The organism is Streptomyces sp. F63, assembly GCF_018070345.1.
In the GTDB taxonomy this organism is placed as follows: Bacteria; Actinomycetota; Actinomycetes; order Streptomycetales; family Streptomycetaceae; genus Streptomyces.
The window spans coordinates 343,895-440,790 of sequence record NZ_JAGPXX010000003.1; the positions used below are offsets into that span (position 1 = coordinate 343,895).

Below are 96,896 nucleotides of genomic sequence, written 5' to 3' on the forward strand. Positions count from 1 at the left end.
CACGACCCCGCCGCCCCCATGGAGCCGCGGCCGACCCCCGAAGACCTGCTGGTCGTCTATCTCGGCGGACCGGTGCCCGACTCCCTGGTGGAACGGCTCGAAACGCACGGCGGGCAGCGGGTACCGGCTCACAATCCGTACTGGGACACCTGGGGCCTCACCTTCCAGGACCCGGACGGCTATCTGCTGGTGCTGTCCACCCGGACCTGGTCCAACGCGTAGAGGTTCACCGGGACTCCCCGGACCGGCCGTTGATCACCGGACGAGCCCCGGACCGCCCGTGACCCCGGGTTCCTCCGTCCGCCCTTCCACGGACGCCGGCATGCGGCTGCCTAATCCAGGCGGCGTACGCCTGCACATACGCGAAGACCCCGGCTTCAGCGCTTTCGCCGGGGACGGGGTCTTCGGGCCCCTTTGTGCCGGGTGCCGGCGGGAGTGCCCACCAAGCCGCGACACCATCGCTGAGAATCTCCACGCTTCTGATCTGGCCGTTGATGGTGCGGGGTCCGGTGCGCAGGGCGCGCGCGGACCGGCCCCTTGGGCGACGGAGGCGGGCGCGGGGGTGCCCGTCCCGGCACCGATGCAGCCCGTGTCGGCCTCCGTGAGCTGGACCATCGGATCAGCTCATCACAGGCGGCGCCCCACCTTCGCCGCTTGCCGCTCGTACCCCTTGGTCTCCCACCATTCCTCCAGGAGACTGCGGACCAAGGAGACCAGCATTTCCAGTCGACCGGGATCGGGCGCAGGAGAAGTGAGAACGTCCACGAAGGACTTGTCGCCCCACGGCAGCGCAACTTCCCATTGTTCTTCCCGAAGATTCGGCTGCTCGATGCCGAGCCGGTACGTCATCGTCACGCTGCGGTCCCGGTGGTGATCGATCCGCATGCCACGGACGTTGAATCTCGTGCTTCCCCGGGTGAACGAGCGAGCGAGTTCTCGTTCCGCCGGGGCCCGCTCCAGCATGAGCCTCTCCCTTCGCTTCATCCAAGGGGCGCGATTGAAGGCGTTGTCCGGGCCGGCGCCCGTCTCAGGCAACCGGTCCGCGGCGCGCGCGGCAGGTTCTACAACAGGTGGTCGGCCTTGCCGGCCTTGATGTCGGTGATGAGGGTGCGCAGGGCTTCGAGGGAGTCGGTGAGGTAACGCTCCTCCTGGCCGTTGACGGCTATGTAGCCGTTGCCGTCGTCGTCGGTGCCGAGACGGAAGCAGTTGTTGCCTTCGGCACAGTAGGGGGCTTCCCAGGTGATGGCGGGCATGAGGGCTCCTTAGAGCTCGCGGGTGACGGTGTGGATGAGCTCCCGGGATGCTTCGGGGCTCAGAGAGCGCGCGTCCATCCAGTCGAGGTGGGCGCGGAACTTGGCGAGCTGCGCGTCGGCGTGGAGGAACTCGGGGCCGTGCGTGGAGTCCAACTGCACCGTGTCGAGCTGCGGCACGGGGCCTTCGGCGTACAGGATGGCGTGCCCCGCTCCGGGGAAGCCGTCGCAGCTGACGGGGATGATCCGCAGGGTGATGTTGTCGCGCTCCGACATGGCCTGTAGATGATCGAGTTGGGTTCGGGTGACTCCGCGCCCACCGAACCGCATGCGAAGCGCCGCCTCGTGTACGTATCCGACGTACGGCAGCGAGATCGGCTCCTGCAGAACCTGCTGCCGGTCCATCCGGTGCTTCACGCGCAGCTCGACCTCAAGAGGAGACATACGCGGCAGCCCGGAGTTAAACACGGCGCGGGCGTACTCCTCGGTGTGCAGGAGGCCGGGCAGATGGACGATCTGCCCGGTGAGTAGACGCTTGGCGTGCCACTCGAGTTCGGCGATGTCGAGCAGTCCGGAGGGCAAGGTACCGCGGTACTGCTCCCACCAGCCCGGTTCCGTCTCGTTGGCCATGGCCGCCAAGGCGTCGACGTAACTCTGGTCGGAGCAGTCGTAGTTGCTGGCCAGTGTCCGCACGCGCTCCGGGCTTGTGATCCGGGTGCCCGCTTCCATGTTGGAGATCTTCGCGCGGTCCAGGCCCAGGAGGCCGGCCGCGTACTGGGTGCTCGCACCTGCCGCGACGCGGAGTTTGCGCAGTTCAGCGCCAAGCCGCTGTTGGCGTTCCGTGGGTGCGCTTCGCATCGACATGCTGTCCTCTCTGCCCGGCTCCGTCAGTCTGCCGCGCTTCTCACCCTTGGTCCAAACTCGATCGTGGCACTTTGCCAATGAAGTGGTGGCACCGCGCCACCATGCCCGCTAGCGTTGGGTCACGCGCAAGTCACACACCGCAATGCCGGAAGCGCACCGCGCGAGCATGCCCGCCTGCCCTGGGACGGGTGTGCCCGCGACCAGGGCGGCAGGCCACCGGCGACCCCAAACCGCGTGCCAAACACTGGAGTTCGCCATGCCCGAGATCCCCCTCGTACCCGCCCACTGGCGCTTCCCCGCCCACCCCACCTTCGTACGGCACGCCCGGCAAGCCGTCGCCGCCTCGCTGCCACGGACTCTCCGACCCCACCTCGGCGACGACCTCGGCCTGTTGACCTCAGAGCTGGTCACCAACGCCATCCGCCACGGCGCCTGCCGGGAGGAAGAGGAGCTGATCGAACTCGTCCTGTGGCCGGCCGACGGCCACTACTGGCTGGCCGTCTCCGACCCGGGCACGGGCAAGCCCACCATGACCCACCCGGACGCGAACTCCGAAAGCGGCCGTGGCCTCCTCCTCGTAGACAGCCTCGCCACCGCCTGGACCGTCCGCCCCCGCCCCACACGCGGAACATCCGTCATCGCGGGACTCTCATACCGCAGGGGCGGTTGACCCGGGGGAGCGGCCGGCCGGGAGAGGGCCGGAAAACCGGGGGGCCCGGGCCGTCTCGCCGCGCGGTAGCGCGGACGGCGCTACGCTGCTGCCCCGTGCAGGAGACGCGCCTCGACACAGCTCGGATCCGGGCGGCTCGCCGGGTCATCGACCCGGTCTTTCTCGACACTCCGCTGTACCGCTGCGAGGCACTGGAGCCCGGCCTCGGGTGCGCGGTGAGCATCAAGCTCGAAACGGCGAACCCGGTCCGCAGCTTCAAGGCGCGCGGCACCGAGGTCGTGGCGAGCCGGCTCGCCGGCCATGGCTCGCGAGCCGTGGTGTGCGCCAGCGCGGGCAACCTCGGCCAGGCCCTCGCCTGGTCCGCCCGCGGCCGGGGGATCGACGTCACCGTCGTGGCATCCCGCTTCGCGACAGCGGCCAAGCTCGACCGCATCCGCGCTCTGGAGGCCGGACTGGAACTGGTGGACGGCGACCACGAGATGGCGCGCGAGCGGGCGGCGGCCATCGCGCGCCACGACGGCATCCGCCTGCTCGAAGACAGCCTGGACATCGAGACCTGCGAGGGTGCGGCGACGATCGGTCTGGAACTGACGGACACCGCACCGTCATTCGACGCCGTACTGATCGCTCTCGGCGGCGGGGCGCTGGCCACCGGTGTGGGGCATGTGGTGAAGGCCTTGGCGCCCGAAGTCGAGGTGATCTGCGTCCAGCCGCAGGGCGCACCGGCGATGACGCACTCGTGGCGCAGGCGGCGCGTCGTCACCACCGACTCGACCAACACCATCGCTGACGGCGTCGCCGGCCGACGTCCCATCCCGGCCGTCCTGGACGACCTCCTCCTGGTCGCCGACGACGCCGTCCTGGTCCAGGAGGCGTCGATCATCACCGGTATGCGGATGCTCATGGAACACGCGGGCCTCGTCGCCGAACCGTCGGCCGCGCTCGGCATCGCGGCGATCCTCGAAGACCGCGGCCGCTTCGCCGGCCGGCATGTGGCCACCATCGTGTGCGGCAGCAACGTCGACGTGGACGCCTATCACCGCTGGGTCGGCGCCGCTTCCGTCCGCAAATCCTGACATGTGCCCCGATCCGGGTTCATGGACAGGGGCGGGCCGCAAGGTGGGCAGCCTCTCGGCGTCATGGCGTCATGGCGTCATCGGAGGCTGTGGCGGTCGAGGCGGTGGATGAGCCCGGGGCGGCGCTGGTAGTCCTCGTGCAAGCACGTCAGGCGCTTGCGGAAGTCCGCGTCACGACCGGTGTGGGCACAGGCGTCGCGCAGCTCCGTGAGAAGGGTGACGGCCGTGTCGTAGGCGGTGGGCTTCTTCGTGGCGATGTGGGCCTCGACTTGCTGCCAGAGGGATTCGGCATCGTCAGCGAGGGCGGTCAGGCGCTGGGCGCGGGCTTCGGCCCGCCGACGCTCGGCACGTTGCCGGCGCTCGGTACGGCGGGCGTGGGCGGCGTCCAGGAGCTGGGCGGCGGATCGGCGCCCCGGGTCGGTGGCGGGGGCCGGGGTACCGCGTAGGCGGTGCAGAAGGTCGGTCCGGAGCCGGGGTTCGGGGCCCAGGGCGAGCCGCAGCAGCAGGGCATCCTTCTGCTTTTCCGGGAGGGCGCTGATCAGCGGGGCGAGTTCCTTCTTCGTGAGTCTGGCGGGCTTCGCGGGTGCGGCAGGACTGGCCTGGGCCGCCACCGCGAGCAGATCTGCGTCCACGCGCAGGAAGTCCGCGAGCGCGCGTTGCGGGGCGGTCAGCTCCCCGAGCCCGGCTGGGACGGGCGGTTCGGGGCAGGCCTGGTACTCCTCCTCGTCGTCGTCCTCGAGTTCCCAGGCGGCGAGGGCGGACAGCCAGGCCACGTAGAGGGGGCGCAGATCGCCGGCGGCGAGTTCCTCGCGTACGCCGATGACGGCGGCGAGTGAGTCCTCGGCCCCCTCGACCCAGTCGCCGCCCTCGTCCTCGCCGGTCATCTCGATCAGGAGGTGGGTGCGAGTGGTCCAGGCCTCGATGTGGTGGTCCAGGCAGTACGGCTGTGCGGTGCGCAAGGGGAGAGACTGCCTGGGCAGGCGGAGCACGAGGCGGTGGGTGCCCCAGTTGCTGACGTACAGGTGGGCGTCGAAGTAGCGCTCGACCATGCGGCGCGGACTGCCGCTCAGGTCGCCCCAGTTGTAGGTGTTGGTGAAGCTGGTCGCGGTGATGCGAGCCCGGGTGGAGATGGCCCGCAGCTGCCTCTGCTCTTCCCGGCTGAGCGGGCGGTCGAGGGCCTGGAACTCGTAGTACTGGTACTCGCTCACGCGCGTGACCCTATCGCCGTGCCGGCGGGTGTGGGCGGGGCCGGAGCAGGCGCAGCCGTCCGGCCGGTGTGCTGGAGGGCCGCAGGCTGCGCCGCGCGCCGCTCGCCCGGAGGATATGGCGCATCCCGTTGACAGCGTGGCCCTACTTGGAGGAGGGCCCCGTGCTTCGACCGACCCGGCCCCGGCCGCCGACCACGAAGGGCCTCCGTGAGTCGCGCGAGACCGGGTCCATGCCGGGCTGCGGACGGGCCCGTCACCGTACACAGCGTCGCGCTCACCTGCCCCGGCACGCGTGGCTCCAACGTCCCGGGCCCCCTTCCTCTGCCCTGACCAGCCGCTTTGCGCCTCGTTGAGCGTGAGAGAGCCGGACCGACCGAGTGAGCGTCACCCATTGGAGACTGCCCTCTTGGGTCGGCTTGCGTTCGCTTCGTTTGTTGCGAATAATGCGACTACGACAGTGGAGGGACCTATGGGTACTGCCACAGGCAGGAAGATCGAACCGGGTGTGGTCGATGCGCGTGACGCGCGGCGGGCTCTGCGGCGCATCAACGACTACCTGTCGCGTACGGCTCACAGTGACGAAGACATCCAGGTTCACCTGGAAACGGGCGCAACCGGCGAAGGCCTTGTGCTGCCGCGACCGGTGGCGGAGATGTTCGCGTCGATGCTGGCTGCTCTCGCCAACGGGCAGGGCGTGCAAGTCATGCCTGTCGATGCGGTGCTGACGACGCAGCAGGCTGCCGACATGCTGAACGTATCCCGTCCGTACTTGATCGGTCTCCTGGAATCGGGGGAGATTCCCTACAAGCTCGTGGGACGGCACCGTCGCATTCGTTTCGCGGACCTGCGCCAGTACCTGCGGGAAGACGATGTCAAGCGCAAGGAGGCAGCCGACGAGCTGATGGATCTGGACCAGGAGCTGGGACTGCTCTGACATGGCTTTTGTCGTGATCTACGACGCGTGTGTCCTGTATCCGAACACACTGCGCGATCTCTTAATCCGTGTCGCTTTGAGCGGTTTCGTGCGAGCCAGATGGACCGACGTGATCCTCGACGAGGTCGATCGGAGCATCGCAGAGGACTACGGCATCGCTCCAGGGAAGCTGCAGCGTCGGAGAGCTCTCATGAACGAGGCCATCCGTGACTGTCTGGTCACAGGATTTGAGCCCCTTATCGAGGGACTCAAGCTCCCGGACCCGGCCGACCGCCATGTATTGGCTGCGGCCATCCAAGCCGGCGCCCAGGTCATCGTGACCAATAACCGCAAGGACTTCCCGCCGGACTACCTCAGTAACTGGGGTATTGAACGGAAGAATGCCGATGAGTTCGTCATGGACCTCATGGGGCTGGACGATCGTGTCGTGTACGCCTGTGTCCAGGAGATTGCTACTTCCCGGCGTCGTCCGCCGCAGACGTTTGAGGACGTATTGGGTCAACTGGAGAGATCGGGTCTCACCGAGTCCGTGGCTGCTCTACGCCTCGGACCGGGAGCTGTGAGCTAGCGGCGAAGCGCTCGACCGTCGTGTTGACGGGTGGCAGGCGCGGCCCTCGCCGTCCTGACGTCCGCCTACAGTTTGCGCGTGACCTCCGTACCGCCAGGAAGCCGACAGTGGGGCAAGAAGGCGGAGGCGTCCAATGAACCCGAGAGCCCCGGAAGGCCCGGTGCTCTCGGCCTGCCTGGGAGACCACTCTGTGAGCGTCCGAAACCCGGTTCTGACTTGGGCGAAAGACATCCCCGGCTACAACAGCATTGCCACGCGATCACTGTCATCGGGCTGCTTTCGGCGGCGCACGGCTGCACACAAGCGAAGACCCCGCACTCAGCGTCTTGGCTGGTGGCGGGGTCTTTAGGCGCTTCCTGGGAAGTGCCCCCGGCAGGATTCGAACCTGCGCACACGGCTCCGGAGGCCGTTGCTCTATCCCCTGAGCTACGGGGGCGTGTCGTTCGCGTTCGCGGCGACGGGTAGAACCCTACCAGCTCCAGAGGGGTGCCCATGAACGGCATTTCGCGGGGTGGGGGAGGGGGTGACGAAGGGCTGCCGCCCCTTGGTTCCGGTGTCCTCCAGTGGTCCCGGCGGGGTTCCCGGAGCGGTGTGCGCCCGGGGCTGCAGGCGGGGCTCGTCCCCGCGCCCAGGTGTTCCGGCCTTGCGGTGCTCCGGCTCGTGACCGAGGACTCGTCTCGCGCCGTCCCGCGCCCCGGACCGAACCCCTCCGGGCCCCCTAGCGCATCCGTCTCGCTCACCGCATCCAGTCGGCCGAAGGTCCCCCGCAGGTGGTGGAAGTGGGGAAAAGCCGGACGCGAAGGGAGCTCGCGACCTACTCTCGAGTTGTGCCTGGCTCGTTCGCCCGGGTCCTTGTGGTCGACGACAACAAGGTGATCCGGCAGCTGATCAGGGTCAACCTCGAACTTGAAGGGTTCGAGGTCGTGACCGCGGCCGATGGTGCCGAGTGTCTGGACGTCATTCACGACGTGCGTCCGGACGTCGTCACCCTGGATGTAGTGATGCCCCGCCTCGACGGGTTGCGTACGGCCACCCGGCTGTACGAGGACCCGCGGACCCGGCATCTGCCCGTCGCCATCATCAGTGCCTGCACACAGCAGGAGGTCGACGACGGACAGGCCGCCGGGGTCGACGCGTTTCTCGCCAAGCCCTTCGAACCGGCCGATCTCGTCCGGCTCGTCCGGCGGCTGGCGTGCGGAGGGAAGCGGTCCCCCGGGGAGCCGCCGGCCGGTGAGCTCTCCGGCGGGGACAGCGCGCCCTCCGCCCGTCCGGCGGGCTGACGGGCGGGCGCGGCGCTGCACGGTGCTGCGCATCACAGCAGCTGCGCCCCGCCCGTCCCCGCTCTCCTCCCCGTCCGGCCTGTGAAACGGTTCGCGGAACCACCCCGCACCTCCCCTACGCTGGATGCGTGACCCCCACCCAGCTCTCCCAGACCGTGCTGCGCACCGTGCGCCATGCCGTCGCGGACGGCGAGCTGCGCGTGCCCGTGCCCGAGCGGGTGGTGGTCAAGCCGGCCTCCCGTCCCGGTCACGGCGACTACGCCACCGGGGTCGCCCTCCAGCTCGCCCGGCCCGCCGGGCTCCCGGCCCTCGGCGTGGCCGGAATCCTGCGGTCCCGGCTGGCCGCCGTGCCCGGTATCGAACTCGTCGAGGTCTCCGGTCCCGGTTTCCTCAACATCACCCTGGCGGACGGCTCCGGCGCCGCCCTTGTGCGTGACGTCCTCCGCTGCGGTACCGACTACGGGCGCGGCGGCGCCCTGGCCGGCGAGTCCATCGAGCTGGTCTTCCCCGGCGAGACCCGCGCCGCCGTCACCGCCGACGCTCTCCGCCGTCTCCTTCGCTCCCAGGGCGCCGCCCTGGTCACCGGCCGCTGCACCGGCCCGGCCGATCCCGACTGGGCCGGCCTCGGGGTGATCTCGGACACCGTCAGCGCCAGTCCAGGTGCCACCCGTCCCGCGACCCCCGGCGCCCCTGCGGGGGCCGCCCCGGTCCGTCTTCCCGTGCGCCCCGTGCCCGTCGGGGCCTCCGCCGCCGAGCTGCTCCGCACCCTCGGGGCGGAAGCCGCCCGCTGGGGCCTTCTCCGGCCCGCCGCCCACGACCACCCCCGCCTCACCGGGGACGAGCACGACCCCCTGCTCGTGCAGCGCGAGTCGAACCCCCTCTTCCGGATCCGTTACGCCCATGCTCGCGCCCGGGCGCTCGTACGCAACGCCGCCGATCTCGGGGTCGAGACCATTCCTGGTGACCTGGGCGCTCCGGGGGACTCCGGCGAGCCCCCCGCGCGCGACCTGCTCGCCGCCCTCCGCGCCTACCCCGCCGTCCTGGACGCCGCCGCGCGCCACCGCGCCCCCGACCGCATAGCGCGTCACCTCGAACAGCTCGCCGACGCCTTCTTCCGCTTCCACGACGGCTGCCCCGTCCTCCCGCGCGGCGACGAGAAACCCGGGGCCGCCCACCGGGCCCGGACCGCCCTCGCCGAGGCGGCCGGGACGGTGCTCGCCGGCGGCCTGCTCCTGCTCGGCATCGACGCGCCCGCCCACCTCTGACGGACCCCGGGACGTCCCCGGGCCACTTGGCAGACGTGGGCGGCGGTGGCCGATGCGGCAAACGCGGCGGATACGGCGCACGCGGACGCCGTCCCGGCCATCCGGGCGGCACCGGACACGTCCGGCCGCCCGGCCGTGGCCCGGTGGGCACGGACATCCGTCCACGCCTCCGCCGCCGCCTGACACGGCGACGACCGGGACGGCCGACGCTGACGACGGCCGCACCGGCCACCGGGCCCCGGCCCGGCCCCGCCCCGGCAATGGCGCCGGTGCCCGGCCCCGGGCCCGCAACGGACCACACCCGCAACGGACCACACCCGCACACCGCACCCACAGACCACACCCCAGCCCGAACCGCCGGACCGTCCCACAGACCACACCCGCAACCCCGACCACCCGCAGACACCACTCACCCCCAGCGTCACCACCCAGGAGAGCCCAGAGCGCCATGAGCCGTTCCGCACACCCCGCCGGGCCCCGGCACGCCGATGTCCTGCCCGAGGGCCACTACACCGCCCCGCCCGCCGACCTCAACGCCCTCGACCCGCGCGTCTGGTCGCGCACGGTCACCCGTGACGACGACGGCGTCGCCACTCTCGGCGGCATCCCCGTCACCCGTCTCGCCGAGGAGTTCGGCACCCCCGCCTACTTCCTCGACGAGGACGACTTCCGCGCCCGCTGCCGCGCCTGGCACGACGCCTTCGGCGGCGAGGCCGACGTCTTCTACGCCGGCAAGGCGTTCCTCTCCCGCGCGGTCGTCCGCTGGCTGCACGAGGAGGGCCTCAACCTCGACGTCTGCTCCGGCGGCGAGCTGACCACCGCCCTCGCCGGCGGCATGCCCGCCGAGCGCATCGCGATGCATGGCAACAACAAGACCTCCGACGAGATCGAGCGCGCGATCACCGCGGGCGTCGGCCGCATCGTCCTCGACTCCTTCCAGGAGATCGTGCGGGTCGCGCACATCGCCGAGCGCCTCGGCCGCCGTCAGCGCGTGCAGATCCGCGTCACCGTCGGTGTCGAGGCCCACACCCACGAGTTCATCGCCACCGCGCACGAGGACCAGAAGTTCGGCATCGCCCTCGCCGACGGCCAGGCCGCCGAGGCCGTGCGCCGTGTCCTCAAGCTCGACAGCCTCGAACTGGCCGGGATCCACTCCCACATCGGCTCGCAGATCTTTGACATGGCCGGCTTCGAGGTCTCCGCCCGCCGCGTCGTCCAGCTCCTCGCCGAGGTGCGCGACGAGCACGGCGTCGAGCTGCCCGAGATCGACCTCGGCGGCGGCCTCGGCATCGCCTACACCTCCGAGGACGACCCCCGCGAACCGCACGAGATCGCCAAGTCGCTGAGCGACATCGTGACCCGCGAGTGCGCCGCCGCCGGTCTCGCCGTGCCCCGGATCTCCGTGGAGCCCGGCCGCGCCATCGTCGGCCCGACGACCTTCACCCTCTACGAGGTCGGCACCCTCAAGGAGCTCCCCGGCCTGCGCACCTACGTCAGCGTGGACGGCGGCATGTCCGACAACATCCGCACCGCGCTCTACGACGCCGAGTACTCCGTCGCCCTGGCCTCCCGTGTCTCCACCGCCGGGCCGATGCTCTCCCGGGTCGTCGGCAAGCACTGCGAGTCGGGCGACATCGTCGTGAAGGACGCCTTCCTCCCCGCCGACCTGGCCCCCGGCGACCTGCTCGCCGTCCCCGCCACCGGCGCCTACTGCCGCTCCATGGCGAGCAACTACAACCACGCGCTGCGGCCGCCCGTGGTCGCGGTCAAGGACGGCAAGGCGCGCGTCATCATGCGGCGCGAGACGGAGGAGGACCTGCTCCGGCTGGACCTGGACTGACGGGACGCGGAGCCCGACCGCGCGGAGAGGGCGGGCGGGGCACCGGGCACCGGGTGACTTTCGCCACCCTCCGTCCCGTCCCCTTCCGCCGCCCGGCCCGGCGCGGTACGCCTGCCGTCGTACGGCGGCACGCCTGCCGTCGTACCGCGGCACGCGGAGATGCGGGCTCCGCGCGTCGCGCTCCTTGGTGCCTCCGCGCTCCCCGGTGCCTCCGCGCGCCCCACTCCTCCGGCGCACTCCGGCACCCGCCCGCCCCCGCCGTCCGGCAGTCTCGGAATCCGGACAAACCCCGGAGCGACCCACCCGGTGAGTGAGACTGGTGGAAAAGCCAAGATAATCGGGACCCGGTGACGGTCCCGGGAGCCCCCGGGCGCGGTCCCGGGAGTCCCTGGGGCGCGGTCCGCGGGGATGTCGTGGAGAGACGAGGTCGGATGATGCGTACGCGTCCGCTGAAGGTGGCGCTGCTGGGCTGTGGAGTGGTCGGCTCCGAGGTGGCGCGCATCATGACGACGCACGCGGACGATCTCACGGCGCGCATCGGGGCCCCCGTCGAGCTGGCCGGCATCGCCGTGCGCCGCCCGGACCGGGTCCGCGAGGGCGTGCCCGCCGAGCTGGTCACCACCGATGCCACCGCCCTCGTCAAACGCGGCGACATCGACATCGTGGTGGAGGTCATCGGCGGCATCGAGCCCGCCCGCACCCTGATCACCACGGCGTTCGAGCACGGCGCGAGCGTCGTCTCCGCCAACAAGGCGCTGCTCGCCGAGGACGGCGCCGCCCTGCACGCCGTCGCCCAGCGGCACGGCGCCGACCTGTACTACGAGGCGGCCGTCGCCGGCGCCATCCCCCTGGTCCGCCCGCTGCGCGAGTCCCTGGTCGGCGACAAGGTCAACCGGGTCCTCGGCATCGTCAACGGCACCACCAACTTCATCCTCGACCGCATGGAGACCGGCGGCACCGGCTACTCCGAGGCGCTCGACGAGGCGACCGCCCTGGGCTACGCCGAGGCCGATCCCACCGCCGACGTCGAGGGTTTCGACGCCGCTGCGAAGGCCGCGATCCTCGCCGGCATCGCCTTCCACACCCGGGTCCGCCTGGACGACGTGCACCGCGAGGGCATCACGGAGGTCACCGCCGCCGACATCGCCTCCGCCCGCCGCATGGGCCGCACCGTCAAGCTGCTGGCGATCTGCGAGCGCGCCGAGGACGGCCGCTCCGTCACCGCCCGCGTCCACCCGGCGATGATCCCGCTCAGCCACCCGCTCGCCTCCGTCCGCGAGGCGTACAACGCGGTCTTCGTCGAGGCGGAGGCCGCCGGGCAGCTGATGTTCTACGGGCCGGGCGCCGGCGGCGCGCCCACCGCCTCCGCGGTCCTCGGCGACCTCGTCGCGGTGTGCCGCAACAAGCTCAACGGCGCGACCGGGCCCGGCGAGTCCGCGTACTCGCGGCTCGCGGTGAGCCCGATGGGCGAGGTGGTCACGCGCTACCACATCAACCTCGATGTCGCCGACAAGCCGGGCGTCCTGGCCCAGGTCGCCGCGGAGTTCAATGAGCACGGCGTGTCCATCGAGACCGTCCACCAGCAGGTCAAGGACGGCGAGGCGTCCCTCGTGGTGGTCACCCACCGGGCGAGCGACGCGGCGCTCTCGGCGACGGTCGGCGCCCTGCGGGCGCTGGACACCGTGCGCGGTGTCGCCGGGATCATGCGGGTCGAAGGTGAGTGAGGAAGAAACCATGGCTGCTGCAAGCACAGGTCCCCGCCGGGGCGCCACCCACCAGTGGCGGGGGGTGATCGAGGAGTACCGCGACCGCCTGCCGGTGACCGCGGACACCCCGGTCGTCACCCTCCGCGAGGGCGGCACGCCGCTCGTCCCCGCGCAGGTGCTCTCCGAGCGCACGGGCTGCGAGGTCCATCTCAAGGTCGAGGGCGCCAACCCCACCGGTTCCTTCAAGGACCGCGGGATGACGATGGCCATCACCCGGGCCAAGGAGGAGGGCGCGCAGGCCGTCATCTGCGCCTCCACCGGCAACACCTCCGCCTCGGCCGCCGCCTACGCGGTGCGGGCCGGGATGGTCTGCGCGGTGCTGGTGCCGCAGGGCAAGATCGCGCTGGGCAAGATGGGCCAGGCCCTGGTGCACGGCGCGAAGATCCTCCAGGTGGACGGGAACTTCGACGACTGTCTGGCGCTGGCCCGCGGCCTCTCCGACAAGTACCCGGTGTCGCTGGTCAATTCGGTCAACCCGGTCCGCATCGAGGGACAGAAGACCGCCGCCTTCGAGATCGTGGACATGCTGGGCGACGCGCCCGACATCCACGTCCTCCCGGTCGGCAACGCGGGCAACATCACCGCCTACTGGCGCGGTTACAGCGAGTACGCGGCCGATGGCATGGCGGACCGGCGCCCGCGGATGTGGGGCTACCAGGCCTCCGGTTCCGCGCCGATCGTGCGCGGCGAGCCGGTCAAGGACCCGCACACCATCGCGACGGCCATCCGCATCGGCAACCCGGCCTCGTGGGAGTTCGCCGAGCGGGCCCGGGACGAGTCGGGTGGCCTCATCGATGAGGTGACGGACCGTCAAATCCTCGCTGCCTACCGGCTGCTGGCTTCCCAGGAGGGCGTCTTCGTCGAGCCCGCCTCGGCCGCGAGCGTCGCCGGCCTGCTGAAGGCCGCCGAGCAGGGCAGGGTCGACCCCGGCCAGCGCATCGTGTGCACCGTCACCGGCAACGGCCTCAAGGACCCGGACTGGGCCGTGGCCGGCGCCCCGCAGCCGGTGACCGTCCCCGTGGACGCCGACGTGGCCGCCGAGCGGCTCGGCCTGGCCTGATCCGGCCCGGGGAGCCCTGATCCGGCCCGGGGAGCCCTGATCCGGTCCGGGGAGCCCTGATCCGGTCCGGGGAGCCCTGATCCGGCCCGGGGAGCCCTGATCCGGTCCGGGGAGCCCTGATCCGGTCCGGGCGCGGAGGCCGTCCTCCGGCGCGGACGCGCACCAACAGCCCGTCCGCGCCGGGCCGGAACGGGTCCCGCACCGCGTGGCTGAGGCCCGCACCGCCCCGCCGCAGCGACCGGCCCTCACCGGTCGGGGCCACCCCCGCGGCCCGCGGGGCGGCCCCAAGCCCCCGCAAAAGGCCGCATGGGGCCCCGAACCGGACGGAAAGGCCTGGTCCGCCCCGCTCCGGCCGCAACCGACGCAGACCGTATCCGGAAGCACGGAACGGGGACGACACGCATCGTGCGCCTCCTGTGCGCCCTATGTCGCGACAGAACCTTCCTTCGATAGGCTGGAGGAGAACCCCGCCCCTCCACCGCTTGCCGGATGCATATGCACGGCACCGGCGGGGCACGCAGAGTACTGGCAGAGCAAGCGCCGGCAGGCCGCCACCGGCCACGGGCGAAGTCCCTGGCAGCAGCATCCGCAGCCCGTCCCCGGCGGGTTCCCCGGGGGAAAACCCGTTGTCCCGATCCAAGGAGAGTCACCGAGCGATGGCCGGTCCCGCCTTCCGAGCCGCCGCCGTCCGGGTGCGCACCCCCGCGACCAGCGCCAATCTCGGCCCCGGCTTCGACGCCTTCGGCCTCGGCCTCGGGCTGTACGACGACGTCGTCGTCCGCGTCGCCGAGTCGGGGCTGCACATCGACATCGCCGGCGAGGGCGCGGAAACGCTCCCGCGGGACGAGAGCCACCTCCTCGTACGCTCCCTGCGCACCGCCTTCGACCTGCTCGGCGGGCAGCCGCGCGGCCTGGAAGTGGTCTGCGCCAACCGCATCCCGCACGGCCGCGGCCTGGGCTCCTCCTCCGCCGCCATCTGCGCCGGAATCGTCGCCGCACGCGCCGTGACCATAGGCGGGGCCGAGAAACTCGACGACACCGCGCTGCTGGAACTGGCCACCGAGATCGAGGGCCACCCCGACAACGTCGCCGCCTGCCTGCTCGGCGGCTTCACCCTCGCCTGGACCGACGGCGGATCCGCCCGCGCCATCCGGATGGACCCGGCGCCGGGCGTCGTCCCCGTGGTCTTCGTTCCCTCCACCCCCGTGCTCACCGAGACCGCCCGCGGGCTGCTGCCGCGCATGGTGCCGCACGTCGACGCCGCCGCCAACGCCGGCCGGGCGGCCCTGCTGGTGGAGGCGCTGACCCGGCGTCCCGAACTGCTGCTCGCCGCCACGGAGGACCGGCTCCACCAGGAGTACCGGGCCCCCGCGATGCCGGAGAGCGCGGCCCTGGTCGCCCGGCTCCGCCAGGACGGCGTCCCCGCCGTCATCTCCGGCGCCGGCCCGACGGTGCTGGCCCTCGCCGAGGAGAGCACGGCCGACAAGGTCGCGCGGCTCGCCGGGGAGGGATGGGCGGCCAACCGGCTGTCCCTGGACGGCTCGGGCACCTGCGTCCTGCCGCTCACGGGGCAGGACGGAATGCCGGGGGGCGCGCCGCGGAATTCCGCCGGGTGACGTCCAACGATTGCCGGTCTTCGAGAGGGGGAATGTTTGTTGGGTCCGGTAGTGTTAACCTCAAGTCAGCACTTGGCACCCGAGCGGTGCGGTGCTTTGTGTCCCCCTCGGGGACACCATTCTTCCGGGAGCCTCCTCAACTGCCTGTGCAGCCTGCCTGAGCAGATGTGAGCACGCTCCGGAATCGGCGTGGCGGACATCCGGACAGTCTCCCCGCCGGGCCAATCCATGATTCTCCGCCGTTTTTGGCGGGACCACCGCACCGGCCGGTCCGGGACACGCAAGGACCGCAGCCGGACAGCACAACCGGTCGCCGAGCCAGACAGGCCGACGCCCGCTCCAGGGAAGGACCCTTCGTGAGCGACACCACCGATCTGATGGGCGTGACTGCCGACGAGAACGTCGGCGCAGCCTCCGCGCCCGCCACGGACGCTCCTGCCGCGCCTGCCACCGGTGCTGCCACTGGCACCCCGAGGCGGCGCCGCTCCGGCACCGGCCTTGAGGGCATGGTCCTGGCCGAGCTGCAGCAGGTTGCCTCCGCGCTCGGCATCAAGGGCACCGCGCGGATGCGCAAGAGCCAACTGATCGACGTCATCAAGGAGAAGCAGGCGGGCGGCACCGCCCCCGCCAAGGACTCCGCGGACCAGGCCGCGTCCTCCGCCGACGCCGCCCCCGCCAAGCCGCGCCGCCGCGCCACCTCCAAGGCCCGTACGGGTGAGGAAGCCGCCGGGGCCGAGGCCGCGGACCGCGCCGAGGGCAGGACCGGTCCTCAGCAGCAGATCGACATCCCCGGCCAGCCGGCCAGTGACGAGCCGCCGCAGGGCGGCGAGCGCCGCCGGCGCCGCGCGACCGCGCAGGCCGGCAGCCCCGAGGAGACCGCCGCCGACACCTCCGCCGGAGCCCAGGAGGGCGACCGGGGCCGCGCCGAGACCCGCACCGCCCCCCAGGGCGGGGAGCGGCAGGACGGCGCCGGAGCCGAGGGCCGCGGCGGCAAGGGCGACCGCGACCGCCAGGGCGGCCAAAGCGGCGACCGTCAGGGCGGCCAGAAGGGCGACCGCCGCGAGCGCGGCGACAACCGCGGCGAGCGCGGCAACAACCGCCGCAACAAGAACGACGACGGCGGCGGCCAGGGCGGCAACCGCCAGCGCGACCAGCGCGGCGGGCAGCAGCAGCGCGACGACGACGGCGACGACTTCGAGGGCGGCCGCCGCGGCCGCCGCGGCCGCTACCGCGACCGCCGGGGCCGCCGCGGGCGCGAGGACTTCGGCGGCGAGCCGCAGGTCTCCGAGGACGACGTCCTGATCCCCGTCGCGGGCATCCTCGACATCCTCGACAACTACGCGTTCATCCGGACCTCCGGCTACCTGCCGGGCCCGAACGACGTCTACGTCTCCCTCGCCCAGGTCCGCAAGAACGGCCTGCGCAAGGGCGACCACGTCACCGGCGCGGTGCGCCAGCCCCGCGAGGGCGAGCGCCGCGAGAAGTTCAACGCCCTGGTGCGGCTGGACTCGGTGAACGGCATGGCGCCCGAGACGGGCCGCGGCCGCCCGGAGTTCGGCAAGCTCACCCCGCTCTACCCGCAGGACCGGCTCCGTCTGGAGACCGAGCCCAACCTGATGACGACCCGGATCATCGACCTGGTCGCGCCGATCGGCAAGGGCCAGCGCGGTCTGATCGTGGCCCCGCCGAAGACCGGCAAGACCATGATCATGCAGGCGATCGCCAACGCGATCACCCGCAACAACCCCGAGTGCCACCTGATGGTCGTCCTCGTCGACGAGCGTCCGGAAGAGGTCACCGACATGCAGCGGTCGGTGAAGGGCGAGGTCATCTCCTCGACCTTCGACCGCCCCGCCGAGGACCACACCACCGTCGCCGAGCTGGCCATCGAGCGGGCCAAGCGCCTGGTCGAGCTGGGTCACGACGTGGTCGTCCTGCTGGACTCGATCACCCGCCTCGGCCGCGCGTACAACCTCGCGGCCCCCGCCTCCGGCCGGATCCTCTCCGGTGGTGTCGACTCCACCGCGCTCTACCCGCCGAAGCGCTTCTTCGGCGCCGCGCGGAACATCGAGGACGGCGGCTCGCTGACCATCCTGGCCACCGCGCTGGTCGACACCGGCTCGCGGATGGACGAGGTGATCTTCGAGGAGTTCAAGGGCACCGGCAACCTGGAGCTCAAGCTCGACCGCAGGCTCTCCGACAAGCGGATCTTCCCCGCGGTGGACGTCGACGCGTCCGGTACCCGCAAGGAGGAGATCCTGCTCGGCAGCGACGAGCTCGCGATCACCTGGAAGCTCCGCCGGGTACTGCACGCCCTGGACTCCCAGCAGGCCATCGAGCTGCTCCTGGACAAGCTCAAGGAGACCAAGAGCAACGCGGAGTTCCTGCTCCAGATCCAGAAGACGACCCCGGCCCCGGGCAACGGCAACGACTGACCCGGCCGCCGCGGCGTCCACGGCGACCGGCAGGGGGCTCCTTCCGCCACGGCGGGGGGAGCCCCCTGCCGCGTAGGGGCGGGCGGGCCGCGGGTGCGGTGCGGGTGCGGTGCGGGCGCGGGCGCGCCCGGGGAGCGCGCACGGAACCGGCCCCGGCCCCGCCCGGGCCCGCCGGGCGATCCGGCGCCCCTCCGCTCGTCCCCACCCGGGCAACCGGCCCAGGTCTGACCGCCCCGTAACGGGGTAACCGGACAACGACGACGTGGGGAGCACATGGCCGACGAAGCGACGAACGGGCAGAGCGGGTCATCCGGCGCCGGCGACCGGGGCGCGACCCGCCGCCGGACGCTGAGGATCACCGCCTGGGTGCTCTCCGGAGCCGTGCTGCTGGGCGGCGCCGGCCTCGGCTACGTCTGGGCGAAGCTGAACGGCAATCTCCGGGGCATCGACATCGACGCCGCCCTCGGCACCGACCGGCCGGAGGACATCGACAACGGCTCGACGGACATCCTCGTGCTGGGCTCCGACTCCCGCAAGGGCGCCAACAAGAAGTACGGCAGCGCCGGTGAGAGCGGCTCCCGCTCCGACACGGCGATGATCGTTCACATTCACGAGGGTCGCCGCGAGGCCACCGTCGTCAGCATTCCCCGGGACACCCTGGTGCGGCGCCCCGCCTGCGACCGCAAGGACGGCGAGGGCTCGCACCCGCCCGCCCGGCGGGCGATGTTCAACGAGTCCTACAAGATCGGCGGGCCGGCCTGCGCCGTCAAGACCGCCGAGGCCATGTCCGGCATCCGTATGGACCACTACATGGAGATCGACTTCACCGGCTTCAAGAAGCTGGTCGACGAACTCGGCGGGGTGGAACTCACCACCGAGGAGCGGATCGAGGACGAGAAGAGCCGGCTCGACCTGCCCCCCGGCACCCACGTCCTGGACGGCGAGCAGGCCCTCGGCCTGGTCCGCACCCGGCACGGCATCGGCAACGGCAGCGACCTCGGCCGGATACACCTCCAGCAGGCCTTCCTCAAGGCCCTGCTCGACCAGATCGGCGAGGTCGGCCTCTTCAGCGACCCCGGCAGGCTCTACGGCGTCGCCGACACCGCCACCAAGGCCCTCACCACCGACACCGGCCTGTCCGGGGTGAAGAAGCTGCTGGACTTCTCCCGGAGCATGCGGGAGATCGGCTCCGAGGACCTGGACATGATCACCCTGCCCGTGGAGTACGACCGCCGGGACGGCAACCGCGTGGTGCCGATCAAGGACAAGACCCGCACCGTCTGGGACGCCCTGCGCCGGGACCGCCCCGTCCCGGACTCCGCCACCGAGGGATCCGCGGGCGAGCAGGCGCGGAAGGACTCCGGCGAGGTGCTCGGCGGCTCCTGACCGGACGGCCCCGGCCGGCCCGGCCGCGGCGGCCGGGCCGGGAATAGAACGCCCTCGCCCCCGGTTTTGGGAGATGCGCCCGGTCCTGGCAGACTGGTGCGTCGGCCCCGGTTCACGTACGGGCGGTTACCCCACCTCGTCCGCCATCGGACAGGCGGGGCCCGGACGACCCGGTGCCCTCCCGAACCTAGGAGCATCCCTTGAAGCGCGACATCCACCCCGAGTACGTCGAGACCCAGGTGAGCTGCACCTGCGGAGCCTCGTTCACCACGCGCAGCACCGTCACCGAGGGCACCATCCGTGCCGACGTGTGCTCCGAGTGCCACCCGTTCTACACGGGCAAGCAGAAGATCCTCGACACGGGTGGCCGCGTGGCCCGCTTCGAGGCCCGCTTCGGCAAGAACGCCGGGTCCGCCAAGAAGTAGCGACCCCACGGCGCCGGACTCCGGCCGCCCCTCCAGCCAGGGGCGGCCGGACCGGCGCTTTGTCGTCCACCGGGCCCGCACGGCCATCCGCTACCCCGCGGGCGTCCCGCCCGCCCCACCCCACTTTCCGAGGAAACGAATCCCGATGTTCGAGGCGGTCGAAGAACTGATCGGCGAGCACGCCGATCTCGAGAAACGGCTCGCCGACCCCACGGTCCACGCCGACCAGCGCGAGGCGACCCGGCTGGGCAAGCGCTACGCCGAGCTGACGCCGGTCATCACCGCGTACCGCTCCTGGAAGAGCACCGGCGACGACATCGAGGCGGCGCGCGAACTGGCGCTGGACGACCCCGACTTCGCGGACGAGGTCAAGGAACTGGAGATCCGGCGCGAGGAACTCACCGAGCGGCTGCGGCTGCTGCTCGTCCCCCGCGACCCCAGCGACGACAAGGACGTGATCCTGGAGGTCAAGGCGGGCGAGGGCGGCGAGGAGTCGGCCCTGTTCGCCGGCGACCTGCTGCGGATGTATCTGCGCTACGCCGAGCGCGCCGGCTGGAAGACGGAGATCCTGGAGGCCAACGAGTCCGACCTCGGCGGCTACAAGGACGTCCAGGTCGCGGTGAAGACCAAGGGCGGGAACGGCGCCACCGAGCCCGGCCAGGGCGTCTGGGCGCGGCTGAAGTACGAGGGCGGGGTGCACCGCGTGCAGCGGGTCCCGGCCACCGAGTCGCAGGGCCGTATCCACACCTCCGCCGCCGGTGTGCTCGTCACGCCCGAGGCCGAGGAGGTCGAGGTGGAGATCGGCCCCAACGACCTGCGGATCGACGTCTACCGCTCCTCCGGCCCCGGCGGCCAGTCCGTCAACACCACCGACTCCGCCGTGCGCATCACCCACCTGCCCACCGGCATCGTCGTCTCCTGCCAGAACGAGAAGAGCCAGCTCCAGAACAAGGAGCAGGCGCTGCGCATCCTCCGTTCCCGGCTGCTGGCCGCCGCGCAGGAGGAGGCGGAGCGGGAGGCGTCGGACGCCCGGCGCAGCCAGGTCCGCACCGTCGACCGCTCCGAGCGGATCCGTACCTACAACTACCCGGAGAACCGCATCTCCGACCACCGCGTCGGCTTCAAGGCGTACAACCTGGACCAGGTGCTCGACGGCGACCTGGACCCGGTCATCCAGGCCTGCGTGGACGCCGACTCGGCGGCCAAACTGGCCGCCGCCCAGTAGACCCGGTAGTCCGCCCACCCGCAGGACTCACCGAAGCCCGCACCGCCGGACCGGCTGGAGGAACAGCGTGCCGCCCTCATCCGGGGGACGACCCCCGTACCCGCCCGCTGCCGGCGGGCGCCCCGCGCGCCCCCGGCCGCTGCTGCTCGCCGAGGTGGCCCAGGCCACCCAGCGGCTGGCCGACGCCGGTGTGCCCTCACCGCGCTTCGACGCCGAGGAACTCGCCGCCTATGTGCACGGCGTCAAGCGGAGCGAGCTGCACACCGTCGCCGACGCCGACTTCGACGCCCGCTACTGGGAGGCCGTCGCCCGCCGCGAGGCCCGCGAACCGCTCCAGCACATCACCGGCCGCGCCTTCTTCCGCTATCTGGAACTCCAGGTCGGGCCGGGGGTGTTCGTACCCCGCCCGGAGACCGAGTCGGTCGTCGGCTGGGCCATAGACGCCGTCCGGGCCATGGACGTGGCCGAACCCCTGATCGTCGATCTCTGCTCCGGTTCCGGCGCCATCGCGCTGGCCCTCGCGCAGGAGGTGCCGCGCTCCCGGGTGCACGCCGTGGAGCTGGACGAGGGCGCGCTCCGCTGGGCCCGCAAGAACGTCGAGGGGTCCAGGGTGACCCTGCACCAGGGGAACGCCTTCGACGCCCTCCCCGAGCTCGACGGCCAGGTGGACCTCGTCGTCTCCAACCCGCCGTACATCCCGCTCACCGAGTGGGAGTACGTGGCCCCCGAGGCGCGTGACCACGACCCCGAAATGGCGTTGTTCTCCGGCGAGGACGGCCTCGACACCATCCGCGGCATCGAGCGCACCGCGCACCGGCTGCTCCGCCCCGGTGGCGTCGTCGTCGTCGAACACGCCGACACCCAGGGCGGCCAGGTGCCGTGGATCTTCACCGAGGAGCGGGGCTGGGCCGACGCGGCCGACCACCCCGACCTCAACAACCGGCCGCGGTTCGCCACGGCCCGCCGGGCCATGCCATGAGCGCCACGGCGACCGTTTCCGGCACGAGCGACGGCGACACCGGCCGCACCCATCACACTGACCCCAGCGAGCGGACAGCGCTCCGGCCGAGGGAGGCCCGTTAATGGCACGGCGATACGACTGCACCGACGCGACCGACCGCAAGACCGGCCTGCGCGAGGCCGCGTCCGCCGTCCGCCGCGGTGAGCTCGTCGTCCTCCCCACCGACACCGTCTACGGGATCGGCGCGGACGCGTTCAGCCCCGAGGCCGTCGGCGATCTCCTGGAGGCCAAGGGCCGGGGCCGCAACATGCCCTCGCCCGTGCTCGTCGGCTCCCCGAACACCCTGCACGGCCTGGTCACCGACTTCTCCGAGCTCGCCTGGGAGCTCGTCGACGCCTTCTGGCCGGGCGCGCTCACCCTCGTCGCCCGGCACCAGCCCTCGCTCCAGTGGAACCTGGGGGACACCCGCGGCACCGTCGCCATCCGCATGCCGCTGCACCCGGTCGCGATCGAGCTGCTGACCGAGGTCGGCCCGATGGCCGTCTCCAGCGCCAACCTGACCGGCCACCCCTCGCCGCAGACCTGCGACGCCGCGGAGGAGATGCTCGGCGACTCCGTCTCCGTCTACCTGGACGGCGGCCCGACCCCGGCGGCCGTGGCCTCCTCCATCGTGGACGTCACCGGCAAGGTGCCGGTGCTGCTGCGCGAGGGCGCGCTCTCCGCGGACCAGCTCCGCGAGGTGGTACCCGACCTCGAGGTGGCGAATTGACGGCGCCCCACGGATGGGGCATAGCGGACGGCCCCCCGGGCCGCGCGGGCGGTCTCCCGGGGCCACGGCCGGGTGCCTTCTCCGGACCCGACGGAGGGGGTGACCCCGGCGTCTTCCGCATCCTCCACGTCAGCACCGGCAACGTCTGCCGCTCGCCCATCACCGAGCGGCTGACCCGGTATGCCCTCGCCCACCGGCTCGGCGGCCCCTGCGGCATCGTCGTGGAGAGCGCCGGCACCTGGGGCCACGAGGGCGCCCCCATGGAGGCACACGCGGCCACCGTCCTCACCGACCTCGGCGCGGATCCCAGCGGTTTCACCGGCCGGGAGCTCCTCGACGAGCACGTCATCCGCGCCGACCTCGTCCTCACCGCGACCCGTGACCACCGGGCCCAGGTGATCTCCATGGGGCACTCGGCGGGCCTGCGCACCTTCACGCTCAAGGAGTTCACCCGGCTGGTCCGGGCCATAGACCCGGCGACCCTCCCCGACCCCGCGCCCGACGGCGCCGTCGTCGACCGGGCCCGTGTCCTGGTGCGCGCCGCGGCGGCGCTGCGCGGCTGGCTGCTGGCGCCCAGCGCCGAGGCCGACGAGGTGCACGACCCGTACGGCGCGCCGATCACCTTCTTCCGCTCCATCGGCGAGGAGATCCAGCAGGCCCTCGACCCGATGCTCACCGCCCTCACGGGCGTCCCCGCGCCCCGGCCGTAGCCCGCCGTCCGCTGCCACGGCCGACGGCACCACCACGGCATCCTCTCCTCCGGGACACCGCGGCACCGGGCGATGGGGTGACGCGCGTAGAGCCCGTCCGCTCGTGTTCTCGTGCGCCCCCTTCCGTGCGCCCCCTTCCGTGCCGGGGTGGCCGGGAGCACACCGGTCCGTCCCCGCCCGGGGGCCCCGGGCCGCGCCCGGCCGGCGTGCCCGCGCCCCCGGCGGGCAGGCGTACGGCCGGGAACCATTCGTGACCGGCGTACGTCTCACCGGGGACGGCGCTCCCGGGGCCGGGTCCCCGGCGCGGGGCCGCCAGGCCCTCCGGTGCACCGGCGCGGTGCCCGTCCTTGTGAAGAGGCCGTGAGAAACGCGCAGTACAGGGCCTCGTACCGGAGGCTTGTGCACGCGGCCGCCGTACGGCGGCATAGGCTGTGGGGCCTAGATGGCCGGCGAGACCCCTGGGGCAGTTCGTGCGTGAATACCTGCTGACGCTCTGCGTCACCGCCGCGGTCACCTACCTGCTGACCGGGCCGGTGCGGAAGTTCGCGATCGCGGCCGGTGCGATGCCGGAGATCCGCGAGCGCGACGTCCACCGCGAGCCGACGCCGCGGCTGGGCGGGATCGCCATGTTCGGCGGTCTCTGCGCGGGACTGCTGGTGGCCTCGCAGATGTCGAACATCGGCGAGATGTTCGAGCTCTCCAGTGAGCCGCGGGCGCTGCTGGCCGGCGCCGCCCTGATCTGGCTGCTGGGTGTGCTCGACGACAAGTGGGGCGTGGACGCGCTGATCAAGCTGGGCGGCCAGATGATCGCCGCCGGCGTGATGGTCTGGCAGGGTCTCACCATCCTGTGGATCCCGGTGCCGGGCGTCGGCTCGGTGGCCCTCACGCCCATGCAGGGCACGCTGCTGACCGTGGCGCTCGTCGTCATCACCATCAACGCGGTGAACTTCGTGGACGGCCTCGACGGTCTGGCCTCCGGCATGGTGTGCATCGCCGCCGCGGCGTTCTTCATGTACGCGTACCGCATGTGGTACGGCTACGGCGTCGAGGCCGCCGCCCCCGCGACGCTCTTCGCCGTCATCCTCATGGGCATGGCCCTGGGCTTCCTGCCGCACAACATGCACCCCGCACGGATCTTCATGGGCGACTCCGGATCGATGCTGATCGGCCTGGTGCTGGCGGCCGGCGCCATCTCCATCACCGGCCAGGTGGACCCCGACCTGCTCCAGGCGGCCACCGGCTCCGAGAAGGAGGCCGTCAAGTCGACGGTGCCCGTCTACATCCCCGTGGTGCTGCTGCCGCTGAGCATCATCGCGGTGCCGGTGGCCGACCTGGTGCTGGCCGTCGTGCGGCGCACCTGGAACGGCCAGTCGCCGTTCGCGGCCGACCGGGGCCACCTCCACCACCGGCTGCTGGAGATCGGCCACTCGCACAGCCGCGCCGTCCTGATCATGTACTTCTGGTCGGCCCTGATCGGCTTCTCCGCGGTCGCCTACTCGGTCAACTCCGCCAGTGTGTGGGTGGTGCTGGCCCTGGCCATGCTCAGCGCCGTGGGCCTCTTCATCCTGCTGCTGCCCCGCTTCACCCCCCGGGTGCCGCGCTGGGCGCAGGCCGTCGTGCCGCCCCGCTACCGCAGCGGGGGCCGCCGGCCGGAGCCGGGGGAGACGGCCGGGCCGGCGCCGTCCCCGGCGGCCGATGCGGCGGGCACGGAGGGGGCCGGTGCGGAGGAGGCCGGTGCGGAGGAGGCCGGTACGGAGCGGACCGGTGCCGGACGGTCGGGTACGGTGGCGCGGGCCAACGGCGCGACGGCCGTCGGCGCCCGTGGCGGTCACCGCGTGCCGCAGCGCAGCAAGGCCGGCAGCCGGGGCTGAATCCGGCGTTCCGGAGATGTCCGGCGGCGGCGGGCGCCGCCGGCACCGGCTTTGCCCGGCCGTGAGATTTTTCCCGGCGGGGGATCCATTCGGGTGCACCCCGATGACCTGCGGGTTAGCCCGTCCGTGTGACAGTCGGCACACCAAGTGAGTAAAGACCTCATCAAATAGTTTGTGATACCGTTCACGAGACCCGGGAACAGGGTCGGTGAGCCCAGCGCGACGGGCCGCCGGCCGGGAGGTGGCACCTCAACCGGGTCTTACGCTCGTCCTCGACGACCTCTCGACCCCCACTCCACGGAGCTGCCCGCCATGCAGTCGAACGACGCCCGAATGCTCCTGCAGACGGCAGGGCCCACCGCTGCCGCCGGTGTGATCGCCGTCGCCGCGGCCGCGGCGTTCGCCGGTGGCAAGGGCGCCCTCGGCGCGGTCTTCGGCACGGCCGTGGTGATCCTCTTCATGGGGATCGGCCTCACCGTGCTCCAGAACACGGGGCGCAAGTACCCGCAGCTGTTCCAGGCCATGGGCCTGATGCTCTACACCACCCAGCTGCTTCTGCTCTTCGTCTTCGTGGCCGCCTTCAAGAACACCACGCTGTTCGACCACAAGTCCTTCGCGGCCTCGCTGGTGGCGGCCACCCTCGTCTGGGTGGCGGCGCAGGCCCGCGCACACACGAAGGCCAAGATCCTCTACGTCGATCCCGAGCAGACCGGGCAGAGCGAGCCCGGCGCCCGGGGGTCGGCCGCATGACGACCGGGGGCGCGTCAAGAACGCGTAAGCGGGCCTGCTATCGTCCGGTTCCAACTGCGGCACAGCGCGAGCGGCCGGCCGGGCTCCCGGATTCCACGGGACGGAGCCGGCGGCCCCCGCGGCTGACGCCCCGTCGGCCACACGGCTCCGCGCCGGCCGGCCGCCCCCAAACCCGTAACACCAGTCCAGTGCCGAACCGCGGCTCCGTGCCGCGCCGACACAACGAGGTTGCCGTACCTATGCGCCACGCTGAAGGAGCTCGCGGTGAGTGCTGACCCGACAACGGTGCTCGCGTTCGAGACCGATTGCCACATCTTCTCCGGGTGCGGCTTCCCGGCCCCCAGCCTGTGGTCGTTCATCTTCGAGCCGATCGTCGGAGACAGGCACTCCGACTTCTACTTCAACAAGCCGATGCTGCTGGCGCTGCTCAGCACCATTGTGGTCGTCGGCTTCTTCTGGATGGCGTTCGCGAAGCCGAAGGTCGTGCCCGGCAAGCTTCAGATGATCGGTGAGGCGGGCCTGGACTTCGTCCGCAACGGCATCGTCTACCAGACGATGGGCAAGAAGGACGGCGAGAAGTACGTCCCGCTCATGGTCTCGCTGTTCTTCTTCGTATGGATCATGAACCTCTGGTCCATCATCCCGCTGGCCCAGTTCCCGGTGACCTCGATCATCGCGTACCCGGCCGCCCTGGCGGCGATCGTCTACATCCTCTGGGTCTCGCTGACCTTCAAGAAGCACGGCTTCGTCGGCTTCTTCAAGAACGTCACCGGCTACGACAAGTCGCTGGGCGCCGTGCTGCCGCTGGCGATGACCATCGAGTTCTTCTCGAACCTGCTGGTCCGCCCCTTCACCCACGCGGTGCGGCTCTTCGCCAACATGTTCGCCGGTCACACCCTGCTGGTGCTCTTCACCATCGCCAGCTGGTACCTGCTGAACGGGATCGGCATCGCCTACGCCGGCGTCTCGTTCGTCATGGTCCTCGTGATGACCGTCTTCGAGCTCTTCATCCAGGCCGTTCAGGCATACGTCTTCGTCCTGCTGGCCTGCACCTACGTTCAGGGCGCTCTCGCCGAGCACCACTGAGCGTTCCCAGAACCCCCAGACGTCCGGTGGCCAACCCCCACCGGTCCGTGAAAGAGAAGGAAGAACTGGCATGTCCCAGACCCTTGCTGCCGTCGAAGGTTCCCTCAGCTCCGTCGGCTACGGCCTGGCGGCCATCGGCCCCGGCGTCGGCGTCGGCATCATCTTCGGTAACGGCACCCAGGCCCTCGCCCGCCAGCCCGAGGCGGCCGGTCTCATCCGCGCCAACCAGATCCTCGGCTTCGCGTTCTGTGAGGCGCTGGCCCTCATCGGCCTCGTCATGCCGTTCGTTTACTAAGAACGAACTGCGACGACACCCATTCGACGAAAGGCAATGATGTGAACGTTCTGGTTCACCTGGCGGCGGAGGAGCCTCAGAATCCTCTGATCCCGCCGATCCCAGAGCTCGTCATCGGCCTGATCGCGTTCGCCATCGTCTTCGGCTTCCTCGCCAAGAAGCTCCTCCCGACCATCAACAAGGTCCTGGAAGAGCGCCGCGAGGCCATCGAAGGCGGCATCGAGAAGGCCGAGGCGGCCCAGACCGAGGCGCAGGACGTGCTGGAGCAGTACAAGGCCCAGCTCGCCGAGGCCCGGCACGAGGCGGCGCGGCTGCGCCAGGAGGCCCAGGAGCAGGGCGCCGCGCTCATCGCCGAGATGCGCGCGGAAGGGCAGGGGCAGCGTGAGGAGATCATCGCCGCCGGCCACGCCCAGATCGAGGCCGACCGCAAGCAGGCCGCGCAGTCGCTGCGCCAGGACGTGGGCACGCTCGCCACGACCCTGGCCGGCAAGCTCGTCGGGGAGTCCCTGGAGGACCACGCCCGGCAGAGCCGCGTCATCGACCGCTTCCTCGACGAGCTGGAGAGCAAGGCGGCGACGAAGGCCGAGGCCGGCCGATGAACGGAGCGAGCCGCGAGGCACTGGCTGCCGCACGCGAGCGTCTCGACGCGCTCACGGACAACACGTCCGTGGACGCGGCGAAGCTCGCCGAGGAGCTGGCCGCCGTCACGGGCCTGCTCGACCGCGAGGTGTCGCTGCGCCGGGTCCTCACCGACCCGGCGCAGGCCGGCGAGGCCAAGGCCGAGCTGGCCGGGCGCCTGCTGGCGGGCCAGGTCGGCGGCGAGACCGCCGACCTCGTCACCGGCATGGTCCGCTCCCGCTGGTCGCGCTCGCGCGACCTGGTGGACGCGATCGAGGAGCTGGCGAGCACCGCCGAGCTCATCGCCGCGCAGCGGTCCGGCGTGCTGGACGACGTGGAGGACGAGCTGTTCCGGTTCGGCCGGATCGTCGCCTCCAGCCCCGAGCTGCGCGCCGCGCTCGCCGAGCGGGGCACCGAGCCCCGGGCCAAGGCCGAGCTGCTCCGCCGGCTGCTGGGAGGCCGGGCCAACCCGGTCACCGAGCGGCTCGTGGTGCGACTCGTGACCCATCCGCGGGGACGTAGCCTGGACGGTGGGCTGGACGCGCTGTCCAAGCTGGCCGCGGACCGCCGTGACCGGCTGGTCGCGGTCGTCACCTCGGCGGTGCCGCTCAGCGACGAGCAGAAGCGGCGCCTCGGCGACGGGCTGGCCCGGCTGTACGGCCGGCAGATGCATCTGAACCTCGATGTGGACCCCGCGGTCCTCGGCGGGATCCAGGTGCGCATCGGCGACGAGGTCATCAACGGCACCATCGCCGACCGCCTCGACGAGGTGTCCCGGCGGATGGCCGGCTGAGCCGGACGCTGAGACAGCCACCAACTCAACAAGCATGGCAGCGGCCCGGGTTGGGCCGTGCAGAGTCCTCTGGGGGCACAACCCCAGACCCCCAAAGACTTCGGGCCCAACAAGGAGAGCAGGGAACCCAGATGGCGGAGCTCACGATCCGGCCGGAGGAGATCCGGGACGCGCTGGAGAACTTTGTCCAGGCGTACAAGCCGGACGCGGCCTCGCGCGAGGAGGTCGGTACGGTAAGCGTTGCCGGCGACGGCATCGCGAAGGTCGAGGGTCTGCCCTCGGCCATGGCGAACGAGCTGCTCAGGTTCGAGGACGGCACCCTCGGTCTCGCCCTCAACCTGGAAGAGCGCGAGATCGGCGCGATCGTGCTCGGCGAGTTCAGCGGCATCGAAGAGGGCCAGCCGGTGCAGCGCACCGGTGAGGTGCTCTCCGTCGCGGTCGGCGAGGGCTACCTCGGCCGCGTCGTCGACCCGCTGGGCAACCCGATCGACGGCCTCGGCGAGATCGAGACCGAGGGCCGCCGCGCCCTCGAGCTGCAGGCCCCCGGCGTCATGATGCGGAAATCGGTCCACGAGCCGATGGAGACCGGCCTCAAGGCCGTCGACGCCATGACCCCGATCGGCCGCGGCCAGCGTCAGCTGATCATCGGCGACCGCCAGACCGGCAAGACCGCGCTGGCCGTCGACACGATCATCAACCAGCGCGACAACTGGCGCTCGGGCGACCCGGACAAGCAGGTCCGCTGCATCTACGTCGCCGTCGGCCAGAAGGGCTCCACCATCGCGTCCGTGCGCGGCGCGCTGGAGGAGGCCGGTGCCCTGGAGTACACGACGATCGTCGCGGCCCCGGCGTCCGACCCGGCCGGCTTCAAGTACCTCGCCCCGTACACCGGCTCGGCCATCGGGCAGCACTGGATGTACCAGGGCAAGCACGTCCTGATCGTCTTCGACGACCTGTCCAAGCAGGCCGACGCCTACCGCGCCGTCTCCCTGCTGCTGCGCCGCCCGCCGGGCCGTGAGGCCTACCCGGGTGACGTCTTCTACCTGCACTCCCGGCTGCTGGAGCGCTGCGCCAAGCTCTCCGACGACATGGGCAAGGGCTCGATGACGGGCCTCCCGATCGTCGAGACCAAGGCGAACGACGTCTCGGCGTTCATCCCGACCAACGTCATCTCCATCACCGACGGCCAGTGCTTCCTGGAGTCCGACCTGTTCAACGCGGGCCAGCGGCCGGCGCTGAACGTCGGTATCTCGGTCTCCCGTGTCGGTGGCTCCGCCCAGCACAAGGCCATGAAGCAGGTCTCCGGCCGGCTTCGCGTGGACCTTGCCCAGTTCCGCGAGCTGGAGGCGTTCGCCGCCTTCGGTTCCGACCTGGACGCGGCCTCCAAGGCCTCGCTGGAGCGCGGCAAGCGCATGGTGGAGCTGCTGAAGCAGGGCCAGTACGCGCCGTTCTCCACGGAGAACCAGGTCGTCTCCATCTGGGCCGGCACCACCGGCAAGATGGACGACGTGCCGGTCGAGGACATCCGCCGCTTCGAGAGCGAGCTGCTGGACTACCTGCACCGCGAGCACAAGGGCCTGATGACGAGCATCCGCGAGGGCGGCAAGATGTCGGACGACACCCTGCAGGCGCTCGCCGACGCCATCGCCTCCTTCAAGCGGCAGTTCGAGACCTCGGACGGCAAGCTGCTGGGTGAGGGCTGAGCATGGGCGCCCAGATCCGGGTCTACAAGCGCCGTATCAAGTCGGTCACCGCGACGAAGAAGATCACCAAGGCGATGGAGATGATCGCGGCCTCGCGCATCATCAAGGCCCAGCGCCAGGTGGAGGCCTCTTCGCCGTACGCGCGGGAGCTCACCCGCGCGGTGGCGGCGGTGGCCACCGGCTCCAACACCCAGCACCCGCTGACCACCGAGGCCGAGCGTCCCGTCCGGGCCGCGGTCCTGCTCGTCACGAGCGACCGCGGACTGGCCGGCGGCTACTCCTCCAACGCCATCAAGGCGGCGGAGGCGCTCCGGGAGAAGCTCGTCGCGGAGGGCAAGGAGGTCGTCCAGTACGTCGTCGGCCGTAAGGGCGTGGCCTACTACACGTTCCGGGAGCGGAAGCTCGCGGACTCGTGGACCGGCTTCACCGACAGCCCGTCGTACGCGGACGCCAAGGCCGTCGCGGCCCCGCTGATCGAGGCGGCCGTCCAGGACACCGCCGAGGGCGGCGTGGACGAACTGCACATCGTCTTCACGGAGTTCGTGTCGATGATGACGCAGTCGCCGGTCGAGAAGCGGCTCCTTCCGCTCAGCCTCGCCGAGGCGGGCGCGGCGGAGCAGGGGACGAAGGCGGAGATCCTTCCGCTGTTCGACTTCGAGCCGTCCGCCGAGGAGGTCCTCGACGCCCTGCTGCCGCGGTACGTCGAGAGCCGCATCTTCAACGCCCTGCTGCAGTCGGCCGCCTCCGAGCACGCCGCCCGCCGCCGTGCGATGAAGTCGGCCACCGACAACGCCGAAGAGCTCATCAAGTCGCTGACGCGGCTTGCGAACGCGGCCCGCCAGGCCGACATCACCCAGGAAATCAGCGAGATCGTCGGTGGCGCTGGCGCCCTGGCCGACGCGAACGCGGGGAGTGACTGACAACTATGACCACCACTGTTGAGCCGACCGCTCCGGTCGGCGTGGCCGCCGGCCGCGTCGCACGGGTCATCGGCCCGGTCGTCGACGTGGAGTTCCCCGTCGACGCGATGCCGGAGATCTACAACGCCCTGACCGTCGAGGTCGCGGACCCGGCCGAGGAAGGCGCCACCAAGACGCTGACCCTCGAAGTCGCCCAGCACCTGGGTGAGGGCCTGATCCGCGCCATCTCCATGCAGCCCACGGACGGCCTCGTCCGCCGGGCCCCCGTGACGGACACCGGCCAGGGCATCACCGTCCCGGTCGGCGACGTCACCAAGGGCCGGGTGTTCAACACCCTCGGCGAGATCCTGAACGAGCCGGAGGCCGAGTCCGAGGTCACCGAGCGCTGGCCCATCCACCGCAAGGCCCCCGACTTCGACCAGCTCGAGTCCAAGACCGAGATGTTCGAGACCGGCCTGAAGGTCGTCGACCTGCTGACCCCGTACGTCAAGGGCGGCAAGATCGGTCTGTTCGGCGGCGCCGGCGTCGGCAAGACCGTGCTCATCCAGGAAATGATCATGCGTGTGGCCAAGCTGCACGAGGGCGTTTCCGTGTTCGCCGGTGTCGGCGAGCGCACCCGTGAGGGCAACGACCTGATCGAGGAGATGGCCGAGTCCGGCGTGCTCCCGCAGACCGCCCTCGTCTTCGGCCAGATGGACGAGCCCCCGGGCACCCGTCTCCGGGTCGCGCTGGCCGGTCTGACCATGGCGGAGTACTTCCGCGATGTGCAGAAGCAGGACGTGCTGTTCTTCATCGACAACATCTTCCGCTTCACCCAGGCCGGTTCCGAGGTCTCCACGCTGCTCGGCCGGATGCCCTCCGCGGTGGGCTACCAGCCGAACCTCGCGGACGAGATGGGCCTCCTCCAGGAGCGCATCACCTCGACCCGCGGCCACTCGATCACCTCGATGCAGGCGATCTACGTGCCCGCGGACGACCTGACCGACCCGGCCCCGGCGACGACCTTCGCGCACCTCGACGCGACGACGGTCCTCTCCCGGCCGATCTCGGAGAAGGGCATCTACCCGGCGGTGGACCCGCTGGACTCGACGTCCCGCATCCTGGACCCGCGGTACATCTCGCAGGAGCACTACGACTGCGCCTCCCGCGTCAAGGGGATCCTGCAGAAGTACAAGGACCTCCAGGACATCATCGCCATTCTCGGTATCGACGAGCTCGGCGAGGAGGACAAGCTGGTCGTCCACCGTGCCCGCCGCATCGAGCGCTTCCTGTCGCAGAACACCCACGCGGCGAAGCAGTTCACCGGTCTCGACGGATCGGACGTGCCGCTGGACGAGTCGATCGCCGCGTTCAACGCGATCGCCGACGGCGAGTACGACCACTTCCCCGAGCAGGCGTTCTTCATGTGCGGTGGCCTGGACGACCTGAAGGCCAAGGCCAAGGAGCTGGGCGTCTCCTGACCCCCGTCCGGCGTCCGGGGGCGGGCCCGTCCCGCCCCCGGATCCACGCCCGTTATTCTGTGAAGCCCGGACATCCCCACCCCCAGACTTTCTGGACACCTGTCACGGCAGGTGGAGACCCGAGGAGCCACGTTGGCTGCTGAGCTGCACGTCGAGCTGGTCGCCGCGGACCGCAGTGTCTGGTCCGGCGAGGCCACCCTGGTCGTCGCACGCACCACATCGGGTGACATCGGCGTCATGCCCGGCCACCAGCCGCTGCTCGGTGTGCTGGAGACCGGCCCGGTGACCATCCGTACGACCGACGGAGGCACGGTGCTCGCCGCCGTCCACGGCGGTTTCATCTCCTTCGCCGACAACAAGCTGTCGCTGCTCGCGGAGATCGCGGAGCTGGCCGAGGAGATCGACGTCGCCCGGGCCGAGCGGGCCCTGGAACGAGCCAAGTCGGAAGCCGACGCCGCCGCCGAGCGGCGCGCCGAGATCCGGCTCGTCGCGGCCGCCAGCAAGCGCTGAGACGGTCACGACACGCACGATGAGCACAGCCGCGGACCGCTCCGGGAACCTCCGGGGCAGTCCGCGGCTGTTGCGGTACATGACGTCATACTGGTCGGGTACGTGAGGCGAGGAGGTCGGTGGAGATGGTCCTCGCTCTTGTGCTGAGCGGCTCGGTCGTCGCGCTGGTGCTGTTGGGGCTCTTCGTCTTCGGTCTGCGGCGCAGACTGATCCAGCGGTCCGGCGGCACCTTCGACTGCAGCCTGCGCTGGGACGTGGCCCTGGGGGAGCCCGAGCCGAGCGGCAAGGGGTGGATCTACGGAGTCGCCCGCTACAGCGGTGACCGGATCGAGTGGTTCCGGGTGTTCTCCTACGCGCCCCGGCCACGCCGGGTGCTGGAGCGCTCCGCGATCGAGGTGCTGGCGCGCCGCACCCCGCAGGGCGAGGAGGAGCTGGCCCTGCTCTCCGATTCCGTCGTCCTCGCCTGCTCGCACCGCGGCACCCGGCTGGAACTGGCGATGAGCGAGGACGCCCTGACCGGCTTCCTCGCCTGGCTCGAAGCCGCCCCCCCGGGCCAACGAGTCAATGTGGCCTGATCAAAGGTGCTCGTTGGTTGGGGGTGCCCCCGGGCGGAGCCCGGGGGAGGGTCAATGTGGCCTGATCAAAGGTGCTCGTTGGTTGGGGGTGCCCCCGGGCGGAGCCCGGGCGACGGTGAACGTGGCATGAGAGCGGGGCTCCCGGGCCGACTGGTCCGGGAGCCCCGCTCCGTTCGCGCGGGAGAACCGGGGAGACGGTGGGCGGCGGCGTCTCCCCGGTCGCCGGGGTGCGGGGCGGTCCGGCCCCGCGTCCGCGTACCTACCGCAGGCCGCGGTCGATGGCGGTGATCAGCTCGCCGTCGGCGGTGTCGCCGCTGGTCTCCCAGAAGAACGCCCCGCCGAGACCGCGCTGTTTGGCGTAGGCCATCTTTCCGGCGATGGTTCCGGGGGTGTCGTAGCTCCACCACTGGTTGCCGCAGTGGGCGTAGGCGGTACCCGCGACGGTGCCGGTGACCGGGCACGCCGTCTTGAGCACCTTGTAGTCCTCGATGCCGGATTCGTAGGTGGCCGGCGCCGGGCCGCTCGCGGTGCCACCCGGCTCGCTCTGCGTGACGCCCGTCCAGCCGCGGCCGTAGAAGCCGATGCCGAGCAGCAGTTTTCCGGCGGGGACGCCCTGCTCCGTGAGTTTCCGGACGGCCGCGTCGGCGGTGAAGCCCGCCGCGGGGATGCCCGGGTAGGAGGTGAGCGGGGAGTGCGGGGCGGTCGGGCCGTCACCGTCCCAGGCGCCGAAGAAGTCGTACGTCATCACGTTGTACCAGTCGGAGTGGGGCGCGGCGGCGGCGTAGTCGGTGGCGTCGAGCTTGCCTCCCGGGGAGGCGTCGGCGGTGATGGCGGCGGTCACCAGGTCGTTTCCGAACTCGGCGCGCATGGCCCGCATCATCGCCGCGAAGGCCTGCGGGCCGCTGCTGTCGCACCGCAGCCCGCAGGCGTTGGGGTACTCCCAGTCCAGGTCGATGCCGTCGAAGACGTCCGCCCAGCGGGGGTCCTCGACGAGCTGGCGGCAGGAGCGGGCGAAGCGCTGCGGATCGGCGGCCGCCTCGGTGAAGCCGCCGGACCAGGTCCAGCCGCCGAAGGACCACAGCACCTTGAGGTGCGGGTAGCGCTGCTTGAGCTTGCGCAGCTGGTTGAAGTTGCCGCGCAGCGGCTGGTCCCAGGTGTCGGCGCGGCCGTCGACGCTCTGCTCGGCGGTGTACGCGCGGTCGTGATCGGCGTAGGCGTCACCGATGACGCATCGTCCGCCGGTGACGTTGCCGAAGGCGTAGTTGATGTGGGTCAGCTTCGCGGCGGTACCGGAGGTGACCAGGTCCTTGAGGTGGTGGTTCCGGCCGTAGCCGGCCCAGTTGGTGAAGTAGCCCAGCTTGACGGGGGATGCCGCGGCAGCGGGGCCGGTGGCGGCGACCCGGCTCCGGTCCGGGGCCGTCCGGGCCGTCTGGGCCGCCTGGGCCGCGGGAACGAGGGCGGTGAGGGAGAGCAGGAGGGCGATGAGGGCCGCGGCGGCCCGGCGGGGTCCGCGGGGGCGTCGGGGGATGAGGGGGGAGGTTCCTGGGCGCAAGGCTGCTCCTCAGTCGATCCGTAGGGGGGTGGAACCTGCGGCCGCCCGACGGCACGCCCCTCCGCCCGCGCCGGGCGGGAGGGATGTGGCCTTCGCATTGCTGAGGAGACTAGAAAGGTCTGTACCTCTGGTCAAGAGGTCTGGACCAGTCGCCCGCCGTTTCCGGGAAAGGTGCCCGCCGCCCGCGTACCGGGAGCGCGCGGCATTCCCCGGCTTCCGGATGTCACGGTCCCCCTACGCCCAACTCCTTTGCCAGCATGGCTGCTTGGACGCGGCTTCGCAGGTCCAGCTTGCCCAGCAGCCGGCTCACATGGGTCTTCACCGTGGCCTCCGCCATCCGCAGCCGCCGGGCGATGTCCGCGTTGGACAGGCCCTCGCCGAGACAGCCCAGCACCTCCCGCTCGCGCGGTGTCAGGCTCCGCAACACCTCGGGATCGTCCGCTCCGCTTCGGCGGTCCGGGCGGGACGAGGCGAACTCGGCGATCAGGCGGCGGGTCACGGCGGGGGCGATCAGCCCCTCGCCACGGGCCACGGTCCGTACCGCCGTCACCAGCTCCGCCGCCTCGCTGTCCTTGAGCAGGAAGCCGGCCGCGCCCGCGCGCAGGGCGCCGAAGACGTACTCGTCCAGGTCGAAGGTGGTCAGGACGAGGACGTCCGCCAGCCCCTCGGCGGTGATCGTCCCGGTCGCCGAGACGCCGTCCAGTCGTGGCATCCGGATGTCCATGAGCACCACGTCCGGGCGGAGTTCCCGGGCCAGGCGCACGGCTTCCTCGCCGTCCGCGGCCTCGCCGGCGACCTCGATGCCGGGGGAGGAGCGCAGGATGAGCACCAGCCCTCCCCGGACGGCGGACTGGTCCTCGGCCACCAGCACCCGGACGGGCCGCCCGGCGGGCTCCGGCATCACGGCATCACGCTCCCCGCACATCGGCGGGCAGTGCCGCCCGCACCTGCCATGTCCGCGCCCGGCCGGGGCCCGTCCCGGTGCGCTCCTCCGTGTCCGGGGCCGCGCCCGTGCCCGCGGGCCCGTCGACGGGACCGGCCTCGAAGGTGCCGCCCAGCAGGGCCACCCGCTCCTCCATGCCCACCAGGCCCGCGCCGGCGCCGGGCGCGAGCGGCCGGCCGCCGCCGGCGCAGGGGCTGCGGACCTCCACGGTCAGCGGACCGCCGTCCTCCAGCGCCAGCGTCACGGTCACGGTGCCGGGCGAGGCGTGCTTGAGCGTGTTCGTCAGCGACTCCTGCACGATCCGGTACGCCGCCATCTCGACGGGGGCCGGCAGCCGCGGCCCGGGTGTGCGGGTGTCCTCCAGGACGAACTCCAGTCCGGTCCCGGCCCCGTTCGCACGGGTCTGCTCCAGCAGGGCACCGAGGCCGTCGAGCCGTGGGGCGGCGAGCAGTCCGGCGTCCTCGCCCTCCCCGGTGCGCAGCAGGCCGATCAGCCCGCGCATCTCCGCCAGGCCCTGCACGCTGTTCTCGCGGATGACCCGGAGGGATTCCCCGGCGGACTCGCGGTCGCCCAGGGACAGCGCGGCGGTGGAGTGGAGGGCGATCGCGGAGAGGCGATTGGCCACCAGGTCGTGCAACTCCCGTGCCATGCGGCCGCGTTCGGCGGCCACTGCCTCCCGGCGGTCCATCTCGGAGAGCAGCGCCGTCTGTTCGGCGCGGAGCCGCTCCGCCCTGGCGGTCTCCCGGTGCTCGCGCACCGTGAGACCGCTCCAGGCCGGGACGACGGTGATGAGCGCGCAGACCACGCCGACGAGCAGTGACTCCGGTTCCGGGCGGGCGGCCAGCGCCGAGAGGGTCACGCCCACCGTGGCCACCGTGCTCAGGGCGGGCACACGGCGGGCCATGGCGGGGCGCCCGTACAGCACACTGGCGTAGACGACATCGGTGAACATCAGGACGGTCGCCAGCAGGGAGCCGATCAGCTGGTCGGCGACGAGCGCGCCGACCGCGACCAGCAGGGTCCACGGCCGGCCGGTGCGGCGCAGCAGCACGGCACCGCACATCACGGCCAGCGGAGCGAGTGGCAGAAGACCGGGGTCGGCGCCGTGCGGGACCGTGGTGCGCAGGTCGAAGTGCCACAGCAGGAGCCCGCCGAGAAGGCCGCCTGCGGCCATCAGAGCGTCATCGCGGCGCGGGAGGGGGACGGCGGACGGCATGAACCCATCACAGCATGGGGCCGGGTGCGGGATGCGGGGGCCGCGGGGCCGCGGGACGCCCCCGGGCCCGCGAGGCTCGGTGGTGCCTCGCGGGGCTCGGTGACGCTTCCTCAGCGGTGCCTCAGAGGGCGCGACCGGGTGGCGGACTGGAAGAGGCCGGTGAGCAGCAGCGCTCCGCCCACGGCCATCAGCACCACTCCCACCTTGGTCAGGGTGAACACCGGGATCTCCACGTCTCCGGTGAACAGCCACAGGGCGAGTCCCACGGTGAACGTGACGGCGCCCTCGGCCAGGTTCTTCGTGGATGAAGCCATCGTCGACCGCTCTCCTCCGGTTTGACCGCCCGTGACGTCCGCCGTCCGGTGCCTGTTCCCAGACTAGGAGCGGTGCGGGCGGGGATCGTCCGCCCGCCGGAGGAGCCCGGCTACATCGTTCGATGCAGCCGGGGCCGGGGCCGGGGCCGGGGCCGGGGCCGGTGCGGGCGGGCCGGACGGTGGCGGAAGCACGGGTCCGCCCGGTGCCCGGGCCGGGGTGACGGGGCCGGCGGTCCGGCGCCGGCCGCGGAGAGCGGCTGCCTCAGCGCTCCCCGCCCGGCACCCACAGCACGTCCCCGACCTCCTTGTTGGCCACCCGGGCCAGGATGAACAGCAGATCGGAGAGGCGGTTGAGGTAGGTCGCCGTCAGGGCGTTCATGATCTCGCCGTGCACTTCGAGCGCGGCCCAGGTGGAGCGCTCGGCCCGCCGCACCACCGTGGTCGCCTGGTGGAGCAGCGCGGCCCCGGGGGTGCCTCCGGGCAGGATGAAGCTGCGCAGCTTGTCGAGCTGCTCCAGGAAGCGGTCGCAGTCCGCCTCCAGCTTGTCGACGTAGCCCTGCTCCACGCGCAGTGGCGGGTGCTCGGGGTTCTCGGCCACCGGGGTCGCGAGGTCGGCGCCCACGTCGAAGAGGTCGTTCTGGACCCGGACCAGGACCCGCACGACCTCCTCCGGCAGCGAGCCCAGGGCGATGGCGGTGCCGATCACGGCATTGGCCTCGTTGGTGTCGGCGTACGCGGCGATCCGCAGATCGGTCTTCGCGGTGCGGCTCATGTCGCCCAGGGCGGTGGTGCCGGTGTCGCCGGTACGGGTGTAGATACGGGTGAGGTTGACCATGGCCCGAGCCTAATGCCGTTGCCGTACCCGGGTCGCCGGGCGGGAGGGCGGTCACGGACGGCCTGCGGGGCGGCGCGGGCCGAGGTGTGAAGTCCGTCATGTGAGACGTGATGCGCGTCTCTTGGCCTTTCGAGGGGGCTCCGGAGGCCGCTAGGGTCCGGCGTGGGAGATGTCGCGGCTCCCGCCGGCCGGCGTGCCGGCACGGACCGGCACAGCGTGGGGAGGCGGGGTCAGTGGCAGGACATCCCGCCGTCGCCGCGCCCGCGGACGGGTGGCGGACCGGTCGCGGTGCGCACGGCTCTCGCGGTCCGGCGGTCCGCCGGCTCCGCCGGGGCGGGCTTCCCGCGGCCCGTGGCCGGTGTGCGAGGTCACACCCCGCCGCAGGCATGTACGGCGGCCGGTGCGGGAAGCCGGTACGGAAACTCCGTCATCCCGCCGCGCCCGCGCCGCGGGGTCGGCGGCGGTGACCCCGGCGGCGGAAACTCCGCAGTGCTACTACACCTTTCGCGGTGGCAGCGCACTCTCGGATCCCCCACTCGGGTGAAATCCGTATCGGTTCGCTTACAGATGGCAACTATGCTGCCTGAGAGGTAGTCAGTTCTGTAGATCTTGACCGGGCCATTCCGACCAGGCCACCGCAGCACTTACCGGGAGCGCATATGCATATCAGGGGCGACCATGCCGAGCTGGTCGTCGGCGGCCGCCTCGACGTGCGCAGCGCGGCGGACGCCCGCGCGGCCCTGCATACGGCGGTGGATTCCGGCCACGGCGATCTGATGCTCGACCTCAGTGAACTCGACTCCTGGGACGCCACCGGGCTCGGCGTGATCATGGGAGTCCACCGCCGGGCCGGCCGGGCCGGACGACGGCTCGTCCTGCGCGGGGTGCCGCCGCAGCTGCAGCGGGTCCTCGTCGCCACCCGGCTGCACCGCATTCTCGCCATCGAGGGCGGCCTCGCCGCCGAGGCCCTGCCCCGGGTCTGAGCGCCCACCCCGGTCCGGGTCCCGGCCCCCCGGAGGGCCCGGTTCCGTGATCGCCCCGGTCGCACCCGGCGCCGCACCGTCCCCTCTCGTCCGCGCCGCCGCCCGTCCCGCGCGCCGGATTCCCGCTCCGTGAACCCCCGCACCGCCGCCGTGCCGGAGCAGCCCCGCGCACAGCGCCGTGACCAGTGCGACTGCCGGTCAACCTCACAAACACATGACGTTCGCGTTCGCAGGCCGTTCCCCTGTTTCCCGGACCGCGTACGACCGTCTAAAGTGCGGGACGCGCGGCATCCCACACTCCGCGACGCCCCCCGGACCACGCGACGGCTGGGGGCACCCCCCGGCCGCCGCCGGGGGAGTGACCGGCCGGGAGAGCATCGGCACGCGACGTATCTGGGGGCTTCACCATGGACCCGAACCACCGTGGGCCGGACGAGCACGGCCACCACGACGACCCTCCGGGCGCACGGCACCACGCCGACGGCACGCCCGCGCTCCCCGAACTCCGGGAGCGCGACGCGGCGTTGCTCGTCCCGATCAAGGGCGCCCGCTCCGAGCTGGTCGCCGGCTCCGCGCCCGCGCCCGTCCGCACCACCACCCTGGTGGCCGGCGAGTATCTGCTGACGGTCAACCCGCTCGACGGCAGCGAGGTCGAGGCCTGCCCGCCGGCCGCACGGCCCGCCGCCCCCGCCCTCCGCACCCAGGCGGAACGCGCCCGCCGCGAGCGCACCGCCCCGCCGCCCGTCCCCGCACATCCGGCCGTGCCCGCCACGTCCGCCGCTCCGCTGCTGGAGCGCGCCGAGGAGCGGATACGGCTCCGCGGCCTCCTGGCCCGCGGCCGGTCCGTCCGCGTCACCGGCCCCTCCGGCTCCGGCCGCACCGCCCTGCTGGACGCCGTGGCCGAGGAGTGCGCCGACCTGGCCCCGCACGGCGTGGTCCGGCTCTCCGGCCACCGCCGCACCTCCTGCGACCTGCTGTACGACCTCTTCGGTACGGTCTACGACGCCCCCGGGCACCGGCCCGGGCGCGAGGAACTGCTCGGCCACGTCCGCCGCGTCGGCGCCGTCGTCGTGCTGGACGACCTCGAATTCGGCGGCTCCGCGCTCGGCGAACTCCTCGACGCCACCCCCGAGTGCGCCTTCCTCTTCTCCGCCACTCCCGACGTGGCCGCCCCGCCCGCGGACACCCATGTGGAAGAGGTGCACCTCTCCGGCCTCAGCCGTGGCGCCTGCACCGAACTCCTCCAGCACGTCGTGGACCGCCCGCTGACCGACGACGAGGCGGCCTGGGCCGGGGACCTGTGGTTCGAGTCCGAGGGCCTGCCGCTCCGCTTCGTCCAGGCCGGTGCCCTGCTGAGACAGCGGGACGCCCTGCGCGCCGACCCGGACGCCTTCGCGGGCCAGGACGCCCCCGGCGACACCGGCCCGGCGAACGCACCGCGCACCGCGGCCCCCGAGGACCGGCCGCCCGCCGTGGACACCCTCAGCGGCCCGGAGGGCACGGAGGCGGTGGCCGGCACCCCCGTACTGCTGCCCACCCTCGCCGAGGCCGCCGCCCCCGCCGCCCTGCTCGCCTCCCGGCTGAGCGAGTCCGCCCGCGAGACGCTGCGGCTGGCCCTCGCCCTCAGCGGCGACTGCCCCCACCACGCCCATCTCCCGGCCCTCACCGGCGACAGCCATGCCGACGCCGCGCTCGGCGAACTCCTCGCCTGCGGCCTCGTCACCCCGGCCGGCGGGCACCACCGCCTCGCGGCAGGCGTCGCCACCCAGCTGGAGTCGGCCGGTTACGGCGAGGGGGCCGCGGACCGTGCCCACCTCGCCGGCCGGCACTACGCCTGGTGGGCCGGCCACCCGTCCGTCGTCCCCGAGCGGGCCGCCGCGGAGGCCGAGGCCGTGCTCGCGGTGATGGCCGTCCTCGTCTCCGGCGAGGAGCCCGGCCATCCCAGCACCGCCGTCCGGCTGGCCCGCACCGTCGCCCCCGTGCTGGCCGCCGCGCTGAACTGGAGCGCCTGGGAGCGCGCCCTGCGGCACGGGCAGGAGGCCGCCAGGATCTCCGGAGAGGTCGCCGAAGAGGCGTACTTCCACCATGAGTTGGGCGTCCTCGCGCTCTGCACCGGCAAGCTCGACCGGGCCCGCGCCGAGCTGGAGGCGTCCATCGCGCTGCGCGGCGTCCTCGCGGACCGGCGCGGCGCCGTCGCGGGCCGCCGGGCCCTCGCCCTCGTCGAGGACAAGGCGGGCGGCTTCGACCACGCGGCGGGCGGTGCGATACCGGGCGAGGGGCTCCCCGCGCACGCCGGGCAGGCCGAGGAACCCACCACCCCGCCGACCGCCGTCACCACCGCCTTCGGTGCCTTCGCCGGCGGCCGGGCGGACACCGGCGCCACGGCGGTGACGCCCGCGCCGGTGGGCGTGGCCACGGGCATGAGCGCGGCGGCCGGGACCGGATCCGCGACCGCGGCCGGCCCCGGGCCCGGCCGCGGCAAGCCCACCGGCCGCGGAACGGGCCGGATGCCGGCCGTCCTCCAGGGTGCCCGGCGCAATATCGCCGCCGTCAGCGCCGGAGCCCTGCTCACCGCGGTGCTGGGCACCGTGGTGACCCTCGGCGCCACTTCCGGGGGCGAGGAGGGCCCGCCGGACCGGGTCATCTCCGAGCAGTCCGCCAACGAGGACGAGGGCGGTGGCGGCCTGCCCGCCGAGGCGCCGGTGAAGGACTCCACCCGGAGTCCCCGGCCCGTGGAGAGCGGCCGGGCCGGACCGGACCCGTCGGCCCCCGAGAGCCCCGCCCCGAGCGCTTCCGGCGAGAGCGGCTCCACGGGGAGCGGCAGTCCCAGCGCCTCCCGGTCGACGGGCTCCGGCGGCTCCTCCGGCGGTTCGGGCGGCTCCTCGGGCGGCTCGGGGACCACGACCCCCACCAAGAAGCCGTCCCCGACGCCGTCGACGGAAGAGAGCACCCCCGAGGAGCCGCCGGAGGAGAGTCCGGAGGAGTCGCCGGCGAGCCCGGGACCCAGCACGAGCGGCGGCACCACCAACACGGCCGGCGAGCCCGCCCCCGTCTCCCCGGTCGGCAGCGGCACGGCCTCGGCGTCGCAGTCCGCGTCGGCGTCGACACCGCCGTCGGCCGACGGGAGCGGCTCCGGCGAGGAGCTTCCCGTCATCTGAGCCGGTCGGGCCGGGCAGGGCGGTTCCGGCTGGCCGGCCGGGCTGTGCCCGGTCGTGCGGGTTGAGTCCGGTTGCGGGGTCGCGCCGGCGCCCGGGCCGAGTGCGCGGGGCGGGCCCGTTGTGCCGGGGGCGGGGCGAGTTCACCGTGCTCCGGTCGTGTGGGGCGGACCGGCCGTGCGGCGGACCCGGCCGGACGTGTCCGGATGAGCGGATGGACCTGTCCAAGCCGTCGGTGGCGGCTGAATCGGCGGCGGGTCCGGGCCCCGGTACGGGCTCCGGCCGGTTACGCCCGTTCCGCTCGGCTCCGGCGCGGCCACCGCCCCGCGGAACGGGGCGGTTCTCCGCCGGTGCGGCGCGGGGCGGGCGGTCTCCGCGCTTCACGTCCCGAGCGGAGCGCGGTTTCCCGGCTGCGGGAGCCGCGGAGCGGCGGGCTCAGAAGAGCCGGAGCTTGTCGTCCTCGATGCCGCGCAGGGCGTCGTAGTCGAGTACGGTGCAGCCGATGCCGCGGTCGGTGGCGAGCACCCGGGCCTGGGGCTTGATCTCCTGCGCCGCGAAGATGCCCCGCACCGGTGCCAGATGCGGATCGCGGTTGAGGAGCTCCAGATACCGGGTGAGCTGTTCGACACCGTCTATCTCGCCGCGCCGCTTGATCTCCACCGCGACGGTCGCGCCCTCGGCGTCCCGGCAGAGGATGTCCACCGGTCCGATGGCAGTGGGGTATTCACGCCGAATCAGCGCATAGCCTTCGCCCAGTGTCTCGATCCTGTCGGCGAGGAGTTCCTGGAGGTGCGCCTCTACGCCATCCTTGATCAGACCCGGGTCAACCCCCAGCTCATGGGACGAGTCGTGGAGGATCTCCTCCATGGTGATGATGAGCTTCTCGCCCGCCTTGTTCACCACCGTCCACACGTCGTCGTCACCCTCCTTGAGGGTGCAGGGCGGAGACATCCAGTTGAGAGGTTTGTAGGCCCGGTCGTCGGCGTGGACGGAGACACTGCCGTCCGCCTTGACCAGGATCAGCCGGGGCGCGGAGGGCAGACGGGCGGTGAGCCGGCCCGCGTAGTCCACGGAGCAGCGGGCGATGACGAGACGCATGGCCGCACGCTACTCGACCGCCCCGCCTCCACGCGATTCGCCCTGGATGGGCCCGTTCGGTAGCTGGCTGGTTGTCACCATTCTCCTGGTGCGGCCGCTGGGAGCGGCATACCGTGGATGCGGGAAGTCGTCGCCCGGGCACGCTCTGTCGCGGCTCCCCTTCGCCGTCCGAGGACCCCTCCGGGGGTGCGAGAGGAGAACCCCATGTCGCTGGACGTCTCACCGGCCCTGCTCGAACAGGCCGAGCGAGGCGAGGTCGATGAAGCGGAGTTCGTCGACTGCGTCCGGAACTCCCTGCCGTACGCATGGGAGATGATCAGCTCTCTGGTGGCCCAGCTCCAGGTCGACGGCGGGGAGTTCGCCGACAACCAGGTGCCGCCGCCGGACGAACAGGCCCGCGGCCAGCTGCTCCGAGCGCTGGCGAGCGATGCGATACGCGGGGCTCTGCAGCGGCACTTCGGGGTCCGGCTGGCATTCCAGAACTGCCACCGGGTGGCCGTCTTCCCGCCGGCCGGAGCCTCCGACGAGAGGCTCGCGCGCTTCACCTCCGTGCGCGGCCAGATCCTGAACCAGTCGCAGGAGCTGCGCGACTGCTGAGCACCTCCGCCCGCCCCGCGCCGCGTCCGGTACACCCCGGCCGCGGCGCGGCGCGGCGCCGCGGTACGGAGGCGCGGGCCCGGCACCCGCGCGCGGTTCAGCCGAGCAGGGGCAGTACCTCGCCCCCCAGCCGGCGGACGTTCTCCTCGGTGGCCGCGAGATCCCCCGACCCCTCCACCAGCAGGGCGAACCGGCTGATGCCGGTGCGCTCCGCGGTGGCCGCCAGCCGGTCCGCGCAGAGCCGCGGGGGGCCCACCGGGTGCAGTGCGCAGAGGAGTTCGGTGTACGTGCGCGGATCGCGCATGCGGCGCTCCCGGCCGTCCACCGTGACATGCGCCTCCAGACCCTGCCGCAGCCAGCCGGGCATCGCCTTCAGCAGCGCCTCGGCGGCGTGATCGCGCGAGTCCCCGATCTGCGCCACCCCGGCCGAGACATGACCGGCCGCCGCGATCTCCTCGGGAGGGCGGCCCGCCGCGCGGGCGCAGTCGCGCCAGAAGGCGACCATGGCCGCCTTCTCCTCGTCGCCGCAGTGCATGCCCAGGAGCATCGGCAGACCGCGCTCGGCGGCGAGCCGCACACTCGCCCGCGAGGTGCAGGCGACGACCACCGGAGGGCCCTCGGCCGGTTCCAGCAGATCGCGGGGGCGCGGCACCACCGGCACCTCCCGGAAGCTGAACCGCTCGCCGTCGGCCGCGACCCGCGGTTCGCGCAGCCAGCGCAGCAGCAGGTCCAGCGACTCGGGGAAGCCGCGCTCGTAGGCGGGGAGGCCCGCGCCGAACACCTCCAGGTCCACCCAGGGGCCGCCCCGGCCGACGCCGAGGGTGAACCTCCCGCCGGAGAGCAGGTGGAGCAGCGCCGTCTGCTCGCCGAGCACCACCGGGTGCGTGGTCGGCAGCACGCTGACGGCGGTGCCGACCCCGATCCGCCGGGTGCGGCCGAGCAGCAGCGCGGCGAGCGTCACCGCCGACGGGCACACCCCGTACGGCACGAAGTGGTGCTCGGCGAGCCATACCGCGTCCAGCCCCGCCCGCTCCGTCTCCTCCGCCGTGCGCACGGCCCGGCGTAACGCCTCGTCCGCTCCCTGGCCGGGGAACTGCGCGGCCAGTACGAAAACTCCTACCTGCATCGCCTTCTGCCTCCTCGCGGACGGCGTGCCACCCCCCTATTGGCAACAACGCCCGACACGTGCCAAGGGCACGGTCTCCCGTGAAGTTCTGCCGATTATCTGGGTTATTGGGGATTCCGAGGATTTCGGGCGATCGGAGGCGGTGATGCGGTTTCCTGCGGATCCGGTACCGGGGCGGGCCCGGCGCGTAGGCTGTGCGGAAGACCATCCACCCTTCGGATACCCCGCGAGGTGCAGCCCGTGTCCCCCCGTCGTAACCGCCCCCGGGGCGGCGGCAGCAATCCCCCACCGTACGGCGGCGGCCGCCGCGAGGGGCAGGAAGAGCCGCCGTTCGGCACCGGCTGGGGGAGAACGGAGAGCTGGCGCGGGGAGGAGTGGGTGGTGCGGCCGGTCGGCTCCGCCACCGCGGCCAAGCGCTACCGCTGTCCCGGCTGCGACCAGGAGATCCCGGCCGGGCAGCCGCATGTGGTGGCCTGGGCGCAGCTCGGCCCGGTCGACGACCGGCGGCACTGGCACCGGGCGTGCTGGAACGCCCGGGACCGCCGCACCACCCGGGTACAGCGGTCCCGTAACGCACCCCGGTACTGATCCGCACCGGACCGCCGGTACCGGTCCGCGCGTGCCGCGCGGTCCGCGCGTGCCGGACGGGGCCCGCCGGCCTCACGGGCCCGGGTGCCGCCCGGCCCGGTCAGACGTCCCGCTTCTCCAGCGCGGCGTAGGCGCCGGCGAGCGCGACCGCGGTGACGACGGCCAGCAGCAGGAGCTGGCTCAGACCGTCGCCGGAGTCGTTGACCCGGTGCAGCGCGGCGAGGGAGTTGATGGCGTTGTACTCCAGGATCTTCTCCGCCACCGGCCGCATGCTCTCGGAGAACAAGAGGAACGCCGGAAGGATCGCCGGAAGCAGCACGACGCCGAGCATGGCCGTGATGGCCCCCGCCGAGTGCCGCAGCAGGGTGCCGACCGCGAGGGCGAGCAGGCCGAGCAGCGACACGTAGAGCCCCGCGAGGACGGTCGCCCCCGCCCACTGCCCGCCGTCGGCCGAGGCCACCTCCGGCCCGCTGTGCATGGCCCCGCCCATCAGCGCGGTGAGCGTGCAGACCGCCGTGGTGACCGTCCACGAGACCGCCAGGAAGACCAGCGCCTTGGCGGTCAGGACCCGGGAACGCCGGGGTGCGGCGGTGAGGGTGGTGCGGATCAGACCGGTGCCGTACTCGGACGTGATCACCAGCACGCCGAGCGTGACGACGCAGATCTGGCCGAGCATCAGCCCGAACAGGCCGTTGACGATGGGCGCTTGGCTGACGTAGTCGCCGTCGTCGGTGAAGACGTTGACCAGGAAGCCGATCCCGAGGACGAGGAAGGCCAGCACGGCCAGGGTCCAGACGGTGGAGCGGACGGAGCGGATCTTGGTCCACTCGGCGGCGACGGCGTGCCCGAGGTGGGTGTCGCGCACCGGGATCGGTGAGGCGTACCCGCCCGGGGCGGACAGAGCACCCCGGCCGCCGTGCTGCCCCTGCTGCGGAGGGGCGGCGTACGGCTGCGCGGGCTGAGCCTGCGGCTGGTGCGGCTGGTGCGGCTGGTGCGGCTGGTGCCGGTGCTCCGGCGGTACGGGGACGGGCGCCGGGGGCTGCCCGTACGGTCCCGGCCCGGCCGGGGGCAGCGGGTCCGCCGGTGCCTGCCCGGAGGGCTGCCCGGCCTGCGGCTGCACCGGTGGCGGCGGTGCCTGCTGCGGAAACGGCTGCCCCTGCGCGGGAGCCTGCTGTCCGTCGGCGGGCCGCGGTTGCGCCGGTGACGGCGGCTCCGGCGGTTGTCCGTGCGGCTGCGCCCGGGCCTGGGGCTCTGCCTGGGCCTGCGCCCGGGCCTGCGCCTGCGCCTGGGCCTGGGCCTGCGCCTGGGGCTGTGCCACCGGCTGTGCGGCTTCCGGAGCCTGTGCGGGTGCCGTCGCCACCGGCTGCCCTTCCCGGGGCCCCGCACCCGGGTCCTGCGATGGCCCGCCGTCGGCCTCCGCCGGCCGCTCCTCGGGGCGCGGGCCCGGGGAGAGCTGAACGGTGTCCCGCTGTCCGGGAGCGGGAGGCGGCGCGGCCGCCGGGCCCTGTGCGGTCTCCGTCCCGGCTGCCGCCCGCTCGGCGGCGGGCCGCTCGGCCGGCGACGGGCCCACCGGGAACTGCTGTGCCGGTGCGCCGTCCGGCGGGGACGCGGGCGGCCGCTCCTGCGGCGGGGTGGCCGGGCTTCCGGGCTGCGGCTGCGAAGGGGTCGTCATCGGGCTTCCTCGGTGTCACGCTTCATCGGGTCGGGACCGGGGGCGGCGCCGCTCGGCGCGGCGGACGGCGGCGGCGCGGCGTACGGGTTCGGCTGCGGCGCGCCCGCGGGGAACGGTCCGGGTGCGGCCGCCCCGCCCGGCGGGAATCCGCCCGGCGGCGGCGTGTGGCCCGGCGTGTGGCCCGCATAGCCCTCGTGACCCTGCGGTGCGTAGCCGGCCTGTGGCGCGAGACCGCCCTGCGGGCCGTAACCGCCCTGCGGGCCGTAACCGGTCTGCGGCGCGTAACCCGGAGCCGCCGGGCCCGGCACGGCGGTCCGCAGACCGGCCCGCTGGTCGGGCGCCGAGCGGTAGTCGACCGCCCCCTGCGTCATCTGCATATAGGCCTCCTCCAGCGAAGCCTGGTGCGGTGAGAGCTCCCAGAGGCGGACATCCGCCTCATGCGCCAGATCGCTGATCCGCGGCAGCGGCAGGCCCGACACCCGCAGCGCGCCGTCCTGCTCGGACAGGACGTGGCCGCCGGCCCCGCTCAGCGCGGCCGTCAGCTTCTCCCGCTGCTCCGGGGCGTCCACGGGCGTCCGTACCCGGGCGAAACCGGCCGAGTGGTGCGAGATGAAGTCCCTGACGCTCATGTCGGCGAGCAGCTGGCCGCGGCCGATCACGATCAAGTGGTCGGCGGTCAGGGCCATTTCGCTCATCAGATGGCTGGAGACGAAGACCGTGCGGCCCTCCGCCGCGAGGCCCTTCATCAGATTGCGCACCCAGAGGATGCCCTCCGGGTCCAGGCCGTTGACCGGCTCGTCGAAGAGCAGCACCTGCGGATCGCCGAGCAGGGCCGCGGCGATACCGAGCCGCTGCCCCATGCCGAGCGAGAAACCCTTGGACCGCCGCCGGGCCACGTCCTGCAGGCCCACCACGCCCAGCACCTCGTCGACCCGGCGGGCCGGGATGCCGGACAGCTGGGCGAGGGAGAGCAGATGGTTCCTGGCGCTGCGCCCGCCGTGCACGGCCTTCGCGTCGAGCAGCGCCCCCACCTGACGGGGGGCGTTGGGCAGTCTCCGGAACGGATGCCCGCCGATCGTCACATGCCCGGCGGTCGGCGCGTCCAGGCCCAGGATCATGCGCATGGTCGTCGATTTCCCGGAGCCGTTGGGCCCGAGGAACCCGGTGACGGCTCCCGGCCGCACCTGGAACGACAAGTTGTACACGGCCGTTTTGGCGCCGTAGCGCTTCGTCAGGCCGACTGCCTCGATCATTCTCCGCCCCTCGCCGGATGGGTCGGGGGCCGCGGATCCGGTGGTCCGATGGTCTGTCCGGGATGTGGGGTGCCCCCTGAGGTCCCACGAGACTACCGGCGAACCGGCCGCGCACCACCGCCGATCACGCTCCGGTCCGGCAACACCACCGCGCCCCCCGCCACTTCGGGTGGCGGGGGGCGCGGTACGGGCTCGGGGATCCGGTCGGCCCTGCCGCCGGCCGCAGGGGCCGGGACCGGGTCAGCCGCGCTGCTGGGCCGGGACGCCGGCGGTCTCGTCGTCCGGGGCGCCGGCCGCGGCGACGGCCGCGCCGGTGAGCGTGGCCAGCATCTCGCGGACGTTGGTCAGCTGGGCGTTGATGCTGTCGCGGCGGTTGGTGAGCGCCGCCAGCTCGCGCTCCGACTCGCTGCGGATCCGGTCGGCCTTGGCATTGGCGTCGGCCACGATGTCCTCGGCCTGGCGCTGCGCGGTCTCCACCGTCTGGCGGGCGCGCCGCTCGGCGTCGGTGCGCAGCTTCTCCGCCTCCAGGCGCAGCTGCTCGGCCCGGTGCTCGATCTCCGCGAGCCGCTTCTCGGCCTTGGCCTGGCGGGAGGCGAGGTCGCGCTCGGACTGCTCGCGGCGCTTGGCGAGGTTGGTCTCGAAGTCCGCGGCGGCCTGGGCGGCCTTGGCCCGGGTCTCCTCGAAGAGGGCGTCGGCCTCCTCCCGCTTCGCCTGGGCGTCCTTCTGCGCGTCGGCGCGCAGCGTGGCCGCCTCACCCTTCGCGCGGTCGACGATCCGGGCGCCCTCGTCCTCGGCCTTCTGCTTGCGGTCGGTGGCGTAGCTCTCGGCGTCGTTGCGGACCTGCTGGGCGGCGGACTCGGCCAGCTCGCGGTGCTGGTCGGCGGCCCGGCGGGCCTCGTCCCGCAGATCCTTGGCCTCCTCCTCGGCGAGGCGGAGGATCTTCTCGACCCGGGCGCCGAGACCGGCGTACGACGGCTCGGAGTCGTTGACCTGGGCCTGGGCGTTCTGCGTTTCGAGGTGCAGTTCCTCGATCCGCTTCTCCAGGGCGGAGATGCGCGACAGTGCGCTGTCGCGGTCGGCGACGAGCTTGGTGATGCGGTCGTCCACCTGGCCGCGGTCGTATCCACGCCGCACGAGCTCGAAGCCGAAGGGGGAGGAAGTGTCGCTCATGGGGTTCCTGTCGAAAGAGACTGAAAGAGACCGGTGAGGTGATAGACCGAATCCTAGGCGCCCATACGGCGTGTCATCGAGTCATTGACGGTTTGGTGTGGAGAATGACCCCTCTTTTGAGTGGCTAGCTGTCGGAACCCTTGCCACCCGAACGGGCGGCCCCCGCTGCCGCGGCCGTTTTGACCCCGTTCGCGCCCCCGGCCGCACCGGGCGTCTCGAAGGACTCCAGGGCCTCCAGCACGTCCTGGACCCGTGAGATCTCGGCGTTGATGTCCTCGCGCCGGCGGACCAGCACATCCAGCTCGCGCTGTCCCTCGTCGACCGTCCGCTTCGCCTCGGCCGCCGCCTCCGCGCGCATCGCCTCGGCCTCGCGTTCGACCTCCGCCTTCTTCTGCGCCGCCTCCTTGAGGAGCGCCTCCGCCTTCTTCACCGCCGCGATCCGGACCTTGCCGGCCTCGCTGCCGGCCTCCGAGAGCAGCTTCTCCGCCTTCTTCTCGGCCTCCGCGACCTGCTCGGACGCCGCCGTGACCAGCTTGTCGACCCGCTCGCCGGCCGACTTGACGGCCTCCGCCGCCTCCCGGCGCGCCCGCTCGTGCAGCTCCTCCATCTCGGCCTCGACCCGGGACCGCAGCTCCTCGGCCCGCTCCCGGATCGCGGTGGCGTCCCGCCGGGCCTCGCCCAGCATGGTGTCGGAGTCGGTACGGGCCCGCTCCACCAGGCCGTTGCCCTCGTGCGTGGCCTCGGCGACGATCCGCTCGGCCTCCCGGCGGGCGGCACCGACCATGGTGTCCGCCTGCTCCTCGGCCGCCGTCGCCGCGCGCAGCGCCTCCTCCCGGGCCTTGGCCACCAGCTGGTCGGCCTGCTCGGCCGCGTCCGTCCGGCGCTGGGCGGCGGCCTTCCGCGCCTCGTCCAGCTCCCGGTCGGCCTCCGCCCGCGTCTCGCGGCTCAGCCGCTCGGCCGCCGCCTCCGCGTCCGTCTTGGCCCGCGCGGCCTCGGCGCGGGTGCGCGCGGCGTGCTGCTGGGCCGCGGTGACGGTCTCGGCGGCCTCCCGGCGCAGCCGGTCCGCCTCCTCGCCGGCCTCGGCCAGCAGCCGGTCCGCTTGCACGGCGGCGTCCGAACGCCGCTTGTTGGCCTCCTCGCGCGAGGTGGCGCGGAGCCGCTCCGCCTCCTCGATGGCCTCCGAGACCGTGCGGTCGGCCATCGACTTGGCGGCCTCCGTCTCGTCGCGGGCCTCCTGCCGGAGCCGGGTGGCGTCCTCCGAGGCGCGCTCCCGCTCGGCGTAGGCGTCCGCGCGGACCCGGTCCGCCTCGCCCTGCGCCTCCTCGCGGGTGCGCTGCGCCGCGTGCTCGGCCGCCGACCGCAGCCCGGCGATCTCCTGCTCGGCCTGCTCGTGCAGCCCGGCCACCGACTCCCGCACCTGCTGGGCGGTCTGCTCGGCGGCACCGACCAGTTCGGCGGCCCGCCGCTCGGCCTCCTCCAGCAGCCGCGCGGCCTCCGACTGGGCCTCCTCCACCCGCTTGCGGGCGGAGGCCAGCAGCTCCTCGGACTGCTCCCGGGCCCTTCGGCGCTCCTGGTCCGCCTCCTCGCGGGCGTCCCCGAGCAGCGTCTCCGCCTCCCGGCGGCGGCGGGCGGCCTCCTCCTGGGCGGCGCTCAGCGCCTCGGCGGCCTCGGCGCCGGTGCGCTCGGCGGCGGCGGCCGCCTCCGCGCGGATGCGGTCGGCCGTCTCCTGGGCCTGCGCCCGCAGCTCCTCGGCCTCCGCCATGGCGTCCGTCCGCAGCCGTACGGCGACGGACTCGCCCTCGGCGCGCGCCGCGGACGCGTCCGCGGCGGCCTCCGAGCGCAGCCGCTCCGCGTCCCGCTCGGCCTGCTGCTGCAGGGTGCGCAGCCGCTCGGCGGCCTCGGTGCGCAGCCGGTCGGTCTCCTCGACGGCCTCCCGGCGCAGCCGCTCCGCCTCCGTACGGGCCTCGCGCAGCGCCTCCTCGGCGGCGGTGACCCGCTCCTCGGCCTCGGTGTGCAGCCGGGTCAGCTCCTCGGCCGCCTCGGCGCGCCGGTCGCGGGCGGCCTGCTCGGCCTCCTCACGGAGCTGGGTGGCCTCCTCGACCGCCTGGTCGGCCGTCTTCCGGGCCTGGGCGAGGGCCTCCGAGCGCAGTTCCTCCGCCTCGCCCCGGGCCCGCTCCAGGGCGTCCTCCGCCTGCCGGCGCAGCGTCGTGGCGCGCTCGATGGCCTCGGTGCGGACCCGCTCGCTCTCCGAACTGGCGTTGTTCCGCAGCTCCTCGGCGTCCGCCTTGGCCTTGGCCAGCAGTTCCTCGGCCTGGTTCGCGGCCTCCTCGATCTGCTGGACGGCCTCGCGGCGGGCCTCGCCCCGCAGCCGCTCGGCCTCCGCGACGGCGTCGGCCCGCAGCTGCTCGGCCTCGCCGCGCAACCGCCGCGCCTCCTCCTGGAGTTCGACGGTCTTGGCGCGGTACTCCTTGGTGTCGTCCTTGGCCGCGCCCTTGACCTGCTCGGCGGCGTCGGCGGCCTCGCTGCTCAGCCGGGACGCCTCGGCCTCGGCCTCCCGGCGGATGCGCTCGGCCTCCTCGGCCGCGGCGCGGGTGGTGGCCTTGGCGTCCTCCTCGGCCTTGGTCAGCAGTTCCTCGGCGCTGCGGGCGGCCTTCGCCAGCTGCGCGGCGGAGTCCTCGGCCACCTTGGAGCGGGCGGCCTCCTCGGCCTCCGCCCGCATCCGCTCCGCCTCGGCCCGCGCGTCGGCCCGCAGTTGCTCGGCCTCCGCCTTGATGCTCTCGGCTTCCTTCGTCGCCTCGGTGACGAGCCGGGCGATCTCCGCCTTGGCGGTGCGCATCCGCTGCTCGTTGGCGGACTCGGCGCTGCTGAGCTTCTTGCCGGCCTCCGCCTCCGCCTGTTCGCGCAGCCGGTCGGCCTCGGCGCGCGCCGTGCGCAGCGCCTCCTCCGCCTCCTTCATGCGCTGCTCGGCGGTCCGGGTCAGCTCCGCGGCCTGGCGGCGGGCCTGCTCGGACTCGCCGACCGTGGACGTGCGGAGCTGCTCGGCGTGCTCGGTGGCCTCCTGCGCCTGGTTGGAGGCGGCGGTCAGCAGCCGCTCGGCGTCGGTGCGGGCCCGGCGCAGGATCTGCTCGGCCTCGGAGCGGGCCGACTCGGCCTGGCTCCCGAGCCGTTCGCGGGCCTGCTCGCTGAGGCGGTGCGCCTCGGCGCGGGCGGCGGCGAGGGACTGCTCGGCCTCGGCGCGGGACTCCTCCAGCAGCCGGCGGGCCTGGGCCTCGGTGCGGGCGCGGAGCTGCTCGGCCCAGGCGACGTTCTCGTTGACGTGCGCCTCGACGGTCTGCCGCCGCTCCGCCAGCTCCTCGTCGAGCCGGCGGCGGCGCTCCACCGCCTCGCTGTGCAGCTCGGCCTCCAGCCGGGCCTGCCGCTCGGCGACCTCCTGCAGCAGCCGCTGGGTCTGGGCGCGGGCCTCGCGCAGCTCCCGCTCGGCGTCGGTGCGGAGCTGGTCGGCCTGGATCTGGGCGTTGCGGAGCAACTGCTCGGCCTGGTAGCCGAGGTCGCCGTGGTCGTAGGCGGGCCGCGACATGATGGTGCGGCGCGCCTCGTGCAGCTTGGCGCGCAACACCTCGACCTGGTAGCCGAGGTCGTCGGCGTGCTGGACGGCCTTCTCCCGCTCGGTCTTCAGCCGCTCCATCTCGGCTTCGAACTTCGAGAGGTGGTCGTCAGCCTCGTAGCGGTCGTAGCCCCGCACTGCGCGGTCCATCCGTCCCCTGGTCGCGTCGACACCGGCGCTGCCCTGCCCATTCCAGGCGCCGGCCCGTTCTTCGATCGGCACAGCCCTTCCGAGGAAAGTACGTTCCGAAACAAGGATGCCTTCAATCGGAGAAGGGTTCCTCGAACCGAACAGTGCCTTCCGGGGAATGGTGTCAGATCGTCGGCGGGGAAGGGGGCACAGCCGTGGAACCTGCGCCGGCCTCACAACCCCGGCCGAACGGCCACTCTACCGGCCGGGGCGAGGTGAGGTCAGTGGCTGTGGGCGTCCTCGCTTCCCTCCGCGCCCTTGGCGGTGACGAGTTCGGTCAGCACGCCGCCGCAGTCCTTGGGGTGGAGGAAGGTGATCCGCGAGCCCATGGACCCGGTGCGCGGCTCGTCGTAGAGGACGCGCACCCCCTTGTCCCGGATCGCGGCGGCGTCGCCGTCGACGTCGGCCGTGCCGAAGGCGATGTGGTGCACGCCCTCGCCGTTCTTCTGCAGCCACTTCGCGACGGTGGAGTCCTCCCGGGTGGGCTCCAGGAGCTGCAGGTAGGAGGCGCCGCCGTCCGAGGTCTCGTTGATCTTCAGCATGGCCTCCCGCACCCCCTGTTCCTCGTTGACCTCCGAGTGGAAGACCTCGAAGCCATAGGTGGCACGGTAGAACTCCACCGTCTTGTCGAGGTCGAAGCAGGCGATTCCGATGTGGTCGATGCGCGTCAGCATGGAACCAGTGCACCCCTCTCACAGGCGACTACGCAACGTGCGCGCGATCACACCCGCCGACCGGTGACCCGGGGGCATACCGCTCAGTACATTGACGGAAACCCTCGTTAACCCTTCCGGGGCCCTGCCGCACCCCCCGGAAGGCTTGATCCCGTCCGAAGGGACCGCACCATGACTGCCACGACCGGTACCACTTCTGTGATCGTCGCAGGGGCCCGTACGCCCATGGGGCGTCTGCTCGGCTCCCTGCGCAGCTTCTCCGGCGCCGACCTCGGCGGGGTGGCCATCAAGGCCGCCCTGGACCGGGCCGGCATCGGCGGCGACCAGGTGCAGTACGTGATCATGGGCCAGGTGCTCCAGGCGGGCGCCGGGCAGATCCCCGCCCGGCAGGCGGCCGTGAAGGCCGGCATCCCGATGAACGTGCCCGCGCTGACCGTCAACAAGGTCTGCCTGTCCGGCCTGGACGCCATCGCGCTGGCCGACCAGCTCATCCGCGCCGGTGAATTCGACGTGATCGTGGCCGGCGGCCAGGAGTCCATGACCAACGCCCCGCACCTGCTGCCGAAGTCCCGCGAGGGCTACAAGTACGGCGCGGTGCAGATGATCGACGCCATGGCGCACGACGGGCTGACCGACTCCTTCGAGAACGTCGCCATGGGCGAGTCCACCGAGAAGCACAACACCCGGCTGGGCATCGGCCGCGCCGAGCAGGACGAGATCGCCGCGGCCTCCCACCAGCGCGCCGCGGCCGCGCAGAAGAACGGCCTGTTCGAGGCGGAGATCACCCCGGTCGAGATCCCGCAGCGCAAGGGCGACCCGGTGATCTTCTCGCAGGACGAGGGCATCCGCGGCGAGACCACGGCCGAGTCGCTGGGCAGGCTGCGGCCCGCCTTCGCCAAGGACGGCACCATCACCGCCGGCAGCGCCTCGCAGATCTCCGACGGCGCGGCCGCCGTGGTCGTCATGAGCAAGGCGAAGGCCGAGGAGCTGGGCCTGGAGTGGATCGCCGAGATCGGCGCCCACGGCAACGTGGCCGGCCCGGACAACTCCCTGCAGTCCCAGCCGTCCAACGCGATCAAGCACGCGCTGGACAAGGAGGGCCTGACGGTCGGCGATCTGGACCTGATCGAGATCAACGAGGCGTTCGCCGCGGTCGCCGTGCAGTCCATGAAGGACCTCGGGGTGACCTCGGAGAAGGTCAACGTCAACGGCGGCGCCATCGCCCTCGGCCACCCGATCGGCATGTCCGGTGCCCGCCTGGTGCTGCACCTGGCGCTGGAGCTCAAGCGGCGCGGCGGCGGCACCGGCGCGGCGGCGCTGTGCGGCGGCGGCGGCCAGGGCGACGCCCTGATCGTCCGCGTCCCGGGCAAGTGACCCGCGGCCCCCGGAGCATTCCGCGGGGCCCCAAGAGATCGAGAGAGACGGAGCACTGACCGATGGCCGACGTCCCCACCCTGGTCGAGCAGGCGCGGCAGGGCCGCCCGCGTGCCGTGGCCCGGCTGATCTCACTGGTGGAGGGGGCGTCGCCGCAGCTCCGCGAGGTCATGGCCGCCCTCGCGCCGCTGACCGGCAACGCGTACGTGGTCGGGCTGACCGGCTCGCCCGGGGTGGGCAAGTCCACGTCCACCTCGGCGCTCGTCACCGCGTACCGCAAGGCCGGGAAGCGGGTCGGGGTGCTCGCGGTCGACCCCTCCTCCCCGTTCTCCGGCGGCGCGCTGCTGGGCGACCGGGTGCGGATGGGCGACCATGCCTCCGACCCGGGCGTCTACATCCGCTCGATGGCCACCCGCGGCCACCTCGGCGGACTGGCCTGGGCCGCCCCGCAGGCGATCCGGGTGCTCGACGCGGCCGGCTGCGACGTGGTCCTGGTGGAGACCGTCGGCGTCGGCCAGTCCGAGGTCGAGATCGCCTCGCAGGCCGATACGAGCGTGGTGCTGCTGGCCCCGGGCATGGGGGACGGCATCCAGGCGGCCAAGGCCGGGATCCTGGAGATCGGCGACGTGTACGTGGTGAACAAGGCCGACCGGGACGGGGCCGACGCCACCGCCCGGGAGCTCAACCACATGCTCGGCCTGGGCGAGGCCCGCTCTCCGGGGGACTGGCGGCCCCCGATCGTCAAGACCGTCGCGGCGCGGGGCGAGGGCGTCGACGAGGTCGTCGAGGCGCTGGAGAAGCACCGGGCCTGGATGGAGGAGCGCGGCGCGCTCGCCGAGCGGCGCCGGGCGCGCGCGGCCCGCGAGGTGGAGACGATCGCGGTGACCGCCCTGCGGGAGCGGATCGGCGACCTCCGCGGCGACCGGCGGCTCGGCGCGCTGGCCGAGCGGATCGTGGACGGGACGCTGGACCCGTACACGGCCGCCGACGAACTGGTCGCCGGAGTCACCGAGAGCTGACGGGCCCCGGGCCCCCGGGGCCGGGGGCCCGGCGCCGGCTCAGCTGCCGGAGGGGCTGTCGTCTCCGTGCTCGTCGTCCCGGTGGTCGCCCTCGTGGTCCTCGTCCCGGTCCCCGTGGCCGTCGTGACCGTCACGGTCGTCGCCGGAGTCCCGGGCGTCCGCCGCGGCGCCGGTGGCCTTGCCGCTGCCGGCGTCCACGCGGACCTCGCGCTCCGCGCCGTCCTTGCCGCGGATCTCGACCTCCCACGCGCCGGCGCGGCCGGTGCCCCCGTCGTGGTCCCGCCCCTCGAACTCGACCGAGGTCACCGTGCCGGGCGTCTGCTCCAGGGCCGCCCCGGCGGCACCGCCGAGGTCCGTGGCGGCCTGCCGGAGAGCGTCCGTCTCCCGGTGGTCGCCGCCGTCGTCCCCGTCCTCCTCCCGCTCCTCGGAGGTGCCCGTGACCTTGCCGCTGCCGGCGTCCACCCGGACCTCGTACCAGGTGCCGTTCCGGCCCAGGACCTCGATCTCCCAGACCGGCCGGTCGTCCTCGTCGTCCAGCTCGGCGGAGGCGGCGGTGCCGGGGCGCTCCTGCAGCGCCGCGCGGACGGCCGCGGCCACGCCGGTCTCCGCCGTCCCGGTCCGCTCGGAGCCGTCGCCGCCGGACCGTCCCGAGTCCTCCGCGCCCCCGGAGCCGGCCGGTGCGCCCGAGCGCGGCGGTGTGTTCCCGGCCGCCCCGTCGTCCCCGGCGGCGGCCACGGCCGCAGCCGTTCCGCCGCCCGCCAGGACGGTGGCGGCGACGGCCGCGATGACGATGTTCCGCTTCATGAGTGCCTCCCGTGTCGGTGTGGTGCCCACCGTGCCGGGTCGATGCTGAAGCCCCGCTGAAGCCGCCTGAAGAAGTCTTCAGGCGGGGTGCGCGAGACTGGGAGCGTGCGCCTGCTGATCGTGGAGGACGAGAAACGGCTGGCTCTGTCGCTGGCCAGGGGGCTGACGGCGGAGGGCTTCGCCGTGGACGTCGTCCACGACGGCCGCGAGGGGCTGCACCGGGCGCTGGAGGGAGTCCACGACCTGGTGGTGCTCGACATCATGCTGCCGGGGATGAACGGCTACCGGGTGTGCGCCGCGCTGCGCGCCGCCGGCTCCGGCGTGCCGATCCTGATGCTGACCGCCAAGGACGGCGAGTACGACGAGGCGGAGGGCCTCGACACGGGCGCCGACGACTATCTGACCAAGCCGTTCTCCTACGTCGTCCTGGTGGCCCGGGTGCGGGCGCTGCTGCGGCGGCGCGGGCGCACCGCGGCCCCGGTGCTGACCGCGGGTCCGCTGACCGTGGACACCGGGGCCCGCCGGGTGCGGCAGGGGGAGACGGAGATCGCCCTGACCGCGAAGGAGTTCGCCGTGCTGGAGCAGCTCGCGGTGCGGGCGGGGGAGGTCGTCTCCAAGAGCGAGATCCTGGAGCACGTCTGGGACTTCGCCTACGAGGGCGACCCCAACATCGTCGAGGTGTACATCAGCACCCTGCGGCGCAAGCTCGGCGCCTCCCGTATCGCCACCGTGCGCGGGGCCGGCTACCGGCTGGTGACCGGTGATGTTTAGGAGCGTGCGGGCGAAGGCCGCGCTGGGCGCCACGCTCGTCGTCGCCGTCGCCCTCGTCTCCGCGGGGGCCGCCGTCCTGTGGGTGCTGCGGGACAACCTGCTCGGGCGGGCCGAGCTGGAGGCGCGGCTGGCGGCCCGGGAGATCGCCTCCCAGGTGGCCGCGGGACGGGCGTACGGCAGCCTGGAACTGCCGGACCGCGGGCAGCCGGTGCAGGTGGTCGACGAGGACGGCCGGCTGCGCGCGGCCAGCGAGGGCCTGGAGGCCGTCACCGGCACCGGCAGCGCCCGGGTCACACCCGAACCCGGGCCGTCCCCCACCGGCGACGACGACCACGACGACGATGACGACGATCCCGGGAGCGGGAGGGTGTCGGAGCGCACCGGGACCGGATCCGGCACCGCCACCGTGGACGGCGAGACGGCGGCCTACCGCTTCGCCTCGGTGGAGGCCACCACCCCGCGCGGCGAGACCGTGACCGTCCACGCGGGCGTGCCGCTCGCCACCGAACAGGCGGCGGTCGGCACCGTCCGCACGGCGATGCTGGCCGGGCTGCCGGCGCTGCTGGCCGTCGTGGCCGCGGCGACCTGGCTGACGACCCGGCGGGCGCTGCGCCCCGTGGAGGGCATCCGGCGCGAGATGGCCGCGATCACGGCCTCGGCCGATCTGTCCCGCCGGGTGCCGGTGGCCGGCTCCGGGGACGAGGTCGAGCGGCTGGCGCGGACCACCAACGAAACGCTGGGGGCCCTGGAGTCCGCCGTGGAGCGGCAGCGGAAGTTCGTCGCGGACGCCTCGCACGAGCTGCGCAGCCCGATCGCCAGTCTGCGCACCCAGCTGGAGGTGGGGGAGGCGCACCCGGAGCTGCTGGACGTAGCCGGCGCCGTCGCGGACACCGTACGGCTCCAGGCGCTCGCCGCGGACCTGCTGCTGCTGGCACGGCTGGACGCGGGGGAGCGGCCGCCGGAGACGGCGGTGGACCTCGGGGCGCTGCTGCGGGAGGAGACGGCGCAGCGCCGGGACGGCCTTCCGGTGCGGGTGACGGTGGAGTCGGAGTGCGAGGTCACCGGTTCGCGCGGCCGGCTGGCGCAGGTGCTGGGCAATCTGCTGGACAACGCACAGCGCCACGCCCGCCGCGAGGTCGCCGTCTCACTGCGGCGTGACGGCGCCTGGGCGGTGCTGGAGGTGTCGGACGACGGGCCGGGGGTTCCCGCGGACCAGCGCGAGCGGATCTTCGAGCGGTTCGTGCGCCTCGACGAGGCGCGCAGCCGCGACGACGGCGGGGCCGGGCTGGGCCTCGCCATCGCGCGCGACATCGCGGTGCGCCACGGCGGCACGCTGGTGGCGGCCGGCGGCGCGGTGTTCCGGCTGCGGCTGCCGCTCGCCGGACGTTCGTGAGCGGCGGCCGCCCCGGGCGGAGGGCCCGGGCGGAGGGCCGGCGGCCGGTCAGCCGACGCGCTGCTCGCGGAGGTGCTCCGCGACGGGCGTGAGGGTCTCCCGGAGCGCCGCGAGGTCGGCGGGCGGCATCAGATCGATGAAGTGCCGCCGGACGGAGGCGACATGGTGCGGTGCCACCTCGCGCATGACCTGGGCTCCGTGGTCGGTCAGGACGGCGTAGAGGCCCCGCCGGTCGGATTCGCAGTTCTCCCGCCGGACGAGGCCCGCGGTCTCCATGCGGGTGATCTGGTGGGACAGCCTGCTCTTCGACTGGAGGGTGGCGCCGGCGAGATCGCTCATTCGCATCCGCGATTCCTCGGACTCGGAGAGGTTCACCAGGATCTCGTAGTCGTTGATGGTCAGTCCGAACGGCTGCAGATCCTTCTCCAGTTGGTGCATCAGCAGTTTGCTGACGTCCAGGTGGGTACGCCAGGCACGCTGTTCCTCATCGCTGAGCCAGCGGGTGGCCGTCTCGGTCTCCATATGAATATTCTACCTATTAAAGTTGAAATACGGACCAATGGCGACTGCTTCGCACCGCCCGCGAATGTTCCCCCATGCAAAAAACGCCGACGCGGGCAGGCGTTCGAAACGTTACACTCCGGAGACTACCGTTCACAGTCCGAAGCGACGCTGAAGGCCCCCCAAACCACCAGGAAGCTGGGGAAGTTGGGGCGTGGGGGAGGAGCCGGGGCCCGGGCCGCCGGACGGGCCGCCGGGCACGCCCGGCTCGCCCGGCACGGCCCCGGTGGCCAGCTCGTCCATCAACTGCTCGGTGGACTGCAGCAGCACCTGCCCCGCGCCCGTGAACTCGAACTGGTGCTCCTCCCCGGAGGCCCCGCCGAGCCCCGTGAGGGCCCGTACGCCGCCCAGCACCCCGCGCAGATAGCCGTGGTCGTAGTGGTGGCAGGGGGAGGGGCAGTCCGCCCAGCCGACGAGTGCCTGCGGATCGACCCGGACGGGCGGCTCGACGAACACCACCGGGCCGTTCGAGGCGGCCACGAACTTCCCCGTCCCGATCAGGGTGAGAAAGCCCGGGATGATCGACTGCTTGAGCGACAGCCCCGGCTCGAAGGCCAGCAGGTTGCCCGACCGGACGGTGAGGTTGCCGTCCTCCAGGTCGTAGGAGTTGACGTCGAAGGCCCGGTCGGCGAGGAGCATCTTGCCCCGGCCCTCGGCCACCACCCAGTCCGCCGCGTGCAGCGGGGAGTGGAAGCTGCCGGCGACCAGCCGGTCGAGGCGGCCGTGGCCGACGCCGTCGAAGCTGATCTCGCCGTAGTAGGCGATCATCTTGCCCTTCTGCAGGAACCACTGGCCGTGCAGGTCCACGCAGAAGGTGTACGCGTTGACGTTGTCGTCGGCCGGCAGGGTCTGCGGGTCGAAGACGGCCGGACCGGTCACAGCTTCTCCTCGGATGCCTGGACGAACACCGCGCCGGTGCCCGACAGTTCGAGCTGGAAGGCCTCTCCCGAGCCGCGGCCGACCATGTCGCGCCAGCCCAGCGCCGTGGAGAGCTTGTTGCGCACGTCCCCGTGGTGGGCGACGTACGCCTGCGGGTCGACGTGCACCGGGCGGCCCGGGGCGATGGGCAGTTCGATGACACCGCCGTGGGCCATCACGGCCACCGAGCCGTGCCCGCTCAGGGTGGTGGTGAACAGCCCCTGGCCGGTGACCTGGCCGCGCACCATGCCCATCACCCCGCCCTGCGAGCCGAGGAAGACCGGCTTCTGCTGGAGCGTGCCGTCGAAGGCCAGCAGCCGGTCCGCCTCCACATGCAGGGTGTCACCGGACAGCTCGATCACCTGGATGTGGTGGCCGCCGTGCCCGAACATCACGGTGCCGTCGCCCTCGACCGTCATCAGCGGCGCCGCCTCGCCCGCCACCCGGCGGCCGATCATCGACATCACCCCGCCCTGGCCGCCCGCGATGCTGGGGGTGAAGGCGACCTCCCCGGTGTAGGCGAGCATCGCGCCGCGCTGGCTGAACAGCGTCTGACCGGGCGTGATCCGCGCCTCGACCATCTTCGAGTTGATCTCCCGGAACGGCATCAGAGCTGCCCCCCGACCGTGTTGCGCTCGCTGGGCTGCACATAGACCAGCCCCTCGCCCTCGAAGCGGATCTGGAACGACTCCCCGGAGCCCTCGCCCAGCACGGTGCGGAAGTTCACCCCGGACTGGAACTCCTGCCGCAGCTTGCCGGTGTGGGCCACGTAGGCCCCCGGGTCCACCCGCAGCGGATACGCCGGCGACACCCGCAGCACCACGGCCGGGCCGTCGGACATGATGGCCGCCCGGCCCGTGCCCTCGACCACCGTGGTGAACAGACCGTTGCCCTGGGCGGCCCCGCGCAGCCCCGTGAACGTCGTGCCGGTGCGGAGCCCCGCGTCGGCCGCGAGCAGATTGCTGGCCTCCACATGGAGCGTGTCACCGTGCAGCGGGACGAGCGTGATCTCGGTGGCCCGGTCGGCGAACCAGCAGGTCCCCTGCCCCCGCACCTCCATCAGCTCCATCTGCTCACCGGTGAGCCGGCGGGTGACCATGCCGCGCAGGCCCTCGCCGCCCCCGCTCAGCTTCTTGAAGTCCATACGGCCGTCATAGGCCACCATCGCGCCGTTCTTCGCCTTCACGGCCTCTCCGGCCAGGTCGACGGCGAGCACTTTGCTGCCTTGCAGTCGGAATTGCGCCACAGACCCGACCGTATCCGCCCCGGAGGAGTACCGACAGGGGATCTCCCGTACGAGACCGGGGCGACCGGTCGCAGAAAAGGTCACACCGGTCCACCCGGGCGCCCGTCCGCCGGGAGCGGCTGTCAGAATGGACCGGCTTGTGCGGGCGTTCACAAGCCGGGTCGCCGCGGGAGTGCTCCCGGCCCCCGGAACCCGGTACCCCGGACCGCGCCCCCAGCCCGTCAGCCCCCGTACCGCCCGGAAAGAGGTTCCCGCCCGTGGACATCAAGACCGCTTCCGCCGTCCGCCGACTCCGCCTGGTCTCCGCCGTGGAGGCGGTGTCCTTCCTCCTCCTGCTGGTCTGCTCGGTGCTCAAGCGCACCACCGACTTCAACGCGGTGCCGGTGATGGGTGCGATCCACGGCGTGCTGGTCGTCCTCTTCCTGCTCTTCCTGGCCGACGCGTGGAACCGCACCAAGTGGCCGGTGAAGCAGCCGCTGGTCTACTTCGTGCTCTCGCTGATCCCGGTCGGCGGCTTCTACGCCGAGCGGATGCTGCGCCGCGAGGAGGAGGCCGGGGTCATCGCCGCCCGGGCCCGCCGCGAGGGCGTCGTCAACGCCTGATCGCGGAGGCGGCCTCGCCCGCGTGCGCCGCGGGGCGGCCGGGACCCTCAGCCGGCCGCCAGGGCGATCCCGAGGGGCGTGCGCTCGTACAGCACCTGGTGGCCGTAGCGGTGCGAGGTCAGCAGCCCCGCGTCGCGCAGCGCCGCGAGATGCGCCGATACGGAGGAGGGGGCCAGGCCGAGCCGGCGGGCGAGGCCCGTGGTGCTCGCCGGCTCCTCCAGCGCCGTGAGGACGGCCGCGCGGCCCCGGCCGAGCAGCCGGGACAGCACCTCCGGCGGCTGCTCCCCGGAGGATTCCCACAGCCCGCCGAGGCCCCGTGCCGGGTAGACCAGCGCGCGGTCCCAGGGCACTCCGCCGCCCGCGGCGGGGCCCGGCCGGCAGAACACGCTCGGGACCAGCAGCAGCCCGCGGCCCTCCGCGCCCTCCGCGCCCTCCGGCCTCTCCGGCGCCCCGGCCGCCTCCGTGCCTTCCGGTGCCTCCGCTGCGCCGGTCCCGGTCGACCTGCCGGCCCCGGTCGTGCCGGGCCCCGCCGGTCCGGTGTGCGCGATCGTCAGCGTGCCGTCCGCCCAGGACACGTCCGGGTGCAGTTCGGCGAAGAGTCCTTCCGGCCCGCAGCCGGCCAGCCGCCGTGCGTGGAAGGCGGCGTCGGCCTCCAGCAGGGCGTGCAGCGCGGGCCAGTCGGGCTCGATCAGCGCCCGCCAGGCCAGCTCCAGCAGATCCGCCAGTTCCTTGACGGCCCGGCCCGGGTCCTCCAGCATCCGCCGGCCGCGCAGGCTGGCGGCCGCGCCCGGGGTCCCGGCCAGCGTGCGCTCCAGCTCCCCCCGGGCCACCGCCGGATCGGTCGCCCGGACCCGGGCCAGTTCGTCCTCGATCCGGGTGTACGGGTCGGCGGGGCGCGGGGCGAGGAAGCGCGGGCCGCAGCCGTGGGCCGGCGCCAGCAGCGACAGCGGCGCCAGGTTCAGCCCCGAGGCCGCCACCTGGATTCTGCGCAGCCAGGGCAGCCGGGTCCCGGGCGGGCCGGGGCGGTCCAGGGCGCGCACGGCGCTCCGCGTCTCCCACAGGGGGGAGACCGCGAACCGGGTGTGCGGCACGTCATCGGGCGCGCATCGCAGATGGAACGGCATGGGGTCCGCCCTCTCCGCCGGGTTTTCGTTCCTGTCCGAAAGCATGTCGGGGATGATCTACCCCGGGGGCGGCGGCACATACCCGGCCGGTCGTCCGGCACCGCCGGGTTGACCGGTATGCGGAACGGGGCTGACCCCCATATGACCGGCCGCTAAGGTCGAGGCGTGCCGAAGCCGCTCAGCCTGTCGTTCGACCCGATCGCCCGAGCCGACGAACTCTGGAAGCAGCGATGGGGATCCGTGCCGTCCATGGCCGCCATCACCTCGATCATGCGCGCCCAGCAGATCCTGCTCGGGCAGGTCGACGCGGTCGTCAAGCCGTACGGCCTCACCTTCGCCCGCTACGAGGCCCTGGTGCTGCTCACCTTCAGCAAGGCCGGGGAGCTGCCGATGTCCAAGATCGGCGAGCGGCTGATGGTCCACCCCACCTCCGTGACCAACACCGTCGACCGGCTGGTCCGGTCCGGGCTCGTCGCCCGGCGGCCGAACCCCAACGACGGCCGCGGCACCCTGGCGACCATCACCGACAAGGGGCGTGAGGTCGTGGAGTCCGCCACCCGCGACCTGATGGCGATGGACTTCGGGCTGGGCGTGTACGACGCCGAGGAGTGCGCCGAGATCTTCGCGCTGCTCCGCCCGCTGCGCGTCGCGGCCGGCGACTTCGAGGAGGGCTGAGGCGGGCCGGGGCACGGCACGGGAGGCAGGCCCGGGGTCCCCGGGGTCCCCGGGGCGGCGGCGGGTCCGCGGCGGGCTCCGGTTACGCTCGACGGCATGAAGAAGAGCGTGCTGACCCGGTACCGGGTCATGGCCTACGTCACCGCCGTGATGCTGCTGGTCCTCAGCACCAGCATGGTGTTCAAGTACGGCTTCGACCGCGGTGAGGACCTCACCTTCGTGGTCTCCCAGACGCACGGCCTGCTGTACATCATCTATCTGATCTTCGCCTTCGACCTGGGCTCCAAGGCCAAGTGGAGCTTCGGCAAGCTGCTCTGGGTGCTGCTGTCCGGCACCATCCCGCTCGCCGCCTTCTTCGTGGAGCGGAAGATCACCCGTGAGGTGGAACCGCTCGTCGCGGACGGCGGACCGGTGGTCGCGAAGGCCTGAGCGGCCCGGCACCGCGGGGCCGGGGAAAGCCGTGCCCCGCGGACTGCCATCGACAGATAGTAGGACGTCCAAGTAAATTACCCGTATGGACTCCGACGCCCTCGAAGAAGGCCGCCGCCGCTGGCAGGCCCGTTACGACGCGGCCCGCAAGCGGGACGCAGACTTCACCACGCTCTCGGGCGACCCGGTCGCCCCCGTGTACGGCCCGCCCCCGGGCAGCACCGTGCCCGGTTTCGAGCGGATCGGCTGGCCCGGGGAGTACCCCTTCACCCGCGGTCTGTACCCCACCGGCTACCGGGGCCGCACCTGGACCATCCGCCAGTTCGCCGGCTTCGGCAACGCCGAGCAGACCAACGAGCGCTACAAGATGATCCTGGAGGCGGGCGGCGGCGGCCTCTCGGTCGCCTTCGACATGCCGACCCTCATGGGCCGCGACTCCGACGAGCCCAAGTCGCTCGGCGAGGTCGGCCACTGCGGCGTCGCCATCGACTCCGCCGCCGACATGGAGGTCCTCTTCCGGGACATCCCGCTCGGCGACGTCACCACCTCCATGACGATCAGTGGGCCCGCCGTCCCCGTCTTCTGCATGTACCTCGTCGCCGCCGAGCGGCAGGGGGTCGATCCCGGTGTCCTCAACGGCACGCTGCAGACGGACATCTTCAAGGAGTACATCGCGCAGAAGGAGTGGCTCTTCCAGCCCGAGCCGCATCTGCGCCTCATCGGCGACCTGATGGAGCACTGCGCGCGCAACATCCCCGCGTACAAGCCGCTCTCCGTCTCCGGCTACCACATCCGCGAGGCCGGCTCCACGGCGGCGCAGGAACTCGCCTACACCCTCGCCGACGGCTTCGGCTACGTCGAACTGGGCCTCTCCCGCGGCCTCGACGTGGACGACTTCGCGCCCGGCCTCTCCTTCTTCTTCGACGCGCACGTCGACTTCTTCGAGGAGATCGCCAAGTTCCGCGCCGCGCGCCGGATCTGGGCCCGCTGGATGCGCGACGTCTACGGGGCGAAGACCGAGAAGGCGCAGTGGCTGCGCTTCCACACCCAGACCGCCGGGGTCTCCCTCACCGCCCAGCAGCCGTACAACAACGTGGTGCGGACCGCGGTCGAGGCGCTCGCCGCCGTCCTCGGCGGCACCAACTCCCTGCACACCAACGCCCTGGACGAGACCCTGGCGCTCCCCTCGGAGCAGGCCGCCGAGATCGCGCTCCGCACCCAGCAGGTGCTGATGGAGGAGACCGGCGTCGCCAACGTCGCGGATCCGCTCGGCGGCTCCTGGTACGTCGAGGCGCTGACCGACCGGATCGAGGCCGACGCCGAGAAGATCTTCGAGCAGATCAAGGAGCGGGGCCGGCGCGCGGTGCCGAACGGCGAGCATCCGATCGGTCCGGTCACCTCCGGCATCCTGCGCGGCATCGAGGACGGCTGGTTCACCGGCGAGATCGCCGAAGCGGCCTTCGCGTACCAGCGGGCCCTGGAGAAGGGGGACAAGAAGGTCGTCGGCGTCAACTGCCACACCGGTTCCGTCACCGGAGACCTGGAGATCCTGCGGGTCAGCCACGAGGTCGAGCGGGAGCAGGTCCGCGTGCTGGCGGAGCGCAAGGCGGCCCGTGACGACGCCGCGGTCCGGACCGCCCTGGACGCCATGCTCGCGGTGGCCCGGGACGGCGGCAACATGATCGAGCCCATGCTGGACGCCGTACGGGCCGAGGCCACGCTCGGCGAGATCTGCGGCGTGCTGCGCGAGGAGTGGGGCGTCTACACGGAGCCGGCCGGCTTCTGACGCCCGTACGCGCCGCCCCGCCCCCCGTCCTCCGTCCACCGGGCACTCCGTGGCGGCGGGAAGGCGCTCCTGGGGGGCGCTTCCCGGAGGGCGGGGTCCACGGGGCCCGGCCCTCCCGCTTCCCGTGCCCGGCTCTGCCCGCGTCCGGCCGCCGGCGACGCCGCGGTTCCATCCCGGCAGGCGCGGTCCGGGCGCCCCGGGCCCGGCGCGCCCGGCGGCGGCCGTGTCTCCCGGCCGTCAGGTCCCGGGCGGGACGGGCCGCGGCGGGCTGACGGCCCCGGCTGTCAGCCCGCCGAGCAGCAGGGCCGTGAAGTCGCGCACCCAGCCGGGATCCACGGGCTCGCTGCTCACCAGCGTCCGGTGCACCACCGCCCCGGCGATCACGTCGAAGATCAGGTCCACCGTGCGCCCGGCCGCCGCGGCCCCCTCCAGGCCGGGGGTGTCCGGGGGCAGCTCGCCGCGCCGCTGCGCCCGTTCCCGGCCGAGCAGCACGAGCCGCTTCTGCCGGTCCACGATCGCGGAGCGGATCCGGTCCCGCAGGGCGGGGTCGTGCGTCGACTCGGCGACCACCGCCATCAGCGAGGCCCTGGCCTCCGGCCGCTCCAGCAGCCGGGCGAAGCGCAGCACCACGCCCTCGACGTCGGCGCGCAGGCTGCCCCGGTCGGGGAGGTCCAGTTCGTCCAGGAGTTCGGCGACGGCGTCCACCACGAGTTCGTTCTTGCCGGACCAGCGGCGGTAGAGCGTGGTCTTGGCCACACCGGCGCGGGCCGCGACATCCCCCAGCGACAGCTTCGACCAGCCGAGTTCCACCAGCGCAGCCCGGGTCGCGGCCAGGATCGCGCGGTCCGCCCCGGCGTCGCGGGGGCGGCCGGTGCGGGGGGTGCTGCGGCGGGTGGGGGCGGGCATGGTCCCGACTGTAGCGCCGGGCCGGGTTCCCACCCCGCCCCCACTTACGCTACGGTTGGTATCGAAAGTGAGACCCGAGCACGACAACCACGAACCGCAGCACCCACGGCACCACCCCGCGCGGCCCGACCGGCACCGCGCGGACCCGCTGACGAAGGACCCGGCACCGGGTGGGGACCCGGCGCCGCAGCGGCCCTCCCCGCGCACCGCGGTGGCCGCGCCGGCCGTACCCCGCGATCCGGCGGCCGTACGGACGGCCCGAACCGCGAGCGCCGACCCGGCGCTTTTCCGATCAGCGCCCGGAGAGGGGAGGATGTACCCATGCAGCCACGGAACATGTCCATGAGTGGAGTGGTCGACCTCGCCGCCGTGAAGGCCGCCGGGGAGGCCAGGCAGAAGGCGGAGCAGGCGCGCGCCGAAGCGGCCCGCGGGGGCCGGACGGCTGCCGCGCCTCCGGTCGCCGTGATCGATGTCAACGAGGCGGATTTCGAGCGGGAGGTGCTCCAGCGGTCGGCCCAGGTGCCGGTCGTCATCGACTTCTGGGCCGAGTGGTGCGGGCCCTGCCGGCAGCTCAGCCCGGTGCTGGAGCGGATGGCGGCGGAGTACGACGGCCGCTTCATCCTGGCCAAGATCGACGTCGAGGCCAACCAGATGCTCTTCCAGCAGTTCGGCGTCCAGGGCATTCCGGCCGTCTTCGCCGTCGTCGGGGGCCAGGCGCTGCCGCTGTTCCAGGGAGCGGCCCCCGAGGCGCAGATCCGGCAGGTGCTGGACCAGCTGATCCAGGTGGCCGAGGAGCGCTTCGGCATCGTCGGCGGGCCCCTCGGGGCGGCCGGGGAGGGCGGGGCGGAAGCGGAGCAGGCGGTTCCCGAGCAGCCCGCGGGGCCGTACGACGCGGCGCTCGCGGCGGCCCACCAGGCGCTGGACGCGGGGGACCTCGGCGGCGCCGTCCAGGCGTACCGGAACGTCCTGAGCGACGACCCCGGCCACCCGGAGGCGAAGCTGGGCCTGGCCCAGGCGGAACTGCTCCAGCGGGTGGAGGGGATGGACGCGCAGGCGGTGCGGAAGGCCGCCGCCGACGACCCGGCCGCCGCGGACGCCCAGATCGCCGCCGCCGACCTGGACCTGGTCGGCGGGCATGTCGAGGACGCCTTCGGGCGGCTGGTCGAGACGGTGCGGCGCACCGTCGGTGACGAACGGGAGCGGGCCAGGGTGCGCCTGCTGGAGCTCTTCGAGGTCATCGGCGCGGACGACCCGCGCGTGACCAGGGCCAGGACCGCGCTGGCGCGCGTGCTCTTCTAGGCGTTTCCCGCCGCGGGCGCGGGGCGCTCCGGCCCCGGGCGGCGGAGCGGAGCATCCGCGCAGGCGGGGGCGGTGACAGCGGTACGGCCGGACGGCGGCCGCCGGCGGGAACGGACCCGCGGGCGGCCGCCGTCCGCCGTCTCCCCGTCTTCTTTCGGGTCTTCTGCCGGCCGCCCAGCCGGCGCCGGGCCGGTACGCCTCGCGGCGGGGGCCACGGAGCCGGCTCCGCGTTGCCGGTTGTCCGGATCCCCACACCTCGGAAGCGGCACTTTGCCAAAACTTGGCAATCGCCTCCGCTGTTACTGCCAGTAAGAGAAGGGCGATTGTTCGCACCGTTCTGTCCGGGTATTCCGGATGTGCCGCGACGAATTGCCGCGACCGACAGTGCCCGATCCGGGCGGTCGGAACCGCTCCTCGTCATCCGTTCATTACTCGCAAGTAATGAACCCCTTGTGTGACAGACGGATATGCACCACGATCGGCCACGCTCGGTCCCATCCCGCGGTGCCGCATCCAGCCGGCGCCATCGGGTCGGGTCCCCACCGGGCAGGCCGGCGTGGGTGATGCCGGCCTTGGGCAGGGGGGTACCCGCCGCTGAGCGGGTCCTGCCCAGGAGGTTGCGCGAGAGCGTGGCCAGTGGTTGTCGCTCGGGGGTGATCGCCGGTTTTCGGACACGTTTCCGTCTCCGAGTACGGCGCTCTCCTTCCCGAGGACGTAGCACTTCTCCCATCCCAGGCCAGGGGCTCCCCCGGCCGGAGATGTACGTCCGAGAAGGAGGAAAACATGGAGTCCCAGGTGCGTGGCGGGACCAGATGGAAGCGGTTCGCGGTGGTGATGGTGCCCAGCGTGGCGGCCACCGCCGCGGTGGGTATCGCCATGGCGCAGGGTGCGCTGGCGGCGTCCTTCAGCGTTTCGGGGCAGTCCTTCAAGGTGACGGCTGATCACCTCGAGGGTGACGGCTTCGTCCAGTACGGTGCGGTCGACACGGGCAAGACCCTGGAGGGCAAGGACACCGCTCACCCGGTGGCGGTCTCCGCGTTCGATCACGCGAAGATCACCAACATGTGCCAGTCGGTGGTCACCCCCGGCATCCCGGGTCTCGGCTCGGTGTCGCTGAAGCTGACGGCCGGCAACAAGGGCACGGCGGTCGAGGCCGACAAGCTCTACATCGACGTCGCCGATCTGAACGCCGACGCGACGTTCAAGAACATCAACATCGGTGTCGCCGCCGGAGCCAGCACCAAGGGCCCCGGCATGAAGGGCGGCAAGGAGCAGTCGAACCCCTACGGGTTCGCCCAGGAGGCCGACAAGGCCATCCTGACCGATGTGAAGCAGACGGCCTGGGCGACCAGCGCCGGAACCTTCAAGCTGAGCGGCCTCTCGATGAAGCTGCACAGGGGCGTCAAGGAGTGCTACTAAGCACTCGCCCGGGCGGACGGGGGCTTCGTCCCCCGTCCGCCCGCTTCCTCACTTTTTGCGTAATGCCCGTACCAGGGAGCTGTTTTCCATGAGCGCCGAGTCACCGGGTCCGAGCGGCCGATTCCACTACTGGAGGCTTCGTTTCCGCGCCTGGCGTGGCAGCCGGCCCTTCTGGGCGGGCCTGCTGACACTGCTGGGCGGACTGCCGATCGCCTATTTCCCGTACGCGAATCTCACCGTCGGGCAGTTGACGATCCGCATGGCGACCACGGCGGGCGCGGGCTCGCTGGTCATCGGGGTTCTCCTGGTCGTCCTGGGCCTGACGATGTGGTACCAGTCCGTCGCCAAGACCTTCGCCGGCGTCGCGGCGATCATGCTCGCACTGGTCTCGCTGGTGGTCTCCAACTTCGGAGGCTTCCTCCTCGGTTTCCTGCCCGCCCTCCTCGGCGGTGGCCTGGCCATCGCCTGGGCGCCCGGCAAGCCGCCCGAGGAGGAGCCCGCGCCCCGGAGGGTGCCGGACAGCGAGGACGGTGCCTCCGTGCCGGAACCGGCCGTGGCCGGTGTCTGGGCGGACGAAGAATCCGAGAAGGGGAGGCACCGTGCGGGCTGACGAGGCTCGGCTCGACGGCGAGAGCCGCCGTCGTGCAGGAGAGGGGCCGCGTCACGCGGCCCCGAGAAAGTCGATGCTCACCCGTTTGCACATGCCTGCGGGCCGGGCGATAGCCCTGGCGGCCATGCCGACCGCCGTGCTCGTGGGCATGGGACTCAGCACCCCGCTGGCCCAGGCCGACCCGCAGCCCAAGTTCAAGCCGGGCAAGTGCGTGTCCCAGCCCGACGAGCCGGACGAGGACGGCAAGGCCGCCGAGGACGAGAAGACGGACGACCAGGCCGCGGGCGAGAAGGACGGGGCCGGCGAGCCGGATGCCTCCGAGCCCTCCCCCGAGCCGTCGTCGGGCAGCACTCCGCGGCCGGAACCGTCCCCGAGCGCGGAGTCCGGCGGGTCCGGGACGGAGGAGTCCTCCGGGACCTCGGAGTCCCCGGCCGAGACGTCACCGGAGCCGGAGCCGTCCCCGTCGGAGTCCGAGACGCGGAACCCGCTCGACCCGCTGGGCCTCGGTGAGAAGATCACCGATCTGTTCACCGGCGGGGAGGAGACCGCGGAGCCCTCGGCCACCGCCTCGCCCAGCGCCACCGCGGAGGAGAAGCCCTCCGAGGACGCCGAGGAGCCCGCGGACTCGGTGCGCGACAGCGCCGGCCAGGCCGTCGACGAGGTGGCGGGCGCCGCCGGATCGGCCGCCGAGACGGCCGAGGAGAAGGCCGGAGAGGTCAAGGAAGCGGCGGAGAAGGCGGCGGGGGACGCCAAGGACGCGACGGCCGCCCCGTCCCCCTCGGCGACCGCGGAGGACGGCCTGCAGCCGTTCCCCTGCCCCGAGTACGACGCCCAGGCCCTGGCCGACGCGGAGGTCGACCCGACCCCCGCCCTGCTGCCCGACGAGCCGTGGATCCTGGAGAGCAGCAAGCTCTCCCTGCACGGCCTCGACTACAAGGGCATCGTCAAGGTCAGGACCTGGAGCGGCAAGGTCAAGGAAGTCCTGAAGTTCACCGCCAGCGGCGTGGACATCCGGGACCTCCACCAGATGGTCCAGGCCCCCGGCGGCAGCACCACCCATGTGAAGGCCGCGAAGGGCAGCAACTCCACGATCCGGGGCGGCACGGTGACGATGTACACGGAGGAGCTCAAGGGCAACCTCCTGGGCATCATCCCCATCACCTTCAGTCCCAAGAGCCCTCCGCCGCTGAACCTCCCCGAGGTCTTCTTCACCGGCGTGACGGTCACCCAGGCCGGCCAGTTCGGCGGAGACCTGACGGTCCCCGGCATGAACATGTACGACGGAGGCTGAGACGGAAGGCGATACCGCACCCCGGGCACGGTTACCCCGCTCCCGGAGCCGCGAGACGACAGGTGGGCCGCCCCGGACGGGGCGGCCCACGCTGCGTCGGGCGTCGTGGTGCCGGGGACACGGGGGCGGCCGGCGCGGCGCCGGCCGCCCGGCCCGTCCGGTCCGGGCCTCAGCCCTGGGCGCCCAGATGGTGGACCCGGACCATGTTGGTGGTGCCGGGCACGCCGGGCGGGGAGCCCGCCGTAATGATCATGATGTCGCCCTCGTTGTAGCGGTGCAGCTTGAGCAGCTCCGCGTCGACCAGCTCCACCATCGCGTCGGTGTTGTCGACGTGCGGGACGACATAGGTCTCCACGCCCCAGCTCAGCGCCAGCTGGCAGCGGGTCGCCGGATCGGTGGTGAAGGCCAGGATGGGCTGGCTCGCCCGGTAGCGCGACAGCCGGCGGGCGGTGTCGCCCGACTTGGTGAACGCCACCAGGGACTTGGCGCCGAGGAAGTCGGCGATCTCGCAGGCGGCGCGGGCCACCGAACCGCCCTGGGTGCGCGGCTTCTTGCCCGGCACCAGCGGCTGGAGGCCGCGGGCGATCCACTCCTGCTCGGCCTCCTCGACGATGCGGGACATCGTCTTGACCGTCTCGATCGGGTACTTGCCGACCGAGGACTCCGCCGACAGCATCACCGCGTCGGCGCCGTCGAGGATCGCGTTGGCCACGTCGGAGGCCTCGGCGCGGGTCGGCCGCGAGGAGTTGATCATCGACTCCATCATCTGGGTCGCCACGATCACCGGCTTGGCGTTGCGGCGGCACATCTCCACCAGCCGCTTCTGCACCATCGGGACCTTCTCCAGCGGGTACTCGACGGCCAGGTCGCCACGGGCGACCATCACGCCGTCGAAGGCCATCACGACCTCCTGCATATTGGCGACGGCCTGCGGCTTCTCCACCTTGGCGATGACGGGGACCCGGCGGCCGACCTCGTCCATCACCCGGTGCACGTCGCGCACGTCCGCCGCGTCCCGGACGAAGGAGAGCGCGACCATGTCACAGCCGAGCCGCAGGGCGAACCGGAGGTCCTCGACGTCCTTCTCCGACAGCGCCGGAACGTTCACCGCCACACCCGGCAGGTTGATGCCCTTGTGGTCGGAGACGACGCCGCCCTCGATGACGATGGTCCGCACGCGCGGCCCGTCCACCTCCGTCACCTGCAGCGCGACCGCGCCGTCGTTGATGAGGATGGACTCGCCCTTGGCGACGTCCGCCGGCAGGCCCTTGTAGGTGGTGCCGCAGATGGACTTGTCGCCCAGGACGTCCTCGGTGGTGATGGTGAACTCGTCCCCGCGGACGAGTTCGACCGGGCCCTCGGCGAAGGTCTCCAGCCGGATCTTCGGCCCCTGGAGGTCGGCGAGCACGCCCACCGCCCGGCCGGTCTCCTCCGACGCCTTGCGGACGCGGTGATACCGCTCCTCGTGCTCCGGGTGGGTCCCGTGGCTCATGTTGAACCGGGCCACGTTCATGCCGGCCTCGATCAGCGACTTCAGCTGCTCGTAGGAGTCGACGGCTGGGCCCAGGGTGCAGACGATTTTGGAACGGCGCATGGGGGCCATCCTATCGGGTTTGTTTCGGAGCGGAATATTCCTGGCGGATCCTGTTCTGATCCCGTCCGGGTGCTGTCCCCGGTCCCCGGCGGGACCCGGCCCGGACGGCGGCCGGTGTCCGGTGCGCGGTTCAGTCGCGTACCGCGCCGACCAGTGCGTATGCCTGCGTCGCGATCTCCAGTTCCTCGTCGGTGGGGATCACGGCGACGGCGGTCCGGCTGCCGTCGGCCGAGATCAGCCGGGCGGACGACCCGCGCAGGGCGTTGCGCACCGGGTCGATCCCGATGCCCAGAGCCTCCAGCCCCCGCATGGCCGCCTCCCGTACGGCAGCCGAATTCTCCCCGACGCCCGCCGTGAACGCGATGACGTCCACCCGGCCCAGCACGGCGGTGTACGCGCCGACGTACTTCCGCAGCCGGTGGACGTAGATCTCGAACGCCAGCCCGGCCGCCCGGTCCCCCTCGGCCATCCTGCGGCCGATCTCCCGCATGTCGTTGTCCCCGCACAGCCCGAGCAGCCCGCTCCGCTTGTTCAGCAGGACGTCCAGCTCGTCCGTGGACATCCCCGCCACTCGCGACAGATGGAGGACCACGGCCGGGTCCAGATCCCCCGAGCGGGTGCCCATGACCAGCCCTTCCAGCGGGGTCAGGCCCATGGACGTCTCCACGCACACCCCGCCCGCGACGGCGGACGCGCTGGCGCCGTTTCCCAGGTGCAGCACGATCACGTTGACCTCGGCGGGCCGCCGGCCCAGCAGCGCGGCGGCGGCCCGCGAGACATAGGCGTGCGAGGTGCCGTGGAAGCCGTAGCGGCGCACCCCGTACGCGTCGGCGGTGGCCGTGTCGATCGCGTAGCGGGCCACGTGTTCCGGCATCGTCGAGTGGAACGCGGTGTCGAACACCGCGACCTGCGGCAGGTCCGGGCGGAGCCCCCGGGCCACCTTGATGCCCTGGAGGTTCGCCGGGTTGTGCAGCGGGGCGAGCGGGACCAGCTCCTCGATCCCCGCCACGACCTCGTCGGTGATCAGCACCGGCTCCGTGAACCGGGTGCCGCCGTGCACCACGCGGTGGCCGATGGCGGCGAGACGGGGGGAGCCCAGGCCCAGCCCGCACTCGTCCAGTTCGGCCGCGACCTGCCGCAGGGCGGCCGCGTGGTCGGCGACCGGGCCCTCACCGATCCGCTCCACCAGCCCGGAGGCGAGCCGCGCGGCGGAGGAGCCCTCCGCCGCCCCGCCGGCCATGTCCAGGAGCTGGTACTTCACCGAGGACGAACCGGAGTTGATGACGAGGACCCGGGAGCCCGCCGGGTGGTCCGCGGCGGCGGTGCTGCGGGACGGGCCCGTGGAATCCGTGCTCACTCGGGCCGCGCCTTCCGGGTCCTCGGCGCCTGTGGCGCCCGTGGTGCTTGTGGCGCCTGCGGTGCCTGCGGTGCCGGTGGTGTCTCGGACGTCCGCGGTGCCGCCTCCGGCCCCTGGCCCTCCTCCGGCTGCCGCGTTCCGGCGCCCCGGGGGCTCTCGTCCCGGTGGGCGTGCTCGGCCTGGTGGGTGATCTCCGCCGATCCGGTCCGCGGCGGCGGGGCGGGGGCGGGCCCCAGGGCCTGGTGCGTCCGCCGTGCCTCCAGGGCGGGAGGCCCCTGCGGCCCCGGCGGCACCGGCTGCGCGCCCCGCCCGCTCACGGCGCTCCGCTCCTGCGCCTGTGCCTGGATGGCGGTGATGGCCACCGTGGTGACGATGTCCGGCACCAGGGCGCCGCGCGACAGGTCGTTCACCGGCTTGCGCAGCCCCTGCAGGACCGGGCCGACCGCGACCGCGCCCGCCGAGCGCTGGACCGCCTTGTAGGTGTTGTTGCCGGTGTTGAGGTCGGGGAAGATCAGCACCGTGGCCCGTCCCGCCACCTCCGACTCCGGCAGTTTCGCGGCCGCCACGGTGGCGTCCACGGCGGCGTCGTACTGGATCGGCCCCTCGACCAGCAGGTCGGGCCGCCGCTCCCGCACCAGTTCGGTGGCCTTGCGCACCTTGTCGACATCGGCGCCGTGGCCGGAGGTCCCGGTGGAGTACGAGAGCATCGCGATGCGCGGCTCCACGCCGAACTTGGCCGCCGTGCCGGCCGACTGGATGGCGATGTCGGCGAGTTGCTCGGCGTCCGGGTCCGGGTTCACCGCGCAGTCGCCGTAGACGAGCACCCGGTCGGCCAGGCACATGAAGAAGACCGAGCTGACGATGTGCGCGCCCGGCGCCGTCTTGATGATCTCGAAGCCGGGGCGCAGGGTCGCGGCGGTGGAGTGCGCGGCGCCGGAGACCATGCCGTCGGCCAGCCCCTCCTGGACCATCAGGGTGCCGAAGTACGAGACGTCGGCGACCACGTCGTACGCCAGCTCGTAGCCGACGCCCTTGTGCGCGCGGAGCTTCGCGTACAGCGCGGCGAAACGCTCGCGCAGCGGGGAGGTGCGCGGGTCGATCAGCTGGGCGTCCGCGAGGTCCACGGTCAGCTCGGAGGCGCGCCGGCGGATCGTCTCCGGGTCGCCGAGCAGCGTCAGATCGCAGATGTCGCGGCGCAGCAGGACGTCCGCCGCGCGCAGCACCCGCTCCTCGGTGCCCTCGGGGAGGACGACGCGGCGGCGGTACGCCCGGGAGCGTTCGATCAGCTCGTGCTCGAACATCATCGGCGTGACGCGGCTGGAGCGGGCCAGCGAGATCCGGGAGGTCAGGTCCGCCGTGTCGACATGCCGGTCGAACAGGCCGAGGGCGGTCTCCGTCTTCCGCGGTGACCAGGCGTTCAACTTGCCCTCCAGCGCGAAGAGTTCCCCGGCCGTGGGGAAGCTCTTGCCCGGGACGGAGATCACCGGCGTGCCCGGGGCCAGGCGTTCGGCGAGCGCCATGATGTCCGGCCCCGGCCGCTCGTCGAGGGTGAGCAGGACCCCCGCGATGGGCGGCGAGCCGGCCGCGTGGGCGGCGAGGGCGCCGATGATGAGGTCCGCCCGGTCCCCGGGGGTCACCACGAGGGCGCCCTCGGTCAGCGCGGCGAGGAAGGTCGGCATCATGGCGCCGCCGAAGACGAAGTCCCGGGCGTCCCGGGCCAGTCCGGCCGCGTCGCCGAGCAGCACCTCCGCGCCCAGGGACTGCACGATCTGCTGCACGGTCGGGGCGGAGAGCGAGCTGTCCTCCGGCAGGACGTAGCAGGGAACGGGCAGCTTGGCGGTCAGCCCGGCCGCGATCTCCTGCCGCTCCGCGGGATCCACCCGGTTGGCGATCATGGCGACGACGTCGCAGCCGAGGGAGTCGAAGGCGGCGTACGCGTTGTGCACCTCGGCCCGTACGGACTCGGCCGGCTGCTTCTGCCCGCCCACGACCGCGATGAGCGCGGCGCCGAACTCGTTGGCGAGCCGGGCGTTGAGATTGAGCTCCGCGGGCACGCCGGTCTCGGCGTAGTCGGTGCCCAGGACGAGCACGAACTCGTAGTCCCGCGCCATGGCGTGGAACCGGTCCACCAGACGCGACACCAGTTCGTCGGTGCCGCGCTCCGCCTGGAGGGCGGCGGCCGCCTCGTAGCTCATCCCGTAGACCGTTCCGGCGTCCTGGACCAGCCGGTAGCGCGCGCGGAGCAGTTCGAAGAGCCGGTCCGGTCCGTCGTGCACCAGCGGGCGGAAGACGCCCACACGGTCGACATGGCGGGTCAGGAGCTCCATCACCCCCAGCTCGACGACCTGGCGGCCGTCGCCCCGGTCGATTCCGGTGACGTACACGCTGCGCGTCACGCGTGCTCTCCGTTCCTCGCTCGTCCCGGCCGGTCCCGCCGGGCTCACGCCTCGTTCTCGCTCGCGGCTGCCCGTACCGCTGGTGCCCCATGCGTCCGGGCCGCCGCCCCCCGTGCGGACGCGGACCGGGCACGGGGAAGCCTCACCGGCCCGCGGGGTGAACAACCCCCGCGTGGCGAGCGCTCGTCTTGACACTATCCGTACCGCTCGGTAAGGCGCTCATCCGGACGGCTGGAAGCGCCGCCGGTACGCCGGGCGTGGAACAATCGGATGGACACATCGGTATCTCCCCCCACGCCCGGCCCGGAAATCCACCACAGGAGACACAGCACCATGCGCATCGGAGTCCTCACCGCAGGCGGCGACTGCCCCGGACTGAACGCTGTGATCCGGTCCGTCGTGCACCGCGCCGTGGTCGGCCACGGCGACGAGGTCATCGGCTTCGAGGACGGGTTCAAGGGACTGCTGGAGCGGCGCTACCGCAAGCTCGACCTGGACGCCGTCAGCGGCATCCTCTCCCGCGGCGGCACCATCCTCGGCTCCGCCCGGCTGGAGCGCGGCCGGCTCGACGAGGCCTGCGACCACGCCGAGGAACTCTGCGGTGAACTGGGGCTGGACGCGCTCATCCCGATCGGCGGCGAGGGCACCCTCACCGCGGCCCGGATGCTCTCCGACGCGGGCATGCCGGTCGTGGGCGTGCCCAAGACCATCGACAACGACATCTCCGCCACCGACCGCACCTTCGGCTTCGACACGGCCGTCGGTGTCGCGACCGAGGCCCTGGACCGGCTGAAGACCACCGCCGAGTCACATCAGCGGATCATGGTCGTCGAGGTGATGGGCCGGCACGCCGGCTGGATCGCCCTGGAGTCCGGCATGGCGGGCGGCGCCCACGGTATCTGCCTGCCGGAACGGCCGTTCGAGCTCGACAACCTGTGCGAGATGATCGAGGAACGCTTCGCCCGCGGCAAGAAGTTCGCCGTCGTCTGCGTCGCCGAGGGAGCCCACCCCGCCGAGGGCACCATGCCCTACGAGAAGGGCAAGATCGACCAGTACGGGCACGAGCGCTTCGCCGGGATCGGCAACCGCCTCGCCGCCGAACTGGAGCGCCGGATCGGCAAGGAGGCCCGCCCCGTCATCCTCGGCCACGTCCAGCGCGGCGGCACCCCCACCGCGTTCGACCGGGTCCTGGCCACCCGCTTCGGCTGGCACGCCGTGGAGGCCGCGCACCGGCGGGAGTTCGGCATGATGACCGCGCTGCGCGGCAACGACATCCGCCTGGTGTCGCTGGCGGACGCGGTGTCGGAGCTCAAGACGGTGCCGGAGGACCGCATGCGCGAGGCGGAGTCGGTCTACTAGACCGGCCCCGCACCGCGCGGGCAGTGTGTACGGCCCGGCCGGCACGAGCGAAGCGCGGGCCCGCTGCCTGGCGCGGTGGGGCTGGAGACTCCCGACAGAAGCCGTTGCCGGAGATCAACTTCCCAGGATTGCCTCCCGGGCCGCGCGTGCCCAGATGGCCTGTTGGGCTGCGGTGAAGCCCAGGCGGTTCCAGTGGAAGAGGATGTGCCGGGTCACAAGGGAGCGCAGGCCGAGCTGAAGGTTGTCGGCGTGTGCCGCCTCCGCGAGGGCTCGGCCGCCGCGCTGCATGCCGGTGATCCACCCCGCCAGGGGGGTCAGAGGACCGTTGGCGATTGCGGGACGGGCGTCGGTCAGGAGCAGTCGCTGTAGCGGGGCCGCCATGCTGCTGACCTGTTCTGGGGATACGCCTGCGGGCAGCGGTCGTCTGGCTTCGACCCGGCCCCACACGTCTCCCTGTTCGCCCCACTCCAGTCCGGCAGCACGCAGGAACAGGGGGGCGACAAGGAAGGAGGTCTCCTTGCCCCCGGGGAGGCCCTCGATGCCGTCGGCAGCGTGCTGCTGGTAGTCGAGTACGCCGACGCTGTCGGCGTGGAAGAGGCTGTGCGTCAGTCTGATCCCTTCCGGCCCGCCGAAGGCGACGCTCTCCGGCTCGTACAGGGCGGGTCGCCATCGCCTGATCTCGCCGAGGGCCAGGGTGTTGTCGAGGGCTTCGGTGATCCGCGCGATGGCGTCCGCGGTCCGCCCATCCGGTCCCGGGTGGATGCGTAGACGCCAGCACGGGTGCTTCCGCACGAACCACCACTCCCCGATGGCGCCGCTGGACAGGGCCGGCAGGAGATGCGCGCGGAAGGAGCGTTCCGCGGTGGGGTAGTCGGCGAACTCGATGTTCACCTGGTGCCAGCCTGAGGGCTGGGGGCCGAGTGCGGCCCGGCCTGCGGCGCGGTAGCGCCCGACCGCGTCGGCCAGCCGGGCCGGGGATGTCCGCGTCCGGGCAGCTGCCAGCTCGATCGGTGAACCGGTGAGGACGGACAGGACGGCGTCTTCCAGGGAATCGGTGTCTCGGTGGTCCATGGCGTTGTCTCCTCCTCAGCACAGGAGCAGGCAGGCGTCCCAGTCGGTGGCGGGTCCGGAGCCGGGTTCGGCGCTCTGGAAGGCCAGCGTCGATCCCGCCGTTCCTTGGAGGAAGCCGGGGTCTTCCGATGGGCTGAGGGTGAGGAAGCGTTCGCGGAGTGCGGGGAGCCGGTCGGTGAAGGCGGTGGGGGTTTCCGCGTCCTCGGCGACACGTTGGACGGTGCGCAGGAGTCCGCCGGCTCCGTGGCACAGGCCGCGGTCGGTGAGCTGGTCGAGCTGTCCGGAATCGGTCAGGCAGTGCAGCAGGGCGCGTTCGGCGATCCGCTTGCGGTTCTCGTCCTCGAGGGCGATCGCGGCGAGCTGCTGGGCGCGGGCGAGTCCGGGCGTGCCGTAGCACCAGGACGGGGCCGCCGGGCGCATGGGCGCCGGGCCCGTCCGGGAGATCCAGCGTGGCCAGCGGCTTCCGCGGTGGTCGCTGTGGCGGATGCGGTCGAGCCAGTGGCAGATGCGGTTCATGGCGGTGTCGTGGCCGTCGACGGTGACGCCGCTGCGCTTGGCCAGGGCGAGAAGGGCGAGGGGGCCCGTGATGCCGTGGGCGAGACCGGCGTTGGCGTGCCCGCCCGGTGTGGCCGCCTTCAGGCTGGAGGGGGCGTGTCCGACCCACCAGCCGGGCAGCGGCTGCTTCCTGGGCCCGGCCACGGGTTCGGTGAGCCGCACTAGGTACTTCAGGACGGCCTTGAGTTCGTCGCCTGCCGGTCGGCGGCGCAGCAGGAGGGCGCCGAGTCCGGTCAGGCCGCGTAGCAGGTCGTACTCGGCGAAGGTGGCGTACCGGCCTTGGTCGATGCGCGTGTGTGCGGCGGCCAGGCGATGGCGGGTGTGCGCGGCCACGATGTCGTCGAGGGTGTGCAGGGCTCCCGTGTACCGGTCGCTGTCGGCCGCGGTCAGGTGCAGTACGTAGGCCATGGCGGGGGCGCCGAGGAACAGGCTCGCCTCATTCCCGTCGATCAACGGGCGGACGTCGGCGAGCCGTTGGTGTACGGCCTTCCACGGGATGAGACCGCGCCGGGCCCGTTCGACATGGAGCAGGGTGATGCCGAGGGAGCCGCGCGCAAGGGATTGCCGGGTGGCCAGGCCGGTGTCGGCGACGGGCGGGGCGGTGGTCACCGCAGGGCTCCTTCGGTACGGGCGGTCCAGGACAGTGCGGCGGCGCGCGCGAGGCGGCGACAGGTGGCTTCGCCGTCGGGGTTGATGCCTGCGGTGCGGTTGTGGTGCATGTGTAGCAGGGATGGCAGAACGGCGACCGGTTCGGGGCCGTGCGCGCTGAGGGCTTGGCGGTAGGCGGCCAGGGCACCTCGCCGCAGGTTCCACGTCCTGGCGACCTGGTCGCCGTCGGGCAGGGCCTGCAGGGCGGCGTAGCCGTGACCTGGGGTGGTGAGGCGAACGGCTGCGGCGAGTACGTCGCGGGCGGCAGCCCGGTCCTCGTTCCTCAGGAGGTTCGTCGTCAGCCATGCCCGGCCCTCGGCCGATGAGCCGAGGAAGGCGTCGGCGATGTCCACGAAGCCGGCGGCGGTGACGGCCGGCCTGAGGTCATCGGGGAGGGGCAGGGCCAGCTGCGCGAGGGCGGCGGCGGAGTCGGTGGCGAAGACTCGTTCGGCGGCCCGCAGGATGAGCCCGGTGCCGTAGCGTCCGGTCTCCGGCTCGTCGGTGTCCCACTGCACGCGCTGGAGCAGGCCCTCGGCCCGGAGTTCTGCCGCCCATGCGGCGACGCGCTGCGCGGCGTCACCGAAGGCGCGCGGGTTCGGCAGGCGGATCCGCAGGCGCAGGTGACTGTCGGGATCGGCGTAGCGGGTGAACCACCAGTCCGGTCCCTCGGTGCCCCAGTGGCTCAGCAGCCTCGGCAGGTGGGTGGTCAGCACCTCCGGCGCGCGGTCGGCGTTGCCGTACAGCTTCAGGTACGCCCATGCGCAGGCGCCCGGCAGCCGGCCGGAGTGGCGGCCGACCACGGTCGCGGTCCGGCGGACGGGCGCGGGGGTGGGCTGCTGGTCGGCGGCGAAGGGGATGGTGATCTCGTGTGCGCGTCCCAGCCAACCGAACGCGCCCTCTGGGGGCGCCTCGTGCAGCGCCACGGTTTCGTTCCGGTCCAGTTCGGCGCGGAGGAATTGGACGTGGGCCGGTACGTCGAGGTCCAGGCGCAGCCGCTGGTCGTCGCTGCCGATGTAGACGGTACGCGGGACGCCGTAGCGGATGCGCCAGTCGGTGAAGCGGAAGACCCAGTTGCCGCCGTCGCGGAGGTCTCGGGTGCGCAGTCGCCAGCAGGCGGCGGACAGGATGGTGCGTCCGACGCGCACTTCGGGCAGGAAGGGCAGTTGTGCCGCCGCGCCCCAGGCGAAGGGCAGGAGGACCGCGGTGTGCGCGCGGTGCAGTTCGCACACGAAGCGGACCAGCGGGTGGGTGGCGTGGCTGAGTTCCACCGCGTTCATCACGGACGGTTCGACCGGTCGGCCGGTGGACAGCGACACCAGGTACAGACGCTGGGCGTCGGCGATGACGCCGAGGTCGTCCACGTCGAGCGTGGTGTGCGGGTTGTGCTCCCCCACGGAGAGCACGTCCGGCACGACGGCCGGGGCTCGTGCGACGTTGAACGTCGGCAGCCGCAGCGGTGGGCTGGAGACCTGGGCGCGGGCCGCGCCGGTGGTGAGCGTCGGCAGGGAGGCATACGCGGCGGTCATTCGCGCCTGGTCGGGCCGTTCCAGCATGGTCAGGAAGCGGCCGGTGGTGGTGCCGGCGGCCAGGGACAGCCCGGCCGTGGTGAGGGTGAACCGGCCGCGTTCCAGGTCTGTGAGGGTGGGCGACAGCACGGTGAAGCACAGTTCGGCGTGCGCGGGAACCCGGGCGGGCTCGCCGAGGGGCAGCGCCCGGATGTCCTGCTCGCTGAGGACGATCTCGCGCTGGTCGTTGAGGGCTGCGTGCTGGGCGAGCGCGAGGAGATGCTCGTCGCGGCGGCTGGTGCCCAGGACCGGACGCTTGAGGACCGTGCCGCGATAGCCGACGGGGAATCCGAAGCCGGTATCCGGGTCTGTGAGGTCCCGTAAGGGGACGGTGGCGCCCATGCCGTAGCGCTCCAGGAAACGGGCCCGGTAGTCGTTCCAGGCCGGGGAGCCGTTCGGGTACGGCGTGATCCGGGACATGACGTCCAGGGCGTGACCGGCCTCGCGGGTCACGATCTCCGGGAGGACGATGTCGCAGTCGGGCCGGAGGTTGACGACCAGGCCGCGGTCCGTGGTGCCGGCCAGGGCGTTCATCCGCGCGGTGGCCTGTGCTCGCATGATGCGTTGCCCGCCTGGTGAGCCGCTGTCGTGACGGGTGAGGAGCGTGTGGATCTGCCGCAGCTTCCCGGCCGTGTCAGGGGCGGCTGCAGTGGTTTCGAGCTGGCCGATCAGGTGGCCGAGTGCGTCGTCGCAGGTCATAGGGGCATGCAGGCAGCTCAGAAGCACGCGATGGGCGACGAGGTCGCGGAGCATGTCCGCGATGACCGTGGGCGGGGTACTGGGGTAGTCACCGCACAGCTTGGCCGCGAGGTCACCGACCGTGATGGGAGTCCGGGCCAGGGCCAGCACGGCTTCGACAACCGGGGTGCGCCGCAGCCGCGTGTCGGTGGGGCCGGCGGTGCCCGGCTGGTGCCGAACGGTCACTCGGGCGCCGCGCACGGTGCAGGCGGAGTTGGCGATGACGTGCAGGTGCCACAGCACGTCCGGGTCGCGTTCGAGGGTGGTGATGACATCACTCAGCCACACCGCGTCGGCACGTACGAAGACGCGGTGGGCTGTGCCCCAGCGCACTCGTGCCGTGCGGCCGATGCGCAGAGGGGCCGGCCCGGCGAACAGCCCGAAGGGGGTGGCGCGGTGCTGCATCCGCAGCAGGTAACGGAGCAGGGAGATGGTGGTGCGCCGGACCAGGCGCGGGCGTCGGCGCTGTCCGCCGAGTACCTGGCGGATGGAATCGGCGAAGCGGGGTGCGGCGACTTCGATCGCGGCGGCCACGCCGTCCTCCGCCCAGACCCGAGCGCCCCACTCCCGCCACCGGTGCACATCGGCGGCGGTGTCGCTGTGCAAGTCCGGACAGGGAGGCAGGGTCGCCGCCGGCGGGAAGACGGATGCCCTGATCATGCCCGCATCAACAGCGTGATACATCGCTGTGTCTCCTTCTCGTGACGATCGCGCGGGAGTCCGGGCCGGCCGGAGGCTCGGCCCGGACTCCCGCGGCATGTCAGCCGCCGATGCAGGTGCTGTTGGAGCAGGCGGACTGGCAGGTGGATCCGCAGTTGTCGCTGGTGTCGTTCAGCAGCGAACCGAGGACAGGGGCGGAAGCCACGGTCTCGATGCGGAGATCGAAGTCCGAGTCTCCAACGGTCCCGAAATCCGTAGCGGCCTTCAGGGCGATTCCGGTGTTCTGCGGTGCCATCACGTTCTCCTCACTGCAAGAGCTGGGTGGATGTGCCATACGTCCTGGTCGAAGGCGTGCGCGTCACGGCCAGGAGATCGTGACCCGCGTGTGCGGCCGGTCGATGACGCGGCCTGCGGGGAGCTGGTCGTCCGGCGTTCCGGCCGGGTGGATCTCGACGTGCGCGGGGTGTCCGCGGTGGCTGCGGTCCCAGGTCCGGATCTCCTCGACCAGGCGCTCGGCGACCGCCTTGCCCTGCGGCCCGTGGCCGACCGCACCCAGTTCGAACCGGTCCGGGTGGTCGGTACGGCGCACGGTCCGGTAGGCGAAGCTGTCGCCCTCCACGAGGGTCGGCACGCCGAGCGGCGAGGCGGAGGCGACCAGACCGCGCTGCCGGGCGGCGGGCTTCGCCGCCATCAGGGGCAGGTTGTCCAGGGCGGTCATCAGCCAGAGGTCCAGGTGCTCGTTGGACTCCTCGCCTGCGAGCGTCACTCCGGACCACGCCTCGGCGCGCGGTGCGTGCAGCGCGGCACGCAAGGCCTCGGGATCGGGCTCCGGGTGGCCGTCCAGGCGCAGGGCGACCTCCTCGCCCTGGGGGTCGTGAAGGACGGCCAGGCGTACCCGGTTCTCGCCGGCACCCTGCATCGGGACGAAGCCGCACAGCTCCAACCCGTCGCTGACCAAGTGCTCACCGTCGCGGACGAGGGCCACCGTGCGGGTCATGCCACGCATCCGCAGCGGCACCACGAGCCGTCCGCCCTGCTGGAGTTGGTGGACCCACGCGGGCGGGACATCCGCGGCCTGAACAGTGACGACGATACGGTCGTACGGTGCGTGGCCGGGTGCGCCGAGCTCGCCGTCGCCGGTGACCACAGTGACGTTGCGGTGGCCGGTCGCCGTGAGGAAGTCCTCCGCCCGCCGGGTGACATCCCGGTCGATGTCCATCGTGACGACGTGGCCCCGCTCACCCACCAACTCGGCGAGATAGGCCGCGTTCACCCCGCCCGACCCAATCTCCAGGACGCGCATCCCCGGCTGGATGCCGGCCTGCTCGATCTGCAGGGCCTGGATGCGCGGAGCCGACACCGAGCTGATGTCCACCCCCTCCGCGTCGGTCTTCGTCACCGCCGCGTACTCGGCGTCGTATGCCTTGGCCATGGCCAGCCCGGGAGTGGCCAGGTGCCGGGGGACCGAGCGGAACGCAGCCAGCACACGAGGGTCGCGGGCAGCACCCAACTCGATCAGCCGCTGCACCATGGCGTCACGCAGTTGCCGCTCGGACGCAGGGCTGTTGCCGCGGTTCCCGGTTGTCGTGCCGAAGGCGTCGTCCACGAGCGTTCTCCTTGTCGGCGGTGTGCCGAGAGGGGTTGGGGGGCAGGGCGTTACAGAGGGGCCGATGACGGGCGCCGTCCTGGTGTCGACGCCCTCGCGGGTCGAGGTGTTCAGCTACGTCCCCGGGGCGGCATCGATGCTGTCCATGGTCAGCACCGTGTCGATCGGCAGGCTGCCAACGGCCGGCGCCTCGGATTCGTCCGCCACACCGGCCACCACACGTCTCCTCTCCGTACCGCAGCGCGGGACGGCTGCCTCCGTTGTCCGGGTTCGCGAACGAACGTAGAGCGAGCTCCACCCAAGTCCCAAGAAGATTGCGCGAGTTTGCAGCAAGTCGATTGACGGCACCTGATGTGTCCCCGACCATCGTCGCGTCGAGCAAACCCGCGCAAGACTGCAGACGGGAGAACGACCATGAAGCTACGGTTCCTCGGGAAGAACTCCACGACCGGCGACTGTCCGACCCTGTACGCCACGGACCGCGACACCTACCTCGTCCAGGGCTGGAGGATTTACGCGAACGACCTGCTGATGCGACTCGATGTCCCCGAGGGGCAGACGGCGGTGGAGGTGCCCACGGAGCTGTTCGAGCACCTCACGGAGGACGGCCTGCCGACCGGGGAGATCAGGCGCGTCGAGGACCCGGTCATGATCCTGACCCCGGACGGTACGTTCGTTGTCCAGGGCCGCGAGGTGACCGACCCCGAGGCCCTCGCCCAGATGGAGATTCCCGACTACGAGACCGTCGTCGAGGTCCCCAAGACCGCCATCACCGCCCTACTGGAGGAACCGCGTGGAGCTGATCTCCAGCGCCGAGCGCAACCAGCTCTTTGAGAGCTTCGCGCAGGACGCATTCCACCTGGAGCTGAGGGACGACTACTCCGTCCCCGGGGAGGAGAGCCCGTTCACAAGCTGGCTGCGCGGTGAGGCCGTCGACCACTCCTACATGGAACCGTGGACCCAGCTCATGCGGCGCGTCACCGGAGAAGGAAAGACAGTCCGACGCGTCCGTGTGGTCACCGAGCCGCACAGCCCCTACATCCAGTGGGAGCACGCCACCACCACCCTCAACGAGGACGCGGGCGAGGAGATCCGCTGGCTGCCCCGGCACCGCCTCCCCGACGACATCACCTTCCCCCTGGGCGGCAACGACTGGTGGCTGTACGACAACCGCCTCCTGGCCGTGGGCCACTTCGACTCCGACGGCAGAGTGCTCGGTTCGGAGATCGTCGAAGACCCGGACACCGTGGCCGAGTGTGTGCGCCTGCGGGATCTCCTGTGGGCCGCCGCCGTCCCACACCCCGAGTACAAGCCCTGACCTTTCCGTGAGCACGCAAGTAGAAGAGATACTGCAAGCGCTGGGTGCCCGGCTGCGCGGCTTCCGCAAGGACGCCGGATTCACCAGCGGCCGGGCCTTCGCCCGTGCCGCCGCGTGGCAGGAATCGAAGGTCTCCCGCATCGAGAACGGAAAGCAGCGCCCCAGCGAGGACGACGTCCGCGTCTGGTGCGAGATCACCGGCCAGGACAACCAACTCGGCGACCTGACCGCCACCGTCCGCCATGTCGATGAACTGTGGCTCGACATGCGGCGGCTCCTCCGGGCCGGCGCGGAGCAGCGACAGCGGCAAGCCCTTCCGGTCTACGGCAAGACCAAGGTGTTCCGCATATGGCACCCCACAGTCGTCTGGGGGACCCTGCAGACATCCGAATACGCCTCCGCGGTCTTCGAACAGGTCGTCAGCTACTACGAGATCCCCAACGACGCCGAAGAGGCCGTGGCGAAGCGGCTTGAGCGGCAGCAGTACCTGTACCGGGGCGACCGCATCTTCAACGTCTTGCTCGGCGAACAGGCCCTCTACACCAACTTCGGGGGCCCGGACGTGATGAAGGGGCAGCTCGACCGGCTCCTGGCCGTGATGAGACTTCCCCGGCTCAGCCTCGGCATCGTGCCCCGCTCCGCGCCGGCCTCCATATGGCCGGGAAACTCGTTCTCGATGTTCGATGCCCGGCTTGTCCTCGTCGAGACCTACTCTGCGGAACTCTCCGTCACGCAGCCCCGAGAGATCGAGCTGTACACCAAGGCGTTCGCACTACTGAAGCAGTCAGCGGTCTACGGCACCGGGGTCCGGGACCTCATTCTCACAGCCATCCAGCACTTCGATCAGATGCCGAGCGACTAGGAGAGCCAACCATGTGGCCCATGACCCCGAACTGGCGTACCAGCTCCTATACGAAGTCGGATACTTGCGTCGAAGTGGCCGACAACGTCCCGGACAAAATACTGGTCCGGGACACCAAGGACCGTGACCGCGCAACCATGAGCGTTCAGCCGGCCTCCTGGGGCGAATTCGTGGAATTCATCGGACAGGACATCCGGGTAACCGACTGAGAAACCGAGGTCGGCCTTCCACGTGGCAGGTTCCGCCGCAGGCCGGCGCAGTCCTGCAGGTCTTCCGAGTTGCCGGGGCTCGCGGCCGGCTGGACACAGGTGCCGTGGGCTCGGTCCGTGTTCGGAACGTTCCAGGGTCTGTCGGGAACGCGGAGGACGCGAGGCCGGAGGGCACGGCCGTCCGGGCGCGCGGGTGCCGTGTTGGTGTCCTTCCGGGCCCGGCGGCCGTACGGAGAGGGGCAGTCCGGATTGCCCCGGCGGACGGTGAACACCCGCCCGGCGGCCTCCGTATGGGAGGGAACACCCGTCCCCAGGAGGAGGCACCGTGCGCAGCAACCGTCGGGCCGAACGGCCCAGAGTGTCGATGCGCACGGCGGCCATCGCCCTAGCGATCGTCGCCGTACTGGCACTCATACCCGTACTGATCAATCTGCAGACCAGCAGCAGCCAAGCCAACGAGGAGTCGAGTCCGGTAGCAGGAGCGCCCCAGGTGGGGGCCGGAGCCGACGGCTCCGTCCCCGCCGAGGGGCAGGCACAGGGGCAGGCGCAGACCGGGGCCAGTGCGGGGAACATCGGGACCGTCACCGAGGTCGACAAGAAGTTCCTGTCGTCCGTGCGGCAGGCCGGGCTGTGGGAGATCCCCGCCGGGCGGCTGGCCCAGACCAACGCCTCCAGCGAGGCGGTCAAGCGCGCCGGGCTCCACCTCATCGACGGCCACTCCAAGCTGGACCAGCTCGTCCGCGAGGACGCCAAGCTGCTCGGGGTGCAGATCCCCGACCAGGCCACGGCCGAGCAGCAGGAGTGGGTCCGGCAGATGAAGGCCGCCAAGGGCGCCGAGTTCGACAAGCTCTTCGCCAATCTGCTGCGGGCCTCGCACGGCAAGATCTTCGCCGTCATCGGTGAGGTCCGCGGCTCGACGCAGAACGACCTGATTCGCCGTCACGCGCGGCAGGCCAACCAGACGGTCCTGGACCACCTGGAGGTCCTGGAGGACACCGGCCTCGTGGACGCCGAGACCTTCGCCGAGGTCGAGGCCGCCGTGACGAAGTAGCGGGCCGGTCCCGCGCGTTGTGCCGGGTCGTGGCGGCCCGCCACGGGACACGGCTCCGCGCTTCCGGCCCCGGCGTTCCGCGCCCCCGCCCCCCGGGCGCGTCCTCGCGCCACGGCCCCGCGCTCCGGGCGGCACGGCAGGCGCTGCCGTGCCGCCCGGCCGCGTTGGCGGCGGCGGCCCGCCCCTCGGGGGCTCGGCGCTGGTCACGCGGGGCTCAGCCAGCGGTAGTACAGTTCCGGCCGGCCCACCTGCCCGTACTGCGGCCGCCGTTCGGCCCGCCCGGTGTCCACCAGGTGCTCCAGGTAGCGGCGGGCCGTGATCCGGGAGATCCCCACCGCCTCACCGGCCGCCTGGGCCGTGATACCGCTCCGGTCCGCGCCGCGCAGCGCCCGGGTCACCGACTCCAGGGTCGGGCCGCTGAGCCCCTTCGGCAGCGCCGTCGGCGACGGGGCGCGCAGCGCGGCCAGTGCGCGGTCCACCTCCTCCTGCCCGCTGGCCTCGCCCGCGGCCGCCCTGAACTCGGCGTAGCGCACGAGCCGTTCGCGGAGCGTCGCGAAGGCGAAGGGCTTCAGCACGTGCTGGACGACGCCGAGCGACACGCCCTCCCGGACCACCGCGAGATCGCGCGCCGAGGTCACCGCGATGACGTCCGCCGTCCGGCCCGCGGCGCGCAGTGAGCGCAGCAGCCCCAGCCCGTGGCCGTCCGGCAGGTACAGATCGAGCAGCAGCAGGTCCACCGGGTCCCGCTCCAGGTGCCGCCGGGCCGCCACCCCGGAGTGCACGGTGCCGGCCACCGCGAAACCGGGCACCCGCTCGACGTACAGCGCGTGCGCGTCCGCGGCGACCGGGTCGTCCTCGACGACCAGCACCCGGATCGGCGCACGTCCGTTCACCGTGCCGCCCCCGTTCACCGTGCCGCCCCCGCCACGGCGGCCAGCGGCAGCCGCACGGTGAACTCCGCGCCCGGGCCGCCTCCGTCCGCGCCGCTCCCGCCCTCGCCGCCGCGGCCCTCCGTCCGCGCCGCCTCGATCGTTCCGCCGTTGCGGCGCACCGCCTGCCGGACCAGGGCCAGCCCCAGTCCGCGCCCCGGTCCGCACGCCGCGCCACCACCGTGCCGTGCCGTCTTCGTCGTCCAGCCGCGTTCGAACATGCCGTCCAGTGCCTCCGGGCTGATGCCGGGGCCGGTGTCGCGCACCCGCAGCAGCAGTTCGCCGTCCGCGGCCCGCGCCGTCACCGTCACCCGCGGGCGCCGCTCCCGGCCGTCCGCCGCGGTGTTCTCCCCGCCGGCCGCCTCCACCGCGTTGTCTATCAAGTTGCCGAGGATCGTCACCAGGTCGCGGGGCGGCAGCTCCGCCGGCAGCACACCGTCGTCGATCCGGCTCTCCTGGGTCAGCGACAGCTCCACGCCCCGCTCGCTCGCCTGCGCCGCCTTGCCGAGCAGCAGGGCCGCCAGCACCGGTTCGCCCACGGCCGCCACCACCCGGTCCGTCAGCGCCTGCGCCAGCTCCAGCTCCTCCGTCGCGAACCGCACCGCCTCGTCCGCGCGGCCCAGTTCGATCAGCGACACCACGGCGTGCAGCCGGTTCGCGGCCTCGTGCGCCTGCGACCGCAGCGCCTCCGCGAAGCCGCGCACGGAGTCCAGCTCCCCGGAGAGCGCCTGGAGCTCGGTGTGGTCCCGCAGGGTGACGACCGTGCCGCGCCGCTCACCGCCCGAGACCGGCGAGGTGTTCACCACCACGATCCGCTCGGCCGTGGGATGCACCTCGTCCACCCGGGGCTCCGAGGCCAGCAGCGCCCCGGTGAGCGACCGGGGCAGCCCGAGCTCGGTGACGCGGCGGCCCACGGCGTCCGGGCCCAGCCCCAGCAGTTCCCGACCCCCGTCGTTGACCAGCGCGATCCGTCGCCGTCCGTCGAGCATCAGCAGTCCCTCGCGCACCGCGTGCAGCGCCGCCTGGTGGTAGTCGTGCATCCGGCTCAGCTCCGCGGCGTTCATCCCGTGCGTATGGCGGCGCAGCCGGGCGTTGACGACGTAGGTGCCGAGGCCGCCGAGCAGCAGCGCCCCCAGGGCCACCCCCACGGGCACGGCCATCTGCCGGCGCATCTCGGCGCTGATCCGCTCCACCGTGATCCCGGCGCTCACCAGGCCCACCACCCGGCCGCCGTCCCGTATCGGTGTCACCACCCGCACCGACGGCCCGAGGGTGCCGGTGTACGTCTCGGAGAAGGTGCGGCCCGCGAGCGCGGGCCCGGTGTGGCCGAGGAACTCCCCGCCGATCCGCTCCGGGTCGGGGTGCGTCCAGCGGATGCCGTCCGGATCCATGATCGTGACGAAGGCGACCCCGGTGTCGCGGCGCACGGTCTCCGCGTACGGCTGGAGCACCGCCGTGGGGTCCGCACCGCGGATCGCCTCCGGCACGGACGGTGACACGGCGATCGTCCGCGCCGCCGTCATCGCCCGCAGCCGCGCCGTCTCCTCGGTCTGCCGCAGGTCCGTGACATACGTGAACACCGCGTAGCCGGCCACCACGACGGTGACCAGCACGACCTGCATGGCGAAGAGCTGGCCGGCCAGGCTGCGGGGACGGGGAACGCGCATGCGCCCAGTCTGCCCGGCGGGTCCCGGAGACCGGCAGGGGTGTGCGCTCCCCGCCGCCGCCGTGCCGCGGCCGCCCGCCGCCGGGCGGACCGGCGTCCTCCGCGAACTCAATGAACGCAACCGTGACCCGGCGCACCCGCTGGTGGATAGTCGCCGAGGACGCGGGGAACGCCGGGACCGGGCGGGAGCGCGGGACGGGCGGGACGGACACCGCAAGCGGCGCGACCAGCCGGAGAGCTCGACGCAGGAGGACGACCGTGGCCGCAGCAGCACCGCCCGGGGGCACCCGGGTGAAGCGGGACAGAACCCATTATCTCTACCTCGCCGTCATCGCCGCGGTGCTCGCCGGCATCCTCCTCGGCTTCGCGGCGCCGGGCGTGGCCGCGGGGCTGAAGCCGCTCGGGACCGGCTTCGTCGGACTGATCAAGATGATGATCTCGCCGATCATCTTCTGCACGATCGTGCTCGGCGTCGGATCCGTCCGCAAGGCCGCGAAGGTCGGTGCCGTCGGCGGGCTCGCCCTCGGCTATTTCATGATCATGTCGACCGTGGCGCTGGCCATCGGTCTGGTCGTCGGCAATCTGCTTCCCGGCGTCAGCCTCGATCTGACCGAGTCCGCGCGCAGCGCCGGCGAGGCCCAGGCGGCCGGCGCCGGTGAGTCCACCACCGACTTCCTGCTCGGCGTCATCCCCACCACCATGGTCTCGGCCTTCACCGAGGGCGAGGTGCTGCAGACGCTGCTCGTCGCGCTCCTCGTCGGCTTCGCGCTGCAGGCCATGGGCAGTGCGGGCGAGCCGCTGCTCCGCGGGGTCGGGCACCTCCAGCGGCTGGTCTTCCGCGTACTGGCGATGATCATGTGGGTGGCGCCGGTCGGGGCCTTCGGCGCCATCGCGGCGGTGGTGGGGGAGACGGGCGCGGACGCGCTGAAGTCCCTCGCCGTCATCATGATCGGCTTCTACATCACCTGCGGGGTCTTCGTCTTCCTCGTCCTCGGCGCGCTGCTGCGGATCGTCGCGGGCGTGAACATCCTGACCCTGCTCCGGTACCTCGGCCGCGAGTTCCTGCTCATCCTCTCGACCTCCTCCTCGGAGTCCGCGCTGCCGCGGCTCATCGCCAAGATGGAGCACCTGGGCGTCAGCAGGCCGGTCGTCGGCATCACCGTGCCGACCGGCTATTCCTTCAACCTCGACGGCACCGCGATCTATCTGACGATGGCCTCGCTCTTCGTCGCCGAGGCGATGGGGGACCCGCTCTCCCTCGGCCGGCAGATCTCCCTGCTCGTCTTCATGATCATCGCCTCCAAGGGGGCGGCCGGTGTCACCGGCGCGGGTCTGGCCACCCTGGCCGGCGGCCTCCAGTCCCACCGGCCGGAACTGGTCGACGGCGTCGGCCTCATCGTCGGCATCGACCGCTTCATGAGCGAGGCCCGCGCCCTGACCAACTTCGCGGGCAACGCCGTCGCGACGGTCCTGGTCGGCACCTGGACGAAGGAGATCGACAGGGCCCGGGCCGGGCAGGTCCTCGCCGGACACCTCCCGTTCGACGAGCGGACGTTCGTCGACGACCACGGCCACGGCCACGGCCACGAGCAGGACCGGCTCGACGACCAGGACCGGCACGACGAGCAGGACCGGCACGACGAGCACGGCCAGGACGGCCGACGGCCGGACGGCGCCCCCGGCGCTCCGGACCCCTCCTCCCACCCGGGACCCGACCACCCCGGCGGGGCGAAGGAGACGGTGGGCGTCTGACGGGCCGGCGCCCGGGTCCGCCGCGAAGCGGCCCGCGGTGTCCCTCCACGGACCCGGGCGCACCCCCTCCGAGACCATCTCCCCGACGCCCCTCCGGCTGTTTCCCCTGGCGGCCGGAGGGGCGTCACCCTGTCCGCGGCCGCCTCCGCCTCCGCCTCCGCGGCCGCCTCCGCGTCCGCGGCCGTGGCCGGTGCCGGGTCAGACCGGCCGCAGCCAGACCGTCGCCAGCGGCGGCAGCGTGACCCGGACGCTGACACGCCGGCCGTGCCAGGGGGACGCCTCCGGCTTGAGGGGATCCGGGTTGCCGACGCCGCTGCCGCCGTAGCGGGCGTCGTCCGTGTTGAGGACCTCCTGCCAGCCGGCGGGCTCGCTCGGCACCCCGAGCCGGTAGTCCCGGCGCACCACGGGCGAGAAGTTGCTGACGCACAGCAGCGGCGCCCCGTCCGCGGCCAGCCGGAGGAACGCGAAGACGTTGTCCTCCGCCGCGTCGCCCTCGATCCAGCTGAAACCGGACGGGTCGGTGTCCCGCTCCCAGAGCGCGGGCTCGGCGGCGTAGACGTGGTTGAGATCGCGGACCAGGTCCCGTACGCCCCGGTGGTCACCGGCCGCCGGATAGGTGTCGTCCATCAGCCACCACTCCGGCCCGTGTACCTCCGACCACTCCGCGCCCTGTGCGAACTCCTGCCCCATGAACAGCAGTTGCTTGCCGGGATGGGCCCACATGAAGCCCAGGTACGCCCGGTGGCCGGCGCGCCGCTGCCACCAGTCGCCGGGCATCTTGCCGACGAGGGCGCCCTTGCCGTGCACCACCTCGTCGTGGGAGATGGGCAGGACGTAGTTCTCGCTGTACGCGTACACCATCGAGAAGGTCATCTCGTGGTGGTGGTACTTGCGGTGCACCGGCTCCCGCGCCATGTAGCCCAGCGAGTCGTGCATCCAGCCCATGTTCCACTTCAGGCCGAAGCCCAGACCGCCGAGGCCGTTCGGGCCGGTGACGTGGGTCGGCCGGGTGACGCCGTCCCAGGCCGTGGACTCCTCCGCGACGGTGACGACGCCGGGGCAGCGCCGGTAGACGGTCGCGTTCATCTCCTGCAGGAACGCCACGGCGTCGAGGTTCTCCCGCCCGCCGTGCTGGTTGGGGACCCACTCGCCGCCCTCCCGCGAGTAGTCCAGGTACAGCATGGACGCCACCGCGTCGACCCGCAGACCGTCGATGTGGAACTCCTCGCACCAGTACACGGCGTTGGCGACCAGGAAGTTGCGGACTTCCGTCCGCCCGTAGTCGAAGGTCAGCGTGCCCCAGTCGGGATGCTCGGCGCGCCGCGGGTCGGCCGGCTCGTACAGCGGCGTGCCGTCGAAGCGGGCGAGCGCCCACGCGTCCTTGGGGAAGTGCGCGGGCACCCAGTCGACGATGACCCCGATGCCCTCCCGGTGCAGGGCGTCCACGAGATACCGGAAGTCGTCCGGGGTGCCCAGCCGGGCGGTCGGGGCGTAGTAGGACGTGACCTGATACCCCCAGGAGCCGCCGAAGGGATGCTCGGCCACCGGCATCAGCTCGACGTGGGTGAACCCCAGCTCCCTGACGTACGCGGGCAGTTGCTCCGCCAGCTGCCGGTAGCTCAGCCCCGGCCGCCAGGACGCCGGATGCACCTCGTAGACGGAGAACGGCGACTGGTGGACGCGGCGCCCGGCGCGGCGGCGCATCCACTCCCCGTCCTGCCACCGGTACGCGGAGGCGGTGACGATCGAGGCGGTGGCGGGCGGGCACTCGGTGCGCCGGGCCATCGGGTCGGCGCGCAGACTGTGCGCGCCGTCGGGCCCGGCGATGTCGAACTTGTAGAGGGCGCCCTCGCCGACCCCGGGCACGAACAGCTCCCACACGCCGCTGCCGCCGAGCGAGCGCATCGGGTAGCAGGTGCCGTTCCAGCAGGTGAAGTCGCCGGTGACGCGTACACCGCGGGCGTTCGGCGCCCAGACGGTGAACCGGGTGCCCGCGACGCCGCCGTGCGTCATCGGCCGCGCGCCGAGGGCCTCCCACAGCCGTTCGTGACGCCCCTCGTGGACGAGGTGCAGATCGAACTCGCCGAGGGCGGGCAGAAAGCGGTACGGATCGTGCTGTTCCAGCACCTCGGGGGCGTCGCCCTCGCCGTAGGTGATCAGCAGCCGGTAGTCCTCCGGGACGGTGTCGAGCGGAAGGACACCCGCGAAGAGGCCGTCGCCCTCGGAGTGCAGACCGGCCCGGAGGCCGGCGCCCGGACCGCTGTTGACCGCGACGGTGACGGCGCGGGCGTACGGCCGCAGCGCGCGGAAGAGGACACCGCCGCCGTCCGGCAGCGGATGGGCGCCCAGGAGGGCGTGCGGGTCGTGGTGTGCGCCGTCGAGGAGACGCTGCCGGTCACCGGGGGCGAGCGGCGCGGGCGGGGCGGCACCGGGGGCGGCGGCCCCGGCGGGGCCGGCCGGCCGGCCCCGCCGGGG

At 72.6% G+C, this 96,896-nt stretch carries 87 protein-coding genes and 1 tRNA gene (1 of these 88 cut by a window edge); 53 read left to right on the forward strand and 35 right to left on the reverse strand.

Annotated features, from left to right (window positions below; translation table 11 throughout):
- Positions 1–222, forward strand: partial view of a VOC family protein gene (locus KBZ10_RS05555; RefSeq protein ID WP_210986345.1) — the 3' portion only. Its footprint begins 195 nt before the window's first position; the window shows 222 of its 417 coding nt (coding positions 196–417); the start codon falls outside the window, past its left edge; it ends in the stop codon at positions 220–222.
- 405 nt (positions 223–627) lie between these two features.
- Here KBZ10_RS05555 and KBZ10_RS05560 read toward each other — a convergent pair whose 3' ends face one another.
- The 3 genes from KBZ10_RS05560 to KBZ10_RS05570 all read right to left on the reverse strand — a co-directional run bounded on the left by KBZ10_RS05560 (position 628) and on the right by KBZ10_RS05570 (position 2,114).
- Positions 628–885, reverse strand: a complete 258-nt coding sequence (locus KBZ10_RS05560; RefSeq protein WP_210986346.1) for a hypothetical protein — start codon at positions 883–885, stop codon at positions 628–630.
- Between the two features lie 176 nt (positions 886–1,061).
- Entirely contained in the window at positions 1,062–1,253 is a 192-nt protein-coding gene (locus KBZ10_RS05565) for a hypothetical protein (protein WP_210986347.1), read from the reverse strand.
- Positions 1,254–1,262: 9 nt separating this feature from the next.
- On the reverse strand, positions 1,263–2,114 hold the full coding sequence (locus KBZ10_RS05570) for a helix-turn-helix transcriptional regulator (RefSeq protein WP_210986348.1): 852 nt from the start codon (positions 2,112–2,114) through the stop codon (positions 1,263–1,265).
- A 256-nt stretch (positions 2,115–2,370) separates the two neighbouring features.
- Between KBZ10_RS05570 and KBZ10_RS05575 the strand changes: the two genes are divergently transcribed.
- Both KBZ10_RS05575 and KBZ10_RS05580 read left to right on the forward strand, forming a co-directional pair.
- The gene (locus tag KBZ10_RS05575) at positions 2,371–2,784 is read left to right on the forward strand and encodes an ATP-binding protein (RefSeq protein WP_210986349.1); all 414 of its coding nucleotides are present in this window, start codon (positions 2,371–2,373) and stop codon (positions 2,782–2,784) included.
- 95 nt (positions 2,785–2,879) lie between these two features.
- On the forward strand, positions 2,880–3,860 hold the full coding sequence (locus KBZ10_RS05580) for a threonine/serine dehydratase (protein WP_210986350.1): 981 nt from the start codon (positions 2,880–2,882) through the stop codon (positions 3,858–3,860).
- 77 nt (positions 3,861–3,937) lie between these two features.
- Here the strand turns inward: KBZ10_RS05580 and KBZ10_RS05585 are convergent, their stop codons facing one another.
- Positions 3,938–5,068 carry a hypothetical protein gene (locus KBZ10_RS05585; RefSeq protein WP_210986351.1) on the reverse strand — a complete coding sequence of 377 codons (1,131 nt, stop codon included), beginning with the start codon at positions 5,066–5,068 and terminating at the stop codon, positions 3,938–3,940.
- A 469-nt stretch (positions 5,069–5,537) separates the two neighbouring features.
- Between KBZ10_RS05585 and KBZ10_RS05590 the strand changes: the two genes are divergently transcribed.
- Both KBZ10_RS05590 and KBZ10_RS05595 read left to right on the forward strand, forming a co-directional pair.
- Positions 5,538–6,002: a helix-turn-helix domain-containing protein gene (locus KBZ10_RS05590; RefSeq protein WP_210986352.1), complete on the forward strand. Its 465-nt coding sequence runs from the start codon at positions 5,538–5,540 to the stop codon at positions 6,000–6,002.
- Position 6,003: 1 nt separating this feature from the next.
- The gene (locus KBZ10_RS05595) at positions 6,004–6,570 is read left to right on the forward strand and encodes a PIN domain-containing protein (protein ID WP_210986353.1); all 567 of its coding nucleotides are present in this window, start codon (positions 6,004–6,006) and stop codon (positions 6,568–6,570) included.
- Positions 6,571–6,934: 364 nt separating this feature from the next.
- Here the strand turns inward: KBZ10_RS05595 and KBZ10_RS05600 are convergent.
- Positions 6,935–7,006: transfer RNA gene (locus tag KBZ10_RS05600), tRNA-Arg, on the reverse strand.
- 337 nt (positions 7,007–7,343) lie between these two features.
- Between KBZ10_RS05600 and KBZ10_RS05605 the strand changes: the two genes are divergently transcribed.
- The 24 genes from KBZ10_RS05605 to KBZ10_RS05720 all read left to right on the forward strand — a co-directional run bounded on the left by KBZ10_RS05605 (position 7,344) and on the right by KBZ10_RS05720 (position 33,889).
- Positions 7,344–7,850, forward strand: coding sequence for a PleD family two-component system response regulator (locus KBZ10_RS05605; RefSeq protein WP_210986446.1), 507 nt, complete (start codon positions 7,344–7,346; stop codon positions 7,848–7,850).
- A 128-nt stretch (positions 7,851–7,978) separates the two neighbouring features.
- On the forward strand, positions 7,979–9,115 hold the full coding sequence (gene nrtL, locus KBZ10_RS05610; protein WP_210986354.1) for an ArgS-related anticodon-binding protein NrtL: 1,137 nt from the start codon (positions 7,979–7,981) through the stop codon (positions 9,113–9,115).
- A gap of 448 nt (positions 9,116–9,563) precedes the next feature.
- Complete coding sequence (gene lysA / locus KBZ10_RS05615; RefSeq protein ID WP_210986355.1) at positions 9,564–10,955, forward strand: diaminopimelate decarboxylase; 1,392 nt, start codon at positions 9,564–9,566, stop codon at positions 10,953–10,955.
- 431 nt (positions 10,956–11,386) lie between these two features.
- Positions 11,387–12,679 (forward strand): homoserine dehydrogenase, encoded by a 1,293-nt coding sequence (locus KBZ10_RS05620; protein ID WP_210986356.1) that lies wholly within the window; start codon positions 11,387–11,389, stop codon positions 12,677–12,679.
- A gap of 10 nt (positions 12,680–12,689) precedes the next feature.
- Complete coding sequence (gene thrC / locus KBZ10_RS05625; RefSeq protein ID WP_210986357.1) at positions 12,690–13,781, forward strand: threonine synthase; 1,092 nt, start codon at positions 12,690–12,692, stop codon at positions 13,779–13,781.
- Between the two features lie 656 nt (positions 13,782–14,437).
- A complete protein-coding gene (thrB, locus tag KBZ10_RS05630) occupies positions 14,438–15,397 on the forward strand; it encodes a homoserine kinase (RefSeq protein ID WP_210986358.1) in 960 nt (319 codons plus the stop codon).
- 356 nt (positions 15,398–15,753) lie between these two features.
- On the forward strand, positions 15,754–17,832 hold the full coding sequence (rho, locus tag KBZ10_RS05635) for a transcription termination factor Rho (protein WP_210986359.1): 2,079 nt from the start codon (positions 15,754–15,756) through the stop codon (positions 17,830–17,832).
- 273 nt (positions 17,833–18,105) lie between these two features.
- On the forward strand, positions 18,106–19,218 hold the full coding sequence (locus KBZ10_RS05640) for an LCP family protein (RefSeq protein ID WP_210986360.1): 1,113 nt from the start codon (positions 18,106–18,108) through the stop codon (positions 19,216–19,218).
- 200 nt (positions 19,219–19,418) lie between these two features.
- Entirely contained in the window at positions 19,419–19,643 is a 225-nt protein-coding gene (gene rpmE, locus KBZ10_RS05645; RefSeq protein WP_210986361.1) for a 50S ribosomal protein L31, read from the forward strand.
- A 145-nt stretch (positions 19,644–19,788) separates the two neighbouring features.
- The gene (prfA, locus tag KBZ10_RS05650; RefSeq protein WP_210986362.1) at positions 19,789–20,868 is read left to right on the forward strand and encodes a peptide chain release factor 1; all 1,080 of its coding nucleotides are present in this window, start codon (positions 19,789–19,791) and stop codon (positions 20,866–20,868) included.
- Between the two features lie 139 nt (positions 20,869–21,007).
- Positions 21,008–21,847 carry a peptide chain release factor N(5)-glutamine methyltransferase gene (prmC, locus tag KBZ10_RS05655; protein ID WP_210986447.1) on the forward strand — a complete coding sequence of 280 codons (840 nt, stop codon included), beginning with the start codon at positions 21,008–21,010 and terminating at the stop codon, positions 21,845–21,847.
- Between the two features lie 103 nt (positions 21,848–21,950).
- On the forward strand, positions 21,951–22,598 hold the full coding sequence (locus KBZ10_RS05660; protein ID WP_210986363.1) for an L-threonylcarbamoyladenylate synthase: 648 nt from the start codon (positions 21,951–21,953) through the stop codon (positions 22,596–22,598).
- On the forward strand, positions 22,595–23,308 hold the full coding sequence (locus KBZ10_RS05665; RefSeq protein ID WP_247701826.1) for a protein-tyrosine-phosphatase: 714 nt from the start codon (positions 22,595–22,597) through the stop codon (positions 23,306–23,308). The genes KBZ10_RS05660 and KBZ10_RS05665 overlap by 4 nt, the downstream gene beginning before the upstream one ends.
- A 470-nt stretch (positions 23,309–23,778) precedes the next feature.
- A complete protein-coding gene (locus tag KBZ10_RS05670) occupies positions 23,779–25,179 on the forward strand; it encodes an MraY family glycosyltransferase (protein WP_210986364.1) in 1,401 nt (466 codons plus the stop codon).
- A 312-nt stretch (positions 25,180–25,491) separates the two neighbouring features.
- Positions 25,492–25,929: a hypothetical protein gene (locus tag KBZ10_RS05675; RefSeq protein WP_210986365.1), complete on the forward strand. Its 438-nt coding sequence runs from the start codon at positions 25,492–25,494 to the stop codon at positions 25,927–25,929.
- A gap of 264 nt (positions 25,930–26,193) precedes the next feature.
- Positions 26,194–27,015 carry a F0F1 ATP synthase subunit A gene (gene atpB / locus KBZ10_RS05680; protein ID WP_210986366.1) on the forward strand — a complete coding sequence of 274 codons (822 nt, stop codon included), beginning with the start codon at positions 26,194–26,196 and terminating at the stop codon, positions 27,013–27,015.
- A gap of 70 nt (positions 27,016–27,085) precedes the next feature.
- On the forward strand, positions 27,086–27,310 hold the full coding sequence (atpE, locus tag KBZ10_RS05685; RefSeq protein ID WP_030545783.1) for an ATP synthase F0 subunit C: 225 nt from the start codon (positions 27,086–27,088) through the stop codon (positions 27,308–27,310).
- A 41-nt stretch (positions 27,311–27,351) separates the two neighbouring features.
- Positions 27,352–27,909, forward strand: a complete 558-nt coding sequence (locus KBZ10_RS05690) for a F0F1 ATP synthase subunit B (RefSeq protein WP_210986367.1) — start codon at positions 27,352–27,354, stop codon at positions 27,907–27,909.
- Complete coding sequence (locus KBZ10_RS05695; protein ID WP_210986368.1) at positions 27,906–28,721, forward strand: F0F1 ATP synthase subunit delta; 816 nt, start codon at positions 27,906–27,908, stop codon at positions 28,719–28,721. Before KBZ10_RS05690 ends, KBZ10_RS05695 begins: the two co-directional genes overlap by 4 nt.
- Before the next feature lie 131 nt (positions 28,722–28,852).
- On the forward strand, positions 28,853–30,424 hold the full coding sequence (atpA, locus tag KBZ10_RS05700; protein WP_210986369.1) for a F0F1 ATP synthase subunit alpha: 1,572 nt from the start codon (positions 28,853–28,855) through the stop codon (positions 30,422–30,424).
- A gap of 2 nt (positions 30,425–30,426) precedes the next feature.
- Positions 30,427–31,344, forward strand: a complete 918-nt coding sequence (locus tag KBZ10_RS05705; protein ID WP_210986370.1) for a F0F1 ATP synthase subunit gamma — start codon at positions 30,427–30,429, stop codon at positions 31,342–31,344.
- Between the two features lie 5 nt (positions 31,345–31,349).
- Complete coding sequence (atpD, locus tag KBZ10_RS05710) at positions 31,350–32,804, forward strand: F0F1 ATP synthase subunit beta (protein ID WP_210986371.1); 1,455 nt, start codon at positions 31,350–31,352, stop codon at positions 32,802–32,804.
- A gap of 132 nt (positions 32,805–32,936) precedes the next feature.
- Positions 32,937–33,314, forward strand: a complete 378-nt coding sequence (locus KBZ10_RS05715) for a F0F1 ATP synthase subunit epsilon (protein WP_210986372.1) — start codon at positions 32,937–32,939, stop codon at positions 33,312–33,314.
- A 125-nt stretch (positions 33,315–33,439) separates the two neighbouring features.
- Positions 33,440–33,889, forward strand: a complete 450-nt coding sequence (locus KBZ10_RS05720) for a DUF2550 domain-containing protein (protein ID WP_210986373.1) — start codon at positions 33,440–33,442, stop codon at positions 33,887–33,889.
- A gap of 259 nt (positions 33,890–34,148) precedes the next feature.
- Here KBZ10_RS05720 and KBZ10_RS05725 read toward each other — a convergent pair whose 3' ends face one another.
- From KBZ10_RS05725 to KBZ10_RS05745, 5 genes are all read right to left on the reverse strand, one after another.
- Positions 34,149–35,441 carry a glycoside hydrolase family 18 protein gene (locus KBZ10_RS05725; RefSeq protein WP_247701827.1) on the reverse strand — a complete coding sequence of 431 codons (1,293 nt, stop codon included), beginning with the start codon at positions 35,439–35,441 and terminating at the stop codon, positions 34,149–34,151.
- Between the two features lie 223 nt (positions 35,442–35,664).
- On the reverse strand, positions 35,665–36,342 hold the full coding sequence (locus tag KBZ10_RS05730) for a response regulator transcription factor (RefSeq protein WP_210986374.1): 678 nt from the start codon (positions 36,340–36,342) through the stop codon (positions 35,665–35,667).
- 7 nt (positions 36,343–36,349) lie between these two features.
- Complete coding sequence (locus tag KBZ10_RS05735) at positions 36,350–37,600, reverse strand: sensor histidine kinase (protein WP_210986375.1); 1,251 nt, start codon at positions 37,598–37,600, stop codon at positions 36,350–36,352.
- 110 nt (positions 37,601–37,710) lie between these two features.
- On the reverse strand, positions 37,711–37,914 hold the full coding sequence (locus tag KBZ10_RS05740; RefSeq protein WP_210986376.1) for a DUF5708 family protein: 204 nt from the start codon (positions 37,912–37,914) through the stop codon (positions 37,711–37,713).
- Between the two features lie 262 nt (positions 37,915–38,176).
- Positions 38,177–38,749 (reverse strand): cob(I)yrinic acid a,c-diamide adenosyltransferase, encoded by a 573-nt coding sequence (locus KBZ10_RS05745; RefSeq protein ID WP_210986377.1) that lies wholly within the window; start codon positions 38,747–38,749, stop codon positions 38,177–38,179.
- A 659-nt stretch (positions 38,750–39,408) separates the two neighbouring features.
- Between KBZ10_RS05745 and KBZ10_RS05750 the strand changes: the two genes are divergently transcribed.
- The gene (locus KBZ10_RS05750; RefSeq protein WP_019709988.1) at positions 39,409–39,732 is read left to right on the forward strand and encodes an STAS domain-containing protein; all 324 of its coding nucleotides are present in this window, start codon (positions 39,409–39,411) and stop codon (positions 39,730–39,732) included.
- A gap of 407 nt (positions 39,733–40,139) precedes the next feature.
- A complete protein-coding gene (locus KBZ10_RS05755) occupies positions 40,140–42,890 on the forward strand; it encodes an ATP-binding protein (RefSeq protein ID WP_210986378.1) in 2,751 nt (916 codons plus the stop codon).
- 432 nt (positions 42,891–43,322) lie between these two features.
- Here KBZ10_RS05755 and nucS read toward each other — a convergent pair whose 3' ends face one another.
- Positions 43,323–43,985, reverse strand: coding sequence for an endonuclease NucS (nucS, locus tag KBZ10_RS05760; protein WP_030545719.1), 663 nt, complete (start codon positions 43,983–43,985; stop codon positions 43,323–43,325).
- 204 nt (positions 43,986–44,189) lie between these two features.
- On the opposite strand from nucS, the gene KBZ10_RS05765 reads away from it, so the two are divergent.
- Positions 44,190–44,582, forward strand: a complete 393-nt coding sequence (locus KBZ10_RS05765) for an SCO5389 family protein (protein ID WP_210986379.1) — start codon at positions 44,190–44,192, stop codon at positions 44,580–44,582.
- Between the two features lie 97 nt (positions 44,583–44,679).
- Here the strand turns inward: KBZ10_RS05765 and KBZ10_RS05770 are convergent, their stop codons facing one another.
- Positions 44,680–45,708, reverse strand: a complete 1,029-nt coding sequence (locus KBZ10_RS05770; protein ID WP_210986380.1) for an LLM class flavin-dependent oxidoreductase — start codon at positions 45,706–45,708, stop codon at positions 44,680–44,682.
- A 240-nt stretch (positions 45,709–45,948) separates the two neighbouring features.
- Between KBZ10_RS05770 and KBZ10_RS05775 the strand changes: the two genes are divergently transcribed.
- Positions 45,949–46,296 (forward strand): ATP/GTP-binding protein, encoded by a 348-nt coding sequence (locus KBZ10_RS05775; RefSeq protein ID WP_210986381.1) that lies wholly within the window; start codon positions 45,949–45,951, stop codon positions 46,294–46,296.
- A gap of 100 nt (positions 46,297–46,396) precedes the next feature.
- Here the strand turns inward: KBZ10_RS05775 and KBZ10_RS05780 are convergent, their stop codons facing one another.
- From KBZ10_RS05780 to mce, 5 genes are all read right to left on the reverse strand, one after another.
- Positions 46,397–47,968 (reverse strand): ABC transporter permease, encoded by a 1,572-nt coding sequence (locus KBZ10_RS05780; RefSeq protein WP_210986382.1) that lies wholly within the window; start codon positions 47,966–47,968, stop codon positions 46,397–46,399.
- On the reverse strand, positions 47,965–49,221 hold the full coding sequence (locus KBZ10_RS05785) for an ABC transporter ATP-binding protein (RefSeq protein ID WP_210986383.1): 1,257 nt from the start codon (positions 49,219–49,221) through the stop codon (positions 47,965–47,967). Before KBZ10_RS05785 ends, KBZ10_RS05780 begins: the two co-directional genes overlap by 4 nt.
- A 240-nt stretch (positions 49,222–49,461) precedes the next feature.
- Entirely contained in the window at positions 49,462–50,391 is a 930-nt protein-coding gene (locus tag KBZ10_RS05790) for a cellulose-binding protein (RefSeq protein ID WP_210986384.1), read from the reverse strand.
- A gap of 124 nt (positions 50,392–50,515) precedes the next feature.
- On the reverse strand, positions 50,516–54,133 hold the full coding sequence (gene scy, locus KBZ10_RS05795) for a polarized growth protein Scy (RefSeq protein WP_307847224.1): 3,618 nt from the start codon (positions 54,131–54,133) through the stop codon (positions 50,516–50,518).
- A gap of 272 nt (positions 54,134–54,405) precedes the next feature.
- Positions 54,406–54,858: a methylmalonyl-CoA epimerase gene (gene mce, locus KBZ10_RS05800; RefSeq protein WP_210986385.1), complete on the reverse strand. Its 453-nt coding sequence runs from the start codon at positions 54,856–54,858 to the stop codon at positions 54,406–54,408.
- 198 nt (positions 54,859–55,056) lie between these two features.
- On the opposite strand from mce, the gene KBZ10_RS05805 reads away from it, so the two are divergent.
- Together KBZ10_RS05805 and meaB are read left to right on the forward strand one after the other, a co-directional pair.
- Complete coding sequence (locus KBZ10_RS05805; RefSeq protein WP_210986451.1) at positions 55,057–56,232, forward strand: acetyl-CoA C-acetyltransferase; 1,176 nt, start codon at positions 55,057–55,059, stop codon at positions 56,230–56,232.
- 62 nt (positions 56,233–56,294) lie between these two features.
- Positions 56,295–57,251 carry a methylmalonyl Co-A mutase-associated GTPase MeaB gene (gene meaB / locus KBZ10_RS05810; RefSeq protein WP_210986386.1) on the forward strand — a complete coding sequence of 319 codons (957 nt, stop codon included), beginning with the start codon at positions 56,295–56,297 and terminating at the stop codon, positions 57,249–57,251.
- 39 nt (positions 57,252–57,290) lie between these two features.
- Here meaB and KBZ10_RS05815 read toward each other — a convergent pair whose 3' ends face one another.
- Positions 57,291–58,055, reverse strand: coding sequence for a PepSY domain-containing protein (locus KBZ10_RS05815; protein WP_210986387.1), 765 nt, complete (start codon positions 58,053–58,055; stop codon positions 57,291–57,293).
- Between the two features lie 105 nt (positions 58,056–58,160).
- Between KBZ10_RS05815 and KBZ10_RS05820 the strand changes: the two genes are divergently transcribed.
- Together KBZ10_RS05820 and KBZ10_RS05825 are read left to right on the forward strand one after the other, a co-directional pair.
- Positions 58,161–58,826 carry a response regulator transcription factor gene (locus tag KBZ10_RS05820; RefSeq protein WP_210986388.1) on the forward strand — a complete coding sequence of 222 codons (666 nt, stop codon included), beginning with the start codon at positions 58,161–58,163 and terminating at the stop codon, positions 58,824–58,826.
- Positions 58,819–60,219 carry a HAMP domain-containing sensor histidine kinase gene (locus KBZ10_RS05825; RefSeq protein WP_210986389.1) on the forward strand — a complete coding sequence of 467 codons (1,401 nt, stop codon included), beginning with the start codon at positions 58,819–58,821 and terminating at the stop codon, positions 60,217–60,219. Before KBZ10_RS05820 ends, KBZ10_RS05825 begins: the two co-directional genes overlap by 8 nt.
- A 48-nt stretch (positions 60,220–60,267) precedes the next feature.
- Here the strand turns inward: KBZ10_RS05825 and KBZ10_RS05830 are convergent, their stop codons facing one another.
- The 4 genes from KBZ10_RS05830 to KBZ10_RS05845 all read right to left on the reverse strand — a co-directional run bounded on the left by KBZ10_RS05830 (position 60,268) and on the right by KBZ10_RS05845 (position 62,944).
- Positions 60,268–60,741 (reverse strand): MarR family winged helix-turn-helix transcriptional regulator, encoded by a 474-nt coding sequence (locus KBZ10_RS05830; protein ID WP_210986390.1) that lies wholly within the window; start codon positions 60,739–60,741, stop codon positions 60,268–60,270.
- A gap of 132 nt (positions 60,742–60,873) precedes the next feature.
- Entirely contained in the window at positions 60,874–61,659 is a 786-nt protein-coding gene (locus tag KBZ10_RS05835) for an AIM24 family protein (RefSeq protein WP_210986391.1), read from the reverse strand.
- A complete protein-coding gene (locus tag KBZ10_RS05840) occupies positions 61,656–62,306 on the reverse strand; it encodes an AIM24 family protein (RefSeq protein ID WP_210986392.1) in 651 nt (216 codons plus the stop codon). The genes KBZ10_RS05835 and KBZ10_RS05840 overlap by 4 nt, the downstream gene beginning before the upstream one ends.
- Positions 62,306–62,944, reverse strand: coding sequence for an AIM24 family protein (locus KBZ10_RS05845; protein ID WP_210986393.1), 639 nt, complete (start codon positions 62,942–62,944; stop codon positions 62,306–62,308). Before KBZ10_RS05845 ends, KBZ10_RS05840 begins: the two co-directional genes overlap by 1 nt.
- Positions 62,945–63,201: 257 nt before the next feature.
- On the opposite strand from KBZ10_RS05845, the gene KBZ10_RS05850 reads away from it, so the two are divergent.
- Complete coding sequence (locus tag KBZ10_RS05850; protein WP_210986394.1) at positions 63,202–63,546, forward strand: DUF3817 domain-containing protein; 345 nt, start codon at positions 63,202–63,204, stop codon at positions 63,544–63,546.
- Between the two features lie 47 nt (positions 63,547–63,593).
- On the opposite strand, the gene KBZ10_RS05855 is transcribed toward KBZ10_RS05850, so the two are convergent.
- Entirely contained in the window at positions 63,594–64,670 is a 1,077-nt protein-coding gene (locus KBZ10_RS05855) for a helix-turn-helix domain-containing protein (protein ID WP_210986452.1), read from the reverse strand.
- Between the two features lie 165 nt (positions 64,671–64,835).
- Here KBZ10_RS05855 and KBZ10_RS05860 point away from each other — a divergent pair, with 165 nt between their 5' ends.
- From KBZ10_RS05860 to KBZ10_RS05870, 3 genes are all read left to right on the forward strand, one after another.
- Entirely contained in the window at positions 64,836–65,345 is a 510-nt protein-coding gene (locus KBZ10_RS05860) for a MarR family winged helix-turn-helix transcriptional regulator (RefSeq protein WP_210986395.1), read from the forward strand.
- Between the two features lie 96 nt (positions 65,346–65,441).
- Complete coding sequence (locus KBZ10_RS05865) at positions 65,442–65,774, forward strand: DUF3817 domain-containing protein (protein ID WP_210986396.1); 333 nt, start codon at positions 65,442–65,444, stop codon at positions 65,772–65,774.
- Positions 65,775–65,859: 85 nt separating this feature from the next.
- A complete protein-coding gene (locus KBZ10_RS05870) occupies positions 65,860–67,560 on the forward strand; it encodes a methylmalonyl-CoA mutase (protein ID WP_210986397.1) in 1,701 nt (566 codons plus the stop codon).
- A 237-nt stretch (positions 67,561–67,797) separates the two neighbouring features.
- Here the strand turns inward: KBZ10_RS05870 and KBZ10_RS05875 are convergent, their stop codons facing one another.
- Positions 67,798–68,466: a TetR/AcrR family transcriptional regulator gene (locus KBZ10_RS05875; RefSeq protein WP_210986398.1), complete on the reverse strand. Its 669-nt coding sequence runs from the start codon at positions 68,464–68,466 to the stop codon at positions 67,798–67,800.
- A 321-nt stretch (positions 68,467–68,787) separates the two neighbouring features.
- Here KBZ10_RS05875 and KBZ10_RS05880 point away from each other — a divergent pair, with 321 nt between their 5' ends.
- The 4 genes from KBZ10_RS05880 to KBZ10_RS05895 all read left to right on the forward strand — a co-directional run bounded on the left by KBZ10_RS05880 (position 68,788) and on the right by KBZ10_RS05895 (position 73,085).
- The gene (locus KBZ10_RS05880; protein WP_210986399.1) at positions 68,788–69,765 is read left to right on the forward strand and encodes a tetratricopeptide repeat protein; all 978 of its coding nucleotides are present in this window, start codon (positions 68,788–68,790) and stop codon (positions 69,763–69,765) included.
- 783 nt (positions 69,766–70,548) lie between these two features.
- Positions 70,549–71,184: a DUF6230 family protein gene (locus KBZ10_RS05885; protein ID WP_210986400.1), complete on the forward strand. Its 636-nt coding sequence runs from the start codon at positions 70,549–70,551 to the stop codon at positions 71,182–71,184.
- A gap of 88 nt (positions 71,185–71,272) precedes the next feature.
- A complete protein-coding gene (locus tag KBZ10_RS05890; protein WP_210986401.1) occupies positions 71,273–71,794 on the forward strand; it encodes a DUF6114 domain-containing protein in 522 nt (173 codons plus the stop codon).
- 91 nt (positions 71,795–71,885) lie between these two features.
- On the forward strand, positions 71,886–73,085 hold the full coding sequence (locus KBZ10_RS05895) for a hydrogenase expression protein HypF (RefSeq protein ID WP_247701904.1): 1,200 nt from the start codon (positions 71,886–71,888) through the stop codon (positions 73,083–73,085).
- Between the two features lie 169 nt (positions 73,086–73,254).
- Here KBZ10_RS05895 and pyk read toward each other — a convergent pair whose 3' ends face one another.
- The 3 genes from pyk to pta form a co-directional block, all read right to left on the reverse strand.
- The gene (gene pyk, locus KBZ10_RS05900; protein WP_210986403.1) at positions 73,255–74,679 is read right to left on the reverse strand and encodes a pyruvate kinase; all 1,425 of its coding nucleotides are present in this window, start codon (positions 74,677–74,679) and stop codon (positions 73,255–73,257) included.
- Between the two features lie 130 nt (positions 74,680–74,809).
- Entirely contained in the window at positions 74,810–76,036 is a 1,227-nt protein-coding gene (locus KBZ10_RS05905) for an acetate kinase (RefSeq protein ID WP_210986404.1), read from the reverse strand.
- Positions 76,033–78,432, reverse strand: coding sequence for a phosphate acetyltransferase (pta, locus tag KBZ10_RS05910; RefSeq protein WP_307847215.1), 2,400 nt, complete (start codon positions 78,430–78,432; stop codon positions 76,033–76,035). The genes KBZ10_RS05905 and pta overlap by 4 nt, the downstream gene beginning before the upstream one ends.
- A gap of 333 nt (positions 78,433–78,765) precedes the next feature.
- Here pta and KBZ10_RS05915 point away from each other — a divergent pair, with 333 nt between their 5' ends.
- The gene (locus KBZ10_RS05915; protein ID WP_210986405.1) at positions 78,766–79,791 is read left to right on the forward strand and encodes an ATP-dependent 6-phosphofructokinase; all 1,026 of its coding nucleotides are present in this window, start codon (positions 78,766–78,768) and stop codon (positions 79,789–79,791) included.
- A 114-nt stretch (positions 79,792–79,905) separates the two neighbouring features.
- On the opposite strand, the gene KBZ10_RS05920 is transcribed toward KBZ10_RS05915, so the two are convergent.
- From KBZ10_RS05920 to fxlM, 5 genes are all read right to left on the reverse strand, one after another.
- The gene (locus tag KBZ10_RS05920) at positions 79,906–80,862 is read right to left on the reverse strand and encodes a thiopeptide-type bacteriocin biosynthesis protein (RefSeq protein WP_210986406.1); all 957 of its coding nucleotides are present in this window, start codon (positions 80,860–80,862) and stop codon (positions 79,906–79,908) included.
- Between the two features lie 15 nt (positions 80,863–80,877).
- Complete coding sequence (locus KBZ10_RS05925) at positions 80,878–82,026, reverse strand: lanthionine synthetase C family protein (protein ID WP_210986407.1); 1,149 nt, start codon at positions 82,024–82,026, stop codon at positions 80,878–80,880.
- Positions 82,023–85,052, reverse strand: a complete 3,030-nt coding sequence (locus tag KBZ10_RS05930; RefSeq protein WP_247701829.1) for a lantibiotic dehydratase — start codon at positions 85,050–85,052, stop codon at positions 82,023–82,025. The genes KBZ10_RS05925 and KBZ10_RS05930 overlap by 4 nt, the downstream gene beginning before the upstream one ends.
- Positions 85,053–85,128: 76 nt before the next feature.
- Entirely contained in the window at positions 85,129–85,323 is a 195-nt protein-coding gene (locus KBZ10_RS05935; protein ID WP_210986408.1) for an FxLD family lanthipeptide, read from the reverse strand.
- 63 nt (positions 85,324–85,386) lie between these two features.
- Complete coding sequence (fxlM, locus tag KBZ10_RS05940) at positions 85,387–86,634, reverse strand: methyltransferase, FxLD system (protein ID WP_307847216.1); 1,248 nt, start codon at positions 86,632–86,634, stop codon at positions 85,387–85,389.
- Between the two features lie 64 nt (positions 86,635–86,698).
- Between fxlM and KBZ10_RS05945 the strand changes: the two genes are divergently transcribed.
- The 6 genes from KBZ10_RS05945 to KBZ10_RS05970 all read left to right on the forward strand — a co-directional run bounded on the left by KBZ10_RS05945 (position 86,699) and on the right by KBZ10_RS05970 (position 90,074).
- The gene (locus tag KBZ10_RS05945) at positions 86,699–86,920 is read left to right on the forward strand and encodes a hypothetical protein (protein ID WP_210986409.1); all 222 of its coding nucleotides are present in this window, start codon (positions 86,699–86,701) and stop codon (positions 86,918–86,920) included.
- Positions 86,921–87,048: 128 nt separating this feature from the next.
- A complete protein-coding gene (locus KBZ10_RS05950) occupies positions 87,049–87,468 on the forward strand; it encodes a hypothetical protein (protein WP_210986410.1) in 420 nt (139 codons plus the stop codon).
- On the forward strand, positions 87,428–87,952 hold the full coding sequence (locus tag KBZ10_RS05955) for a DUF6879 family protein (protein ID WP_210986411.1): 525 nt from the start codon (positions 87,428–87,430) through the stop codon (positions 87,950–87,952). The genes KBZ10_RS05950 and KBZ10_RS05955 overlap by 41 nt, the downstream gene beginning before the upstream one ends.
- Before the next feature lie 7 nt (positions 87,953–87,959).
- Positions 87,960–88,814, forward strand: coding sequence for a helix-turn-helix transcriptional regulator (locus KBZ10_RS05960; RefSeq protein WP_210986412.1), 855 nt, complete (start codon positions 87,960–87,962; stop codon positions 88,812–88,814).
- A 20-nt stretch (positions 88,815–88,834) separates the two neighbouring features.
- Complete coding sequence (locus KBZ10_RS05965; protein WP_307847217.1) at positions 88,835–89,023, forward strand: DUF397 domain-containing protein; 189 nt, start codon at positions 88,835–88,837, stop codon at positions 89,021–89,023.
- 325 nt (positions 89,024–89,348) lie between these two features.
- A complete protein-coding gene (locus KBZ10_RS05970; RefSeq protein ID WP_307847218.1) occupies positions 89,349–90,074 on the forward strand; it encodes a DUF4142 domain-containing protein in 726 nt (241 codons plus the stop codon).
- Between the two features lie 203 nt (positions 90,075–90,277).
- Here the strand turns inward: KBZ10_RS05970 and KBZ10_RS05975 are convergent, their stop codons facing one another.
- Positions 90,278–90,967, reverse strand: a complete 690-nt coding sequence (locus KBZ10_RS05975) for a response regulator (protein ID WP_210986414.1) — start codon at positions 90,965–90,967, stop codon at positions 90,278–90,280.
- Between the two features lie 14 nt (positions 90,968–90,981).
- Positions 90,982–92,670, reverse strand: a complete 1,689-nt coding sequence (locus tag KBZ10_RS05980) for a sensor histidine kinase (protein ID WP_210986415.1) — start codon at positions 92,668–92,670, stop codon at positions 90,982–90,984.
- Positions 92,671–92,927: 257 nt separating this feature from the next.
- Between KBZ10_RS05980 and KBZ10_RS05985 the strand changes: the two genes are divergently transcribed.
- On the forward strand, positions 92,928–94,421 hold the full coding sequence (locus KBZ10_RS05985; RefSeq protein ID WP_210986416.1) for a cation:dicarboxylate symporter family transporter: 1,494 nt from the start codon (positions 92,928–92,930) through the stop codon (positions 94,419–94,421).
- 198 nt (positions 94,422–94,619) lie between these two features.
- Here KBZ10_RS05985 and glgB read toward each other — a convergent pair.
- On the reverse strand, positions 94,620–96,896 hold a 2,277-nt coding region (gene glgB, locus KBZ10_RS05990), incomplete at its 5' end, for a 1,4-alpha-glucan branching enzyme (protein ID WP_247701830.1).

Excerpts from the sequence above, each read along its gene's own strand:
- mce (WP_210986385.1), bottom strand. The coding sequence starts at position 54,858 with ATGCTGACGCGCATCGACCACATCGGAATCGCCTGCTTCGACCTCGAC.
- KBZ10_RS05855 (WP_210986452.1), bottom strand. The coding sequence starts at position 64,670 with ATGCCGTTCCATCTGCGATGCGCGCCCGATGACGTGCCGCACACCCGG.
- KBZ10_RS05705 (WP_210986370.1), top strand. The coding sequence starts at position 30,427 with ATGGGCGCCCAGATCCGGGTCTACAAGCGCCGTATCAAGTCGGTCACC.
- KBZ10_RS05620 (WP_210986356.1), top strand. The coding sequence starts at position 11,387 with ATGATGCGTACGCGTCCGCTGAAGGTGGCGCTGCTGGGCTGTGGAGTG.
- atpA (WP_210986369.1), top strand. The coding sequence starts at position 28,853 with ATGGCGGAGCTCACGATCCGGCCGGAGGAGATCCGGGACGCGCTGGAG.
- KBZ10_RS05695 (WP_210986368.1), top strand. The coding sequence starts at position 27,906 with ATGAACGGAGCGAGCCGCGAGGCACTGGCTGCCGCACGCGAGCGTCTC.
- KBZ10_RS05565 (WP_210986347.1), bottom strand. The coding sequence starts at position 1,253 with ATGCCCGCCATCACCTGGGAAGCCCCCTACTGTGCCGAAGGCAACAAC.
- KBZ10_RS05815 (WP_210986387.1), bottom strand. The coding sequence starts at position 58,055 with ATGAAGCGGAACATCGTCATCGCGGCCGTCGCCGCCACCGTCCTGGCG.
- KBZ10_RS05945 (WP_210986409.1), top strand. The coding sequence starts at position 86,699 with ATGACGGGCGCCGTCCTGGTGTCGACGCCCTCGCGGGTCGAGGTGTTC.
- KBZ10_RS05590 (WP_210986352.1), top strand. The coding sequence starts at position 5,538 with ATGGGTACTGCCACAGGCAGGAAGATCGAACCGGGTGTGGTCGATGCG.
- KBZ10_RS05755 (WP_210986378.1), top strand. The coding sequence starts at position 40,140 with ATGGACCCGAACCACCGTGGGCCGGACGAGCACGGCCACCACGACGAC.
- KBZ10_RS05740 (WP_210986376.1), bottom strand. The coding sequence starts at position 37,914 with ATGGCTTCATCCACGAAGAACCTGGCCGAGGGCGCCGTCACGTTCACC.
- KBZ10_RS05875 (WP_210986398.1), bottom strand. The coding sequence starts at position 68,466 with ATGCCCGCCCCCACCCGCCGCAGCACCCCCCGCACCGGCCGCCCCCGC.
- thrB (WP_210986358.1), top strand. The coding sequence starts at position 14,438 with ATGGCCGGTCCCGCCTTCCGAGCCGCCGCCGTCCGGGTGCGCACCCCC.
- prfA (WP_210986362.1), top strand. The coding sequence starts at position 19,789 with ATGTTCGAGGCGGTCGAAGAACTGATCGGCGAGCACGCCGATCTCGAG.
- atpD (WP_210986371.1), top strand. The coding sequence starts at position 31,350 with ATGACCACCACTGTTGAGCCGACCGCTCCGGTCGGCGTGGCCGCCGGC.
- KBZ10_RS05660 (WP_210986363.1), top strand. The coding sequence starts at position 21,951 with ATGGCACGGCGATACGACTGCACCGACGCGACCGACCGCAAGACCGGC.
- KBZ10_RS05735 (WP_210986375.1), bottom strand. The coding sequence starts at position 37,600 with ATGCCGTCCGCCGTCCCCCTCCCGCGCCGCGATGACGCTCTGATGGCC.
- KBZ10_RS05570 (WP_210986348.1), bottom strand. The coding sequence starts at position 2,114 with ATGTCGATGCGAAGCGCACCCACGGAACGCCAACAGCGGCTTGGCGCT.
- nucS (WP_030545719.1), bottom strand. The coding sequence starts at position 43,985 with ATGCGTCTCGTCATCGCCCGCTGCTCCGTGGACTACGCGGGCCGGCTC.
- thrC (WP_210986357.1), top strand. The coding sequence starts at position 12,690 with ATGGCTGCTGCAAGCACAGGTCCCCGCCGGGGCGCCACCCACCAGTGG.
- KBZ10_RS05750 (WP_019709988.1), top strand. The coding sequence starts at position 39,409 with ATGCATATCAGGGGCGACCATGCCGAGCTGGTCGTCGGCGGCCGCCTC.
- KBZ10_RS05560 (WP_210986346.1), bottom strand. The coding sequence starts at position 885 with ATGCGGATCGATCACCACCGGGACCGCAGCGTGACGATGACGTACCGG.
- KBZ10_RS05950 (WP_210986410.1), top strand. The coding sequence starts at position 87,049 with ATGAAGCTACGGTTCCTCGGGAAGAACTCCACGACCGGCGACTGTCCG.
- KBZ10_RS05870 (WP_210986397.1), top strand. The coding sequence starts at position 65,860 with ATGGACTCCGACGCCCTCGAAGAAGGCCGCCGCCGCTGGCAGGCCCGT.
- KBZ10_RS05980 (WP_210986415.1), bottom strand. The coding sequence starts at position 92,670 with ATGCGCGTTCCCCGTCCCCGCAGCCTGGCCGGCCAGCTCTTCGCCATG.
- KBZ10_RS05830 (WP_210986390.1), bottom strand. The coding sequence starts at position 60,741 with ATGGAGACCGAGACGGCCACCCGCTGGCTCAGCGATGAGGAACAGCGT.
- KBZ10_RS05575 (WP_210986349.1), top strand. The coding sequence starts at position 2,371 with ATGCCCGAGATCCCCCTCGTACCCGCCCACTGGCGCTTCCCCGCCCAC.
- KBZ10_RS05895 (WP_247701904.1), top strand. The coding sequence starts at position 71,886 with ATGCCTGCGGGCCGGGCGATAGCCCTGGCGGCCATGCCGACCGCCGTG.
- KBZ10_RS05765 (WP_210986379.1), top strand. The coding sequence starts at position 44,190 with ATGTCGCTGGACGTCTCACCGGCCCTGCTCGAACAGGCCGAGCGAGGC.
- KBZ10_RS05745 (WP_210986377.1), bottom strand. The coding sequence starts at position 38,749 with ATGGTCAACCTCACCCGTATCTACACCCGTACCGGCGACACCGGCACC.
- atpE (WP_030545783.1), top strand. The coding sequence starts at position 27,086 with ATGTCCCAGACCCTTGCTGCCGTCGAAGGTTCCCTCAGCTCCGTCGGC.
- KBZ10_RS05595 (WP_210986353.1), top strand. The coding sequence starts at position 6,004 with ATGGCTTTTGTCGTGATCTACGACGCGTGTGTCCTGTATCCGAACACA.
- KBZ10_RS05885 (WP_210986400.1), top strand. The coding sequence starts at position 70,549 with ATGGAGTCCCAGGTGCGTGGCGGGACCAGATGGAAGCGGTTCGCGGTG.
- meaB (WP_210986386.1), top strand. The coding sequence starts at position 56,295 with ATGGCCGACGTCCCCACCCTGGTCGAGCAGGCGCGGCAGGGCCGCCCG.
- KBZ10_RS05865 (WP_210986396.1), top strand. The coding sequence starts at position 65,442 with ATGAAGAAGAGCGTGCTGACCCGGTACCGGGTCATGGCCTACGTCACC.
- KBZ10_RS05640 (WP_210986360.1), top strand. The coding sequence starts at position 18,106 with ATGGCCGACGAAGCGACGAACGGGCAGAGCGGGTCATCCGGCGCCGGC.
- KBZ10_RS05920 (WP_210986406.1), bottom strand. The coding sequence starts at position 80,862 with ATGGACCACCGAGACACCGATTCCCTGGAAGACGCCGTCCTGTCCGTC.
- KBZ10_RS05935 (WP_210986408.1), bottom strand. The coding sequence starts at position 85,323 with ATGGCACCGCAGAACACCGGAATCGCCCTGAAGGCCGCTACGGATTTC.
- KBZ10_RS05825 (WP_210986389.1), top strand. The coding sequence starts at position 58,819 with ATGTTTAGGAGCGTGCGGGCGAAGGCCGCGCTGGGCGCCACGCTCGTC.
- lysA (WP_210986355.1), top strand. The coding sequence starts at position 9,564 with ATGAGCCGTTCCGCACACCCCGCCGGGCCCCGGCACGCCGATGTCCTG.
- KBZ10_RS05785 (WP_210986383.1), bottom strand. The coding sequence starts at position 49,221 with ATGATCGAGGCAGTCGGCCTGACGAAGCGCTACGGCGCCAAAACGGCC.
- KBZ10_RS05930 (WP_247701829.1), bottom strand. The coding sequence starts at position 85,052 with ATGTATCACGCTGTTGATGCGGGCATGATCAGGGCATCCGTCTTCCCG.
- KBZ10_RS05880 (WP_210986399.1), top strand. The coding sequence starts at position 68,788 with ATGCAGCCACGGAACATGTCCATGAGTGGAGTGGTCGACCTCGCCGCC.
- KBZ10_RS05675 (WP_210986365.1), top strand. The coding sequence starts at position 25,492 with ATGCAGTCGAACGACGCCCGAATGCTCCTGCAGACGGCAGGGCCCACC.
- KBZ10_RS05730 (WP_210986374.1), bottom strand. The coding sequence starts at position 36,342 with ATGCCGGAGCCCGCCGGGCGGCCCGTCCGGGTGCTGGTGGCCGAGGAC.
- KBZ10_RS05890 (WP_210986401.1), top strand. The coding sequence starts at position 71,273 with ATGAGCGCCGAGTCACCGGGTCCGAGCGGCCGATTCCACTACTGGAGG.
- KBZ10_RS05790 (WP_210986384.1), bottom strand. The coding sequence starts at position 50,391 with ATGAGCGACACTTCCTCCCCCTTCGGCTTCGAGCTCGTGCGGCGTGGA.
- KBZ10_RS05840 (WP_210986392.1), bottom strand. The coding sequence starts at position 62,306 with ATGCCGTTCCGGGAGATCAACTCGAAGATGGTCGAGGCGCGGATCACG.
- KBZ10_RS05915 (WP_210986405.1), top strand. The coding sequence starts at position 78,766 with ATGCGCATCGGAGTCCTCACCGCAGGCGGCGACTGCCCCGGACTGAAC.
- KBZ10_RS05965 (WP_307847217.1), top strand. The coding sequence starts at position 88,835 with ATGACCCCGAACTGGCGTACCAGCTCCTATACGAAGTCGGATACTTGC.
- KBZ10_RS05780 (WP_210986382.1), bottom strand. The coding sequence starts at position 47,968 with ATGACGACCCCTTCGCAGCCGCAGCCCGGAAGCCCGGCCACCCCGCCG.
- KBZ10_RS05770 (WP_210986380.1), bottom strand. The coding sequence starts at position 45,708 with ATGCAGGTAGGAGTTTTCGTACTGGCCGCGCAGTTCCCCGGCCAGGGA.
- KBZ10_RS05720 (WP_210986373.1), top strand. The coding sequence starts at position 33,440 with ATGGTCCTCGCTCTTGTGCTGAGCGGCTCGGTCGTCGCGCTGGTGCTG.
- pyk (WP_210986403.1), bottom strand. The coding sequence starts at position 74,679 with ATGCGCCGTTCCAAAATCGTCTGCACCCTGGGCCCAGCCGTCGACTCC.